This window comes from Microbacterium sp. NPDC060117 (genome assembly GCF_042729315.1).
In the GTDB taxonomy this organism is placed as follows: Bacteria; Actinomycetota; Actinomycetes; order Actinomycetales; family Microbacteriaceae; genus Microbacterium.
In genome coordinates, this window is sequence record NZ_JBHWXR010000004.1 from 509,858 (window position 1) to 625,200 (window position 115,343).

The 115,343-nt window shown below is 70.8% G+C and carries 76 protein-coding genes and 1 tRNA gene (2 of these 77 running past the window's edge); 42 read left to right on the top strand and 35 right to left on the bottom strand.

Annotated features, from left to right (window positions below):
• The 5 genes from ACFWCK_RS18160 to ACFWCK_RS18180 form a co-directional block, all read left to right on the top strand.
• Positions 1–407 carry the 3' end of an aldo/keto reductase gene (locus ACFWCK_RS18160; RefSeq protein WP_378807200.1) on the top strand. 430 nt of this gene lie to the left of the window's left edge, so 407 of the gene's 837 nt are visible here — the last part of the coding sequence; its start codon lies beyond the left edge, outside the window; its stop codon occupies positions 405–407.
• Between the two features lie 135 nt (positions 408–542).
• Positions 543–2,312 (top strand): thioredoxin domain-containing protein, encoded by a 1,770-nt coding sequence (locus tag ACFWCK_RS18165; protein ID WP_378807201.1) that lies wholly within the window; start codon positions 543–545, stop codon positions 2,310–2,312.
• A gap of 213 nt (positions 2,313–2,525) precedes the next feature.
• Entirely contained in the window at positions 2,526–3,686 is a 1,161-nt protein-coding gene (locus ACFWCK_RS18170) for a histidinol-phosphate transaminase (protein ID WP_233311342.1), read from the top strand.
• Complete coding sequence (locus ACFWCK_RS18175) at positions 3,683–5,098, top strand: amino acid permease (protein WP_378807202.1); 1,416 nt, start codon at positions 3,683–3,685, stop codon at positions 5,096–5,098. The genes ACFWCK_RS18170 and ACFWCK_RS18175 overlap by 4 nt, the downstream gene beginning before the upstream one ends.
• A 2-nt stretch (positions 5,099–5,100) precedes the next feature.
• The gene (locus ACFWCK_RS18180; RefSeq protein ID WP_233311340.1) at positions 5,101–5,574 is read left to right on the top strand and encodes an Lrp/AsnC family transcriptional regulator; all 474 of its coding nucleotides are present in this window, start codon (positions 5,101–5,103) and stop codon (positions 5,572–5,574) included.
• Between the two features lie 3 nt (positions 5,575–5,577).
• On the opposite strand, the gene ACFWCK_RS18185 is transcribed toward ACFWCK_RS18180, so the two are convergent.
• On the bottom strand, positions 5,578–6,540 hold the full coding sequence (locus tag ACFWCK_RS18185) for a magnesium transporter CorA family protein (protein ID WP_378807204.1): 963 nt from the start codon (positions 6,538–6,540) through the stop codon (positions 5,578–5,580).
• 1 nt (position 6,541) lies between these two features.
• Positions 6,542–8,113: a dolichyl-phosphate-mannose--protein mannosyltransferase gene (locus ACFWCK_RS18190; protein WP_378807206.1), complete on the bottom strand. Its 1,572-nt coding sequence runs from the start codon at positions 8,111–8,113 to the stop codon at positions 6,542–6,544.
• A 23-nt stretch (positions 8,114–8,136) separates the two neighbouring features.
• On the opposite strand from ACFWCK_RS18190, the gene rsmI reads away from it, so the two are divergent.
• Complete coding sequence (gene rsmI, locus ACFWCK_RS18195; protein ID WP_233311337.1) at positions 8,137–8,952, top strand: 16S rRNA (cytidine(1402)-2'-O)-methyltransferase; 816 nt, start codon at positions 8,137–8,139, stop codon at positions 8,950–8,952.
• 287 nt (positions 8,953–9,239) lie between these two features.
• Here the strand turns inward: rsmI and ACFWCK_RS18200 are convergent, their stop codons facing one another.
• Positions 9,240–10,244 (bottom strand): CU044_5270 family protein, encoded by a 1,005-nt coding sequence (locus tag ACFWCK_RS18200; protein ID WP_378807208.1) that lies wholly within the window; start codon positions 10,242–10,244, stop codon positions 9,240–9,242.
• Positions 10,210–10,776 (bottom strand): RNA polymerase sigma factor, encoded by a 567-nt coding sequence (locus tag ACFWCK_RS18205; protein ID WP_378807210.1) that lies wholly within the window; start codon positions 10,774–10,776, stop codon positions 10,210–10,212. The genes ACFWCK_RS18200 and ACFWCK_RS18205 overlap by 35 nt, the downstream gene beginning before the upstream one ends.
• A 119-nt stretch (positions 10,777–10,895) precedes the next feature.
• Between ACFWCK_RS18205 and ACFWCK_RS18210 the strand changes: the two genes are divergently transcribed.
• From ACFWCK_RS18210 to ACFWCK_RS18225, 4 genes are all read left to right on the top strand, one after another.
• On the top strand, positions 10,896–11,510 hold the full coding sequence (locus tag ACFWCK_RS18210; protein ID WP_378807211.1) for a class I SAM-dependent DNA methyltransferase: 615 nt from the start codon (positions 10,896–10,898) through the stop codon (positions 11,508–11,510).
• 95 nt (positions 11,511–11,605) lie between these two features.
• Positions 11,606–12,778, top strand: a complete 1,173-nt coding sequence (locus tag ACFWCK_RS18215; protein WP_378807212.1) for a serine hydrolase domain-containing protein — start codon at positions 11,606–11,608, stop codon at positions 12,776–12,778.
• A gap of 66 nt (positions 12,779–12,844) precedes the next feature.
• The gene (gene metG, locus ACFWCK_RS18220) at positions 12,845–14,422 is read left to right on the top strand and encodes a methionine--tRNA ligase (protein ID WP_378807214.1); all 1,578 of its coding nucleotides are present in this window, start codon (positions 12,845–12,847) and stop codon (positions 14,420–14,422) included.
• Positions 14,423–14,426: 4 nt separating this feature from the next.
• Positions 14,427–15,314, top strand: a complete 888-nt coding sequence (locus ACFWCK_RS18225) for a TatD family hydrolase (protein WP_233311331.1) — start codon at positions 14,427–14,429, stop codon at positions 15,312–15,314.
• Here the strand turns inward: ACFWCK_RS18225 and ACFWCK_RS18230 are convergent.
• Positions 15,296–16,579 (bottom strand): MFS transporter, encoded by a 1,284-nt coding sequence (locus tag ACFWCK_RS18230; protein ID WP_233311330.1) that lies wholly within the window; start codon positions 16,577–16,579, stop codon positions 15,296–15,298. The two genes, ACFWCK_RS18225 and ACFWCK_RS18230, sit on opposite strands and share 19 nt — an antisense overlap.
• A 36-nt stretch (positions 16,580–16,615) precedes the next feature.
• Between ACFWCK_RS18230 and rsmA the strand changes: the two genes are divergently transcribed.
• The gene (rsmA, locus tag ACFWCK_RS18235) at positions 16,616–17,464 is read left to right on the top strand and encodes a 16S rRNA (adenine(1518)-N(6)/adenine(1519)-N(6))-dimethyltransferase RsmA (protein WP_233311329.1); all 849 of its coding nucleotides are present in this window, start codon (positions 16,616–16,618) and stop codon (positions 17,462–17,464) included.
• A 125-nt stretch (positions 17,465–17,589) separates the two neighbouring features.
• Here the strand turns inward: rsmA and ACFWCK_RS18240 are convergent, their stop codons facing one another.
• Positions 17,590–18,273 (bottom strand): hypothetical protein, encoded by a 684-nt coding sequence (locus ACFWCK_RS18240; protein WP_378807216.1) that lies wholly within the window; start codon positions 18,271–18,273, stop codon positions 17,590–17,592.
• Between the two features lie 224 nt (positions 18,274–18,497).
• Between ACFWCK_RS18240 and mgrA the strand changes: the two genes are divergently transcribed.
• Both mgrA and ACFWCK_RS18250 read left to right on the top strand, forming a co-directional pair.
• Positions 18,498–19,565: an L-glyceraldehyde 3-phosphate reductase gene (gene mgrA / locus ACFWCK_RS18245; protein ID WP_308192519.1), complete on the top strand. Its 1,068-nt coding sequence runs from the start codon at positions 18,498–18,500 to the stop codon at positions 19,563–19,565.
• Positions 19,566–19,569: 4 nt separating this feature from the next.
• Positions 19,570–20,556, top strand: a complete 987-nt coding sequence (locus ACFWCK_RS18250; RefSeq protein WP_378807217.1) for a 4-(cytidine 5'-diphospho)-2-C-methyl-D-erythritol kinase — start codon at positions 19,570–19,572, stop codon at positions 20,554–20,556.
• Positions 20,557–20,579: 23 nt separating this feature from the next.
• Here the strand turns inward: ACFWCK_RS18250 and ACFWCK_RS18255 are convergent, their stop codons facing one another.
• The 3 genes from ACFWCK_RS18255 to ACFWCK_RS18265 form a co-directional block, all read right to left on the bottom strand.
• The gene (locus ACFWCK_RS18255) at positions 20,580–22,184 is read right to left on the bottom strand and encodes a PucR family transcriptional regulator (RefSeq protein WP_378807218.1); all 1,605 of its coding nucleotides are present in this window, start codon (positions 22,182–22,184) and stop codon (positions 20,580–20,582) included.
• 168 nt (positions 22,185–22,352) lie between these two features.
• On the bottom strand, positions 22,353–22,991 hold the full coding sequence (locus tag ACFWCK_RS18260) for a response regulator (RefSeq protein WP_378807219.1): 639 nt from the start codon (positions 22,989–22,991) through the stop codon (positions 22,353–22,355).
• A complete protein-coding gene (locus tag ACFWCK_RS18265; protein ID WP_378807220.1) occupies positions 22,979–24,214 on the bottom strand; it encodes a sensor histidine kinase in 1,236 nt (411 codons plus the stop codon). The genes ACFWCK_RS18260 and ACFWCK_RS18265 overlap by 13 nt, the downstream gene beginning before the upstream one ends.
• Positions 24,215–24,323: 109 nt before the next feature.
• Between ACFWCK_RS18265 and ACFWCK_RS18270 the strand changes: the two genes are divergently transcribed.
• Both ACFWCK_RS18270 and ACFWCK_RS18275 read left to right on the top strand, forming a co-directional pair.
• Positions 24,324–25,088 carry an ABC transporter ATP-binding protein gene (locus tag ACFWCK_RS18270; RefSeq protein ID WP_378807222.1) on the top strand — a complete coding sequence of 255 codons (765 nt, stop codon included), beginning with the start codon at positions 24,324–24,326 and terminating at the stop codon, positions 25,086–25,088.
• Entirely contained in the window at positions 25,088–27,598 is a 2,511-nt protein-coding gene (locus ACFWCK_RS18275; protein ID WP_378807223.1) for an FtsX-like permease family protein, read from the top strand. Before ACFWCK_RS18270 ends, ACFWCK_RS18275 begins: the two co-directional genes overlap by 1 nt.
• A 76-nt stretch (positions 27,599–27,674) precedes the next feature.
• On the opposite strand, the gene menC is transcribed toward ACFWCK_RS18275, so the two are convergent.
• The 12 genes from menC to ACFWCK_RS18335 form a co-directional block, all read right to left on the bottom strand.
• Positions 27,675–28,781: an o-succinylbenzoate synthase gene (gene menC / locus ACFWCK_RS18280; protein WP_378807225.1), complete on the bottom strand. Its 1,107-nt coding sequence runs from the start codon at positions 28,779–28,781 to the stop codon at positions 27,675–27,677.
• Complete coding sequence (locus tag ACFWCK_RS18285) at positions 28,778–29,641, bottom strand: GNAT family N-acetyltransferase (protein ID WP_233311324.1); 864 nt, start codon at positions 29,639–29,641, stop codon at positions 28,778–28,780. The genes menC and ACFWCK_RS18285 overlap by 4 nt, the downstream gene beginning before the upstream one ends.
• Complete coding sequence (locus ACFWCK_RS18290; RefSeq protein WP_378807226.1) at positions 29,638–30,771, bottom strand: M20 family metallopeptidase; 1,134 nt, start codon at positions 30,769–30,771, stop codon at positions 29,638–29,640. Before ACFWCK_RS18290 ends, ACFWCK_RS18285 begins: the two co-directional genes overlap by 4 nt.
• Positions 30,771–34,106, bottom strand: a complete 3,336-nt coding sequence (locus tag ACFWCK_RS18295; protein ID WP_378807227.1) for a serine hydrolase — start codon at positions 34,104–34,106, stop codon at positions 30,771–30,773. The genes ACFWCK_RS18290 and ACFWCK_RS18295 overlap by 1 nt, the downstream gene beginning before the upstream one ends.
• A 25-nt stretch (positions 34,107–34,131) precedes the next feature.
• Positions 34,132–35,169, bottom strand: coding sequence for an ABC transporter ATP-binding protein (locus ACFWCK_RS18300; protein WP_378807228.1), 1,038 nt, complete (start codon positions 35,167–35,169; stop codon positions 34,132–34,134).
• Positions 35,166–37,112: a dipeptide/oligopeptide/nickel ABC transporter permease/ATP-binding protein gene (locus tag ACFWCK_RS18305; RefSeq protein WP_378807229.1), complete on the bottom strand. Its 1,947-nt coding sequence runs from the start codon at positions 37,110–37,112 to the stop codon at positions 35,166–35,168. The genes ACFWCK_RS18300 and ACFWCK_RS18305 overlap by 4 nt, the downstream gene beginning before the upstream one ends.
• Entirely contained in the window at positions 37,112–38,110 is a 999-nt protein-coding gene (locus ACFWCK_RS18310; RefSeq protein ID WP_233311319.1) for an ABC transporter permease, read from the bottom strand. Before ACFWCK_RS18310 ends, ACFWCK_RS18305 begins: the two co-directional genes overlap by 1 nt.
• A gap of 150 nt (positions 38,111–38,260) precedes the next feature.
• Positions 38,261–39,577, bottom strand: a complete 1,317-nt coding sequence (locus ACFWCK_RS18315) for a serine hydrolase domain-containing protein (protein ID WP_378807231.1) — start codon at positions 39,575–39,577, stop codon at positions 38,261–38,263.
• 11 nt (positions 39,578–39,588) lie between these two features.
• On the bottom strand, positions 39,589–41,169 hold the full coding sequence (locus ACFWCK_RS18320; protein WP_378807232.1) for an ABC transporter substrate-binding protein: 1,581 nt from the start codon (positions 41,167–41,169) through the stop codon (positions 39,589–39,591).
• A gap of 116 nt (positions 41,170–41,285) precedes the next feature.
• Entirely contained in the window at positions 41,286–42,191 is a 906-nt protein-coding gene (locus ACFWCK_RS18325; RefSeq protein ID WP_378807233.1) for a serine hydrolase, read from the bottom strand.
• The gene (locus ACFWCK_RS18330) at positions 42,188–43,576 is read right to left on the bottom strand and encodes a serine hydrolase domain-containing protein (protein WP_378807235.1); all 1,389 of its coding nucleotides are present in this window, start codon (positions 43,574–43,576) and stop codon (positions 42,188–42,190) included. Before ACFWCK_RS18330 ends, ACFWCK_RS18325 begins: the two co-directional genes overlap by 4 nt.
• A gap of 176 nt (positions 43,577–43,752) precedes the next feature.
• Positions 43,753–45,240, bottom strand: a complete 1,488-nt coding sequence (locus tag ACFWCK_RS18335) for an amidohydrolase family protein (RefSeq protein ID WP_378807237.1) — start codon at positions 45,238–45,240, stop codon at positions 43,753–43,755.
• Between the two features lie 179 nt (positions 45,241–45,419).
• Between ACFWCK_RS18335 and ACFWCK_RS18340 the strand changes: the two genes are divergently transcribed.
• The 4 genes from ACFWCK_RS18340 (at position 45,420) to ACFWCK_RS18355 (ending at position 50,642) form a co-directional block, all read left to right on the top strand.
• A complete protein-coding gene (locus ACFWCK_RS18340; protein ID WP_233311313.1) occupies positions 45,420–46,433 on the top strand; it encodes a LacI family DNA-binding transcriptional regulator in 1,014 nt (337 codons plus the stop codon).
• A 167-nt stretch (positions 46,434–46,600) separates the two neighbouring features.
• Entirely contained in the window at positions 46,601–48,121 is a 1,521-nt protein-coding gene (gene mmsA, locus ACFWCK_RS18345; protein ID WP_267920820.1) for a multiple monosaccharide ABC transporter ATP-binding protein, read from the top strand.
• Positions 48,122–48,204: 83 nt separating this feature from the next.
• Positions 48,205–49,452 carry a multiple monosaccharide ABC transporter permease gene (gene mmsB, locus ACFWCK_RS18350; RefSeq protein WP_378807393.1) on the top strand — a complete coding sequence of 416 codons (1,248 nt, stop codon included), beginning with the start codon at positions 48,205–48,207 and terminating at the stop codon, positions 49,450–49,452.
• Between the two features lie 74 nt (positions 49,453–49,526).
• Complete coding sequence (locus ACFWCK_RS18355; protein WP_233311312.1) at positions 49,527–50,642, top strand: sugar-binding protein; 1,116 nt, start codon at positions 49,527–49,529, stop codon at positions 50,640–50,642.
• A gap of 99 nt (positions 50,643–50,741) precedes the next feature.
• Here ACFWCK_RS18355 and ACFWCK_RS18360 read toward each other — a convergent pair whose 3' ends face one another.
• Positions 50,742–51,938, bottom strand: coding sequence for a hypothetical protein (locus tag ACFWCK_RS18360; protein WP_378807238.1), 1,197 nt, complete (start codon positions 51,936–51,938; stop codon positions 50,742–50,744).
• Between the two features lie 239 nt (positions 51,939–52,177).
• Between ACFWCK_RS18360 and eno the strand changes: the two genes are divergently transcribed.
• From eno to ACFWCK_RS18410, 10 genes are all read left to right on the top strand, one after another.
• Entirely contained in the window at positions 52,178–53,458 is a 1,281-nt protein-coding gene (eno, locus tag ACFWCK_RS18365; RefSeq protein ID WP_233311310.1) for a phosphopyruvate hydratase, read from the top strand.
• 67 nt (positions 53,459–53,525) lie between these two features.
• Complete coding sequence (locus tag ACFWCK_RS18370; protein ID WP_233311309.1) at positions 53,526–54,056, top strand: septum formation initiator family protein; 531 nt, start codon at positions 53,526–53,528, stop codon at positions 54,054–54,056.
• A gap of 34 nt (positions 54,057–54,090) precedes the next feature.
• Positions 54,091–54,612, top strand: coding sequence for a DUF501 domain-containing protein (locus ACFWCK_RS18375; protein WP_378807240.1), 522 nt, complete (start codon positions 54,091–54,093; stop codon positions 54,610–54,612).
• Positions 54,613–54,622: 10 nt separating this feature from the next.
• Positions 54,623–55,933, top strand: a complete 1,311-nt coding sequence (locus ACFWCK_RS18380) for a S8 family serine peptidase (protein ID WP_378807241.1) — start codon at positions 54,623–54,625, stop codon at positions 55,931–55,933.
• Between the two features lie 13 nt (positions 55,934–55,946).
• Complete coding sequence (locus ACFWCK_RS18385; protein WP_378807242.1) at positions 55,947–57,362, top strand: NAD(P)/FAD-dependent oxidoreductase; 1,416 nt, start codon at positions 55,947–55,949, stop codon at positions 57,360–57,362.
• A 304-nt stretch (positions 57,363–57,666) separates the two neighbouring features.
• Complete coding sequence (locus ACFWCK_RS18390) at positions 57,667–87,921, top strand: Ig-like domain-containing protein (RefSeq protein WP_378807243.1); 30,255 nt, start codon at positions 57,667–57,669, stop codon at positions 87,919–87,921.
• A gap of 103 nt (positions 87,922–88,024) precedes the next feature.
• On the top strand, positions 88,025–89,395 hold the full coding sequence (locus tag ACFWCK_RS18395; protein WP_378807244.1) for a glutamate decarboxylase: 1,371 nt from the start codon (positions 88,025–88,027) through the stop codon (positions 89,393–89,395).
• 346 nt (positions 89,396–89,741) lie between these two features.
• A complete protein-coding gene (locus ACFWCK_RS18400) occupies positions 89,742–90,296 on the top strand; it encodes a hypothetical protein (protein WP_378807246.1) in 555 nt (184 codons plus the stop codon).
• Between the two features lie 222 nt (positions 90,297–90,518).
• Positions 90,519–91,247, top strand: coding sequence for a helix-turn-helix domain-containing protein (locus ACFWCK_RS18405; RefSeq protein ID WP_378807248.1), 729 nt, complete (start codon positions 90,519–90,521; stop codon positions 91,245–91,247).
• A gap of 185 nt (positions 91,248–91,432) precedes the next feature.
• Positions 91,433–91,924 (top strand): hypothetical protein, encoded by a 492-nt coding sequence (locus tag ACFWCK_RS18410; protein WP_378807249.1) that lies wholly within the window; start codon positions 91,433–91,435, stop codon positions 91,922–91,924.
• 210 nt (positions 91,925–92,134) lie between these two features.
• Here ACFWCK_RS18410 and ACFWCK_RS18415 read toward each other — a convergent pair.
• Positions 92,135–92,207: transfer RNA gene (locus ACFWCK_RS18415), tRNA-Leu, on the bottom strand.
• Between the two features lie 66 nt (positions 92,208–92,273).
• Between ACFWCK_RS18415 and ACFWCK_RS18420 the strand changes: the two genes are divergently transcribed.
• The 3 genes from ACFWCK_RS18420 (at position 92,274) to ACFWCK_RS18430 (ending at position 95,494) form a co-directional block, all read left to right on the top strand.
• On the top strand, positions 92,274–93,524 hold the full coding sequence (locus ACFWCK_RS18420) for an alanine racemase (RefSeq protein WP_378807250.1): 1,251 nt from the start codon (positions 92,274–92,276) through the stop codon (positions 93,522–93,524).
• Positions 93,521–94,834, top strand: a complete 1,314-nt coding sequence (locus ACFWCK_RS18425; RefSeq protein ID WP_378807251.1) for a D-arabinono-1,4-lactone oxidase — start codon at positions 93,521–93,523, stop codon at positions 94,832–94,834. The genes ACFWCK_RS18420 and ACFWCK_RS18425 overlap by 4 nt, the downstream gene beginning before the upstream one ends.
• Before the next feature lie 81 nt (positions 94,835–94,915).
• Positions 94,916–95,494 carry a LemA family protein gene (locus ACFWCK_RS18430; RefSeq protein ID WP_233312090.1) on the top strand — a complete coding sequence of 193 codons (579 nt, stop codon included), beginning with the start codon at positions 94,916–94,918 and terminating at the stop codon, positions 95,492–95,494.
• 113 nt (positions 95,495–95,607) lie between these two features.
• Here the strand turns inward: ACFWCK_RS18430 and ACFWCK_RS18435 are convergent, their stop codons facing one another.
• Positions 95,608–96,945, bottom strand: coding sequence for a winged helix-turn-helix domain-containing protein (locus ACFWCK_RS18435; protein WP_378807252.1), 1,338 nt, complete (start codon positions 96,943–96,945; stop codon positions 95,608–95,610).
• A 95-nt stretch (positions 96,946–97,040) separates the two neighbouring features.
• On the opposite strand from ACFWCK_RS18435, the gene ACFWCK_RS18440 reads away from it, so the two are divergent.
• Together ACFWCK_RS18440 and ilvA are read left to right on the top strand one after the other, a co-directional pair.
• A complete protein-coding gene (locus ACFWCK_RS18440; RefSeq protein ID WP_378807253.1) occupies positions 97,041–98,237 on the top strand; it encodes an AI-2E family transporter in 1,197 nt (398 codons plus the stop codon).
• A complete protein-coding gene (gene ilvA / locus ACFWCK_RS18445) occupies positions 98,234–99,487 on the top strand; it encodes a threonine ammonia-lyase (protein WP_233312086.1) in 1,254 nt (417 codons plus the stop codon). Before ACFWCK_RS18440 ends, ilvA begins: the two co-directional genes overlap by 4 nt.
• Before the next feature lie 111 nt (positions 99,488–99,598).
• Here the strand turns inward: ilvA and greA are convergent, their stop codons facing one another.
• Both greA and ACFWCK_RS18455 read right to left on the bottom strand, forming a co-directional pair.
• Entirely contained in the window at positions 99,599–100,087 is a 489-nt protein-coding gene (greA, locus tag ACFWCK_RS18450; RefSeq protein ID WP_233312084.1) for a transcription elongation factor GreA, read from the bottom strand.
• 94 nt (positions 100,088–100,181) lie between these two features.
• The gene (locus tag ACFWCK_RS18455) at positions 100,182–100,568 is read right to left on the bottom strand and encodes a DUF4307 domain-containing protein (protein WP_233312083.1); all 387 of its coding nucleotides are present in this window, start codon (positions 100,566–100,568) and stop codon (positions 100,182–100,184) included.
• A 92-nt stretch (positions 100,569–100,660) separates the two neighbouring features.
• Between ACFWCK_RS18455 and ACFWCK_RS18460 the strand changes: the two genes are divergently transcribed.
• A complete protein-coding gene (locus ACFWCK_RS18460) occupies positions 100,661–100,921 on the top strand; it encodes a hypothetical protein (protein ID WP_233312081.1) in 261 nt (86 codons plus the stop codon).
• Between the two features lie 43 nt (positions 100,922–100,964).
• Here ACFWCK_RS18460 and ACFWCK_RS18465 read toward each other — a convergent pair whose 3' ends face one another.
• Positions 100,965–101,702 carry a hemolysin III family protein gene (locus ACFWCK_RS18465; RefSeq protein ID WP_378807254.1) on the bottom strand — a complete coding sequence of 246 codons (738 nt, stop codon included), beginning with the start codon at positions 101,700–101,702 and terminating at the stop codon, positions 100,965–100,967.
• Between the two features lie 92 nt (positions 101,703–101,794).
• Between ACFWCK_RS18465 and ACFWCK_RS18470 the strand changes: the two genes are divergently transcribed.
• The 3 genes from ACFWCK_RS18470 to ACFWCK_RS18480 all read left to right on the top strand — a co-directional run bounded on the left by ACFWCK_RS18470 (position 101,795) and on the right by ACFWCK_RS18480 (position 105,305).
• Complete coding sequence (locus ACFWCK_RS18470) at positions 101,795–102,580, top strand: isoprenyl transferase (RefSeq protein WP_378807256.1); 786 nt, start codon at positions 101,795–101,797, stop codon at positions 102,578–102,580.
• A gap of 48 nt (positions 102,581–102,628) precedes the next feature.
• Complete coding sequence (locus ACFWCK_RS18475) at positions 102,629–103,753, top strand: aminotransferase (protein ID WP_378807257.1); 1,125 nt, start codon at positions 102,629–102,631, stop codon at positions 103,751–103,753.
• A gap of 211 nt (positions 103,754–103,964) precedes the next feature.
• The gene (locus tag ACFWCK_RS18480) at positions 103,965–105,305 is read left to right on the top strand and encodes a PhoH family protein (RefSeq protein ID WP_233312107.1); all 1,341 of its coding nucleotides are present in this window, start codon (positions 103,965–103,967) and stop codon (positions 105,303–105,305) included.
• Between the two features lie 220 nt (positions 105,306–105,525).
• Here ACFWCK_RS18480 and ACFWCK_RS18485 read toward each other — a convergent pair whose 3' ends face one another.
• The 6 genes from ACFWCK_RS18485 to xseA all read right to left on the bottom strand — a co-directional run bounded on the left by ACFWCK_RS18485 (position 105,526) and on the right by xseA (position 111,086).
• Complete coding sequence (locus ACFWCK_RS18485) at positions 105,526–106,356, bottom strand: DUF559 domain-containing protein (protein WP_378807259.1); 831 nt, start codon at positions 106,354–106,356, stop codon at positions 105,526–105,528.
• Positions 106,357–106,692: 336 nt separating this feature from the next.
• On the bottom strand, positions 106,693–108,087 hold the full coding sequence (locus ACFWCK_RS18490) for a class II fumarate hydratase (RefSeq protein WP_378807261.1): 1,395 nt from the start codon (positions 108,085–108,087) through the stop codon (positions 106,693–106,695).
• A 40-nt stretch (positions 108,088–108,127) separates the two neighbouring features.
• Complete coding sequence (locus tag ACFWCK_RS18495) at positions 108,128–108,781, bottom strand: carbonic anhydrase (RefSeq protein ID WP_233312074.1); 654 nt, start codon at positions 108,779–108,781, stop codon at positions 108,128–108,130.
• A complete protein-coding gene (locus ACFWCK_RS18500; RefSeq protein ID WP_233312072.1) occupies positions 108,778–109,431 on the bottom strand; it encodes a DUF4245 family protein in 654 nt (217 codons plus the stop codon). Before ACFWCK_RS18500 ends, ACFWCK_RS18495 begins: the two co-directional genes overlap by 4 nt.
• Positions 109,428–109,706 (bottom strand): exodeoxyribonuclease VII small subunit, encoded by a 279-nt coding sequence (locus ACFWCK_RS18505; protein WP_378807395.1) that lies wholly within the window; start codon positions 109,704–109,706, stop codon positions 109,428–109,430. The genes ACFWCK_RS18500 and ACFWCK_RS18505 overlap by 4 nt, the downstream gene beginning before the upstream one ends.
• A 15-nt stretch (positions 109,707–109,721) precedes the next feature.
• A complete protein-coding gene (gene xseA, locus ACFWCK_RS18510) occupies positions 109,722–111,086 on the bottom strand; it encodes an exodeoxyribonuclease VII large subunit (protein ID WP_378807262.1) in 1,365 nt (454 codons plus the stop codon).
• Between the two features lie 131 nt (positions 111,087–111,217).
• Here xseA and ACFWCK_RS18515 point away from each other — a divergent pair, with 131 nt between their 5' ends.
• Positions 111,218–112,231, top strand: a complete 1,014-nt coding sequence (locus ACFWCK_RS18515; protein ID WP_233312104.1) for a 4-hydroxy-3-methylbut-2-enyl diphosphate reductase — start codon at positions 111,218–111,220, stop codon at positions 112,229–112,231.
• The gene (locus ACFWCK_RS18520; RefSeq protein WP_233312069.1) at positions 112,228–112,782 is read left to right on the top strand and encodes a DUF6264 family protein; all 555 of its coding nucleotides are present in this window, start codon (positions 112,228–112,230) and stop codon (positions 112,780–112,782) included. The genes ACFWCK_RS18515 and ACFWCK_RS18520 overlap by 4 nt, the downstream gene beginning before the upstream one ends.
• Before the next feature lie 72 nt (positions 112,783–112,854).
• On the opposite strand, the gene ACFWCK_RS18525 is transcribed toward ACFWCK_RS18520, so the two are convergent.
• Positions 112,855–113,451 (bottom strand): DUF4822 domain-containing protein, encoded by a 597-nt coding sequence (locus ACFWCK_RS18525; RefSeq protein ID WP_378807264.1) that lies wholly within the window; start codon positions 113,449–113,451, stop codon positions 112,855–112,857.
• A gap of 221 nt (positions 113,452–113,672) precedes the next feature.
• Here ACFWCK_RS18525 and ACFWCK_RS18530 point away from each other — a divergent pair, with 221 nt between their 5' ends.
• Positions 113,673–114,176, top strand: a complete 504-nt coding sequence (locus ACFWCK_RS18530; RefSeq protein ID WP_233312066.1) for a sigma-70 family RNA polymerase sigma factor — start codon at positions 113,673–113,675, stop codon at positions 114,174–114,176.
• Entirely contained in the window at positions 114,173–114,826 is a 654-nt protein-coding gene (locus ACFWCK_RS18535; RefSeq protein WP_378807266.1) for a zf-HC2 domain-containing protein, read from the top strand. The genes ACFWCK_RS18530 and ACFWCK_RS18535 overlap by 4 nt, the downstream gene beginning before the upstream one ends.
• 91 nt (positions 114,827–114,917) lie before the next feature.
• On the opposite strand, the gene fbaA is transcribed toward ACFWCK_RS18535, so the two are convergent.
• Positions 114,918–115,343 carry the final stretch of a class II fructose-bisphosphate aldolase gene (gene fbaA, locus ACFWCK_RS18540; RefSeq protein ID WP_233312062.1) on the bottom strand. It continues 603 nt past the right edge of the window, so the window shows 426 of its 1,029 coding nt (coding positions 604–1,029); its start codon lies beyond the right edge, outside the window; the stop codon is at positions 114,918–114,920.

Below are 115,343 nucleotides of genomic sequence, written 5' to 3' on the forward strand. Positions count from 1 at the left end.
CGCACCTGGAGCGGATCGTGGCCGAGACCGGCGTCACCCCCGCGGTCGACCAGATCGAGCTGCACCCCGCCTACCAGCAGCGCGAGGTCGGCTCCTGGGCGCGCGATCACGAGGTCAAGATCGAGGCGTGGGGTCCGCTCGGTCAGGGCAAGTACGACCTGTTCGGCATCCCGGCCGTCGCGGATGCCGCCGCTGCGCACGGCAAGAGCCCTGCACAGGTCGTGCTGCGCTGGCACCTGCAGAAGGGCAACATCGTCTTTCCGAAGTCGGTGCGCGCCGAGCGCCTGCGCGAGAACCTGGATGTGTTCGACTTCGCCCTGAGCGACATCGAGTTCGCGGCGATCTCGGCCCTCGACCCTGGCGACGGATCCGGCCGCGTCGCCTCGCACCCCGACGAGGTCAACTGACCATCGCTTGGTCGTCGAGTGAGGACGGCGAAGCCGACCGCGACGAAACGCGGCGCCTCGCAAGGGCGCCGCGTTTCGTCTCGCTGCGCTCGCTCCACGACCATGGAGCGGTCCTGCCCGGCGTAGCGTGAGGCCATGAGCAATCGCCTCGCCGGCACCGGCAGCCCCTATCTGCGCGCGCACGCCGACAACCCGGTGGACTGGTACCCCTGGGGCGCCGAGGCGTTCGCCGAGGCCGCGCGCCGCGACGTGCCGGTGCTGATCTCGATCGGCTACTCCACGTGCCACTGGTGCCACGTCATGGCGCGGGAGTCGTTCGGGGATCCGGCCACGGCGCAGCAGCTCAACCGCGGTTTCGTCTCGATCAAGGTCGACCGGGAGGAGCACCCCCAGGTCGACACGGCGTACATGGCGGCGGCGTCGGCGTTCACGCAGGATCTGGGCTGGCCGCTCACCGTCTTCGCGACCCCGTCCGGGCGCGCCTTCCACGCGGGCACCTACTTCCCGCCCGTGGCCCGCGGGCAGCTTCCGGCGTTCGGCACCGTGCTCGCGGCCGTGCGCGAGGCCTGGACCGAGCGCCGTGCGGAGGTGGAGGATCTGGCCGGCGTGGTGGCGGAGGCCCTGGAGGCCTCGGCGCTGACGGATCCCTCGCCGCTTCCGGACGACGCCGCGCTCGCGGCGGCCGCGGAGGAGATCGTCGGCCGTGAGGACCGGAGATACGGCGGCTTCGGCACGGCGCCGAAGTTCCCCGTCGCGACGACCCTGCGGTTCCTGCAGGCGGAGGGGCGCACCGACGTCGTCGCGCGTGCGCTCGACGCGATGGCCACCTCCGAACTGTGCGACGAGGACGGCGGCTTCTTCCGCTACGCCACGCAGCAGGACTGGGCCGTGCCGCACTACGAGCGCATGCTCACCGACAACGCCCAGCTGCTCGAGGTGGCCGTCGATGCGGGCCGCGCGGACGTCGCCCGCGGCATCGCGCACTTCCTGCTCGCCGTGCTGCAGCGCCCCGGAGGCGGGTTCGGCGCGGCGCAGGACTCCGAGTCCGTGATCGACGGGCAGCGCAGCGAAGGCGGCTACTACCGCCGCCCGGCGGCCGCGCGAGAGGGCCTGTCGTCGCCGGCCGTCGACGGCAAGATCATCGCGGGCTGGAACGGACTCGCGATCGCCGCCCTCGCTCGCGGCGGCGCCGCCCTGGGCGAGCAGTCCTGGATCGACGCGGCCGTCCGCGCGGCGGAGACCGTGCTGGCGGTGAACCGTGACGCGGACGGGCGCCTCGTGCGCACCTCGCTGGACGGTGCGCCCTCGGCCGCGGTCGCCACGGATGCCGACCTCGCCCTGCTCGCGGACGGGCTGTTCGCCCTCGCCCTTGCCACGGGGGAGGCGCGCTGGGCGACGCGCGGGCTGGAGGTGCTCAGCGCCGATGCGTCCGTCGACCCGGTGCTCGCCGCGCACGCGATCCCCGCCTCCGCGGACGGCGGCGACGGCGACCTGCCCTCCGGCACGTCCGCGCGGGCCGCGGCCGAGTTGACCGCATGGAGGCTCGGCGCAGGGGAGCAGCACCGCGAGCGCGCCACCGTCCTGGTCTCGGAGCGCGCGGGTCAGGCGCTGCGACAGCCGTTCGGATCCGGTGCGCTCCTGCGCGTGGCTGCGGGACTCGCCCGCCCGCCCCGGCAGATCGTCGCCGTGACCTCGGATCCGCACGGGCCCCTCGCGACCGCCGCCCGCGTTGCCGACGCCGACCTCACCGCGGTGCTGACTCGGGAGCAGGCGCGGGCCTTCGCCGATGCCGGCTTCACGCTGTTCGAGGAGCGCGACGGCATCGACGGCGTCGTGCACGACTGCCGGGGCTTCGTCTGCCTGCTGCCGGTGTCGGATCCCGCGCTCGTGGCGACCGCCCGCTGACCGTCGGAGTCCTCGACTGCTGTACATTCTGACCAGGCGAACCGCGCATCAGGGCGGCAGGCTGTGCGACATGCGCAGGTGCTGCTGAACCGTTTGTCCAGCAGTCGCGGCCGCGGATACAGTGGCCGGATCCCCGGCGACGTCGCCGCCCGGCCCTGCCGCCCGACGCGCCTCCCCACCGGCCGCACGAACCGCAGCAAGGATGCCTCGACGATGACCCTCCCTGTCACCACGCCCCCGGCCACCCCGCCGACCAACGCGCGCCTGGATGCCGTGCCGGCCTACAAGCAGGGGCGCTCGGCTCCGGTCGGCGCCTCGAAGCTCTCCTCGAACGAGTCCCCGCATCCGCCGCTGCCGTCGGTGGTCTCCGCCGTCGCAGACCGGCTCGGATCGATCCACCGCTACCCGCAGATGGCCGCGCCGGAGATCATCGGCCGCCTCGCCGAGCGCTACGGGGTCGACCCGGAGCTGGTGACCGTCGGCGCCGGATCCGTGGAACTCGCCGCGCAGCTCATCCACGCGATGGCGGGCGAGGGCGACGAGGTCATGTTCGCCTGGCGCTCCTTCGAGGCCTACCCGTCGCTGGTCCGGATCGCCGGAGCGACCCCGGTGATGGTGCCGCTCGATGCCGAGCACCGGCACGACCTCGACGCGATGCTCGCCGCGATCACCGAGCGCACGCGCCTGATCTTCGTGTGCAACCCGAACAACCCCACCGGCACCGTCGTGGGGCCGGAGGAGCTCGAGCGCTTCGTGGCCGCGGTGCCGCGCGACGTGCTCGTGGTGATCGACGAGGCCTACGTGCACTTCGACGGCTCCCCCTACTTCGCGGACGCGCCCGGCGCGATCGATCCGGAACGCGGCGCGGGTCTCGAGCTGTTCCGCCGTCACCCGCACGTGGCGGTGCTGCACACCTTCTCCAAGGCCTACGGCCTCGCGGGCCTGCGGATCGGCTACGCCATCGCGCCCGCCGGGATCGCGGCCGCTCAGCGCAAGGTCGCCGTGCCCTTCGGCGTGACCGACCTGGCCCAGGCCGCCGCCGTCGCCTCGCTCGACGCCCAGGACGAGCTCGCCGTGCGCATCGCCGAGGTCGCCGCGCAGCGCGACCGCCTGCATGACGTGCTCGTCGCCGCGGGATGGCCGGCGGTGCGCTCCGAGGCCAACTTCGTCTGGGTACCGGCGGGGGAGCGCGCCGTCGAGCTCGACGAGCTCCTGCATGCGGGCGGCGTCGTCGCCCGCACCTTCCCCGGCGAGGGCGTGCGCATCTCGGCAGGATCCGCCGAGGACATCGACCGTGTCGCGGCGGCGCTCGCCGCAGTGATCACGAACTCCGCCCACCCCACCGCCGACGTTCGCGAGGAGGCGACCGCATGACCACCGAAGTGCCCCTGACCACGACCACCACGAAGGGCCTGCATCCCGGGCTCACCCGCCGGCAGATCTCCATGATGGGGCTCGGCGGGGCGATCGGCGCCGGCCTGTTCGTCGGCTCCGGACAGGCGATCGGCATCGCGGGGCCCGCCGTGATCGTGTCCTATCTCGTGGCCGGCACGATCGTCGTGCTCGTCATGGCGATGCTCGCCGAGATGGTGGCCGCCAACCCGTCCTCGGGCGCGTTCAGCTCCTACGCGCAGAAGGCCATGGGCCGCAGCGTCGGCAGCGCCGTGGGCTGGCTGTACTGGATCCAGCTCGTCGTCGTGATCGCCGCCGAGGCCACCGGCGCCGCCGGCATCGTCGCGCACCGTTTCCCGGGTCTTCCCGAGTGGGCGTGGGTGCTGCTGTTCGTGCTCGTCCTCACCGTCGTGAACCTGCTCGGCGTGCGCAACTACGGCCGCTTCGAGTTCTGGTTCGCCGCGATCAAGGTCGCCGCCATCATCGCCTTCCTCGTCGTCGGCGTGCTCGCGATCGTCGGGCTGATCCCGGGCGTCCCGGCCACCGGCGTCGGCAACCTCGTCGATCAGGGTGGCTTCGCCCCCACCGGCATCGCGGGCATCGCGGGTGCCCTGCTGATCGTGGTGTTCGCGTTCGGCGGCACCGAGGTCGTCGCGATCGCGGCCGCCGAGTCGGACGACCCCTCGCGCAACATCAGCCGGATCGTGCGTCAGGTGATGGTGCGGATCCTGGTGTTCTACGTCGGATCCATCTTCGTGATCGTCGCCGTGCTCCCGTGGGACTCCAAGGAGGTGCTCGCCGGCCCGTTCTCCGCGGTGCTGGACACGCTGAAGATCCCCGGCGTGGGGCTCGTCATGGACCTCATCGTCATCGTCGCGCTGCTGTCGGCCATGAACGCCAACATCTACGGCGCCTCGCGCATGGCTTTCTCGCTCGGCGAGCGCGGCCTCGCCCCCCTCGCGCTCACCCGGACGAGCGCGGCGGGCGTTCCTCGCGTGGCCGTGCTGGCGTCTGTGGCGTTCAGCTTCGTCACGGTGATCCTGAACTGGATCTGGCCGGAGCAGGTGCTGCCCACACTGCTGAACGTGGTGGGATCCACGCTGCTGGTGATGTGGACGGCGACGGCGATCACGCAGCTGATCCTGCGCCGCCGCGCCGACGCCGAAGGCACGGCGCTGCCGATGCGCATGTGGGGCTTCCCGTGGCTGTCGGTCCTGACGCTCGTGCTGCTGGGCGCGATCATCCTGCTCACGATGCTGAACGAGGGCGCGCGGACGCAGCTGCTGCTGACGATCGGCCTCACCGTGGTGCTCGTGGTGCTCGCCCGCCTCACCCGTGGCCTGTCCCGCCCCGGCGTCCTCAAGGACGGCGCGGACGACGTGTTCCGGAGCTGACGATGCGCATCGATGCCCTCGACGCGGCCCTGATCCAGCTGCTCACGGATGCGCCGCAGCTGCCCGTGCTGGAGTGCGCGCGGCGGCTCGGCGTGGCCCGAGGCACCGTCACCAGCCGCCTGGCGCGGCTGCACGAGAACGGCGTCATCGAGGGCATCGTGCCGCGCGTCGATCCGCGCGGCTTCGGATACGCGCTGACCGCGTTCTGCCAGGTGGAGATCGATCAGAAGGTCGGGCACGACGAGGTCGCCGGGGCTCTCGCGTCGGCGATCCCGGAGGTCGTCGACATGTACACGGTCACCGGGGCGAGCGACATGCAGCTGCGCCTCGTCGCGCACAGCGCGGAGCAGCTGCAGGAGGTGCTTGACCGCATCGCCCTGGTGCCCGGCGTCGCCCGCACCGCGAGCTCGATCGCGATGCGCACGCACTTCAGCGGCCGGGTGCTGCCGCTCGTGGAGCACGCTGCCCGCGGCTGAGCCCTACTCGTCGTTCCCGGTCCAGCCCTTGTGACGGAACCACCACCACATGATCGCGCCGGAGACCACCATGGATCCGATGCCGAGCAGGAAGAACGACCACGGGCCGGACAGCACGTGCGCGATCGACCAGTCGAAGTTCATCCCGAAGAACCCGGTCAGGAAGCTCAGCGGCAGGAAGATCGAGGCGATGATCGCGAGCTGCTTCGACGTCTCGCCCTGCCGGTTCGCGACCGTCGACAGGTAGAGGTCGGTGCATCCCGAGACCATCTCGTGATAGCCGTCGATCTCGTCCGTGATCCGGATGAGGTGGTCGTAGATGTCGCGGAAGTAGTCGTGGCTGTCGGCCTCCAGCCCCGCCAGATCCGTGATGACCTCCGCCTGCCGGGCGAACAGATCCCGCATCGGGACGACCGCCCGCCGCAGCTTCAGCAGCAGGCGCTTGAGGCCGAAGGTCTGCTGCAGCTCCTTGCGTCCGCCGCCGGCGACGATCGCGTCCTCGAGGCCGTTGATCTCCTCGTCGAGGTCGCTGAGGATCGGGAAGTAGCTGTCCACGATCACGTCGATGATCTTGTAGACGTAGTAGCGCTCGGTCTTGGGCGCCGTGGAGTTCTGCAGCAGCGCGCGCACCTGACGCAGGTCCTGGAACCGCTCGGAGTGCACGGTGACGATGAACTCGCCGCTGAGGTGGCAGTGCACCTCCTCCAACGGGTGGTCGTTCTCGTCCTCGGGATGCAGCTCGACCGCGCCCTGCAGCACGAGGAGCGCCCCCTCGCCGTAGACGTCGAGCTTGGGGCGCTGCCCCATCCGCTGGGTGTCCTCGATCGAGAGCGGATGCCAGCCGAGCAGCGTGCCGAGCCGTTGGATCTCGTCCGCGGTGGGGGAGACCAGGTCGAGCCAGAAGAACTCGCCCTGCCCGCGCAGTTGCGCGATCAGGGATTCGTCGATGCTGTCCAGGATGCGCATGTCAGATCCAGGTGATCATCCAGTTGTGCGCCTGCCAGAACCACCACGGCACGGGCAGACCGATCCACAGCGGGTAGAAGAACGCGCTCAGCAGCACGATCAGCACCACGATGATCGCCACGGTGCGCTGACCGGACTGTCGTCGGTGCCTCGGATCGCTCCGCCGGCCGGCGATGTCGCGCAGCGCGAGCGCGAGCGCGAGGATCAGGAAGGGCGCCATCACCACCGTGTAGAACTGGAAGATCGTGCGCTCGGGGAAAGCCAGCCAGGGCAGGTAGGTCGCGGCGAGCCCCACGAGCGGGATCGCGTAGCTCCACGGCATGGGGGAGCGGAGCACGAGTCCGCGCACGAACCGCACGAGCAGATAGACCGCGGCGGCGACGCCCAGGTACCAGATCAGCGGGTTCGGGATCGAGGTGATCGTGCCGATGCAGTGATCCGTGCCGAAGCACGGCGCATCCTGCCCGCCCACCCAGAACGCGGTCGGCCGGATCAGCAACGGCCACTGCCATGCCGGGCTCGCATAGGGGTGCGAGGACGTCAGGCCGACGTGGAACGCGAGGATGTCGGAGTGGTACTTGAACCACGACGTGAGCACGTTGTCCGTGATGTTGCGGTCGTATCCGCCCGTGGTGAGGAACCAGCCGCTCCACGAGGCGACGTACACGGCCGCGGCGACCGGCACGAGCAGCAGGAAGCTCGCAGCGCCCTGCCGGATCACGGCATCGGTCGGCCACAGCGCGACCCCGGCCCTGCGACGGGCGAGCGCGTCGGTGACGACGAGGTAGATCCCGGCCGCGGCCAGCACGTAGGCGCCGGACCACTTCACCGAGGTCGCGGCTCCCAGCGCGAGCCCCGCGGCGAGCACCCACGGGCGACGCCAGAACACGCGGCCCCAGAGCGTCGGGTCATCGCCGCGCTCGTGCGAGACGCGGTCCTCGAGCCGTGGCATCGTCCGGCGTCGGTCGTACACGAGGAACAGGATCCCGAGCGCGATGAAGAAGGTGAGGATCCCGTCCAGCAGGCCGATCCGGCTCAGCACGATGCCGAGCCCGTCGACCGCCATGAGCAGGCCCGCCAGGCTCGCCACCGCGATCGAGCGGGTGAGCGCCTTGGCGAGCAGGTAGACGACGAGCACGGTGAGCGTGCCGATGATGGCCGTCGAGATGCGCCAGCCGAAACTGGATCCGGGACCGAAAGCGGCGATGCCGAGCGCGATCAGCCACTTGCCGAGAGGCGGGTGCACGACGAAGGAAGCCGAGTCCTCGAGCGCGCTCGTGTCACCCTTGACGAACAGCTCATTCGCGCCGGCACGCCAGGTGCCCTCGTAGCCCTGCACCCACAACGACCAGGCGTCCTTGACGTAGTACGTCTCGTCGAAGACGATCGCATGCGGGTGCCCGAGGCCGGCGATGCGCAGCACCCCGGCCAGGAGCGTGATGAGCACCGGCGCGAGCCAGGAGATCATCCGGAGGCGCACCGGGTCGCCGAGCCACGCGTCGTGCAGCCGCTCCCAGGCGGTGGGGCGGTCGTCGTACCGGGCGTCGACGCCGGGCAGCAGGGGCGCGGTCACCCGCTCAGCCTATGCTGGGGCGGGTGATCATCCTCGCGGCCACTCCGATCGGAAACCTGGGCGACGCGTCCCGCCGGCTCATCGAGGTGCTGGAGAACGCCACGATCATCGCCGCGGAGGACACCCGCACGACGCAGCGGCTGCTGCAGGGCCTCGGCATCGCGAACCGGCCGAGACTGATCGCGCTGCACGATCACAACGAGAAGGCCAAGGCCGCCGAACTCGCGGAGGCGGCCGAGACCGAGGATCTCGTGGTGCTCAGCGACGCCGGCATGCCGACCGTGAGCGATCCCGGCTACGGGCTGGTCGCCGCGGCCGCCGAGCGCGGCGTGACGGTCACCGTGATCCCCGGTCCGAGCGCGGTGGTCACGGCGCTCGCGGTATCGGGCCTGCCCACCGACAGGTTCACGTTCGAGGGCTTCCTGCCGCGCAAGCCGGGAGAGCGCCGCTCGGCGCTTGCCGCGCTCGCGACGGAGCCCCGCACGATGGTGTTCTTCGAGTCGCCGTCGCGCCTGGCCGCGACCCTGGGCGACATGGCGGCGGCATTCGGCGATTCTCGGCGGGTGGCGGTCTGCCGCGAGCTCACGAAGCTCTACGAAGAGGTCCGCCGGGGCGGAGCCGCCGAGCTCGCCGCATGGGCGGAGCAGGGCGTGAAGGGCGAGATCGTGGTGGTCGTGGAGGGCGCCGCGCCACGAGCCGTCTCCCCGGAGGACGCCCTGGTGCAGGTGCAGGCGCTGGTCGCCTCGGGCGTGCGCCTCAAGGACGCGTGCGCCGAGGTCGCCGCGGCCACGGGCCTCGGCTCCCGCGACCTGTATCAGGCCGCGCTCGCCGCCCGCTGACCGGCTGGCGCGCGCTGCGACCCGCCGCCGCTGGAGCTCGCCGCCCTCTGGATCCGCCGTCGCGCTCGCCCGCCGAGAGCACGGCCTCCCGCCGAGAGCACGGCTTGTGGACGCGATGTTCCCGTGCACGCGACAGGATCCGGTGCCTTCGAGAAGCACCGGATCCCGTCGTCGTGTCACCGTCGCGGGAGCGGCGGCGACGGCGGCACGGCGGCGAGCGGCACGGGCACGCTGATCGTCGGGGGCAGCGTCAGTGCGGCGGGGGTGAGTGTCGGGCGCATCGCCGGTCAGCCGTTCTCGTCGCGCGCGGGCGCCGTCGCCGGCGGCACGGTGTCGACCACCGTCGTGGACATCGCGGTCAGGACGGTCTGCTCCTCGCCGGCCGCCACGGAACCCGCCGGGTAGAAACGTCGTTCGCCGATGACCTGCCCCGTGCCAGGGTCGATGATGATCTCCTGGCGCTCACCCGAGCGCTGCGGTTCGTTGCGGCCGATCGCGACGCCGACCTGACCGTCGAGATTCGCGACGCCGTCGGTCGAAGTCGTGCCGGGGATCAACGCGAGTGCCTCGAACAGGCGCGCGCGCACGGTCGCCGGCACCGGGTAGGTGCGCAGCAGATCCGTGATCCGCACGAAGTCGTCCTCTTCGCGGCTCGCCGATCCGCCCTGGTACTGCGCGTCGAAGTAGGCGAGTGTCTCCGCCCCGGATCCGGTCGGGATCGCGGTCACATCCTGAGACGTCCACGCGCCGCCGTAGAACCTGCCTCCCGGAGCGTGGATCGTCTCCGCGGTGAACGCGCCGTCTCCCGTCACGCCGCGCTCCCAGTCCCGGTACAGTGCCCAGTCCGACCCCGGATCGGACGGGATGTACACGTCGACGTTCTGGATGTTGGAGGGCAGCCGCGTCATCGTCTCGTCGGACATGCCCTGGTAGCTGGCCCAGTCCGCGCGGGTGTGGAACTTCAGATACTGCCCCGGCCCCGCCGCAGGGTCGCTGTAGGTGATCGCCTCGGCCGCCGCCTTGCGCAGCACGATCGCGGCGGCGCTCGCCGATTGCGGATGCGGCGGGGCGAGCACGCCGCCGACGACGACCGCCGCGGCGACGGCGGCGGCCGCAGTGAGGCCGACGGCGGCCCACCGGACCGGATGCCGGCGGCGCGGTGCGCGGGATGCAGGCCTCTTCTCCGCCGCGCGCATCGCGGTCTCGAGGTTCAGATATGCGGGAGCGAGCCGGGCCGCGTCGGGCTCGGCGACGTCGTCACGCAGACTGCGGAGCAAGGTCAGGTCGTCCATTTTCACCCTCCTCAGGTGTGGAGCGGAGCAGGCGCCGGGCGCGGTTGAGTCTCGACTTCACCGTGCCGACAGGGATGTGCAGGGCTTCAGCGATCTCGTCGTACGAGAGCTCGGCCCAGGCGAACAACAGCAGGCAGTCACGGTCGCCGGTGGAGAGCCGGCGGATCCGCCCGGCGAGACGTCCGACCGCGAGCTGCGCGTCCAGCGCCTCGTCGGGATGGTGCGTCGTCGCCGGCTCCGGTGCGCTGCGCTCCATCGCTTTGAGCACGCGCGCGGTGGCGATGCGGTGGCGGTGGATGAGGTTCGTCGCGATGCCGAACAGCCAGGGCCGGGCATCCTCCCGTGCGGGATCGAACCGGGCGCGGCGCTGGAACGCGATCAGGAAGGTCTCGCTCGTGACGTCGTCGGCGACGGCGTCACCGGCCCGTCGGGCCGCATAGCGATGCACCGCTCCTGCGTGGCGGTGGAAGATCTCGCCGAAGACCGGCGGATCCGTCACCGATCTCGCGATCACCGTGTTGTCGTTGTTCACATCCTGTATTCCTCGCAGGGGCCGATCGTGTTCACGATGGCACAGGACACGTGCGTCAGGTGCGTGGGGAGATGGCCCTCACGGAGGGTCGACGGGTAGTGTCCACCATCGGGGGACAAATGCAGGATGCGCAGATCGCCGAGGCCTACGACGCACGCGCGGCCGAGTACATCGCGCTGATCGGGAGCCTCGACCAGATGGAGCGTGCCGATGTCGCGCTGATCGGGCGCTGGCGGGACGGGACGACGGGGTCGCTGCTCGACGCCGGGTGCGGGCCGGGACTGTGGACCGCCTTCCTCGCCGAGGGCGGACCCGACGTCGTCGGGGTCGACATCTCCGCGGAGTTCCTCGCCGCGGCCCGGGAACGGCACTCCGGGGTCCGGTTCGAGGCCGCGTCGATGCGAGAGCTGCCGTTCCCCGATGGCTCGTTCGGCGGGATCCTCGCCTGGTACTCGCTCATCCACCTGCAGCCCGACGAGCTGCCGGCCGTGCTCGCCGAGTTGGCACGGGTGACGGCCCCCGGCGGCCGGATCCTGGTCGGCTTCTTCGACGGCGAGCCGGGGGAGCGGTTCGCGCACGCGATCGCACCGGCGTACTACTGGTCGGCCGCGGCCCTGGGCGAACGCCTCGAGACGGCGGGCTTCGCGGTGACCGACGTCGAACGACGCGAGCGCGAGCCCGGCGCCGTCGGCAGTGTGCGCCCGCACGGTGCGCTGATCGCCGAGCGGCGCTGACGCCTGGCCCTCGCCCAAGACAGGGCCTAGGTCTCTGTTCGGACGAACACCTGCGCCCTAGGGTGGGCTGCGTCGGAACGGGAAGGCGGCGGGACATGTCCAGGATCGTGCAGCAGCGACGGGTGCCGAAGGGCATCGCGACGGCCCTCGCGGCCGCGATGCTCGTGCTGACGGGCTGTTCCGGAGCTTCCCCCGGCGCCGGGTCGCCGGGCCCGACGGCCTCGGCGCACGCCCTTCCCGCGGCTCCGGCGCTGCAGAAGGCCCTCGACGATGCCCGCGCGGCGATCGGCTTCCCCGGCGCCATCGCGCGCGTGATCACCCCGGACGGCACCTGGACCGGGTCGACCGGCACCGCGAGCGGCGCCGGATCCGCGGCCCCCGCAGCCGATGACCACACGCGGATCGGCAGCCTCACCAAGACCATGACGGCGACGATCCTGCTGCAGCTGGTGGGGGAGAAGAAGGTCTCTCTGGACGATCCGATCTCGCAGTACGTGCCCGGGTTGCCGAATGGCGACGCGACGCTGCGGCAGGTCGCCGACATGACCAGCGGCATCCCCTCGTACACGCTGGATCCGCAGATCACACAGACCTACCTCGACGATCCGTCCCGGCCGTGGACCCCGGCGGAACTCCTCGACGGCGTGCGGACCCTGCCGGCCTCGTTCCCGACCGGAACGGGCTGGCAGTACTCCAACTCCAACTACATCGCCCTCGGGCAGGTGATCGAGAAGGTCACCGGCGAACCGCTCGCCACCGTGTTCCAGAAGCGGATCTTCGACCCGCTCGGCATGACCCAGTCGTCGTACCCGTCGGGCACGGCGCTGCCGGCGCCGAGCCTGTCCGGGGTCACCGCGCAGGGTGCGACCGGATCGACGACACGGGACGCCACGCACTTCACGCCCACCTTCGCGGGCGCGGCCGGGCAGGTGGTCTCGACGATGGACGACATGACCCGCTGGGCGCACGCGCTGTTCACCGGGGACGGCGTGCTCACCCCGGCGATGGAGAAGGTGCGGCGCGACTCGATCCTCACCTCGCCCGCGCCCAACAACGACACCAGCGGCTACGGCATCGGAATCGGCCGACGCGACGGCTGGTGGGGCCACGACGGCGACATCCCGGGCTACACGACCACCGTCTTCCACAACGACACCCATGACGTGACCGTGATCGTGCTCGTCGGCAGCGATATCGAGGGACCGGGGTCGTCGAAGGCGCCCGCGCCCGATGTCTTCGCGCGACTGGTCGTCGCCCTCGGGCCGTGAGGCCGCCGGTGCGCTGCCGCCGTCATCGTCCGAACCGGCCCTCTCATCCCGCCTAGAATCGAACGCATGCCCGCAGGCGAGTCCTTCTACATCACCACGCCGATCTACTACCCGTCCGACGTGCCCCACATCGGCCACGGCTACACCAGCGTCGCCGTGGACACCCTCGCGCGCTGGCACCGCCAGTCGGGCGATGACACCTGGATGCTCACCGGCACCGACGAGCACGGGCAGAAGATGCTGCGCGCCGCCGCGGCGAACGGGGTGACCCCGCAGGAGTGGGTGGACAAGCTGGTCAGCGAGAGCTGGTTCCCGCTGCTGACGACCCTCGACGTCGCCAACGACGACTTCATCCGCACCACGCAGGAGCGGCACGAGACCAACGTGCAGGTCTTCTTCCAGAAGCTCTACGACGCGGGCTACATCTACGCCGGCGAGTACGAGGCGCTGTACTGCGTGGGCTGCGAGGAGTTCAAGCCAGAGTCCGAGATCGTCGACGGCACCGGCCCCTTCGAGGGCCTCAAGGTCTGCGCGATCCACTCCAAGCCGCTGGAGCTGCTCCAGGAGAAGAATTACTTCTTCAAGCTCAGCGAGTTCCAGGACCGCCTGCTCGAGCTCTACAAGACCGAGCCCGACTTCGTGCGCCCCGACTCGGCGCGCAACGAGGTCGTCTCGTTCGTCTCGCAGGGCCTCAAGGATCTCTCCATCTCGCGCTCCACGTTCGACTGGGGCATCCCTCTGCCCTGGGACACCTCGCACGTCATCTACGTCTGGGTCGACGCGCTGCTCAACTACGTGACCGCGGTCGGCTACGGATCCGATGAGGCGACGTTCGATCGCCGCTGGCCCGCCTACCACGTGGTGGGCAAGGACATCCTGCGCTTCCACGCCGTCATCTGGCCGGCCATGCTCATGGCGGCGGGCCTCGAGGTCCCGAAGGGCGTGTTCGCGCACGGCTGGCTGCTCGTCGGCGGCGAGAAGATGTCGAAGTCGAAGCTCACCGGCATCGCCCCGTCCGAGATCACCGATGTCTTCGGATCCGATGCGTACCGGTTCTACTTCCTCTCCGCGATCGCCTTCGGGCAGGACGGATCCTTCTCCTGGGAGGATCTGTCGGCGCGCTATCAGGCCGAGCTCGCGAACGGGTTCGGCAACCTCGCGTCGCGCACGATCGCGATGATCGAGCGCTATTTCGACGGCGTCGTGCCGTCGGCGGGGGAGTACGCCGCGCAGGACCTCGCGGTGCAGCAGCTCGTCGCGAAGGCCGCGGTCGACGCCGATGCCGCCGTCGAGCGGTTCCGCATCGACGAGGCCATCGCCGACGTGTGGACGATCGTCGACGCGCTCAACGGCTACATCACCGACAACGAGCCCTGGGCCCTGGCCAAGGACGACGAGCAGCGCGAGCGCCTCGGCACCGTGCTGTACACCTGTGCCGAGGGGCTGCGCGCACTCGCCACGCTGCTGTCACCGGTGATGCCGCAGTCGACCGCCAAGCTGTGGGCCGCGCTCGGGGCCGAGGGCGGCCTCGGCGCGCTGTCGGCGCAGCCGCTGCGCGAGGCCGGACGCTGGGGCCAGCTGCCCGCAGGCACCGCCGTGCAGACGCTCGCGCCGCTGTTCCCGCGCATCGAGGCCACGGCCTGAGCGCGTGAGCGACGCCACCCCCGACACCTACGTGCGCGAACGCGCGACCGAGGGGCGCAAGGACCTGCGCTACCCGGCCGCGCCGGAGCCGCTCGCGGTGCCGGTGTACGACAACCACTGCCACCTCGAGATCGCCGACGGGGAGTCCTCGCTGACGCTCGTCGAGCAGCTGGACAGGGCGCAGGCGGTCGGCGTCCTCGGCGTCGTGCAGGCGTCGGGCGACATCGAGTCGTCCCGCTGGGCCGTGGACGCTGCGGAGTCGGATCCGCGCGTGCTCGCCGCCGTCGCGATCCACCCGAACGATGCCCCGACGTACGCCGAGGCGGGGCGCCTGGATGAGGCGATCGCGGTGATCGACGAGCTCGCGGCGCGCCCGCGCACCCGCGCCATCGGCGAGACCGGGCTCGACTACTTCCGCACGGAGGAGCAGGGGCGCGCGGCCCAGCACGCCTCGTTCGAGGCGCATATCGCTCTTGCGAAGAAGCACCGCGTGGCGATGCAGATCCACGACCGCGATGCGCATGACGACGTGCTGGAGACGCTGCGGCGCATCGGCGCACCGGACCGCACGGTGTTCCACTGCTTCTCCGGGGACGAGGCCATGGCGCGCGTCTGCGCGGACGCCGGCTACTACCTGTCGTTCGCGGGCAACGTGACGTTCAAGAACGCCCAGAACCTGCGCGACGCGCTGGCGGTCGCGCCACGGGACCGGATCCTGATCGAGACCGACGCGCCGTTCCTGACGCCCGTGCCGCTGCGCGGGCGTCCGAACGCCCCGTACCTGATCCCGCTCACCCTGCGCTTCATGGCGGCCGAGCTCGGCATCGACGCCGACGAGCTCGGTGCGCAGATCGCCGCGAACACCCTCGAGGTCTACGGCTCGTTCGCCTGAACGTCGTCGAGCACCGGGCGCGCGGAGACGATCTGCGAGATCGGACGCCAGACGAACAGCAGCGTGAGCGCGGCGCCCGCGAAGGCGAACCACCACGGGGCCGTGAGCCCCCACGCCTGCGCGATCACTCCGCCCAGCGCCTGCCCGATCACCATCCCGCCGAACACGCCGACCGAGTTCACGGACGACACCCGGCCCTGCAGCTCATGCGGTACGAGACGCTGACGCACGGTCGTCGAGATCGTGCCCCAGACGAACGCGTAGAACCCGAACACGAACATGATCAGCAGCGCGATCCAGCCCTGCGTCGTCAGCGCGAACGCGAGGTGCATCACCACCTCGAGGGACAGGCAGACCCGCATCATGGTGGCGAAAGACACGTGGCGTTCGAGCCAGCCGAAGCTCAGCGTGGCCAGCAGCCCGCCGGTCGCGGACGCCGTGGTCAGCATGCCGTAGCCGACCGCGCCCATGTGCAGGTGCTCCGTGGCGTACAGCACGAGCACGCCCCAGGGCGCGGCCCAGGTCACGTTGAACAGCAGGATGATGACCACGAGCATCCGCACCGGCGGGTTGCGCCACAGCCACCGCAGGCCCTCCGCGATGTCGGTGTGCACCTTCGTGCGGGCGGCGGCATCGGCCCCGGTCGCGTCGATCGAGTCGCGCGGCGGCACGGGTGTGCGCGCGATGCGCGAGATCAGCACGACCGCCAGGCTCACGCACACCGCCTCGAGGAGGAAGGGCCACGCGTGCCCGGCGGCGAAGAGGAACGCACCGAGCGGGGGACCGGCGAACTGGTTGGCGACGAGGAACCCGGCCTGCAGACGGGCGTTGCCGAGACCGAGGTCGGCCGGTTTCAGGAGCATCGGCAGCAGCGTGGATCCTGCCGTGTCGACGAACACCTCCGCGGTCCCGTAGAGGAACGCGGAGGCCAGCACGATCCAGATGTTCGCCATGCCCGTCACCAGGAACGCGCACAGTGCCAGCAGCACCACCGCTCGTGCCGCGTTCGCGACCATGACGAGCCGGCGACGGTCGAAGCGATCGGCGATCGCGCCCGCATGCAGGCCGAACACCAGCCAGGGCAGGAACTGCAGGATCGCACCGGACGCGACGAGGATCGGCGACGAGGTCATCGACGCGATCAGCAGGGGAGCGGCGGCCAGCGCCACGCCGTCGCCGACGTTGCTGGTCCAGCTGGAGGCGAGCAGCCAGCGGAAATCCCTGCCCATGCGCCGAGGCGCGACGAGTTCACCGATCCGGGGCATCCGAGAAGACTATCGAGCGTAGGGGACAATGGTCAGATGACCGTCTCCCTGCTCGGCGCCGCCGACATCCGCCGGCTCGCCGCCGAACTCGATGTGACGCCCACCAAGAAGCTCGGCCAGAACTTCGTCGTCGACGCGAACACGGTGCGCAAGATCGTCCAGGCCGCCGACGTCCAGCCCTCCGAGCGGGTCGTGGAGATCGGGCCCGGCCTCGGGTCCCTCACGCTCGCGATCCTCGAGACGGGGGCGAGCGTCACGGCCGTCGAGATCGACCACCGCCTCGCCGAGCGCCTGCCGCAGACCGCTCAGGACCGCGGTGTGCCCGAGGGTGCGCTGACTGTGGTCGATGCCGACGCGATGCGCGTGACGGCACTGCCGGGGAACCCGACGGTGCTCGTCGCGAACCTGCCCTACAACGTGTCGGTGCCGGTGCTGCTGCACTTCCTCGAGACCTTCCCCTACCTCGAGCGCGGCGTCGTCATGGTGCAGGCCGAGGTCGCCGAGCGCCTCGCGGCGAAGCCCGGTTCGAAGATCTACGGCACGCCCAGTGTCAAGGCCGCCTGGTACGGGCCGTGGAAGCTCAGTGGGACGGTGTCGCGCCAGGTCTTCTGGCCGGTGCCGAACGTCGACAGCCTGCTCGTCGGGTTCCATCGCGATCCCGAGCCGCGTGGATCGGAACAGGAGCGCCTGCGCACGTTCGCGATCGTGGATGCGGCGTTCAACCAGCGCCGCAAGATGCTGCGCCAGGCGCTGTCCGGGATCTTCGGCAGCTCCGCCGAGGCGTCGGCCGTGCTCGAGTCCGCCGGGGTCGCACCGACTGCGCGCGGTGAGGACCTCACCGTCGACGACTACCATCGCATCGCGCGGGCGGCGCCGGCCGCCTGAGCGCGCCCCAGGGCAAAGTCGTGCCCTCTCGGGATCGGGTTCCCGAGAGGGCACATTCACTTCGACTGGAGGTACCTTCATGTCGGCCGAGTCCCCAGTCCCGGTCGACATTCCTCAGCTGAGGTCTAGACAGTAACACCGGATGGCCTTGTCCCCCAAATGGGGGACAAGATCAAATGCTGAGAGTTTGCCGTGAATGACACCGCCGGGGCGGTGGGCAATCGCTTCGCGCGTGTCTCGAGGGCATGCAGCCAGGTGATGACCGAGCCGAACGCAAGCGCTTCGAACACCGTCAGGGTGAGCAGGCCTGCGACCAGTCCGGCCATGCCGAGAGTCAGGACGACGACCGCTCCCGTCGCGATGCGGTCCAGGCTCCGGGACAGGCCCCGCAGATAGCGGCGATGCAGCAGCAGCAGTCCCGCTGATGAGGCGAGCGCTCCGTTGGCCGCGCGCTCGTGCGCGAAGACGTTGAACGAGAGCGGCAGCACCCCGATGAGGATGAGGCTGAGCCCGAGGGTCGCGATGAGCAGCGGCACGAGGGCCGGAGCGGCGCTGTGCGCCCGGAATCCCGCGGCGGAAGCCGCACGGAGACCGCGCATGACAGGCAGCGCGGAGAGCGCGATCACGGCGCCGGTCAGGACCATGCCGCCGTTGAAGAGCAGGCTGGAGGCGTCGTCCATGGCGCCGAGCCGACTGAAGCAGGACAACCACCAATGGGGGTCGGACGTCGTCAGAGCGGCCGCGGGAATGCTCGCGCAGAGCACGCCTGCCGCGGTGAGGACGAGCGGTACACGCCGGTGCCGGTGCATGACGATCCTGTCGCCGCACGCTCGGGCGAATGCACTGGCCGGGTTTGGATCCGCACTCGGGCGAGCGTGATCGGACGCGGATCGGGCTCGGTCCGCGGTTGGCGGATCATCATAGCGATCCTGGGGTGCCACGGCGACCGGTGCGAGCTGCGGAGCGGAGTCGCCTTCTGCGTCCCGCGCGTCGGACGGGCACCGAAAAGGAGTGGCGACGCTAACCTGGGACGGTGACCGAGCCGCGCTTCCGCCCAGACGTCCTCGACATCCACCGCCCCTACACCGCCGCGGCGGACCGCTACGAGGGAGCACATTTCCGGCAGGTCGGATCCTCCGGTCTGTACCTGCCGGCGATCTCGCTCGGACTGTGGTGGAACTTCGGGGACAACATCCCGCTGGACGACCAGCGCGCCCTGCTGCGGCACGCCTTCGACCGGGGCATCACGCACTTCGACCTGGCGAACAACTACGGCCCGCCGTACGGATCCGCCGAGAAGAACTTCGGCCGCATCTTCGCGGAGGACTTCCGGCCCTACCGCGACGAGCTGATCATCTCGTCGAAGGCCGGCTGGGACATGTGGCCGGGACCGTACGGCGACCTCGGCAGCCGCAAGTACATCCTCGCGAGCGCCGAGCAGTCGCTGACCAGGATGGGGCTGGACTACGTCGACATCTTCTACTCGCACCGGGTGGATCCGGTCACCCCCGTCGAGGAGACGATCGCGGCGCTGGACACCCTGGTCCGCCAGGGCAAGGCTCTGTACGTCGGGATCTCCTCGTACAGCGCCGAGCGCACCGAGGCCGCGGTGGACGTCGCCCGGGAGCTGGGCACGCCGCTGGTCATCCACCAGCCCTCGTACTCCATCCTGAACCGCTGGGTGGAGGACGGCCTGACCGAGACCCTCCGCGAGGAGGGGATGGGCGCGATCGCGTTCACGCCGCTCGCGCAGGGGCTGCTCACCGACAAGTATCTCGGCGACGGCACCGCCGCGCGGGCCCAGAAGCGTGGCTCGCTGCCGGACAAGCCGCTCAGCGCGGAGGGACTCGCCGTCCTGCGCGCCCTGAACGAGCTCGCCAGGGAGCGCGGGCAGAGCCTCGCCCAGCTCGCACTGCAGTGGGTGCTGCGCGACGGCGTCGTGGCCTCGGCGCTCATCGGCGCCTCGCGTCCGGCGCAGCTCGACGAGAACCTCGCCGCGCTGGACGCGCCCGAGCTCACCGCTGCGGAGATCGCGCGCATCGACGGCATCGCCGGGGCGGGTCTCGACGTGAACCTGTGGTCGGTCTCATCGGAGCTGTGAGCCGATGAGCATCGCGGAGGAGCAGTCGGACGAGCAGCCGTTGCGCCGCGTGCACGTGCGCGCACCGGGGAAGGTGAACCTCTTCCTCGGGGTGGGGGATCTCGATGACGACGGCTACCACGAACTCTCCACGGTGTTCCAGGCGGTGTCGCTCTATGAGGACGTGATCGCGACGCCTGCCGACGACTTCACGATCAGCGTGTCGGGCGTCGCGGATCCGTCCACGGTCCCGCTCGACGACCGCAACCTCGCCATGCGCGCGGCCAAGGTGCTCGCCGCGGCGACCGGGTACGACGGCGGTGTTCATCTGGACGTGCACAAGAGCGTGCCCGTCGCGGGCGGCATGGGGGGAGGGTCCGCCGACGCCGCGGGCGCCCTCGTCGCCTGCAACGAGCTGTGGCGCACGGGCCTCGACCACGGGCGCCTGCATGAGCTCGGCGCCCGGCTCGGCGCCGACGTGCCGTTCTCGCTCATGGGCGGAACCGCCGTCGGCTCGGGGCGCGGCGACGTGCTGACGCCGGCGCTGTCGCGCGGCCGATACGAGTGGGTGCTGCTCCTCGACGACGAGGGGCTGTCCACGCCCGCCGTGTACCGCGCCTTCGACATGGTCATGGCCGAGGACCTGCAGAGCGACCCGGAGGGCCACGTGCAGCGGCGACGGCTGGATCCCGTCCAGGTGCCGCCCTCCTTCTTCGAATCCCTGCTTTCCGGCGAGGCGTTCGAGCTCGGCCAGAGCCTGCGCAACCAGCTGGAGGCCGGATCCTTCCGGCTGCGGCCGGCGCTGGAGGAGCTCATCGACGAGGTGATCGGCGGAGGCGGTGGCCCGGTCGTCGGCGGGATCGTGTCGGGTTCGGGTCCCACCCTCGCCTTCCTCTGCGAGAGCGCCGAGGGCGCCGACAGCACCGCCGAGCGGCTGCGCGGGTGGGGGCGCACGGCGCTGCGGGCGCACGGCCCGGTGCGCGGCGCGCACGTCGTCGCCGCCGACGACTGAGCTCCTGAACGTCGAGCCGCGGCTCAGCGCTTCTCGGCGGTGAGCAGGCGCAGCTGCATCATCGCGGAGAACCGCGATTCGGGGTCCGCAAGGTCCAAGCCGCTGATCTCGGCGAGTCGGCGCAACCGATAGCGGAACGTGTTCGGGTGGGTGTAGATGCGGGCGGCCGCGATGCTGACATCTCCGAACGCATCCAGCCAGGCCCGCAGCGTCTCGATGAGCTGGGTGCCCTTCTCGCGATCGTGGTCGATCAGCAGGCGGACCGGGCCGGTCGGCTGATCCCCTCGCGCGCGGGCGAGATCGCCGAGCTCGACGAGCAGCGCGTCCACCTGCACCGCGGTGAACAGCGCCACGGGTTCGCGGTGCCGGGAGTGCTGGAGCACGCGCAGCGCGCGATCCGCGTTCATGCGCGACGCGGGGATGCTCTGCATGTCCTCCGCGACCGTGCCGACTCCGACGCGCACCTCGCGGGTGCTGCCGAGGCGGCCGAGGAAGTCGGACGCGACCCGCGATGCGCGGAGGTCGGCATCGCCGTGATCGGCGCGGATCCCGACGACCGCGTAGACGACGTCGCCGATCGGCGCGACCGCCGAACGCAGGTACACCGCGCCGAGATGCATCGCGAACGCATCCGCGATGTGCTGCCGCTCCGCGATGGCTCTGGCGTCCGCGGAGGACTCGTCTCCGAAGCGATCCGCGGCGGCGAGGGCGAGCACGACGCAGCGGTGTCCGTCGAGACGCAGCCGGGAGGCGGCATCCGCGGCACCGGCCCCGCCTTCCAGGACGGTGGCGAGCAGGTCGGCGCGGAGCCGCCGCTCGACATCGGCGCCCGCGCGCTGGCGGAGCATGTGCAGGGCGACGAGCCCGGCGGAGTCCTTGAGCGCGCGCACGCGATCCGCGGTGAGGGGTTCGTGCACGGCGGCCCAGATCGAGCCGAGGATCTCGTCGCCCGCGCGGACGGCGAGGGCGACCCGGGGGAAGGACGGAACCCCGTCGGCGTCGACCGGATCGATGTCGATCGGATCCTCGCTGCGGTAGAGATCTCCGAAGACGCCGCGCTCCTCGAGCTGACGAGTGAACCGCTCCGGCACCTGGCGGCCCAGGACCGTCTCGACACGGGCGGGATCGGCTTCGTCCTGGCGTCCGGAGAAGGCCACGACGCGCGAGTTGCGGTCCTCGATGGTGACCGGCGCGTTGAGGAGGGTGGCGATCGCGTTGGCGAGCGCGAACAGATCACCCGAGGGCATTCCGCCGAGCGTCTGCGCGCCCTGGTCGCCGACGTCGCCCTCGGCGATCAGGGAGCGGAGCATGGCTGCCAGCTGCGCCCAGGATGCGCCGCGCGTGAGAGCGAGCACCGGGATGCCCGCGGCTTCGGACGCGGCGAGCACCTGCTCCTCCGCACGCACCGGGGCGCGCAGGACGAGGGCGGTGGCCTGCTGCGCGGCGAGGGCGGCGAGCAGATCGGCGATCTCGGCCGGGTCGCTCAGCCCCACGCCGAGCACCATCGCTCCGCGCATCGGCATCCCGTCGTCGAGCACGTCGTGGATGACGACGGTCTCGATCTCGGCGTCGCCGTCGGCCGCGCCGCACACCACCTCGAGCAGCGTGGTGCCGAGGTCTTCCACCACGCGACCGAGACTGGCACGTGGACGCGTCGTCACTGACATGAGCACAGCCCTCAGGGTAGGCGGTGGGTATGAGGGCCGCGATGGTGCAGCACGCCCGAATCGAGGGCGGAGTTCGTCGCATTCGACGAAGGGGCGGGGCGCGACAGGCAGGTCATGCGGGATCCGGACTCAGCTGCGCAGGTAGGCGAGGACCGCGAGCACCCGACGATGACCGCTGTCGCTGGCAGCGAGCCCGAGCTTCGCGAAGATGTTGCCGATGTGCTTGCTCACCGCGGTCTCGGTGACGAAGAGGCGGCTGGCGATCGAGGCGTTGTCGAGCCCCCCGGCCATGAGGCCGAGCACCTCGCGCTCGCGCGGAGTGAGCGCACGGACCGGGTCGTCGGCGCGGCGGCGGCTCATCAGCTGCGAGATGACCTCGGGATCCATGACCGTCCCGCCCGCAGACACCCTGTGCAGCGCGTCGACGAACGAGGCGACCTTCCCGACCCGCTCCTTCAGGAGGTAGCCGAGGGCCCCCGCGCCGTCCGCGAGGAGCTCTCCCGCGTAGCGGTCCTCGACGTAGGCGGACAGCACCAGCACGGGGAATCCGGGGCGGCGGCGCCGCGCCTCGGCGGCGGCCTTGAGCCCCTCGCTCGTGAACGTCGGGGGCATCCTCACATCGAGCACCGCGGCGTCCGCCTCGTCGAGAAGGGCGAGGAAATCCTCGCCGTTGTCCACCGCGGCGATCACGTCGAACCCCTCGCTGCGCAGCAGGAGGGCGAGCCCCTCCCGCAGCAGGGTGTCGTCTTCGGCGATCACGATCCGCATGGCAGCTCCGTCCTCAGTACTGTCGGCCCGCCCGGCGGGCTGGTGAGCGTCATCGCGCCCTCGAAGGCTTCGAGGCGCTTGCGGATCCCGGCGTAGCCTCCGCCGGGGCGCTCCACGGCGCCGCCGGTGCCGTCGTCCTCGACGACGACCTCGAGCACGTCGTCGCGGCGTCGCACCCGCACGGCCGCGCGGGCCGCGGCGCTGTGCTTGCTTACGTTGCTGAGCGCTTCGGCGACGATGAAGTAGGTCGCGGATTCGACCGCGGCGGGCACTCTGCCCACCCCTCCCGTCTCGAGCGTGCAGGGCACGGCGCTGCGCCCGGCGAGCGAGGCCAGGGCGCCCTCGAGGCCGAGCTCGTCGAGGATCGGCGGGTAGATGTCGTGGACGGTGCGGCGCAGGGCCGAGAGCGCCTCGGTCGCCGCGTCCTGCGCGCGGCGAAGCTGCTCGATGGTCTGCGCGTCCTCGCCCTGCATCGAGCGCTCGGCGATCCCGAGCATCATGACGACCGAGACGAGCCGGTTCTGGGCGCCGTCGTGCAGGTCGCGCTCGATGCGCCGCAGCTCGGCGGCGTGCGCGTCCAGCGCTGCCGCCCGGCTCAGCGTCAGGGCGTCCACGCGCTCGGCCAGGCTCGACCGCACGGGTGCGGCGAGCAAGCGCGAGGAGATCAGCGCCAACAGGCGGGCGACAGCGGGGATGAGCGCCCAGGAGATCAGCACGTAGACGAGGGCCATGAGCGGCATGGTCGCCGCGAGCGGCCAGGAGGTGACGGGGTACGGCGCGGTCACCGGCTCGTCGACCGGGGCGAACTGCCAGTAGAACGGCACCGCCAGGGAGTTCACCGCTCCCAGCGGGATCACGATCGTCACGATCGCGACCGAGAAGAGGGGGATCGCGTCGACCGCGAGCCAGAGCGCGTCGCGCACGGTCGCGGGGGAGAACGCGAGCTGGATCCGCTCGTCGATCGACCTCAGGTCCCGCGGCACCGGCGCATGACCCCGGATGCTCTCGTGTCGGTAGGAGCCGACCCTGCGGCGTGCGCGGTCCGACCAGCCGTGCAGGATCCTGACGGCCCTGGGCAGCAGGAGGACCCCGCCGGGGATGATCATGAGCGGGATCAGCACGAGGCCGGCGCAGAACAGGAGGATCGACACGGCGGACGTCACGGCCTCGACGGCCACGAAGCGCCAATCCCGCAGCCAGCGCCGCACCGGTCCCTGAGTCATCCCGACAAGTCTGCCGGAGCCCGACGCCCTGCACGGTACAGCCTGCTGCACCATCCGAGCGGTGCCCAGCAGGATGGGCATCGCCGGCCGTCGTTCCTAGCGTCGAAGCATGACAACTTCATCCGCACCGTCCCGGCCCGCGCAGGCCGGCGACGCGCTCCGTCTCGAGAACATCGTGAAGACCTACGGGTCCGGAGCGAACTCCGTCCCCGCGCTGCGCGGCGTCGACCTCACCCTGGCCCGGGGGACGTTCACCGCGATCATGGGGCCGTCGGGATCCGGCAAGAGCACCCTGTTGCACAGCGCCGCGGGACTCGACCGGCCGACGAGCGGCCGCGTCGTCCTCGGCGACACCGAGGTCTCCTCGCTCAGCGCCCGGCGGCTCACGGAGTTCCGGCGGGATCATGTCGGCTTCGTGTTCCAGGCGTACAACCTGCTGCCGGCCCTGAACGTCGAGGAGAACATCACTCTCCCGCTGCGGCTCGCACGGCAGAGGCTCGACCGGGAGTGGCTCGACTTCCTGCTCGAGTCGGTCGGGCTGTCCGAACGCCGGCGGCGGCGTCCCTCGGAGCTCTCCGGCGGGCAGCAGCAGCGCGTGGCGATCGCCCGTGCGCTGATCACGCGGCCGTACGTCGTCTTCGGCGACGAGCCCACGGGTGCGCTCGATTCGCGGTCGGGCAAGCAGGTGCTCGACCTGCTGGCGCACACCACGAAGGCGCTCGCGCAGACGGTCGTGATGGTCACGCACGATCCCGTCGTGGCCTCGCACGCGGATCGCGTCATCTTCCTCGCGGACGGCGTGTTCGCGGGCCACCTCGACGGGGCGACGCCCGCGGAGATCACGGACCGCATGAGCGCGCTGGGGGAGTGGTGATGGCGGGCGCACGACTGGCGTTCGGCCGGCTCGTCCGCGCCGACCTCCGGCAGAACAAAGGCGGTTTCGTCGGGGTGGCCGTCGCGGTGTTCGTCGCGAGCGCGCTCGTCACCGGCCTGGGGGTCCTGGTGGAGTCCGGTGTCCGAGGCGGGCTCGCCCCGGTCCGCTACACGGCGGCTCCTGTCGTCGTCGGAGCCTCGCAACAGGTCGAGGTGCCGGAGGACCTCCCGGTCCCGCTGCACGAACGCGCACCCCTGGCCCAGGATGCCGTGGCGCGGGTGGCCGCGGTGCCGGGTGTGGATCGCGTCGTCGCCGATGTCACGGTGCCCCTCGCGGACGCGGACGGGCACGTCGTGGAGGCGCATCCGTGGAGCGCGGTCGCCCTGGCGGGCTCCGCCCTGCGGGAGGGCGCAGAGCCCGCAGGCACGGACGAGGTCGTCGTGACCGCCGGCCGCGCGGAAGGCCTCGGCGCCCGGATCCTGCTCGCGCACGGCGGGGCCCCTGCCGAATACCGGGTCGTCGGCGTCGTCGAGGCCACGGCCGGAGCCGAGCGCGCCCCGCAGGTGTACCTCAGCAGCGCGCGCATCGCGGAGCTGGATCCGCGCGGCGGCGCGGCGCAGACCCTCGGGGTGTTCCCGGCGCCGGGCGCGGACGCGGCGGAGACGGCGGAGTCGATCCGCCGGGCCGTGCCCGGTCTCGCCGTGCAGACCGGCGCGGGGCGGGGCGACATCGAGTTCCTCGACTCCGGGGCGGTGCGCTCCACGCTCGTGACGATCGGCAGCGCGTTCGTCGGAACCTGCGTCCTCGTCGCGCTGTTCATCGTGTCCGGCACGCTTTCACTGTCTGTGCAGTCCCGACGTCGTGACTTCGCCTTGCTGCGGGCCGTGGGCGCGAGCCCGAAGCAGGTGCACGCGCTGGTGTCGCGCGAGGTGATGTCGATCGCGATCGTCGCGGGACTCCTCGGCATCGTTCCCGGATACCTCCTCTCCGGCGTCCTGCAGCGCGCGTTCGTCTCCGGCGGCGTGATCCCCGGCGACTTCGCGCTCGCCGTCGGCCCGGCGCCCGCCGTGGGCGCGCTGCTGCTCGTGCTGGGCGCCGCCTGGGCGGCCGCGAGGATCGCCGCCCGTCGGCCGGCCGGACTGGATCCGATCGAGGCGCTCCGGGAGTCCTCGAGCGGACCGACGCGCATCGGACCCGCCCGGTTCGTGAGCGGTGGGATCCTCGCCCTCGCGGGGCTGGCGGTCTCGGCCGTCCCGCTCTTCGCGCGCGGCGTCGCCGCTGCCGGCGCCTCAGCCGCGGCGGCCCTCATGCTCATCGTGGCGCTCGCGCTGCTCGGCCCGTGGCTCGTCGCGCTCGTGATGCGCGCGGCGGCTCCGTTCCTGGGCCGCCTGTCAGCGGCCGGCTTCCTGGCCTCGGCCAACGGCGTCGCGAGCAGTCGGCGCCTGGCCGGCGCGATCCTCCCGATCGCCCTCGGCGTGGGCCTCGGGCTCGTCCAGATCGGGGCGCCGTCGATCGTCGCGCACGAGTCGGCCGCGCAGGCGGACGCGGGCGTGACCGCTGCCCTGCGGGTCAGCGCACCCGCGGGCCTGTCATCGGGTGCGGTCGCAGGCCTCGGGGAGATCCCCGGGGTCGCCACCGTCGCCCCCATCGCCCTGAGCGGCGCGATCATCGGCTACAAGGAGTTCGACGGCACGCCGAAGAACGCCGAACCGGTACTGCAGGGCGTCGATCCGGCAGCGGTCGAACGGACCATGGACCTCCAGGTCCGGGCGGGTGCGCTGACCGGGCTCGACGGCGCGGGCACCGTGGCCGTGAGCAGCGATGCGGCGCAGACCTGGGGCGTGGGCCTGGGGGACGCGATCGAGGGCTGGTTCGGCGACGGCACGCCGCTGCATGCGACGGTCGTCGCGGTCTACGAGCGCGGCCTCGGGTTCGGCGATCTCACGATGGACGGCGCGGCGGTGCGCGCGCACACCACGAGCGCTCTCGACGCCTTCGCGCTCGTCGCCGTCGACGCCGGGCAGGCCGAGCAGGTGCAGGCGGCCGCGGTCGCGCAGGGGCTGCACGCGGCCCCCAGGGGCGGGCAGAAGGCCGCGGGTGCCGATGCACAGTCGCAGCAGGGCTGGGTGAACCTCGTGGCGCTCATCGTCATCCTCGGCTACATCGCGATCGCGGTGATCAACACGCTCGTGATGGCGACGGGAGAGCGCTCACGGGAGCTCGCGCTCCTGCAGCTGATCGGATCCTCGCGACGTCAGGTGCGGGCCATGATGCGGACCGAAGCGGTGATGGTCGCGGTGATCTCGACGGCGTTCGGCATCATCGTCGCCATCCCGCCCCTCATCGGGATGAGCATCGGCATCTCGGGCCGGCTCGTGCCGGAGCTTCCGCTGCTCGCCGTGCTGGGACTCGTCGGCACGATGGGCGCCCTGGCTCTGGTGACCCTGTGGGTCGCGACCCTCGGCGCGATGCGCACCCGGCCGATCGAGGAGATCGGATCCCGGCAGTGATCGCCTGCTGACGACGCGAAGGGCGGTCCCGCGGAAGCGGGACCGCCCTCCTTCGGCCTCGGAAGAGGTTTCCGGGTCAGAAGGTGATCCACTCGGTGCGGACCGTGACCTCCTCGAGCGCCTCGGCGGTCGGGGTCACGCCGATCCCGGGGCCTGTGGGCACCGTGAGAGTGCCGTTCTCGATCACGAACGGATCCGTGATGTCGCGCGTGTAGTAGCGGTTCGAGCCGGACGTGTCGCCGGGGAGCGTGAAGCCGGGAAGCGCGGCGAGTGCGACGTTGGCCGCCCGCCCGATCCCCGTCTCGAGCATGCCGCCGCACCAGACGGGGATGTCGTTGGCGGCGCAGACGTCGTGGATCCGCCGCGCCTCGAGATAGCCGCCGACCCGACCGGGCTTGATGTTCACGATCGAGCATGCGCCGAGGGCGATCGCATCGGCCGCCGCGCGGGCGGACACGATCGACTCGTCCAGGCAGATCGGCGTCCGCACCGCCTTCGCCAGCTGGGCGTGGCCGAGCAGATCCTCCTCGTCCAGCGGCTGCTCGATGAGCAGCAGGTCGAACGGGTCGAGGCGGGCGAGGTGTCCCGCATCGCCGCGGTGGTACGCCGTGTTGGCGTCCACCTGCAGCAGCACGTCGTCGCCGAACCGCTCGCGGACGGCGCGCACGGGCTCGACGTCCCAGCCCGGCTCGATCTTCAGCTTGATCCGGACATAGCCCTCGTCCAGATAGCCGCCCACGGCGTCGAGGAGCTCGGGGATCGAGTCCATGATCCCGACGGACACGCCGCAGTCGACCTGCGAGCGCACGGCGCCCAGCTCCCGGGAGAGCGGCACGCCCTTGGCACGCAGCTCGGCATCGAGGATCGCGAGCTCGACGGCCGCCTTCGACATCCGGTGCCCCTTGAACTTCGCCAGGGCGGGCGCGACCGTGGACGCGTCGAGGTCCGGCACCTGGGCCAGGGCAGGCAGCAGGAAGCGGGTGATCACGTCGACGCTCGCCTCGACGTACTCGGAGGAGTACAGCGGATCGGCCATCGCGACGCCCTCGCCCCAGCCCTCGGCCTCATCCGTCACGGCCCGCACGAGCAGCGCCTCGCGCGCGGTCGCGACTCCGAACGATGTGCGGAACGGAGACACCAGGGGCATCTCGATGACGCGGAGTTCGATCCCGCTGAGCTTCATTGCACTTCTCCTCTGTCGATGGTGTAGGCGCCGGAGCGATCGAAGGAGAGCACGCGCGCTCCGTCGTCCATGAGGTCGCCGAGGGTCGCGCGCACGGCGAGTCGCCAGCGCGTGGCGAGCTCCGGATCCGTGCGACGGAGGGATTCGATGTCCCGGGGGAGCGAGACGCGGACGAGCCGGGCCGAGGTCTCGCGCACGACCGGCATCGTGTCGTCCTCCCGGCCGAGCAGCGTGTCGGCCGGCCCTGTCGTCGTCGCGGGGGCGGAGCCGCGACAGGCTGCCGACACCGCCGGATCGTGCAGATACCAGGTGACCAGCATGCGATCGGTGTCGTCGGCGCCGTTCAGCGCATCGCTCATCTGACCGTAGAAGTTGCGGAGGTATCCCGTCGGCGTGGCCGCGAGCTTCACGAGGTTGAAGTAGGCGTTGCGACTGATCAGCGGGTCGAACGTCCAGGAGATCTCGTCGAGGCCGTGCTCGAGCGCCCAGGATCGCTGGTGCACCTTGAGCGCGAAACCCACGTTCCGTCCGCGCATGCGCGCGGAGACCCCCGCGATGTGACTGTGCAGCGCGCGCCGCTCCGGTGCCGCGAAGAAGCCGAAGCACGCGCCCACGAGCTCATCGCCCTCGTAGGCCCCTCCGACGTAGCTGCCGGCCTTCGAGAGCGCGCGCAGCGTCTCCACGTTGACCGGCGCACGGTCGCCCGCCGCGGTCCAGATGCCGCGGAAGAGTGCGGTCACCTGGGCGAACTCCTCGACCCGGGAGAGGATCCGGATCTCGATTCCGGCCTCCGCCGCAGCGGCGTCGGCGGCACTCGCGGCGGCCGCGGTCTCCTGCATGGAGGTTCCCATGATGGTCATCTTCCGCCTCCTGTCAGGACGTCCGCGATGAGTTCTCGCACCAGGGCGATGCGCTCGGGGATCATGTCGACGATCACGTGCTCGTCGTCGGCATGCGCACCGCCGCCGACCGCGCCGAGGCCGTCGAGCGTCGGCACTCCGATGCCGGCCGTGTGGTTGCCGTCCGAGCCGCCGCCCACGGCGACGCCCTCGAGCGGGGCCAGGCCCAGCTCGTCCGCGATCGCGCGCGCACGGGCGAACAGGCCGGCGGAGGCGCTCCGCTCCATCGGCGTGCTCCGTGGGCCGTCCTCGATGCGCACCACGGCACCGGGAAGGGTCGTGCCGAGGGCGTGCAGCGCCGCGTCGACGCGGTCCTGCTCGGTGCGGGTGACCGCGCGCACGTCGACGGTGAACTCGGCCTCCGCGGGCACCGTGTTGCCGGCGGTGCCCGCCCGGAGCAGCGTGGGCGTCACCGTCGTGCCGGCCTCGTCATCGCCCAGCGCTGCGATCGAGAGGATGAGGTGGGCCGCCTCGACCGAGGCGTTCACCCCGCGTTCGGGTTCGAGGCCCGCGTGCGCGGCGCGTCCGGTGACGTGCACGCGGTAGACCGAGACGCCCTTGCGTGCCACCTTGACCGCGCCGCCGTCGGCCGAGGCCTCGAGCACGAGAGCGGCCGCGCAGCCGCGCGCCTCGTTCTCGATGAGGGCGCGCGACGACGGCGATCCGAGCTCCTCGTCGCCCGTGATGAGGATGCTCACGCCCTCGCGGTCGTCGAGCGCGGCGACCGCGTGCAGCGCCATCACGACGCCGGTCTTCATGTCGAAGCAGCCCGGCCCGCGCAGGACGCCGTCCTCGACGCCGAACGGGAGACGCTCGAGGGATCCGCTCGGCCACACCGTGTCGTGGTGTCCGAGCAGCAGCACTCGGGGAGTGCCGAACCGCCAGCGCAGATGGGGCGTGCCGTCGATGACCATGCGCTCGGGAGCGGCGCCGAGCACGCGCTCCCCGAGTGCCGCGGTGACCTCGGCGCTGCGCAGGAGCGCCTCCCCGTCGTGCGAGGGCGATTCGCAGCGCACCAGCGTGCCGATGTCCGCGACGATCACGTCGGGGGAGACCTCAGGAGCCTCCGCGATGCGGGCCTGCGCCGCCATCACGAGACCTTCGGCGCCGCGCGCACGCCGTAGTGCAGGTACTGCTCGCCGGTGGCGAGGCGGTAGAAGACCACGGCGTTCCACGCCTGCGTGCCCTCGGGCCGGACGACGAACTCGTTCTCCCGCACCGGGATCAGCGCGTGCTCCTCGACCGGGTCCGGGAGCAGTGACGCGAGCGGTCCCGTCACCGTGGTCCGCAGCCTCAGTCCGGCATCCGAGTCGAGCACCTCCGCCCGCACCCCGGCGCGGTCGTAGGTGCCGAACAGCTCCGAGAAGTCGGCGACGAAAGGATCCGCGGGCGGAGCGAGCTCCTCGGGGAGATGCACGTCGGCGACCTCCGAGAAGATCTCCTCGAACAGCTCGAGGTAGAGGTCGTGCGCGCCTCCGCCGTTCGTCAGCAGGGTGACCGCGACGCCCTCGTCGGGCAGCACGCGCAGGAACGCGGACTGGCCGATCGTGTTGCCGTCGTGTCCGTACAGCCGCCGTCCGTTCCAGTCGAAGAGGATCCAGCCGACGCCCCAGGCGTCCCCGAGCGTGTACGGGTTCGGCATGTCGACCTCGCGCTGCTGCATGCGCGCCACGCTGCGCTCGGAGAGCACACGGGTGCCGTCCGCAGCGAGGCCGCCGGTGAGGTGCATGCGCGCGAAGGCGAGCACGTCGGCCGTCGTGGAGCAGACCAGCCCGGCCGGTCCCATCGCCCGGGGCAGCATCCAGGCCGGGGCGAGCTTCGGACCGTCGTCGAGGATCTCGGTGTGGCCCGCGGCCGCGCTGTGCAGCAGCACTTCCTCGGGCAGCGTCGCCGAATGCTCGAGGCCGAGCGGCGTCATGACCAGGTCCCGCAGAGCCTGGTCCCAGGTCTTTCCGGTGACCTTCTCGATCACCCGTCCGGCCAGAACGAATCCCGAGTTGCAATAGGACATGGTGGCGCCGATGGGATGGTTCTGCGCGACGCCGTCCAGGATGCCGACGTACTTCTCGAGAGCGTCGTCCCCGCGACCGGTGTCGGTGAAGACGTCGCCGTCGATGCCGCTCGTGTGGGTGAGCAGATGACGGAGGGTCACGGTCCTCGTGATCTCGTCCTCGGACGAGCGGAACTCGGGCAGGTACTCCACGACCGGTCGGTCGAGATCGAGCACGCCGTCGTCCACGAGCCGCATGATCGCGGTGGTCGTCCAGACCTTGGTCATGGATCCGATCTGGAACAGGGAGTCATCCGTCGTGGCGACTCCGGTGCGCACGTTCAGGATGCCGTGACGGGCGAACACGGGATCCTCGCCGAGACGGAGGATGCCGAGCGTCGCACCCGGCACCTTGTGCGCGGCCGCGAGCGTGCTGAGCCGCTGCTGCCAGTGCCGCGCGTCCAGTCGCGCGCGCACAGGGCGGCCGGCGGCGGGGGCGTACTGCTCGACCCAGTCGATCACACGTCGGGAGAAGTCGGCCCGGTGCGAGGGCGGACCGGACAGCGGGAACAGGTGCGAGCCGCCGGGATACAGCACGAGGCGCGTCGGCACGTCGCGCTCGCGCAGCGCAGTGAACCACTGCTCCGCCTGACCGACGGGGCAGCGGTCGTCCTCCGCGCCGTGCAGGATCAGGGTCGGCGTGGTGACCCGATCGACGTGGGTGAACGGGGACTGCGCCGAGATGAGAGCCTCGTCGCGCCACGGCAGGCCGCCGTTCTCCTTCGCGGAGAGGTAGTGGCCCATGTCGGACGTGCCGCCCATCGAGAACAGGTCGGTCACGACGCCGCCGGCGACGGCGGCCGCGAAGCGCTCGTCGCGCGAGGTGAGATAGCAGGTCATGAACCCGCCGTAGCTGTATCCGGTGAGGGCGAGGCGGGCCGGATCCGCGATGCCCTCTGCGACGAGAGCGTCGATCGGCTCGAGGAAGTCGTTCGCGTCGCTCACGCCCCAGCCGCCGGCCACGGCGCGGAAGAACGCGTCCCCGTAGCCGTCGCTGCCGCGAGGGTTGAGGGTGAGGATCGCCCAGCCGCGGCTCGCGAGCACCTGGTGGTAGGGATGGACCAGGTCGGCCGCGCCGTTCCAGGCGTTGTGCGGTCCGCCGTGCACGTCGAGCAGCAGCGGGAGCGGGCCGGAGGCGTTCGGATCCCGCCTCAGCCATCCGGTGACCACGGTGCCGTCGGAGATCGCGAACTTCCGCTCCTCGGCGGGGACGAGATCGAACCCGGGGTCGGGCGACGCGGTGAGCACCGTGGTCGTGCCGTCGGTCAGGTCGACGAGGACGACCTCGCCGAAGGAGTCGGGGCCGGACCGCACGATCGCGGCGGTCGAGCCCGCGACGGACAGCCCCGAGACGTTCGCCATGCCGTCCACGAGCGCGCGGGCGGCGGAGCCGTCCTCCGCGATGCGCCAGAGGTGGGAGGAACCGTTCTCACGCAGGCAGAACACGAGCGCGCCGTCGGCGGCGTGCTGCGGCAAGCCGCCGGGGTATCCGGGACCGCCGGGCATCACGTTGCGGTCGAGCCCTGAGGTGAGATTCGTCGGGGCGCCGTCCGCGAGCGGAAAGAGCAGCAGATCCGCGTTGCCGACCTCGGTGTCATTGCGGCCGGCGGCGAGCACGTGCCGTCCGTCGGCGCTCCAGCCGACGGCGCCGGCCTGCACCTCGGAGGCGCTCACCCGCACGGGGGCGCTGTTCGCATCGGTCGAGGAGGTGACGAAGACCTGGATGCGCAGAGTGAGATCGGCGTCGTCGTCCGGCGCGGAGGAGTATGCGAGCAGGGATCCGTCGGGCGACCAGAACGGATCGGAGGCGTGCGCGCGGCCGCGGGTCAGCACGGTGACGGCCCCGGTGGCGACGTCGACGACGTGCAGCTGCTGCACGAGCGTGCCGAGCCGGCCCGCACCGTCGGCCTTGTACCCGAGACGATCGGCGACGGTCGGGGCGGAACGGCGGGCGAGGATCGTCTCGGCGCTCTCGCCGGGCAGGGCCGCGCTGTCCACCGGCGCGGCGAACGCGATGCGCGTGCCGTCGGGGCTCCACTGCGGGGAGCCGGCCCCGAGCGGCAGGTCGGTGAGCGCGCGGGCCTCGCCGCCGGACGCGGGCAGGACCCAGAGCTGTGCGGGGCCCTGCTTGGCGCGCAGGAACGCGAGTGCGGATCCGTCCGGACTCCACACGGGCGTGGTGTCGGCGTCTCCGCGGGTGAGCCGCTCGGGCTCGCCTCCGCTGGTGGAGACCTGCCAGAGCGATCGGAGGTCGCGGTCGGTGTCGCGGTCCGTCGTGCGCAGCGCGTACACGACGCGCGTGCCGTCCGGGGAGAGGGCGGGCTGCTCGGGGGAGGCGATGGCGAGGAGGTCGTCGACGGTCGCGGGGCGGTTCATGCGGACTCCAATCGGTGGTCGGTACTCACTGTGTCCGCACGGGGACGGCGGATGTTGTCGTGCCCGCCGAAAGGCCGGCTGCCTCTTGGGCGCCGGGCACAGCGGTGGCCGACGGCTCGGCGCCGAAGGCCGAGAAGTGGCACGAGGCGCCGCGGACGCCCGTGGGCAGGACCGGGATGACGGTGCGGCAGACCGCGCGATCCGGATGCGCGGAGGGCCCGATCGGGCACCGCGGGTGGAAGCGGCACCCGTTCGGCGGGGAGTGCGGGTCCGGCGGCTCGGCGTCGAGGGTTGTGACGCCGCCCGTGCGCAGGAGGTCGCCGTTGCGGGTCGGCGCGGCGGCCAGCAGCTCCTGCGTGTACGGGTGCTGCGGGTCGGCGAGGACCTGCTCGGTCGGACCGAACTCGACGATGCGGCCGAGATACATCACGGCGAGATGATCGCTGAGGTACCGGACCACGGCGAGGTTGTGCGAGATGAACAGCATCGTGAGCGACAGCTCCCGCCGCAGCTCGCGGACGAGGTTGAGCACCGAGCCCTGCACCGAGACGTCGAGCGCCGAGGTGATCTCGTCGGCGATCACGACCTCGGGATCCGCGGCGAGCGCGCGAGCCAGGGCGATGCGCTGGCGCTGACCGCCGGAGAGCGCCGCCGGGAGGGATCCGGCGCGCTCGGGGTCGAGACTGACCATCTCCAGCAGCTCCGCCACTCTGGCGCGCCGGGCCGCGCCGCCGCGCAGGCTGCGGGGCAGCGCCTCGGCGATCGATTCGCCGATGCTCATCCGCGGGTCGAGGGAGGAGAACGGATCCTGGAAGACCATCTGGATGGGCCTGCGTCGGCGGAGCGCGCGCACGTCAGCACCGTCGAGCGTGATCGCGCCGCCGCTGATCGGCGCGAGGCCGATCGCGGCGCGGGCGAGCGTCGACTTGCCGGATCCGGATTCGCCGACGAGGCCCACGACCGAGCCCGACGGGACGACGAGGCTCACATCGTCGACGGCGGTGAGGCCGGAGCGGTGGGTGCCGTAGCGCACGCTCACCTGATCGAAGCGCAGCTCGCTCATCGGACGGCCTCCTCGGATTCGAGCTCGGGCACCGGCACGGCCGTCGTGATCGCAGGCACCGCCGCGACCGGCAGATCGCCGTCGACCGGGTGCCAGCACGCCACCCTGTGCCCGTCTCCGGCGTTGACGAGCGCGGGATCCTGCTCCCGGCACAGCGCGGAGGCGAGCGGGCAGCGGTCCGCGAACCCGCAGCCGGCGGGGAACGCCCCCGGCGCGGGCGGACGGCCGGGGATCATCCGCAGCGGTGCGTCGCGGTCGGTGTCGAGCTCGGGCACGACGTCGAGCAGCGCCCGCGTGTAGGGATGACGCGCGCTGTCGTTCAGCCGGTTCGCGGGGAGATCCTCGACGATGCGTCCCGCGTACATCACGAGCACGCGATCGCAGGTCTGAGCGACGACGGCGATGTCGTGGCTGATCAGCAGGATCGCGGCCTCGGTGTCGCGCCGCACGCCCGCGAGCAGCTGCAGCACCTGCCGCTGCACGGTGACGTCGAGCGCCGTGGTGGGCTCGTCCGCGATGATGAGCCGCGGGTGGTTCATGAGGCCCATCGCGATCATCGCGCGCTGGCGCATGCCGCCGGAGAACTCGTGCGGGAACTGACGTGCACGGCGCTCGGCTGCCGGTACGCGCACCGCCCTGAGGCGCTCGATCGCCCGCTCCATCGCCGCCGTGCGGCGGAGGCCCTGGTGCTCCGTGGCGGCCTCCGCGAGCTGCGAGCCGATCCGGCGGGTGGGGTTGAACGAGGTCATCGGATCCTGGAACACCATCGCGAGCGAGGTGCCGAGCAGGGGGCGCAGCGTCCGCTCGGGGGTGTCGAGCAGCGGCGTGCCGCAGAACTCGAGCCGGGCTGCGTCCACGTGACCGGGGCGCTCGATGAGCTGCGCCACGGCCAGCGCGGTCAGGCTCTTGCCGGATCCGGACTCGCCGACGACGCCGATCGCCTCGCCGCGGGAGATCGAGAAGCTCACGCCGCGGACCGGGGTGACCCAGCCGTCCGCTGCGGGGAAGGACACGCGCAGATCGTCGACGAGGAGAACCAGGTCATCGTTCACGACCTGCGCGTGCCCGCGGACGCCCGTGGGGGCGGTCTGGGGGAGGCGGCGCGGGCGCCGTGCGTTCCGGCCGCCGAGGGCGGCGGCGGCGGTCTCGCCGAGGAGGTTGAAGGCGAGTCCCGCGATCACCACCGCGGCGGCGGGACCGAGCGCGGCGGCGGGGTTCAGGTAGATGCGGTTGAGGCCCTCGCCGAGGAGCCGGCCCCAGTCGTACGCCGGCACCTGCACGCCCAGCCCGAGGAACGACAAGCCGGCGAAGGCGAGGAGCGCGCCGCCCGCGCTGATCGTCGCGTTGACGATGAGCGGCTCGCCGATGTTGGGCAGGACGTGCCGCAGCAGCACGCGGAAGCGCGACACGCCCGCCACCCGCGCCGCGGCGATGAAGTCGCGCCCGGCGATCGCCGCGGACAGGGTCTGGGTCAGGCGCGCGAAGCCCGGGGCCATCGCGAAGCCGATCGCGAGGACCGATCCGACGGTGCCCACGCCGAAGATCACGGCGAGGAACAGCGCCAGCAGCAGCCCGGGGAAGGCGACGGCGATGTTGACGAACGTGGAGAGGATGCGGCCCGCCCACCGGGGCAGCACCGCCGGGGCCGTGCCGAGCACGGTCCCCGCGACGACGCCGATCAGCACCGCGGCCATCGCGAGGCCCAGGGACAGGCGTGTGGCGACCATGACGCGGGCGAGCACGTCGCGGCCGAGGGCGTCGGTGCCGAGCAGGTGGGCCGCGCTCGGGGCGCGGTAGGCGGCGGTCGGGTCGATCTGCTCCGCCTGCGCGCCCCAGACCAGCGGGCCCAGCACAGCCACGAGCACGAGGAGGAGCACGAGGGCCAGTGCGACGGATCCGAGTGGGGTGCGGACGACCTTCTTGATCGTGGCTGCGGCGGACATCAGGCCTCCTTGATCGTGGAGCGCGGATCGAGGACGGCGAGGGCGATGTCGATCACCAGGTTCACGAGCAGCACGCCCATGCCGTAGACCAGGACGATCGCCTGGACCACGGGGTAGTCCTTGGTCAGGATCGACTGCACGATCATGGTGCCGAGCCCCGGCCAGGCGAAGACGTTCTCCGCGAGGACGGTGCCGGTGACCATGCCGGCCAGCAGCAGCCCGGTGAGGGTGAGGGTCGACGTCATCGCGTTGGGGAGCGCGTGGCGCGTGTAGACGCGACGGGGGAGCAGTCGCTTGGCGCGGGCGGTGCGGATGTAGTCCTGCCCCAGCACGCTCAGCACCTCGACGCGGATCAGGCGGGAGAACACCGCGATCGGACCGATCGCGAGCGCGGTCACGGGAAGCACGAAGGAGAGCGGTCCGGAGGCGCCGGCGATCGGGAGCCAGCCGAGCGAGACGGCGAAGAGGTACACGAGCCCGACCGCGAGGAGGAACTCGGGGATCGCGGCGAGCACCACGGTCACGACCGCGAAGCTCAGCTCGAGTCCGCGCCGGCGGCCGCCGCGCGTCGCGACCGCCATCGTGACGCCGATCGGCACCGAGGCCAGCAGCACCACCAGCACGGCGAGAAGCGCGAGCTGCAGCGTCGCGGGGAGGCGGGTCGCGATGATGTCCGAGACGGGCTGATTGGTGAGCATCGAGACGCCCATGTCGCCGGTGAAGAGGTTGCCGAGGTAGTGCAGGTACTGCACGATCAGCGGCTGATCCAGGCCGAGTGCGGCTCGACGCGCTTCGACCAGGGCGACGGGGGCGTTCAGTCCCAGGGCGGCGCGCACGGGGTCGCCCGGCACCAGGTGGATCATCAGGAAGGCAGCCGTGACCAGCACCCAGACCGACAGGACGAAGAGACCGCCGCGACGGACCAGGAAGGACAGCCAGGGGCTGCCCGACCGTGCGGATCGGATGAGTATCGCCTGGGTGGCGGTGGTGCTGGTCACGGCTGGGTCCTCACGGGTGCGGAAAAGACGAGGCGGGTCCGGTGGGACCGAGGCTATTGACCGCGGTGCGGAGCCGGATTGTCGGCGGCCACGAGATGGACGGGCGAAGTTGTGCGTCGTGACAACGTCGCCCGCCCATCGGCCGACGGATCAGATCCGCGGGGCCGCACGCAGCCCCATGTGCAGGAACTCCGTGCCATCCGCGGCGGTGAGGAACCGGCCCACCGCGCGCCCGTCGGGGTCGCGCAGCAGCAGGTCCGCGCCGAGGGTGGCGCGGACGGTCGGCAGCGACGGGAGTCCCAGGTCGATGAGGTCCTGGCGCAGCTCGGGCGTGATCACGATCTCGTCGTGCTCGCGCGTCACCACGTTCTGCCAGAGGTTGACGTCGTAGCGTCCGAGGACGTCGTCGGGCGAGGGGTGGGTCGGCACGTCGTCCACCGGCGCAGGACGGATCCCGCGCAGGTTCTCCAGGCACCAGGACACGATCCGCGGACCGAGCCCGCTCGCACCGTTCGTCAGCACGGTGACGGCCAGGTCGTGGTCCGGCAGCAGCACCATCTCGCTGAGCTGCAGGTTGCTGATGTTCCCGCCGTGCCGTACCACGCGTGCGTCGCCGACGTGCGTGAGCAGCCAGGGCAGGCCGATGCCGTCCAGCGGCGGCCCCACCTCGATGTGCGCGCGCTGCATCGTCCGTCGCGTCTCGTCGCGGATCGGGGCGGCTCCCTCCGCCTCGCCGCGCAGGTGGAACCGGGCGTACCGCAGCTGGTCGCGGACCGAGGAGAGCAGGCCGCCCTCGGGCGCCAGATCGCGGGTGAGGCCCCACACCGGAGCCGGCCGGGCGACGCCGTCGACGACGACGTGGCCGGTCACGACCGGCCGGGTGATCGCCTCCCAGGGGAAGTACACGCTGTCCGTCATGCCGAGCGGCGCGAGGACCGACTCGGTGATCAGCTCCTCGAACCCGCGCCCGGCCACGACGGCGCAGAGATGGCCGAGCAGGCGCAGACCGCTGTTGCTGTACGACGCGATCGCCCCGGGCGGGAAGAGCTGCGGGAGCTCGCCGAAGCCGGCGATGCTCTTCTGCAGCGCATCCGGCCCCCAGTCCTCGGCGTCATCGTCGATGTCGCCGAGGAAGCCGCCGGAGTGCGTGAGCAGATGCCGCACTCGGAGCTGGTCGAGGGCGTCCGCGTCGGCCAGCCGGAGATCGGGCAGGAGGTCGGCGACCCGGGTGTCCAGGTCGAAGGCGCCCTGTTCGATGAGGCGCATCGCGGCCGTGGCGGTCACGGTCTTCGAGGTGGATCCGATCGCGAACAGGGTGTCCGCTGCCACGGGCGCCCCGGTCGCGGTCGAGGCGACGCCCGTCGTGAGCACGTGCTCCGCGCCGCCGTCGACGATGCCGACCGCGATGCCGGGCACCTTCGTCTCGCGGGCGCCGTCGTCCAGCAGCTCCTGAAGGTCGTCGAGCATGGTGCTCCCCCTCACTCGTACATACGGATCGAGGTCGGAGCGATGCCGTCGTCCTCGCTGAAGGTGGCTTTGTTGGCGAAGGTGTGCCGCGCGATGGTCGCATAGAGCACGACGGACGACGTCGTGAGCAGCGACTTCTCCGCGGCGGCCCAGTCATCGCATCCTTCGGTGCCCGCCTTGGCGGATGCAGCGGTCACCGCGGCGACGTAGGCCGGGTCGTCCACCGCGGCGAAGTTCGAGCCGTTCGGCGGCGTCGGTCCGGAGAAGAACGGCACCAGTGAGCTGGGCAGACCCACCGTGACCCCCGCTCCTGAGATGTCCCAGTCCCCGGTCGAGAGCAGCGTCTCGCTGAGCGAAGGGCCGTCGAGGGACTTCACGGTCACGTCCACCCCGATCTTCTTCCACATCGACTGCAGCAGCTCGACGGCCGCCGTGCCGGTGTCGCCGAGAACCGACGCGTAGATCATCTTGAGCGTGAGCGACTTGCCGTCCTTGGCCCTGATTCCGTCGGATCCGAGCTTCCAGCCCGCGGCGTCGAGGGCGGCGCCGGCCGCCTTCGCATCGAAACCGGGGATGTTGCCGTTGACGGTGTCCGCACGGCACGGGTTGGGGGCGACCGTGACGAAGCCGGTCGGCTCCTCGCCCGCGAACACCTGACGGGCCTGTGTCAGATCCACCGCCTGGGTGAGCGCCTTGCGCACAGCGGGATCCGAAGTGGCCCTGCCGCTCGCCTGGTTGTAGATCAGCTGGCCGGCCGGGGCGAGGATCTGCGTGTTGAAGAGCTTGGCGTTCTGGAGTCGTTGCTGATCCGGCCCGAGCACGCCGGCGGCGTTGACCTCGCCGGACATCACGAGGTTGGCCGCCGTGGTCTCGTTCGGGATGATCCGGAAGACGGCCTTGTCCGGCAGTCCCTTCTGCGTCGGATCCCAGTCGCCGGGTCCCCAGGTGAAGTCCTTCCGGCGCGTCAGGGTGTACTGGCTGTTCGGCGTGATCTCGGTCATCGTGAACATGCCCGTCGCGCCCTTGCCGGCGGCGAGGGCCTTGGGGTCTTTGAGCACGGTGCCGCACACGATCGAGATGCTGCCGACGTTCTGAAGGAGGAAGGAATCGGGGCGGCCGCTCGTGACCGTCACGGTCCGCGTGGCGTCGTCGCCGACCGCGGTCGTGCCCGGTTGCACCTGGAGCCCCATGAGGGGAGACGCGGTGGCGGGATCCGCGACATGGCTGATGTTGGCGGCCACGTCGGTCGCCGTGAGCGGCGTGCCGTCGTCGCAGGTGAGCTTGTCGCGCAGCGTGAAGGTCGCGGTCGTGGTGTCGCCGCTCCACTTCTCCGCGAGGCCGGATGTCATGCTGCCGTCGTCCTTGATCTCGACGAGGCGCGAGTACAGGAACCGGTCGATCCCTCGCGCCACGGACATCGCCGTGATGAACGGATCGAGTGAACCGGGGTCGGTCGCGATGGCCTGCGTGAACGTCTTCCCGGTCGCGAGCGCGGCGTCCTTGCCGGCTCCGGCTGCGCCGCCTCCGGCGCAGGACGTCAGGACGAGGGCGGTCGCGCCGAGGATCGCGATGAGCGGGGTGCGGTGTCGCATCAGAAGCCTCCAGCAGTGTTCGGGTGGTGCGGGATGGGATGGGGGATGGTGCAGAAAGGGGAGAGGGATCGAGGTGAGGAGGGTCCGGGCCGACCCGGGACGGGTCGGCCCGGACCTCAGGAGCGCTCGGAGCGCAGCTGCTCGACGGCCGCGAATCCGGCGCGGCCGATCGCGGCGTCGACACGCGGAAGCCGTTCGTCGAGCGTGTGCGCGCGGGTGAAGACGGCGACGGCGTACGCACGGCCGTCCGGATACGTGACCACACCGGCCTCGTTGCGCCAGCCCGGCAGCGTCCCGGTCTTCGCCGCGAGGGTCACCCCGTTCGGGAACCCGGAGGTCAGGCGGTGCGGCCAGATCTGCTGCGCCATGATCGCCCTGGCCTGTGCGCAGGCCTCGGCGGGCGCCGCGGTGTCGGTCCACAGGGCGTTCAGCAGCGTCGTGACGTCGCGGGGCGTGGACGCCGAGGTGCGTGCGGGATCGAGAGCACGGATCCCGAGCAGCCGCTCGGGATCCGTGCCGGCCAGCAGCTCCTCCAGATCGTCGTCGGCGGAACCGCCGAGGTCGGCCACCACGGACGCGAAAAGGTCCTCGCAGCATCCGATGAGCCGAGTGCTCCGCAGGCCGAGGTCGGCGATCACGCGATCGACGGCCTCGCCGCCCAGGCGGTGATACAGGACGTCGGTGGCGGCGTTGTCGCTCATCGTCATCATGTTCTGGGCGAGGTCGCGCCAGCTCGCCTCCACGTCGTCGGAGAACCCGGCCGTGCCGATGCCGCCGATGCGGTACCGCGCGGTGACGGTCGTCCTCTCGGTCGGATCCAAGGTGCCGGCGGCGACGGCGCGGACGTAGGCGGTGAGCACCAGGATCTTGAAGACGGAGGCGAGCACGACGGGCTCGTCGGCGCCGGAGTCCACCTCCGGCCCGGGCTCCGTGCCGATCGCGCGTGCGTGCAGGAAGCCCTCCGCGTCGGCGTCCGCGAAGACCTCCGCGATCGAGGTCGCTGTGGCGGTGAGGGCGCTCATGCGTCGACCCGGCGGTCCGCGCGTCCGGTGTGCAGGTACAGGGCGCGGCCGCTGCCGTCGTCGCCGACGAAGGCGTGCGGCATCCGCATGCCATGGTCCTTCTCCCGGGGGAGGAGGCTGTCGCCGGACCAGCCCACGAGCTCGAGCGGAGCGGGTGCCGGTCCCAGTTCGGCGAAGATCCCCTTCATCGTGCGGGTGAGCCAGATCCGGCCCTCGTCGTCGACGCTCACCGTGGAGTCGGAGACCGAGGATGAGTAGGTGCCGAGGATGCGGTCGAGATCGACGTCGACAGGAGCGTCGGGGAGCACCGGGAGCGGAGCCATGTCGACACCGGCGAGGGCCGAGAGGATCTTCGAGAACAGGTCGTAGTAGAGGCCGACCGTGTCGCCGCCGTTCGTGAGCAGCACGACAGCGACGCCGGCGGAGGGCACGAAGCGCAGGAAGGCGTTCTGCCCGATCGTGCCGCCGTCGTGACCGTAGACCGACCCGCCGGTCCAGTCGAAGATCTCCCAGCCCAGCCCCCAGGCGTCGCCGAGCACGCCGAGGTTCGGGAGGTCGACCTGTCGCTCCTGCATCGAGGCCACGCTCTGCGCGGAGAGCACCTTGGTGCCGTCGGGAGCGACGCCTCCGGCCATGTGCATGCCCGCGAACCCCAGCAGATCCCGCGGGGTCATCGCGAGCATCGAACCGGCCGGAGCATTGGAGCGCACCAGGCTCCACACGGGGGCGGCGACCGGCTCGTCGCCGTCGTCCGCAGGGATGTGCCCGAGCGCGGCGCGGAACATGATCGCCTGCGAGGCGTCGGTCGCGACATGCGTGAGACCCAGGGGGCGCGCGAGGTGCGCGTGCAGCGCCTGGTCGTAGGTCTGGCCGCGCAGCACCTCGACGATGCGGCCGAGCACCACGAAGGCCGCGTTGTTGTACGAGAAGCGCTCGCCGGGGGCGAAGAGCTGCGGGGCGTCGGCGATGGTCGCCAGGTACTTCTCGACCGCGTCGTCGCCCACGCCGGTGTCGTTGAAGAGGTCGCCCTCGAAGCCGCTGACATGGCTGAGCAGCTGGCGGGTGGTGATCGCGGAGGCGGCGGCGTCGTCGCCGATCGCGAAGGCGGGGACCGTGTCGCGCACCGGGGCGTCGAGATCGAGCAGCCCTTCGTCCACGAGCTGCATGATGAGCGTCGCGGTCCAGGTCTTCGTGATGGAGCCGATCTGGAAGACCGAGTCCTCGTCGGCCTCCACCCCGGTGTTCTTGTTCAGGATGCCGGCCGCGGCGGTGAAGACCTCGCCGCCGGCGAGGATTCCCACGGAGGCGGCGGGGACGTGCGCATCGGCGATCAGTGCAGGGAGGTTCTCCCGCACCCAGGTGCCGATTTCGTTCAGGTCGGACATGTGCGCTCCTCTTCGTCGAGTGCGCCGTCGGTCAGGGTGACGGCGATGGGGCCGAGACTATGCGCGCGGATCCGCGTCCCGTTGGTGCGTGCCGACGAGGCTTCCGGAGACCTTGGTGCCTTCGGACAAGGCTGTGCCGGTCAGCGGCCGTGGACCGGGCACAGGGGCGTCGCCGGCTATGCGGCGCCGCGCACGGCGCGCCCCGGGTGGGCGTCGACCACGATGTCCCCGGCGCGGACGACCTCGGTGCCGTGCACGAACAGGTGCCGCACGCCCCGGGAGGGGCGCGTGGGGTCCGCGTAGGTCGCACGGTCGGTGATCGTGGTGGGGTCGAGCACGACGAGGTCCGCATCGGCGCCGACCGTGAGGTGGCCCTTGGCGCGCATGGCGGGGGAGACCTCGTCCAGCACGCGCGCGGGCAGGTAGGAGCAGCGGCGGAACGCCTCGGTCCAGCTCCAGGAGCCGGATTCGCGGACCATGAGGCGGAGCGACTTCGCGAAGGTCCCGGCCGTGCGCGGGTGCGTCTGCCCGCCCTCGGGGAGCGGCCAGCGGCGCCGCTCGTAGACGGTCGGCGCTCCGCCGGATCCCGGCCACGAGATCGGCATGGCGTCGCTCGCCACGATCGCGTCCGGGTAGGCGAGCGCCCGGTGCAGGTGGGCGCGATCGAGGGGATCCGCCTCGTCCAGGAACGTGACGATGCACGCGGCACCGGGATCCGCGGCGCGCACCTCGCGCAGCCGGGCCTCGTCGGCGATGCGCTCCCCGGTGTCGACGAGCACGAGTGCGGTCGGGTCGATGCCCAGGCCCGCGAGCTTCTCCGGCGCGAGGAAGAACGCGCCGATCGCGGTGCTGCCCGCGCCGTAGGGATACGCCTCGACGGTGACCCGGGATCCGGCCGCACGACTGCGGTCCAACAGCCCGAGGACGCGGTCGATGTGGCGCAGCGACGTGCTGTTCACGTGGCAGTGGTGCATCGCGGTCCCGGTCTCCGCCGCCGCCCGCACGAGCTCCTCCGAGCCGTCGATCGGGGTCGCCGGGTCGGCTTCGATCAGCTCCCGCACGTGCGTGAAGGTCGGGGCGTGGGCCGCGGCGGCGAGGCGGGCGAGCTGGAGGTACTCATCGGGGTCGGAGCGCGGGGCGTAGCCCATCAGCACGCCGATCCCGAGGGCCCCGGCGGCGAGCTCGTTCTCCAGCAGCCCCAGCCAGCGGCGCCGTTCCGCAGGGCTCGACGAGCGCTGCCATCCCGGGTTGCCGAGGAGATCCATCGACGCGGTGAAGTCGGGGACCGGGACGCGTTCGAGGTGCGCGTAGGCCCGGGCCTGGGCCCAGGAGGCGGAGAACCCGAAGTTCAGCGGACGCCCCTCGCGCCCGGCACGCACGATGGCCTCGGCCACCGGCATGAGGCCGGCCTCCAGATCGAGCGCCGTGGTGACGCCGTCCAGAGCCTGCAGGCGATGTCCGGCGATCGAGTGCACGTGGCTGTGCAGGTCGACGAAGCCCGGTCCGACGACGAGGCCCCCCGCATCGATCACGGTCGCCCCCTCCGGCGCGGCGATCCCGGATCCGATCGCGGCGATCCGGCCGTCGGAGATCAGCAGATCGGAGATCGTGTCGGAACCGGTCCTCGGGTCGATGACGCGCCCGCCGCGCAGCAGAGTTTCCACGCCCCCACGGTGCCAGCATCCGTACCCGGATGTCCGTTGCGGGCGGACGAAGATCCCGCCTGTTCCGGTGCGCCGCGACGAAGGTCACGGGCGTCGCGGCGGCGACGCGGATGCGCGCGGAACGCTCCGACCCCATAATGGACTCATCCATGTGACCGTGCACATCGAGGAGGCTCTGCATGTCGACCTCCTCCGAGCGCGCCCGGATGCCCAGCATCCGTGACGTCGCGCGGCTCGCCGGGGTCTCGCATCAGACCGTCTCGCGCGTGCTCAACGAGCATCCCAGCATCCGCCCGGAGACGAAGGAGCGGGTGCTCGACGCCATCCGCGTGCTGGACTACCGGCCCAACATCGCGGCACGCGCGCTCGCCACCAGCCGCTCGAACACGCTCGGGATCCTCTCGGCGACCACCGGCGAGTTCGGGCCCACATCCTCGATCGCGGCGATCGAGGACGCGGCGCGTGCCGAGCGCTACTCGGTCAGCACGCTGAACCTGCCCGACACCACGCCCGAGGCGATCGGCGCCGCGGTCCGTCAGCTGGTGCGGGAAGCCGTCGACGGCATCGTCGTGCTCGCCCCCCAGGTGCGCGTCTTCAACGTGCTCCGCGGGATGGCCGTATCGGTGCCGTTCGTCAGTCTGCAGACGGCGTCGGGATCGGACGGCTTCAGTCATTCCGCGGATCAGCTCGCCGGCGCGCGCATGATCACGGAGTACCTCATCCGGCTCGGGCACAGCGACATCCTGCACCTCGCGGGACCCCAGGACTGGATCGAGGCGGAGTCCCGCATGCGCGGGTACCTCGATGCGATGCGCGATGCGGACCTGCCGACGATCCCGCCGATCCGAGGTGACTGGACCGCCGACTTCGGGTATTTCGCGGGTCAGGAGCTCGCCCGCCGGCGCGATTTCACGGCGGTGTTCGCCGCGAACGATCTGATGGCGATCGGGCTCATGCACGGCTTCCGCGACGCGGGCCTGAGGGTGCCGATCGATGTGAGCGTCGTCGGCTTCGACGACATCCCTGTGGCGGCGCACGTGGCCCCGCCGCTGACGACGGTGCACCAGGACTTCGCCGAGCTGGGCCGACGCGCGGTGCGGATCCTGCTGGCACAGCTGCGCGGAGAGACCCCGCCGGCGTTCGGTCCGGTCGTGCCGGTGCTGTGCGGACGCGAATCCGCCGCGTCACGGTAAGGACACGAATTCGGCGACGGCACTTGACACTGCCGAAGCGCGAGGGCACGATGTAACCCGATGTGAACGGTAACATTGACCGGAACATCAACATCGGACTTTGGTATCGAAGGAGATCCGTGAGCGAGACGACGGCGTTGCCCACTGTGGCGGGACCGATCCTCGAGATGCGCAGCATCACGAAGGAGTTCCCGGGCGTGAAGGCCCTCTCCGATGTGTCGATCACCGTGCGCACCGGTGAGGTGCACGCCATCTGCGGCGAGAACGGTGCCGGCAAGTCGACCCTGATGAAAGTGCTGTCCGGGGTGTACCCGTTCGGCAGCTACGACGGCGAGATCCTGCTCTACGGGCAGGAGCAGCGCTTCAAGGACATCGCGGCCAGCGAGCATGCCGGGATCGTGATCATCCACCAGGAGCTCGCGCTCATCCCCGAGCTGTCCATCACCGAGAACATCTTCCTCGGCAACGAGATCCGCCGTGGGCCGCGCATCGACTGGACCGCGCAGAAGCAGCGCACGGTCGAGCTGCTCGCCCGCGTCGGTCTCAAGGAGGACCCGGACATCGCGATCAAGCACCTCGGCGTGGGCAAGCAGCAGCTCATCGAGATCGCCAAGGCGCTCAACAAGGACGTCAAGCTGCTCATCCTCGACGAGCCCACCGCGGCACTCAACGAGAACGACTCGCAGCACCTGCTCGACCTGATCCTGGGACTGAAGGCCAAGGGCATCACGTCGATCATCATCAGCCACAAGCTCAACGAGATCGAGCAGATCGCCGATGAGATCACGATCATCCGCGACGGGCGCACGGTCGAGACGCTCGACGTCGGCCGCGGCGAGATCAACGAGGACCGCATCATCCGCGGTATGGTCGGACGCTCGCTCGAGAGCCGCTACCCCGACCGGACCCCGGAGATCGGCGACGTCTTCTTCGAGGTCAAGGACTGGTGGGTCCGCCACCCCTCGGTCGCCGAGCGCATGGTGGTCAAGGGATCCAGCATCGAGGTGCGCCGTGGCGAGGTCGTCGGCATCGCCGGGCTGATGGGCGCCGGCCGCACCGAGTTCGCGATGAGCATCTTCGGGCGCTCCTACGGGCAGTTCCTCTCCGGCACGATCGTCAAGGACGGGCAGGAGATCTCCCTCCCGGACGTGCGCAGCGCGATCAGGCACGGACTCGCCTATGTCAGTGAGGACCGCAAGGTCCTGGGCCTCAACCTGCTCGACACCATCAAGCGCTCGATCGTCTCCGCCAAGCTCTCCAAGATCTCCCGCAACGGCGTCGTCAACGATGTCGAGGAGGCGCAGGTCGCCGAACGCTACCGCAAGTCTCTGCGCATCAAGACCCCGACCGTCGATCAGGGCGTCGGCACGCTCTCGGGCGGCAACCAGCAGAAGGTCGTGCTGGCGAAGTGGATGTTCACGGATCCTGATCTGCTGATCCTGGACGAGCCCACGCGCGGCATCGACGTCGGCGCGAAGTACGAGATCTACGGCATCATCAACGAGCTCGCGGCTCAGGGGAAGGGCGTCATCGTCATCTCCAGCGAGCTGCCCGAGCTGCTCGGCATGTCCGACCGCATCTACACCGTGTTCGAGGGGCGCGTCACCGACTGCCTCCCGGCATCCGAAGCCACTCCGGAGGCGCTCATGCGCAGCATGACCTCCCTCACACAGAAAGCATCCGCATGAGCACCACCACGACCCCGACCCCGTCGGCCACGACGCCGACGCCTCCGACGCCGGAGGGTTTCCGCTTCCGCGACATCACGAAGATGATGGGCGGCGGCCAGTCCACCAGCCGTCAGTTCGGCATCCTCGGATCCCTGGTCGTGATCATCATCATCTTCCAGATCTGGACCGGCGGGCTGACCCTGTCGCCCGGAAATCTGATCAACGTAGTCAGCCAGTACTCCTACATCCTGATCCTCGCGATCGGGATGGTGATGGTCATCATCATGGGCCACATCGACCTGTCTGTCGGCTCGGTCGCGGCCTTCGTCGGCATCATCGTGGCCCAGTCGATGGCGAACTGGCACTTCCCGTGGTGGGCGGCCATCCTCCTCGGCCTCGCCCTCGGCGCGCTCGTCGGCGCGTGGCAGGGATTCTGGGTCGCGTTCGTGCGGGTGCCCGCGTTCATCGTGACCCTGGCGGGAATGCTGTTCTTCCGAGGCGCGAACCAGTGGTTCGGCCAGTCGACCTCGGTCGCCGTTCCTACCGATTTCCAGTACATCGGGGCCGGCTACCTGCCCGAGCTGCCGATCCCGGTTCCGTTCAACTTCCTCACCATGGTGCTCGCGCTGCTCGCCGTCGTCTGGGTGGTCGTGTTCGAGATGTTCCTGCGTCGCTCGCAGCGCAAGGCGGGCACCGAGGTCGCGCCGGTCTGGGTCAGCGTCGTCAAGGTCGTGGTCCTGTCCGCCCTGATCCTCGTGGCGGGCTGGCTGTTCGCCACCGGGCGGCCGGGAACGAGCTTCCCGATCTCGGGCGTGATCCTGCTGCTGCTCGTCATCGTCTACACTTTCGTCACCCGCAACACCGTGTTCGGCCGTCACCTCTATGCGGTCGGCGGCAACCGTCAGGCCGCGCGCCTGAGCGGCGTGAAGGACCGCTGGACCGACTTCTTCGTGATGATGAACATGTCGGTGCTCGCGTCGGTCGCGGCGATGATCTACGTCGCCCGCGCCACGGCTTCGGGCCCCCAGGACGGCAACGGCTGGGAGCTCGACGCGATCGCGGCCGTGTTCATCGGCGGTGCGGCCGTCTCCGGCGGCATCGGCACCGTGATCGGATCGATCATCGGTGGTCTGGTCATGGCCTTCCTCAACAACGGTATGGCGCTGCTCGGCTTCGGCGCCGACGTGGTCTCGATGGTCAAGGGCCTCGTGCTCCTGCTCGCGGTGGCGGTCGACGTCTGGAACAAGCAGCAGGGCCGTCCCTCGATCACCGGCTTCATCACCCGTCGTTTCTCCCGCGCGGAGGAACCGTTCGCCACCACCGCTCCCGGCAGCACGAGCGGCAAGTAAAAGAGGTCCGAGCCGCTCGCGGCACGATCCTGCATTCACCTGAGATGCACACACCAAGAGAGAAAGAGATCCCAATGAAGAAGATCCTCCTTTCGGCGACAGCGGTCGTCGTCGCGGGTGCCTTCGCCCTCACCGGCTGCTCCTCCGAGCGCGGCGGAACCCCCGCCTCGAGCGGTGCGGCCGCCAAGGGCTTCGCGGCCGACGCGAAGATCGGTGTCGCCCTGCCGGACAAGACCAGTGAGAACTGGGTGCTGGCGGGCAAGCTGTTCACCGACGGTCTGACCAAGGCGGGCTTCAAGCCCGACGTGCAGTACGCGCCGGCCAGCAACACCGTCGCCGAGCAGCAGAACCAGATCCAGGCCATGGTCACCGGCGGTGCGAAGGTCATCATCATCGGCGCGAAGGACGGCAAGCAGCTGTCCACCCAGGTCAAGGCCGCGCACGACGCCGGCGCGACCGTCATCGCGTACGACCGCCTGATCGAGAACACGGACGCCGTGGATTACTACGTCGCGTTCGACAACTTCAAGGTCGGTCAGCTGCAGGGCCAGGCCCTGCTGGACGGCCTCGCCAAGCGCGCTGGCCACCCGGCGCCGTACAACATCGAGCTGTTCTCCGGCTCCGCGGACGACGCGAACTCGGCGGTCTTCTTCAAGGGCGCGATGGACGTGCTCGAGCCGAAGATCAAGGACGGCACGCTCAAGGTCGTCTCGGGTCAGACCGAGATCACCCAGACCGCGACGGACGGCTGGAAGGCGGAGAACGCGCAGCGCCGCATGGACGCGCTGCTCACCGCCAACTACAGCTCCGCCACGATCGACGGCGTGCTGAGCCCGAACGACACGCTCGCCCGCGCCATCATCACCTCGGTGCAGCAGGCCGGCAAGCCGGTCCCGGTGGTCACCGGCCAGGACTCCGAGGTCGAGTCGGTGAAGTCGATCATGGAGGGCGTGCAGTACTCCACGATCAACAAGGACACCACGCTGCTGGTCGCCCAGGCGATCAAGATGGCTCAGGAGCTGCAGAAGGGCGACAAGGTCGACGTCAACGACACCAAGTCCTACAACAACGGCGTCAAGGTCGTCCCGTCGTTCCTGCTCGCGCCGGTCATCGTGACGAAGGACAACGCCGCCGAGGCGTACGCCAACGTCCCGGCTCTGCTCGACGTCGTGAAGTCGTACAACAAGTAAGTCCTGCACCGGACAGAGACAGCGAAGGGCCGCGCGGATCACCGCGCGGCCCTTCCGCGTTCCCCGGCCGTGGCGGCGGCCGGCTCGGCGCCCGTGCGGCTAAGGCGTGTCGGGGCGGATGCGCCGCCGGAGGGAGCGGCCTGCGTCGCGCGTCGCGCGTGCGGCGCGCCGCACTCCGGCCCGCGGCCGCGCGACGTGCCCCCATCGCCAGCCCCTCGCGTCGGCGAACTCGACCAGTTCGATGTCGTTCGGCTCCTCCGATGCCAGGAGCTCGACGTAGTAGGCCGCTCGGCGCGCCAGATAGGGCTCGCGTCGGAACACCTGCGGCACGAACTCGTCGAGCCGGCCGGCGACATCGAGGGTGAGCATGGTGCGCATGCATTTCCAGCAGCGTGAGCAGTTCGTCGTCCTCGCCGGGTCGGGATCGATGCACACGTCGAGGTAGCGCGAGTGCCGCATGCCCGCGAGCGCGAGCGTCCGCTCGATGCGGGACAGTCCCGAACCGGTCGACTCCAGGGTGAGCGCGGGTGTCGACAGCAGCGGGAACGTCATCGGGCCCGCCAGGCCGATGTCGCCATGCGGAGGCGGCATGCGCACATTCCGGTAGGCGCCCTCGGACGCATGGTAGGAGCGTCCGACGCCTCCGCCCAGAAGATGCACCGCGGCCGCATTCCGGAACGTGACCGTCTCCATGAACCCCATTCCCGGATAGTGCGCTCCGACGTTGCTGTCGACACGGAGGAACGGGAGCCCGAGGTCGGCTGCGAGAGGCGCCAGCGCGCGGTAGCGCGCGTCCCACAGCGCGCCTCCGCCCTCGCCATGGGCTCCCACGTTGTTGTTCACCAGGTGGGTGACCCGCATGTCCGGCGGCACCCCCGGACGGAGCGCGTACTCCATGAGCGTCGCGAAGCTGTCCACGCCTCCGGAGAACCCCGTCACGACTCCGGGCGGGGCTGATCCGGCCGGGACGGCGTCGTCCGCCGTCACGGAGACTCTGCGGTAGGCCGCGTGCACCGAGCGCACGAGCGGCTGCAGATCATGGTTCAGCCGATGCAGCAGGCTGTCCGTGACGGTCCCGCCCACATGCAGGTCGCGCCCGTACCGCATCGCGGGCAGAAGGAGCGCGATCGCGATGTGGTCGGCCCGGTCGCCGAGGAGGTCCTCGTGCTCGGCGGCCACCGAGAACCACAGCGGATCTGCTCCGTCGACATCGGCGGACACGCGAACGCTCCCGTCGCCGTCGCGCATCCGACGCGGCGCCGCCGTGATCAGAGCGGGTGGGGAATCGAGCACCACAGGGGAAGGATACCGATCCGGTGCGGCGGCGTCATCGGCGGGATCCGGGTCGTGGCCCGCTGCGGCGGACGACTCCGGGACGGGGCCGGCGATGCCGGCGCCGGCGGCGACGCCTCGAGGCGCACCGGCCCCGGGCGCCGCGCTTCATCATCCGTGGTCCGTGCCAGGCTCCGACTAGACTGGGCTGCGGATCGACGACGCTCCACCACCCCACTTCCCTCTTGAACAAGGAGCACTCTGTGGCACTGATCGAGGCTGTAGGCGCACGCGAGATTCTCGACTCCCGTGGCAACCCGACCGTCGAGGTGGAGGTGCTCCTCGATGACGGCATCGTGCAGCGCGCCGCCGTGCCGTCGGGTGCGTCCACTGGCGCCTTCGAGGCGTACGAGCTCCGCGACGGCGACAAGAGCCGCTACGGCGGCAAGGGCGTGCTGAAGGCCGTCGAGGCCGTGATCGACGAGCTCGGCCCCGCGATCGAGGGCGTCGAGGCCAGCGAGCAGCGCATCATCGACGAGATCCTCATCGAGGTCGACGGCACCGACAACAAGAGCCGGGTGGGCGCGAACGCGATCCTCGGCGTGAGCCTCGCCGTGGCCAAGGCCGCGGCCGACTCGGCGGATCTGCCCCTGTTCCGCTACCTGGGCGGCCCCAACGCGCACCTGCTGCCCGTGCCGCTGTTCAACGTCATCAACGGCGGCTCCCACGCCGACAACGGCATCGACATGCAGGAGTTCTTCCTCGCACCGATCGGCGCCGACAGCTTCTCCGAGGCGCTGCGCTGGGGCACCGAGGTCTACCACGTGCTCAAGGGCGAGCTGAAGGCCGCGGGCTTCGCCACCGGCCTCGGCGATGAGGGCGGTTTCGCCCCCGACCTGCCCAGCAACCGCGAGGGCCTCGAGTTCCTGGTCAAGGCGATCGAGAAGGCCGGCTTCACGCCGGGCACCGACATCGCGCTCGGCCTCGACGCCGCCGCCACCGAGTTCTACAACGACGGCGTGTACCGCCTCGACGACAAGGACTGGGACGCCGCGTCGCTCACCGACTACTACGTCGGCCTGGTCAAGGACTTCCCGATCGTGACGATCGAGGACGCCCTGGCGGAGGACGACTGGGACGGCTGGAAGGGCCTCACCGAGAAGCTCGGCTCGCAGATCCAGCTCGTCGGCGATGACCTGTTCGTCACCAACCCGGAGCGCCTGCAGAAGGGCATCGACCTGGGCGTCGCGAACTCGCTGCTGGTCAAGGTGAACCAGATCGGCACGCTGTCCGAGACGCTCGACGCGATCAGCCTGGCGCACCGCTCCGGCTACACCACGATGCTCTCGCACCGCTCCGGCGAGACCGAGGACACGACGATCGCCGATCTCGTCGTCGCCGTGAACTCGGGCCAGATCAAGAGCGGCGCGCCCGCTCGATCCGAGCGGGTCGCGAAGTACAATCAGCTTCTGCGCATCGAGGAGGAGCTGGGCGACGCGGCGGTCTTCGCCGGACGTTCCGCCTTCCCGCGCTTCAAGGGCTGAGCGGCACATCCGCATATCGCCGGTCCGGCCATCGGCCGGAGGCCGCTGACGACACGGAGGAGGAGTCATGACATCACGTCGGACTCCTCCTTCGTCGTCCGCGGCGGCCGCTTCCGGAGTCCGGCCGGCCGGGCGGCCCGAGCGCGCCGCGCCCGCCCGCGCCGTCGACGTGCGGGGCTGGGTCGGCGGCATCAGGCTCAGCGGCTTCATGGTGATCATGCTGTCGCTCGTCGTGCTCGGGGCGTGGGTGCTCGTGCCCACCCTCGGCACCTATCTCGATCAGAAGCAGCGGATCGCGGCGCTGGAGCACTCCGTGCAGGTCACGCAGAAGCAGATCGACGCCCTCACGGCGGAGCGCCAGCGCTGGAACGATCCGGCCTACATCACCGCGCAGGCCAGGGAACGGCTGTTCTACGTCAAGCCGGGCGAGGTCGTCTACCTGATCGACAACGACATCGATCCTGCCGCGCAGCCCGTCGAACAGGCACCCGTCAGCGACACCGTGCAGGAGAAGTCGTCGGACTGGGCAGGACAGCTGCTGCGCAGCGTGACCGGGGCCGGCCTCGCCAAGACCGCCGCAGGCTCGGGCGCGCGCTGAGGCGTCCCGCAGGCGGACCCCGTACCCTGGAGGGGTGACCACGCCGCCCTTCGCCCCGCCCACCGACGCCGAGATCGCGGTCGTCTCCGCCCAGCTCGGCCGTGAGGCCAGGGGGGTCGTCGGGATCGCCGCTCGGTGCGTGTGCGGCAACCCGACGGTCGTGGCGACGCTGCCGAGACTGGCCGACGGTTCGCCGTTCCCCACCTTCTACTACCTCTCGCACCCGGCCGCGGCCGCCGCGATGTCGACCCTCGAGGCCGAACACGTGATGCCGGAGCTCGCCGCGCTGCTGGACGACGAGGACACGGCGGCCGCCTACCTGAGGGCGCATCAGGCATATCTCGCCGACCGCGCGCAGTACGGCGATGTGCCCGAGATCGCGGGCGTCTCGGCGGGGGGCATGCCCTCCCGCGTGAAGTGCCTGCACGCCCTGGCCGGCCATGCGCTGGCCGCGGGGGAGGGCGTCAACCCCATCGGCGACGAGGCGCTGCAGCGCGCGCGGTGGTCGCCCCAGCGCTGCGAGTGCGTGGAGCCGGGAGCCGCCCTGGGGCGGTGAGCCGAGTCCGATGACGTCGTCGACCACACGCCTCCTGAACGCACGGCGGATCCGATCCGTCGTGGCGGTGCTCGCGCTCGCTCTCGTGGCTCCGCTCGCGATCGGGGCCACCCCGACGCCGAGCCCGACGGATCCCGAGCGTGCGGCCGAGTACTGGCTGGAGGGCGCCCACATCGACGCCGCGTGGAAGACCACGCGCGGCGCGGGCGTCACCATCGCGGTCATCGACACGGGCATCGCCAAGGGCCCGCCCGAGTTCGAGGGCGCCGTCACCGACGGCACCGACGTCTCGGGGATCGGATCCGATGACGGCCGCACGCCGCTCGGGCCGCTGGACAGCGATCACGGATCCAGGGTCGCCTCCCTGGCGGCAGGCAGGCCGAAGGCCGACGGCACCGGCATGATCGGGGTCGCGCCCGAGGCGAAGCTGCTCTCCGTCTCGCTCGGGTTCGGAACCACGGCGCCCGTGCCGTTCACGAAGCAGGTGGCCGACGCGATGAAGTGGGCCGTCGACCACGGCGCCAACGTGATCAATCTGTCGTTCACGACGAACACGTTGGAGTGGGACCGCAGCTGGGACGAGGCGTTCCTCTACGCCTTCCAGCACGACGTCGTGGTGGTGGTGGCGGCCGGCAACCGCGGCAGCGGTACAGCGATGGTCGGCGCCCCCGCGACGATCCCGGGTGTGCTCGCGGTCGGGGGAGTGGACCAGCGCGGCGTCGCCAGCAAGGCCGCATCGACCCAGGGCATCTCGATCGCCGTCTCGGCGCCCAGCGAGTCGCTGCTCGGCGTCGACGCGAACGGGACGATCGAGACCTGGAACGGCACGAGCGGTGCGGCCCCGATCGTGGCCGGCGTCGTCGCCCTCGTGCGCGCGGCTCACCCCGACATGGACGCGAACAACGTGATCAACCAGATCATCCAGACGGCGCGCCCCGCGCCGCAGGCGACCGCGCATCCCGACCCGCTCTACGGTTACGGCCTGATCGACGCGGCGGCGGCGGTGTCCGCGTCGGTGCCTTCGGTCGATCAGAACCCGCTCGGCGACCTGGCCGACTGGATCCGCCTGCACCGCCGGGCGGAGGCCCCGCAGCCGCAGCAGCCGACCTCTGCCCCGGTCGCGATCCCACCTCTGCCTCGCGCGGATGCGCCGACCAAGGCCACCTCGCCGCTGATCCCCAGCCCGGACTCGCTGCTGTACGGTACCCTGCCGCTCACAGCCCTCACGGTGCCTGGTATCCTGATAGCGCTTGGCGTCACCGCTGCTGCCCGGCGCATCCGTTCGGCGCGCGCATCTGCACGCCAAAATCCCGATGACTGAGGAGTAAGCCTCCGTGACTGAGAGCACCGTGGCAAAGAGCGCTGCTGCGCCCAAGATCCTGATCGTGGGCGGTGGTTACGCCGGTTTCTACACCGCGTGGAAGCTCGAGAAGCACCTCCGCAAGGGCGAGGCCGAGGTCACGATGGTGGACCCGCTGCCGTACATGACCTACCAGCCCTTCCTGCCGGAGGTCGCCGCGGGGTCGATCGAGCCTCGGCACGCGGTCGTCGCCCACCGGCGCCACCTGAAGCGCACCAACGTGGTGACGGCGAAGGTCACCGGCATCGACCACGCCAGCAAGGTCGCGACGATCACGCCGGCGATTGGCGAGCCGTACGAGTTCGCGTACGACCAGATCGTGGTGACGGCGGGTGCCGTCTCGCGCACCTTCCCGATCCCCGGCATCGCCGACAACGCGATCGGTCTGAAGACCATCGAAGAGGCCGTGGCCGTGCGCGACAAGCTGCTGTCGAACTTCGACAAGGCCGCCTCCATCCCCGCCGGGCCCGAGCGGGACCGCCTGCTCACGGTCGTCGTCGTCGGCGGCGGTTTCGCCGGCATCGAGGCGTTCGCCGAGCTCCGCTCGTTCGCGTCGTCGCTCATCGCGAAGTACCCGCAGCTGTCGTTCGACGACACCCACTTCCACCTCATCGAGGCGATGGGCCGGATCATGCCCGAGGTCTCGCTGAAGACGAGCGAATGGGTGCTGAAGGATCTCGCCAAGCGCGGCGCCAACGTGCACCTGGACACCCAGGTCAAGGGCGCCGTCGACGGCAACGTCGAGCTCTCCACCGGTGAGGTCATCCCGACCGACCTGATCGTCTGGACCGCGGGCGTCATGGCCAACCCCACCGTCGTGCGCGGCGGCGACCTGCCGGTCGAGGAGCGCGGGCGCATCCAGACCCGCGCCGACCTGCGCGTCGGCACCCCCGAGGCGTTCGTCGAGGGCGCCTGGGCCGCGGGCGACGTGTCGGCCGTCCCCGACCTGTCCGGCGGCGGCGTCGGAGGCATGTGCGTGCCCAACGCGCAGCACGCCGTGCGCCAGGCCAAGCTGCTCGCCAAGAACCTCGTCGCGGTGCTGCGCGGTGAGACGCCCAAGGACTACTTCCACAAGAACCTCGGCGCCGTGGCCGGTCTCGGCCTCTACAACGGCGTCTTCCAGTCCGGCAAGCTCGCGCTGAAGGGCTTCGTGGCCTGGGTCGCGCACCGCGGCTACCACGGCCTCGCGATGCCCTCGTGGGAGCGCAAGTGGCGCGTGCTGTGGGGCTGGTGGAACAACCTGTGGCTCGGCCGCGACATCGTCGGCCTCGAGGCCGTGCAGACGCCGCGCGCCGTGTTCGACGAGTTCGCCGCCCGCCCGCGCCCGGCCGTCGAGGCGGCTCCGGCGAAGGTCGAGAAGGCCAAGGAGCCGGTCGGCGCCGCCAAGTAGGGCCCCGTCTCGTTCGGAACGCCCCCGGATCCTCTTCGCAGAGGGGCCGGGGGCGTTCTGCGTCTGCAGCAGGGCCGCCATGCCGGCGTCTCGCAGGAAACGCCGTCGGAACTGGCTGTATGTCGTCGACGGCATGGGGGCGGATCCGGCGCGGAACGCGCGAATCGACGACGCGGCGGACTTCCGGGATTTTGGGTATTGACGCGGGAGCTCCAGGGCGAGTACCACTTGTCTCGGTATCCGCGTGGGGGAGCGCGCCTACCAGTTCTACGGAGCTGTGCGTTCTACGGGGCTGGAGGTCTTGGTGTCGACCAGGACGGATGACAGGGGGCGGCGCGCGTCGGATCTTCCGATCGTGCGCAGCTGGCGCACACGCGCCGTGGCGCTGGTCGCCGCGTTCGCGACCGCGCTCGTCATGTCGTTCCCGGCGAGCGCCTCGGCCGTTCCGCCGGTGGCCGCACCCGCCTCGGTCCCGTCCCGCCCCGCTCCCGCGATGACGAACGTCGCCGCGGACGCTGCGAACAGCCGGGCACGGCTCGAGGGGCTGATCGCCCAGCAGCAGTTCTCGGCGTACGCGGAGGCGCTGGCCGCCTACCTCGCCGAGAAGGCCGCATACGAGGCCGCGCTGCAGCAGGCGCAGGTGGACGCCGCGAGCCAGGTCACCCCGGTCGCGGACGCCGGGACGGTGGCATCGGGCGTCGTCGAGGCGCCGGTGAGCGATCCCGGCACGGTCGTGACGGTGACTCCCGCCGCGTCACCGGCGACGACGGATCCGACCCCGTCGAACCAGGGCTCGCAGATGCACTGCGTGCGCAGCGCCGACGGCAACTCCGTCACGTGCAGCTCGGGCACGCCCGCGACCGGGTCGACGGGCACGGGGTCGACCGGCACCGGTTCGACGGGCACCGGTTCGACGGGCACGGGTTCGACGGGCACGGGTTCGACCGGCACCGGGTCGACGGGTACGACGGGGACCGGGACAGGTTCGACCGGCATCGGGTCGACGGGCACGGGATCGTCCGACACGTCGACCGGGACGACCGGATCCGGAACCACCGGCACTCCGAGCCCGACTCCGGACCCCTCGCCTTCGCCGATCATGGCGGACGCGGCCCCCGCGACGCCGGTGGACACCTCCGCCGTGCTCACCCAGGGCGAGCTCGACTCCGCGGTGGCCCAGGCGCAGGCCGAATGGCAGGCCGTCGACCCGAACGCGGACTTCTCCGGATTCAGCGCGACCGTCGGCGACCTCGACGCCGGCTGGCTCGGCAGCGAGGACTCCGGATCCGTCATCATCGACGCGCACGCGGCGGGGTGGGGCTGGGACGTGACGTTCCCCGGCGATCCCGCCTCCGCGCACATGGACCTGCTCACCGTCGTGCGCCACGAGCTCGGCCACGTGCTCGGCCTCGGGCACACGCCGGGGACGGTGATGACGCCTTCGCTCTCCGCCGGCGAGAGCTACGGCGTGGATGCTTCGCTGCTGCCGGCTCCCGCGCCGGCTCCCGATCCTGCTCCTGCTCCTGCCCCTGCCCCTGCACCGGACCCGGCTCCCGCCCCTGCGGCCGACCCCTCGCCGGCGCCCTCCGCCGGCCCTGCGCCCGTCGTCGACCCCTCAGCCGCGCCGGCGCCCGCGTCGTCCGCGAGCTCGACGTCCGCGGCGACCGGCGCCGCTGCCCCCACCTCCACCACCGCCGGCGCGACGCCTGCGGCGGCCCCGACGACGACCTCCACCACCCCGGGCGCGACCCCTGCGGCGGCCCCGGCCCCGACGACGACCTCCACCACCTCCGGCGCGACACTTGCGGCGGCCCCGACGACCGCCGCCGTGTCGGCCCCGGCCGCGCCCCCGACCCTCTGGAGCGTCCAGCTGCCCACCGGCACAGGCACACTCGCGTTCCACGCCGACGGGACCGTCACCTTCACCACGGCGGCGGGTACGATCTCGACGCGCTACGCCGGTCTCACCGAGATCGACGTGCAGGGCGGGCGCGATGACACGCTCGTCATCGACCGCGGTGCGGTCGACCCGGCGCTCACCGTCCGGTTCGACGGCGGAGACGGCTACAACACCCTGAACTTCGCAGGCACGGCGGCGAGCACGGTCTCCCGGCCCGTCGACGCGCATTCCGGCACGGTCGTCCTCGACCGCACCACCGTGGACTACTCGCGCATCGCGCCGATGAGCATGAACACCTCGACCGATGTGGCGTTCGACCTGGGCGGCGCGGATGCGACCTGCACGCTGTCGCCGTCGGCGACGGCCGGCAGCATGAACATGAACTGCCCCGGGGCCGCCGAGGTGACGGACTTCGTCATCCCGACGAACTCGCTGACGATCACCGGCACCGGCAACGACATCCTGCATCTGCAGGGCGCCCTGAACCTGGCCGCCGCCAACCTCACGGTCGTGTTCCGCCAGATCCTGTTCGACAGCGGTATGTCCCTCACCGCAGGCGACGTGTCGCTGACCGCGACGCAGACCGTCACCGGCGGACTCTCGAACGCCCTCTCCTGCCTCGTGAACGGCACGCTCGCGACGCACTGCGCCGACACGTCGATCGGCTTCGCGAATGCGGCGGTCACGGCGAACAGCCTCACCGCGACGGCCAGTTCCACCGTCACTCCCGATTCGTTCTACGGGATCATCGTGAGCGACCATGCGGCCGTCACCGTGCAGGGCGGCTCGATCCACACCACCGGAGCGCTGTCCCTGTCGGCCACGGCGACCGTGCCGACCTTCACGGCCGACGAGAAGTACACCGACAACCTCCTCCTCGATGCGGGAGCGACGGTCTCGGTGGGCGGATCCGCTCAGCTCAGCAGCGGCTCGACCGCCACGTTCACCACGACCTCCGACGTGCACGGCACGGCGAACCCGCAGGTCGACAGCGGCAAGAGCCAGGGCAGTGCGGGCGGCGACGGCAGCACGGCTCAGCAGGACGCCGCCGTCGCGACGGTGACAGTCTTCAGCAACGCGTCGACCACCCTGACCGGCACGGCGAGCCTGTCCGCCACCGGTGCGGCAGCGCTGCACGCGAACAACCACGTGAACGTCACCGCGACGGGCGACGCCACCCCGGCGACCAGCGGCGCCGGCATCGCGGTGATCATCGTCTCGCAGAACACGACCGCCTCGATCGACTCCACGTCGAGCACGGCGATCACCGCGGGCGCGCTGACCGTCGCCGCGGACAGCGACAACACCGCCACCGCGACCGCGCAGACCAGCCCGAAGGGCTCGACCGGCAACGACAAGGGCGTCAACGACCCGAGCCGTGCGAACGGCCAGGCGCAGTCCGCCGACGGCCCCGCGGGCGGCACGAGCGGCAGCAGCACGGGCATCGCGGGCGCGCTCGGCGTCGTGGCGCTCACGGGCGGCACGCACGCCTTCATCGCCCCGACGGCCGGTGCTCTCGTCATCACGACGACCGGCGGCACGCAGACCGTGCACGCCGCGGCCCGGAACGTGGACGCCGCATCGGCGTCCGGCGGGAGCGCCGACGGATCCGGCGGCATCGGCATCGGCATCGCCGTCGACGTCGCGACGTTCACGACCGAGGCGTACCTCGGCGGCGGCGCGACTCTGAACGCCTCGGGTGTCACGGTGGAGGCGCTCGCTCCCGGACAGTCGCAATACGGCGCGAGCGCCCAGTCCGGCGCGGCGGGGAGCGGCTCGGTCGGGGTCGCCGGCTCGCTTGCGATCAACGTCGCGGTTCTGAAGACCCTCGCGGAGGTGCGCGGCACTCCGACCGTCAACGCGGATCTCACGCTGACCGGCGGCTCGAACGTGCAGGATCGCACGGACGCGACCTCGAAGAAGGACGGCACCGGAAAGTCCATCGGCGTCGGAGCCTCGATCTCGATCGACATCGTCGACAACACCACGAACGCCGGTGTCGTGAGCGGGGCGACGCTCGCCGGTGCGCATGCCCTGACGCTGAACGCCACGGGCGCGAGCGACAGCGGCACGACGGCGAAGAGCGGAGCGAAGGGCGGCGGCAGCCTGACGTTCACCGCGGTGGTCGCCCTCAACGTCGACAACGTGTCCACGTCGGCCGGGATCGCCGACGGCGCCGACCTGCACACGACGGGCGCGATCGCCGCGCACGCGAGCCAGACCGCGAAGGCCGTGACGACGGCCACCGGCGCCACCGACGGCGGTGACCTGGCGATCGGCGCGTCCTTCGCCATGACCCTGGCCAAGCACCGCGCCGACTCCTCCCTCGCCCGCAACGCCGTCTCCGGCGGCGGCGATGTCAGCTTCAAGGCCGATGACGCGAGCGACACCGACACGGAGGCCACCGCGAGCGTCGCCGGCGCGAAGGGCGAGAAGTCCGCGAGCGACCCGAGCGGAGACACCACCACGGTGAACGGCAAGGGAGACAGCCAGGCAGGCTTCGCCAACGGGCGCTCCACCGCCAACGGCGGCAAGGGCAGCCGCTCCACGACCCCGGCGGCGAAGTCCGGCGACGGCGCCGGCGGCAGCGGCGGCACATCGATCAGCGTCGCGGCCGCGATCGCGTTCAACATCGTCGACTCCACGTCGACGGCAGAGCTCGCGGACGGCCAGTCCGTCACCGCTTCGGGCGGACAGGTGACCCTGGCGACCACGAACACGACGCATGCCAAGGCGATCGCGACCGGCACGGCGAGCACCGGGTCGTCGCTCACGATCGGCGCGGCGGTCGCCGTCAACCTCGTGAACATCACCAACCAGGCGTCGATCGGCGTCGGCAGCACGGTCACCGCACTGCACGGACTGACGCTCACCGCGCTGATGAACACCGTCCCCGACGGGACGCACACGATCGATGCCGAGGCGACGGCCGGCGCGTCCAGCTCCGACGGCACGCTGGGTCTCGCGGGCGCCTTCGCGATGAACCTGCTCAACGAGAAGACCACCGCAGTGGTGTTCGCATCGCCGGTCGGTGGCGGGGGAGTGGTGATCACGGGCGTCGGCGATGTGACGATGACGGGCGGATCCTCCAGCAGCAGCACGACGAAGGCGGCGGCCGCACAGTCCGGCGGCGCGACCGTCGGCATCGGCGCGTCCGTCGCCCTCAACCTCGTCAACAACGACGTCTTCACCGGCTTCGACCTGAACAGCTCGGCGGCCAACGGACCGCCCGTCACCGGAGCGCGCAACATCACGCTGAACTCGACCAACGCCGATGCGCTGACGAACGAGACCGATGCGGGAGGCAAGGGCGGCAAGGTGACCGTCACCCCCTCCGTCGCGGTATCGATCGCGAACGAATCGTCTGTGGCCGCTCTCGGTGCCGGCCCGATCGTGCAGACGACCGGAGCGATCTCCGTGACCGCCGCGTTCACGGGCGCTGTCGACACCACCGCCAAGGGCGACACCACGGTCGGCTCCACGGCCGGGATCGGCCTGTCGCTGGCCCTCGCCGTGGTGAACCACACCGTCGACGCGCACACCGACCGCAGCCTGAGCGCCGGCGGCGCGATCTCGTTCTCCGCGACCGGCAGCTCGCAGACCACGAGCGAGGCGGAGGCCTCCGCGAGCGGCGCCTCGGACGACGGCCAGGACACGAACAGCAAGGCCGACGACAACCTCGGCAATGCGAACAAGACGCAGAAGGACAACAACGCCGCAGGCAAGGACTCGGGCAAGACCTCGACTCCGAAGACCGGCACCGCCGACGGCCAGGACAACAGCGGCGGGTCGAGCTCCCCGTCCCTGTCGGTGGCCGCGGCCCTCGCGATCAACATCGTCACCACCGTCAGCACCGCGACCGTCGCCGACTTCCTGACGATCACGGCGGGCGGCGTGCTGACGCTCCTGAGCTCGGCCCACACCGACTCGTCCGCGCACGGCAAGGGCGACACCACGGCGAAGGCGGCCGTCGGCGTCGGCGCGGGCGTCGGCGTGAACTCCGTCGACGTCACCAACCGTGCCAGCACCGGCGACTCGACCGTGGTCGCCACGGGCCTCGACGCCGAGGCGCGGATGACCGACATCGCGGACCCGGACAACCACGACGTGCTGCGGCACTGGAACGGCACGTCGTGGGACATCATCGATCGCGGCAAGGACCTGCCCGGACCCTACGCGGGCCAGTACTTCCGGCTCACCGCCGACGACGGCTCGAACGGCAAGGGCGTCTACCAGTACTCCTCCGGCGGCAGCTGGGGCAGCGCGGTGCTCACGGGCGTCGTCCCGGAGCAGGACAAGCTCAGCGACTGCGCGCACGCCTCGAGCCCGGCCTTCTGCGTCCTGACCGTGCCGAACGCCGGCCATGCGCAGGGCAGCCTGTACCGCTGGGACGGCTCGGCATGGCAGTACGCCGGCGACCAATCGGGCGAGAAGCTGCCCACCGATGGCCCGAAGGACAAGGACTACTACCAGCTCACCGCCGATGACGGGCTCGGCCACAGCGCCGGCCTCTACCGGTTCGGGTCCGGCGCCCACGCCTGGACCTCGCTGGGCAGCACCTTCAGCCACGGCATCGACCTGCCGTCGTCGCCCACCACCGACCAGATCTTCCGGCTCGACGAGCACGAGTTCGAAGCTCAGGCCGAGTCCGGAGCGGGGGACTCGACGACGATCGGCGTCGCCGGATCCGTCGCGATCAACATCGTCAAGAACCGCACCGAGGCGGTCGTGCCCACCGGCGGTTCGATCACCCTCAGCACGGACGACCTGACTCTGAAGAGCCGCAGCACGGAGCGCGACGCGGCGAAGGCGACGAGCAAGGCGGAGACGGGCGACTCGGTGGGCGTGGGCGCCTCGGTCGCGATGAACATCCTCGCGGGCCAGGATCCGGTCACTCTGCTGCCGTCCAACCGGGTGCGCTCCGAGGTCGCGAACGGCGCGACCATCTCGGGCGGCCGCAACATCGAGATCGAGGCGAAGGGGTGGCGGCAGATCTCCACCGAGGTCGAGGCGGGCACGAAGACCAGCGGCGACAACCCCGCGATCACTCCCGCCGTCGCGCTCGTCGTGAGCAACCACGAGACCGTGATCGCCCGCCTCGGCACCGGTTCGACCCTGACCGCCACCGGCACCGTCACGGTCAGCGCCGAGCACACGAACGAGATCGACACCTCGGGCAAGGCGGAAGCCGCGAGCAAGGACGTCGCCGTCGGCGCCATCGTCGCCCTCAACGTCGTCCTCGACTGGAACACCCTCGCGGCGATCGACCGCACGATCAGCGGCACGTCCGTCACGATCGAGGCGACCTCGGAGCTGGCCGATGCCGCCAACGCCACCGCGAGCGCGCGCGGCAGCAGCGATGGCGACAACGACTCGGACAAGAAGTCCGACCAGCAGATCAAGGACAACCCGAACACCACGGGAACCACGGACGGGAAGACAACCCCGAAGTCGAACGACCAGACCACGTCGGCGAACAGCAGCTCGAGCGGCAAGACCGGCCAGAGCGGCGGCGGCACCGGCATCGCGGCCTCCATCGCCTGGAACTGGATCGAGGCGACCAACGAGGCGCGCATCGGCGGCGGCATCACGGTGACCGCCACGGGCGGCGCGGTGAAGGTCAGCGCGTCCGATCTGACCGGCAACACCGCGAAGGCCATCAGCACCGCGTTCGACCTCACCTCGGGCAGCACCGAGATCGGCGCCGCGGTCGGCTTCAACTACCTCAACCTCACCAACAAGGCGCACGTGCTGCAGGGCGCCACCGTGACCGGAGCCGGCGTCACCGTCGAGGCGATCACCCCCGCCGGCAAGCACGACGACTTCATCATCTGGGCTTTCGCCGCCGCCGGCGGCAAGTCCGGCACGAGCTTCGCCGCGTCGGCGGGCATCAACGTCCTCAACCTGTACACGGCGGCACGGATCGGCCAGGGCGCCACCGTCACCTCGACCGCAGGCATCGACGTCAACGCCGTCACGGACATGCGCCTGCTGAACCTCGCGCTCTCCGGTGCGCTGTCGACGAGCGGCAAGGGCATCGGCGGCGCGTTCGCCGTGAACATCCTGCCCGCCGTGTCGACCGTCGCCTCGGTGTGCTCGGGGACGGATCCGACGACGGATCCCGACTGCACCGGCTCCTCCGCCGTGACGACCCTGCAGGCCTCCGGCGCGATCGGGGTCACCGCGCACCAGACCTACGCGCCACTGGCACCGACGACCGGTAACAGCACGATCGACGACCACCTTCCCGCGATCTCGTCCTTCGCTCTCGGCGGCGCGGTCGGCGGCGACGGACTCGCCGTGAGCGCGACCGTCGTGGTGGACGTGCTCCTGTTCGACACCGAGGCGTACATCGGCGACAGCGCGAAGGTCAACCAGACCACGACGGGCGACTCCGGCCAGTCCGTGACCGTCTCCGCCCAGGACGACACGAACATCGTGGACGTCTCCGGCGGGCTCGCCCTCAGCGGAGGATCCGCGTCGGTCGCCGGATCCATCATCGTCCTCGTCATGACGAAGGACGTGAAGGCGCGAATCGGCGCCGGCGCGAAGGTCGCCGCGGGCGGCGGGGTCGCGGTCACCGCGGTCTCGACCGAGAACCTCCTCGAGATCGTCGTCGGCGGCAGCGCCTCCGACTCGAGTGCGGCGGTCGCCGGCACCTTCGCCGTCATCGTGATCAACCCGGGCGACCACGCCACCTCGGCGACCATCGGCGACAACGCGGTCGTGCACGCCGGCGGCGACATCGCTGTGACGGCCTCCGACCACGCGGACAAGCTCAGCATCGCCTCCGGCAACGTCGCGATCTCCACGAGCAGCGCCGGTGTCGGCGCCTCGCTCGCCCTCCTGGTCCGCAACGGCGACGTGGTCGCGACGATCGGCGACCACGCGGACATCGAGGCCGACGGCGCCACCGGGCTCACGGTCTCCGCGACGCAGGTCGGCGACGTCCTCCTCGTCGCGGTCGCCGGCGCCGGTGGCAACAACGCGGGCGTCGCAGGATCCGTCTCGATCGACGTGCTCACCGACGTGACCACCGCCGGGATCGGCGCCAGCACCACGGTGAACTGCGTCGGCGTGGGCTGCACGAACTCGAGTGCGCACACCTCGCAATCGGTCGCCGTCACCGCGTCCGACACGACGACGATCCTCGCGCTCGCGGGTGCGGTGGCGGTCGGCGGGACGGCGGGCGTCGGGGTCGGGCTGGACGTCGAAGACCTGCACAAGACCACCTCGGCGACGATCGGCTCGTCGTCCACGGTGCACGCCAACGGCGACGTCGTCGTGACCTCGACCTCGAGCGAGGACATCAAGTCCATCTCCGCGGGCGTCTCCGCCGGAGGCACGGCCGCGGTCACCGTCAATGCGGCGGTCCCCGTGATCAGCGTGACGACGACGGCCGGAATCGGATCCAGCGCGAACGTCCGCGCCGGCGGCAACGTCATCGTCTCCGCCGACGAGGCCCTGAGCCTCTTCGTCATCGCGGGCAACATCAGCGTCGGCGGCACCGCCGCGATCGGCGCCGGCGTCGCCGTGCCCGTCGTCACGAAGACCACGAACGCCACGATCGGCTCCTCCGCGATCGTCACCGCGCTCGGCGGCGCCACCACGCACGGCACCGTGAACACCGGCGGCTACATCACCTCCGGCACGGACACGCGCTTCGACCCGCGCGGGTACCAGGGCGGCTACCCCGGCGGCCCGCTGCCGAACTCGCCGGCCCCCCAGGGCCTCATGTTCGACGGCACCACCATCAACCTCGGCTACACCCATAACTTCGTCGAAGGCCAGCAGGTCGTCTACGACGCGGGCGGCGGCAAGCCCATCACGGGGCTCTCCGACGGCGCGACGTACTTCGTCCACCTGGTGAACGGGTGCGGCACGTGCATCCAGATCCGCGGGCCGAACCCGGATTCCCCGATCATCACCGGCATGACCCTGCCCTCCGGGATGATGAGCGAATCGCAGCGCTTCATCCCGACCAACACCCCGGGCGCCGCGGGCGACGACGCGCCGCGCTTCAACCCCGGCGTCGACGTCGGCTCGAACTACATCGTCCTCCCGTACGACCCGAACGCCGCGAACGGTGACCCGGTCGTGTACAGCGCCGGCGGCGGCACCCCCATCGGCGGACTCGTGGACGGCGCGACCTACTACGTCGTCGACCACACCCCGAGCCACTTCCAGATCGCCCGCACCAAGTGCGAGGCCACGCTGAACGCCGACGACTGCGCGCACGACGGCATGGCCGTGCCGGGCGCCACCGTGCCGATCGCCTTCAGCTCCACCGGCGCCGGCCGCTCGCACAGCTTCGTCCGCTCCGGACAGCTCCCCGGCGCCGACGGTCGGCAGACCGGCCCGCAGACCATCACGACCGGCACCTCGTCCGGGTTCTCCGGCGTCGCGGTCACCGCGACCAACAGCGACTACATCGCCTCTCTCGGCGTCTCCGCGGGCGTCGCAGGGACGGTCGCCGTCAACCTCTCCGGATCCATCTCCGTGCTGACCGTGCATACGACCGCATCGATCGGCGACCACGCCGAGATCAACTGCGCGACCGCGGCCTGCGCGGCCGACGACCCCGCCGCCGGATCCGGGCAGTCCGTGCGGGTCGCCGCCGGCAACAACTACCGCACGCTCGGCCTCGCCGCCTCCGTCGCGGTGAGCGGCACCGCAGCCGTCGGTCTCTCCGCGGCCGTGCGGGTCGTCGAGCTGCACGCCGACGCCTACATCGACCACGACGCGATCGTCAACGCCCGCCACGACATCGAGGTCGTTTCGCACACGAGCGACGCCGTCGTCTCCGTCAACCTCGCCGCCGCCGGCGCCACGGTCGGCGTCGCCGGCACCGTGGGCGTCACCGTCCTGAAGACCTTCACGAACGCGTACACCGGAGACGCGGTCACGCTGCGCTCGGACGGCAACATCGCGGTCCTCGCCTCCGACGACACGTCGCTGATCCTCGTCACCGCGTCCCTCGCCGTCGGCTGGGTCGGGGTCGGCGTGGGCGTCGACGTGGTCGTGGCCACGAAGAGCACCCAGGCGCACCTCGGCACGGACAACACGGTCGTCGTCAAGGGCACGGGCGCCGGGTACGGCTGCCCGAGCACCGGCGAGGCCTGCATCGATGACGGCACGATCGCGAACGACTCGTTCGGGTCGCAGACGGTGCACGGACTCGCCGTGCAGGCCGGATCCACCGAGAAGCTCTTCGGCATCGTCGCGGGACTGGCGGCCGGATTCGTCGGCGTCAGCGGCAACGTCGGGGTGAGCATCCTCACGGTCGCCACGGGCGCCTGGATCGACGACGGCACGACCGTGAACAAGGGATCCGGCACGATCCTCGGCGGCGTCGCGGCGAACCAGTCGGTGGCGGTCAACGCGACCGACCGCCTCGACTCGCTCACCTTCGCGGGCGGAGTGGCCGGCGGGTTCGTGGGGGCCGCGGGCGGCATCGACATCGGTGTCGCGAACGTCAGCGTGACCAGCTACATCGGCACCGCAGACGTCTGGGCCAACGGCGCGGTGGCGGTGAACGCGCTCGCCATCAAGCACGTCGCCAGCTATGCGGTGAGCGTCGGCGGCGGCTTCGTCGGCCTCGCCGGCGCCGTGTCGGTCTGGTCGATCGGCACGACCCCCACCGACCAGTACAACTCCGACGCCAACGGGCCGCAGCGCGGGGCCTACTCCGCGGCGAACAGCTACACGACCGGCGACGTGGTCACCGCCTCCGGGCACACCTACGTCGCCCGCAAGAACAGCGACCCCACGAACGCGCACAACACCGGCGACAGCGCCTACTGGGAGCTGTCCGACCCGAAGAGCGCCGCCACGGGCGACAGCGGGGCGATGTCCGCGCAGGACCAGGCCGATGGCACGGCCTCCGGCTCGGGGGACGGATGGGGCAGCGCGCTCAGCGGCACGGCCGCGCAGAAGGTCGCGCTCTACCAGGCGGGCCACGCGTACAAGAATGGCGTGATCGTCACCGACGGGTCCGGCCACTACTACCAGGCGAACGTCGCCTTCACCTCCGGCGCGTCGATCGCCGCCGACGGCGCGAAGTGGACCCCGATCAACGCGCCCTACGCGAGCTACGTCTACTCGGGCGGCGATCGGGCGAACCAGGGCCTCGTCGCGGCATCGCCGGGCGGATCCGTCACGGCCGACACGTTCCACCCGACCGTCGGGCACCCGGCGCCACCCGCCGGCACCTCCGCCACGATCTACGGCACCGTCCACTCCCTGCAGTCCGACGTGCAGATCACCGCCGATGACCGCCTCGACGTCGTCGTGCTCGCGGGTGCCGCCAGCGTGGGGCTCGGCGCCCTCGGCGCCGGCATCTCGGTGCTCACGATCGGCCTGCACACCGATGCCGGCGTCGCGAACACCGCGAGCCTCTCCGCCGCAGGCACCGTGGGCGTGCACGCGAACCTCACCGAGAACGTCACCGACATCGCCGTCACCGGCTCCGTCGCCGGCATCTCGGTGACGGGCCAGATCGTCGTGCTGAACGACACCAGCGCGCAGGCCGCGCACATCGACGGCGGCGCGAGCATCCCGCAGGCCGGCACGACCATCGACGTCACGACCCTCGCGACCCGCACCATCACCGCCTACGCGGTGGGCATCACGCTCGCCGCCGGCGCGGTGGGCGTCGCGGTCGCGGTGCTGAACCTCTCGGGCGACACCACGGCGACGATCGGGAACGTCGGGATCGGATCCGGTGGCGCCATCGGCGGCATCACCGTCACCGCCACGGATCACGTGACCCCGAAGATCCTCGCGGTCTCCGCGCAGGGCGGCATCCTCGCCGGCATCAGCGGCATCGTCGCGATCCTCAACTACACGGGCACCACCCGGGCCGCCGCCGCGGCGCACGGATCCGTCACGATCGGCGGCGCCGGCGTCACGGTGAGCGCTACGGGAACGCGCACCGACATGACGCCGGTCGCGGTGAACATCTCGACCGGCGCCGCCGCGGTGGGCTTCACTCTGCTCATCGCGTCGAGCGGTCGCCACACCGAGTCCGAACTGGGTGGCGACGTCACCACCAGCGGCGGTGTGGACGTCGAGACGAACGCGAGCAACGTCGTGAGCGCCACGACGCCGGGCGTCGCGATCGGCGCCGCGGCGATCACCGCCATGATCCCGATCGCCACGATCTCGGGGCACACCACGGCGAAGCTCACCGGCCGGGTGGGCGGATCCGCGAGCGTCACGGTTCACGCGAGCGGCGAGAACCACGCGAACGCGGAGGTCGACATCCTCGGCATCGCCGGTCTGTCGCTCAACGTCGGCGTCGCGAAGGCGACCATCGCGGACGGTGCCGACATCGCGGCCACCGTGAGCTCGGACGCTTCGATCACCTCCGGTGGCACGGTCAACGTGACTGCCGACATCCACGGACCGAACGCGCGCAATGAGGCGATCGCGATCGGCAGGAACCTGAGCGCCGGATTCGTGGGCGCGGGCGCCGTGTTCGCGGCCCAGGCCCTCATGGGCGGCGCCATGCACGCCGAGCTCTCCGGCAGCGTGACGAGCTCCGCGAGCGTCGCGGTCAGCGCGATCGGCGCCAACCGCGCCGAGGCGCAGCTGCTCGTGGTGAGCGTCGGCGGCCTCGCGGGCATCTCTGTGAGCCTCGCCGACGCCGAGATCCGCGCGGCCGCGAAGGTCGAGGCCGTCGCCGTCTACGCCGGTGCGTCCCGCACGATCACGAGCGCGGGCCCCGTGACGTTCGACGCCGAGTCCCACAACACGGCCTACACCAAGACGCAGATGGGCTCGGGAGGCGGTCTCGTCGGTATCAGCGTCAGCGTGCCGACCGCGGACATCGCCGCCGCGACCACCGCCTCGGTCGACGTCGGCGTCGATGCGGCCTCGCTCTCGGTCACCGCGAACGGCACCAACAACGCGTCCTCGGTCACCGACATGCTGAGCATCGGCGGACTCGGGGCCGGCGGCGCCAACGACGCGCACGCGACGATCCAGTCCTCGGCCCTCGTCACCGCAGCCGTCGGCGCGCACAGCACGGTCACGCTGTCGGGGGCGGCCACGATCAGCGCCGTCAAGAAGAACACCGTCGTCTCCACCACGAGCAGCGTCAACGCCTCGCTGGTGATCAGCGTCGGGATCATCGGATCCACCGCGGCCGACCACGGCGGCAGCAGCGCGGCCTTCGGCGGCGAGCTCGTCACCGGCAGCCAACTCTCCGTCAAGACCGACGCGACGGATGCGACCACGACCACCCTCGACATCGTCTCCGTCTCGCTCGCCGTCGGCGTCTCGGCCGTCTCCGCGACCGGCGCCATCGACGGCACCGACGCGGCGGCGCTGGGCGGATCGGCGAACATCCACAGCCCCGGCACGGCCATCACGGTGCACGCCGGTCGCGGGGCGATCGTGCTCACCAACGTCACCGGCGGCGCGGGCGGCATCCTCGGATCCGGCACCGACATGAAGGCGGTCGCCACCGTCGGCGGCACGGTCTCGGCCTTCGTCGACGACGGCGCGACCGTCGGCACCGTGTCGGGCAGGCCCGGATCCCTCGCGGTCACCGCCGACGACGCGGCCGTCGCAGGCGCCGGCGCCAAGGCGGGAGCCGGCTCGATCGGTCTCACGATCGGCGCGGCGGTCGGCTCGGCCACCGCGAACCCCACCGTCAAGGCCTACCTGGGAACCGGCGTGCACGTGGTGCTCGGCACGGGAGCGACCAACGGCGTCACCGTGACCGCGATCTCGCATCGCGCGCAGGCCGTCGGCACCGCCAAGGTGGTCGGCGGCGGCATCGCCAACGTGGGCCTGCCGGGCGCGGACGCCACCACGTCCCCGACGGTGGATGCGCACTTCGGCGCGAACACCACGATCCTCGCCGGCGGCACCGTGACCCTCGACGCGCAGTCGCTGGCAGACCCGCAGGGGGCCCTGCTCACCGACGACATCGTGGGCCTCAACGTCGACGGCGGTGCCGTGCCCGACGACACGGTGCTGTTCCCGCAGCACGGCCTGTCCACCGGCGACCAGGTTCAGTACAGCTCCTCGAGCCCGATCGGGGGCCTGCGCAACGGGCACGTGTACTCGGTCGTCGTGCCGGTCGTGAACGGCGACCCCGACCCCGACCACCTGGGCTTCGGCGTCACCTGGACCGCGGCGTCGATCGACGCGCTGAGCCTGGTGCCGGGAACGTCGGGCGTCGACACGTCCCGCGGGCTGCTGCGCTTCAGCGGGCCGCACCACTTCGAGAACGGCGACGCCCTCATCTACCGCTACGACCCGGCGCACGCCTCGTCGATCGGCCTGACCGACGGCGGCGTCTACTACGTGCGCGTGATCGACGTCTACACGATCGCGCTCTACACCTCCCAGGCGGATGCGCTGCAGGCCGCCAGCGTGTTCCAGACGGGCGACGTGAGCGGCAACCTCATCGGCGGCACGCCGTTCACGGCCGGCCAGCAGGTGACCTATCGCTCGGCCCCGGCGAGCACGTTCACGCACGGGGCGGGCATCCCGGCCATCAACGGCCACCCCGCGTGCGCGTACTGCAACCACGCCGTCGATGTGACGGTCGACGGCAGCGGGCACGTCACCGGCGACAGCGGATCGGCCTACAACGTCTATCTGCCCACGGTGAACGTGGATCCGATCACGCATGCCGTCACCCTCTCCGACCACAACCTGCACGACGGCCAGGCCGTGATCTACCGGATCAGCGACGCCTCGCACAAGATCCCCGAACTCACGGTCGGCGCCACCTACTACGTGATCCGCCAGAGCGCGTACGCGATCCGCCTCGCCGCGACCTACTGCGACGCGGTCGGCCACGCCGGCGACGCCGCCTGCCCGGCCGCCTCCGTCGTCACCCCGATCCACATCTCCGCCCCGCCCGAGTCGCGGGACGTGCAGGCGTTCGCCCCCGCGGGCATCGGCCTCACCGACGGCAGCACCTACACGGTCGGCAGCCGCAACGGGTCCGGTCAGATCACCCTCACCGGGCAGTCGCTCAGCACGGCGCACGTGTTCGGCGACCAGACGCTGTTCCTGGCCGGGACCGCGCTCAGTGCGGGCACCGGAACGCAGCAGCTCGTGCTGCGGCTCACCGGCTCGCTCACCGGATCCCAGAAGCTGCTCACCGCCGACGGGTCGTCGCTGCGCGCGGCCTCGCCGCCTCCGGGCACCGGGGTCACCAACGCCTCGGCCAACGGCGGCGGTGGGGGCCTGGGTTCCTTCACCTCGCAGACCGCGCAGACCACCGTCAACCCGACCGTGCGCGCCTACGACGCGGCCGCGTCGATCACCGCGGGCGGCAACGTGGGCATCAGCGCCACGACGCACACGAACGCGACGGCGAACACGAGCAACGGATCGGGCGGACTCATCTCCGGCGCCGGCGTCTCCTCGCACGTCGACGGCACCGGCAACACCTCGGCCTTCATCGGCACCGGTCCCGACGGCATCACCGGGAACACCGCGGGGACGCAGGTGAACGCGAGCGGAGTGGGCATCACCGCCGGCGGCATGGTGCGGGTGTTCTCCACCGCCACCTTCGTAGCGAACGCCGATGGCGACACGGAGAGCGGGGGACTGGCCGGCGGATCCATCTCGCACGCCGAGGTGCACCTCACCGACAACACCGCGTCCGTGATCGGCGCCGGGGCGCACGTCGTCGGCGGATCCGTGAACGTGCTGGCCACCACCACCGGGTCGAACATCACGAGCCACTCGAAGTCGATCTTCATCGCGTTCGCCGGGTTCGCCACCGCGAAGGCGGTCTCCGAGCTGAAGAGCCGCGACACCGCGCTCATCGACGGCCAGACCGGCACGCCCACCTGGGTCGAGGGCGACGGCGGCGTGGATCTGCGTGCCTTCCACAGCGGGAACGCGCGCTCGCACGACGACGACCCCGAATGCTGGTGCATCGGCCCGTCGTACAGCGACGGCTACGACAACCTCGAGTTCTCCGAGACGGCGGCGGCCCACGCAGGGGTCACGGTCGAGGCGGGTACGCGGATCCAGTACGGCGTGAACACGAACGATCAGAGCCTCGACCCGGCCGACCCGTCGCCGTGGCACCTGGCGCACCCCGCCGGCCAGACGCACCTCGCGCTGTACGTGCAGGCGGAGACGAGACCAGGCGATCCGGTCGACAACACCGGCACCCGACATGTCGACTGGAACGCCGACGTCATCATCCATGAGGGCCCGAGCCCGCTGCTGGTCATCGGCCCGGACGGCCACGTCGTGACCGCCGTGAACATCACGGTCAACGGGGTGAGCAACCCCGCGCCGGGAACGGACTTCAGCGGCGCGCCCGTGATCGAGGTGAACGACCTCGTCGACCACGACACCGGCGACGTGCTGATGAGCTCGGGCGGCGGCACCATCCAGAACACCCTCAACGGCGGCGCGAACGTGTCGAGCCACTACTGGGGCACGTTCTACTACCGCGACAACTGGGGAGCGGTGACGATCCTCAACCACTCCACCCAGCGGCTCGTGATCGACGACATCACCGTGCTGAACGTCGGCACGCCGACGGTGACGCTAGCCGCTCCCACCGTCACCGCGATGTTCGCGATCGTGCGCCACGTCGACCCGACGCTCGTGACGATCACGAACGACGCCCCGACCTCCTCGCCCGATCTGCTCATCAACGGCACGATCCTCAACCCGATCGGCGAGACGGACGTGTCAAGTACCGGATCGATCTCCTCGTCGACGGTGCGCGGCGGATCCAGCTCCGCGTTCAGCGGCCCGCACACCGATCTGATCCGGACGAACATCCTGCACCTCGCCGCCGGCACCTCGATCGCCGCCACCGGCACGTACCTCAACATCGACCTCGTGCAGTGGGCGGGGCACGACGAGGACCTCACGGCGAACTCCGGCACGAGCCAGTACCTCGACCTGCAGACGCTGCTGCGCGACCCCGCGATCGCGAACCCGCAGACGCCCGCGTACGTCATCCCGATCGATCACCTCGTGGCAGGGGACAGCATCTTCGTGCGCCTGCAGGCCACCCAGTACCAGACCTCGGTCGGCACCGTGCCCGGAATCCAGGTGACCGCGACGCCTGGACCGAGCGGTCAGTACGTGAGCTTCTACCACCCCGACAGCGCGCACTGCTACTACTCGGACGGCTGCACGAGCCCGCACCCGACGCTCGAGCCGGGAGCCTTCGCCACCGGCGGCAGCGCGACCGCGAGCACCTACGACTTCAGCCTGCTCGACGCCGGATCCCACGGCGACAACGGCCAGATCGACGTCTTCGCCGCGAACGACTCGCCCTCGGCGACCCGGATCAACATCATCGGCCTCGTGCTCATCCAGCAGCCCGCCTCGGGGGTGACCGCGGCCACCTACGGCACGGTCAACGCCGACACGAACGGCTTCATCACGCTCACCGAGCAGTACGGCGACCTGCGTGCGGGCCTCATCCGGTCCACGGACGACGATGTCACGCTGACCGCGCCGGGATCCATCTACGACGCGCCGCAGCCGTCGCCGAACCCTCCGGCGTCCGGGCACACGCCGGCCGCGACGACGCCGCAGGTCGTGGGCGTGAACGTCACTCTGACCGCCCAGAGCGGCACGATCGGTCTCGACAGCAACTTCCTCGAGATCCAGTCCTCCGTCGACAGGTTCGGCGTCCTCAACGCGCAGGCCCCGGGCGTGATCCGGGTCTCGCAGACCACGGGCGACCTGCACGTCGACACCGTCACCACCTGCTACGGCTCGAGCGCCACCACGTGCGCGAACATCTCGCTGACGAACTTCCAGGGCTCGATCACCGACGGCCACAACCTCGGAACCGGCGGTACCAGCGCGAACGTGATCGGCGACACGATCGACCTGCTCGCCCGGTACGGCAGCATCGGCGCCGCGAACGGCACGAACGACCTCAAGCTGGACTCCGCCAGAGGAAGCGGCTGCACGAGCCACGACACGCTGCTGTACCAGGGCGCGAACTATCAGAACGCCACCGATGCGCAGCGCGCCGTCACCGCCACCTGCGACGTCGCAGCCCAGGCCGACGGCAGCATCTTCCTCACCGAGGTCGCCGGCCCCATGAACGTGCTGCTCGCCCACGCGGGGGAGAACGCGGGGCACGTCGCGGGCCCGAACAGCGTGCGCCTCACCACGACCGAGACCGGCGTCGAGGGCAACGACATCCTGCTGCTGCACTCCGGGTCGACCCTCGTCGTCGAGAACGCGCCGCAGACCGTGCTGCAGGGCCTCATCGAAACCGACGGCGGCAACATCGTGCTCCGCTCGGCCGACGACATCGTCACGGATCCGAGCAGCATGATCCTCGCCTTCGCGAGCACGGTCGCCGGCGTCGTGAGCGACCCGAACCAGCAGGGCAACGCCACCGGCAACATCGACATCTACGGCGACTGCCACAACGCCGCCTCGGGCGCGTGCTCGATGCCGGCGCTCGACACGACCGCGCCCGACCCGACGATCGGCGATGGCACGGTGATCGTGCTGCGCAGCGGCCAGGCGGCGGCGGGCGGCCTGCCGGGCGAGATCGCGAACGGCACCGGCGGCCTGACCCGGGTGTTCGGCAACTCCGAGGCCGACACGTTCATCTTCGACCGCACGATCCTGGTCGGCCAGACCCGGGCCTACGGCGACAGCACACCCACGCAGTCCGGCCTGTACGCCCCGCTCTGCAACGGCCCCCCGAACATGTGCGTCGACACGTTCGTCGTCAACCGGCTGCAGTCCATGGTCGCCCTCGGCCAGCAGGTGAGCCGCGGTGCGACCCTGACCCTCGACGGCCAGAACGGCAGCAACGTCTACTCGATCTTCACGAGCGGCAGCCAGTTCACCAGCAACAACTACGAGCTCAACGTGCTCGGCTCGCACGCCCCCTCCGACGGCACCGACACGCTCAACATCTACGGCTACGACACGTACACGGCCGGATCCCCGGACTCGACAGGCATCGATCCGTCCACCCAGCACGAGTACGCCACCAACGACATCTTCCTGTTGCGCGGCACCCCGGCAGGCATCCTCGGAGAGACCGCGGCACGGCCCGCCCTCTACCAGGGCACGGGCGCCCACCCGGTCTCCGCAGACCCGTACTCGGCCGGATCCGGTTTCGTCGCCCTGCTGCACTCGACCCTCGCGGCCACGCAGGCGAACCTCGGCGGCACCACGACCACCGGCACCACGGGCGTCTACGGCGTCGAGCGGATCAACTACGACTCCGCGATCAACGGGGGCCTGCACGTCTACGCGCTCGGCGGGAACGACTACTTCGCCGTCGACGACAACGCCGCCGCCACCTACCTCGACGGCGGATCGGGCGACAACCAGTTCCAGATCGGCCAGATGTACGGCGAGCGCCGCAGCGCCGGCGCGGTCGCCTCGCCCGCGCCGTCCTACGGAGCCTCGGGCAACCTCGCCGCCGAGAACGTCTTCGACGTCGCGACCGTCGCCACCACGCGCGGCTGGCTCTCCCGCGGCACGAGCGCGCCGCTCGTCGCTCAGGGCGGCACCGGCAACAACACGTTCACCGTCTACTCGAACCACGCGGTGCTGCACCTCGAGGGCGACGGCGGCAACAACCTCTTCATCGTCCGCGGTTTCGCGCTCGCGCAGACCGATCCGGCGGGCAACATCATCCTGCCCGGCGGCTGCACGACGATCGAGGCCCCCGCGTGCATCCCGATCCCGATCACGACCAACGGGTACTCCACCGCCGCGCAGACCGACGTGCGCACCGGCGCCGGCAACAACCAGGTCGAGTACAACATGAACGCCCCGGTGTCCGTCGACGGCGGCACGGGCTTCAACAAGCTGATCATCCTGGGCACCGAGTTCGCCGACCACATCGTGGTGACCGACCACGGGATCTTCGGGGCCGGGGTCTCGGTGACCTTCAAGAACATCCAGGTGATCGAGGTCGACGCCCTGGAGGGCGACGACGTGATCGATGTGCTCTCCACGCCTCCGGGCGTCGCGGTGCGGGTGATCGGCGGACTCGGCAGCAACCAGATCAACGTCGCGGGCGACGTCAGCGGCAACGTGTACTCGCGCGACATCAACGGCACGAGCGGCACGATCAACCTGGCCGTCATCACACAGGACCAGCTCTACAAGGACGTCGTGATCCCGGGCGTCGCCCTGAGCGTGGCGCAGGGATCCCAGGGCGCCGTGATCATCACCGAGCACGCGGGCGGCACGGTCGTCAAGGAGACGCAGAACGGCCAGGCCATCAGACCGCCCATCGGCACGATCGACTCGTACAGCGTGCGGCTCGCGCAGGCGCCGACCTCGACGGTCTACATCGCGGTCACCGCGGAGCCCGACATCCGCCTCAACCGCGAGGGCACCCCGCAGGGCGACTCGATCCTGCTCGCCACGACCCCGCTCGGATCCGTCCCGAACCCCGGCACGACCACCGCCGACAGCGACTTCTACCGGCACGTGCTCATGGACGCGCTCACGACCGACCTGCCGCAGCGGGCGCTGGTGCTGGTCTTCACACCCGGCAACTGGCAGATCCCGCAGCTCGTCTGGGCGGGCGCGATGAACGACGCCCTCGACGATGGCCTGCGCACCTACGAGATCAGCCACAGCGTGCTCAGTGCGGATCCGTTCTACGCGAACGCGGCCGTGCGCAACGTCGAGGTCACGAAGATCGATCCGGGTACCCCGGCGATCCTCGTCACCAACCTCGGCAACACCAACCCGACCGGGATCTCGATCGCCTCGCGCTTCACCGACGGCGTCGGCAACGGCGGCACGACGTTCACCTCGGCCACCGCGAACTTCACCCTCAGCGACGTCGGGCAGCCGATCGCCTCGATCGACGGCAGCGCCGCGATCCCGTCGAACACCGTGATCCTCTTCGTCGTAGACGCGCACACGGTCGTCCTGTCCGCCGCGGTCGCGAACGCGAGCGGCATCCACTTCGCCCTGCCGAGCCGGCTCGCCGCCGTCCAGCAGTACCGCGACGGGGCGACCACGAACGGGTCGAACATCCTGTACTCGGCGAGCGCGGGCTTCAACGGAGGCGACGTCGGCCGCGGCATCGTCGAGGCCGACACCGGCAGCGCGATCCCCGCGGGCGCCACGATCGTCGCGGTCGCCGCGGACGGCACCTGGGCGCAGCTCTCGGTCGCCGCTGTCGCCACCGTCACCGGCCTGGTCTTCGCCATTCCGGACCGCAACGCGAGCAACCTGATCCTCGGTGGCAGCGGCACCGCGACCTACGCGATCTCCGGATACGCCTCCGTCGTGCTCGCCGCCCAGCCGAGCGCTCCGGTGACCGTCACGATCACGGCCGCGAACGATGCCCGCGTCTCGCTGTCCAGCACCGATCCGCGGTTCCACGTGGTGACCGCGGCGTTCGGCACGACCGCGGGCGTGTACACGATCACCTTCTCGACGGCGGACTGGTCCACGCCGGTCATCGTGCGCGAGGACGCCACCGCGCACTACAGCATCGCGGATCCGCACAACTCCTACCTCACGGCGACTGTCACCAGCAGCGGGCCCGAGTACGCGGGCGTCGACAACAGCCTGACCCCGTGGGACGTGCTGGTCATGAACGACCTGACCCCGGCCGGCATCGTGCAGGCGCCCGCGGGGATGGTCGTCACCAAGTGCGGTGACGCGCTGTGCACCGTGCCAGGGCCCGGGTCGAGCATCAGCATCCGTCTGGCCGCGCCGCCCAGCACCGATGTCACGGTCGCCCTCGTGACCGACGGCCAGACCGACATCGTCGCCGATGGCGTGCGGGTCACGAACGGTGCGATCGGCGCCCAGAAGACCGTCACGTTCTTCAGCGGCAACGTCACGATCGCCGGCCTCGTCGTGACGCTCGCCGCCACCGAGCTCGGCAGCTTCCTCGCCGACGGATTCGCGCAGGGCCAGCAGATCCGGCTCTCCGGCGCCGGGGCGCCGCTGACCGCGACGATCACCGCGGTCACCGTGACCACGATGACGTTGAGCGCCGCGCCGGCGGCAGGGCCGCACACCGTCACGATCGGCCGGGTGGTGAACGCGGGGCTGTTCACCGGATCCGTGGTCTACGACTCCGCGGCCGGCACGCTCCGTCGCGCCGACGGCTCGAGCTGGCTCGACGACGGCTTCCTCGAAGGCCAGATCTTCAAGATCGGTGCCTCCGCGACCATGCTGAAGATCCAGGCGCTGACCGGCAGCACGTCCACCAGGGTCGACATCCTCACCGTGACGGACAAGACCGCGCTCGCCGCGGTGCTGGGCGCCTCGAGCACGATGACGCTCACGCTCACCCAGTGGGCCGCGCGGGTCACGTTCACCCCGTCGAACTGGTATCAGACGGTCGCGATGGGCGTGGTGGCCGACCCGAAGTACAACGTCCCGCCGGGCAACGCGTCGCTGCTCAGCTTCCCGAAGACGCCGCACCTGCTCTCCGCGATCCGCGGTCCGCTCTCGGTCGAGGGCGGCCCCACGGCCGGCAACCACGCCGCGCTGCAGCTGCCCGTGATGCTGCCGCAGGAGGGCAACGCGCTTCCGTTCGGCATCGGGATCCAGCCGCCCGAGGCGCAGCAGGTCAACGTCCTGAACATCTTCGACGACGGCGCGCAGCAGAACCAGACGGGCGTGCTCAGCTCGACGACCCTCACCGGCTTCGGCATGGGCCCGGGGCTCGACTTCTCGCACCACAAGGGCTACGAGCCCGGCAACCCGGCCAAGCCGACGTTCGGCGAGCCGCCGGTGTTCCCGAGCGGCATCAGCTTCGGTTCGGTCACGGTCGACCCCGTCACCGGGCAGATCCAGACGAACGCGAGCCTGTCCACGATCCAGTCGCTGAACATCCTCGAGGGTCAGGGCAACGACACCCTCACCGTGACCGGGACGCTCGTCGGCGGCCCGTACACCAACCCCGACGGCACTCCCGGCACGACCTTCGCGCACGGCGGCCTCACGGCTCTGCACGGCGGCGGCGCAGCAGCGCTCAGCATCACCGGGACCTTCGACATCACGGCGACCACGATCACCCGCGACGACGGCACCGCCTGGGCGGCGGACCAGTTCGCGGTCGGCCAGGGGCTGATGTGGAACGGCATGCCGATCGGCGTCATCACGGCGATCAACGGCGCGGTCATCACCTTCGTCGGCCACGGCCCGGCGACCGGGACGGGCGTGCACGGCACGGTGGCGGTCTTCGACCCCGTCGTCCGCGTCACCACGAACGTCCACTTCGTCGGCAACACCCTGATCCGCACCGACATGCGGAGCTGGGTCGAGGCGGGCTTCTCGATCGGGCAGCTCGTCACGGTGAACGGCGTCGTGGTCGGAGCGGTCGCCGGCTTCACCGGACCGACCCAGGACATCCTCGTGCTCACCGCGGTGGCCGTCCCGCCCTGCGCGAGCGGCAGCACCTGCGTGGTCACGGTCGCCCAGGGCGCGGCGAGCGACAACGCGGTCCGCTACGGCGGCAACGTCTTCACGGTCACCGGCGGCGCGGGCCCCGGCCCGGGCGCGACCCCGCCGAGCGTCACCGGCACGTTCACGACAGGGCTGTCCGGATCCTCGCCGACGCTCACCCGCGGCAGCGGATCCTGGATCGCCGACGGCTTCGTGTACGGCATGGTGCTGCAGGTCGGCGGGCTCCCGGCCTGGACCATCATCGGCGTCATCGCCACGGTCCTCACGCTCAGCGGCCCCGCGTTCACGAACGCGACCATCAGCGTCGCCGTGGTGGGCTACGCACCTTCGCCGCTCGTCGTCTACGGTGCGACCTCGCAGGACGGCATCTGGTACTCCGGCGACCCGCACACGCAGACCAGCCGGGTGTTCGGATCCAAGCCGTTCCCGAACCAGGTCGGCGTCGGGACGCCGCAGTTCGTCTTCCCGGTCGCGAACCCGTTCCGCCACGCGGGCAACAACGTGATCGACGCGAGTGCGCTGTTCGCGGGCGTGCCCAACGGCCAGGTGCCGTCGGTCGGGCTCACCATCTACGGCGGATCCGGCGACGACACGATCTACGGCAGCCAGGCGGGCGACTTCATCGCCGGCGGATCCGGGAACAACACGATCTACGGCGGCCGCGGTGACAACATCATCCTGGGCGCGAACGGCGTCAACACCAACGTGATCACCCGCGCCGTCTCGTTCCCCACCGTGAACAACAGCGTCTACGAGAACGCCGATCCGCTCGTCGCGGGGGACAACCTGATCTACGGAGACGTGCCCGGCGCGACCGCGACCGACCGCTACGGCGACTACGACAACATCATCTTCGGCGCGATGGGCGTCGTCGTGCAGGACACCCAGGAGGCGACGGTCGGCGTGATCGCGGCCGGACCGCTGGGCGGCACCCGCACGGTCCCCGGCGCGCTCACCTCGCATGCGCCGTCCGGCTCCGCCCTCAACGGCGTCGCGACCGCGAGCTGCGCGGCCGCCTGCTTCCGTCTCACCGACGTGGGTCTGGCGATCGCCGACACCGCGGGCACGCTGCTGTCCGCCGGCACGATCATCACGGCGGTGAGCGCCGACCTGAAGACCGCGACGCTCTCGCGCAACGCGATCGGCAGCGTCTCGGTCGGGAGCGCCTCCTTTACCGTCGGCCCGCCGCAGGGCTACTGCCGGCCGACCGGTGCGAGCGCGCTCAACGTCTACTGCCCGGCGAGCGGCACCACGCCGTGGGGCGACGCCAGGGTGGAGAAGATCCAGACCACGCACGACATCCTCGCCGCATACTCCGATGCGACGCAGAACCACGGGGACAACCGGATCTACGCGTCCGGCGGCGACAATGTGATCGTCGGCGGCGACGGCGCGAACGACATCCAGGGCGGCCCGGGACGCAACCTCATCATCGGTGGCAGCGTCGCGCTGAACCGCGCCGCGCACCTGTTCGACTACCGCAACCCGCGCTTCCAGGACCTCGCCGGGACCCAGATCTACAGCACCACGCCCGGCTCGCTCACGCAGAGCCTCACCGACGGGCTCGCGCAGAACGACCCGACCGGACACGCGTGGTGGGGCGACTTCCTCTCCGGCACCGGCGGGATCCTGCTCTCCGTCCCGCTCGGCGACACGAACCGGCCCACGCAGCTGCAGGACTCCGCGAACAAGGGCGCCGACTACATCGCGGGCGGATCCGGATCCGCGATGATCTTCGGCGAGTCGAACGACAACATCATCCAGGCGCACGGCTCGATCGACATCACGGCGCCCGACTCGCCCACCGGCTACCCGACGGCATCGAACGGCTCGCCGTCGATCGGCAGCGTCTTCGGCGGGGCGGCCACGTGCGCCTTCCGCGGATCCTTCCTCGGCAACCGCGTCGGTGCCTGCCGTGATGCGAACAACGCGCTGCTGATCAACCCGTCCGTCGACGACGACGCGGCGCTGCAGTACCGGCTGAACGGAAGCCTCGTGTTCGGCGCTCACACGATCGCTCGCACCGACGGCCTGTGGTGGGCCGACGCGGGCATCGCGGTCGGGCAGACGCTCATCGTGAACGGCGCGATGGTCGGCGTGGTGACGGCCGTCAACCAGGGCACTCTGACCGTCACCGGCGCTCCGGCCCCCGCCTCGTGCGTGTCGCTGCCGTGCACGGTCACCGCGACGGTCGCGGCGACCGACGGGCAGAGCTACATCGAGGGCGGCCGCGGTGACAACACGATCTTCGCGAACCGCGGGCAGAACGACATCATCGGCGGCAACTCCGACCTCTTCAGCCTCACGCTGCCGGGCGAGCGCGCGAGCGGCTCGAACCTCATCTTCGGCGGATCCGGGACCGACGCGGGTCGCGAGGACTGCGGCGACGGCGTGCTCGACGCGACGAACCACTGCATCACGAACCCGAACGGCCACGCGCACGACGCCAACGTGATCGTGGCGAACAACGGCCAGATCATCCGGCTCGTCGGGGTCAACCACACGTACGGTCCCGCCGGGGCTGCAGCCGCCGGCGTCGCGATGTCGGTCGGCTACCTGAACTTCAACTACGACGTGAACGGGTACCTGACCGCGACCGAGCGCATCATCGCCCGGGCCGTGAACCTGCTCGACACCACCCCCGGCGGCCCGGACCTCGCGAACCAGCCCGGCCCGCAGGTCACCGGAACCAAGGCGAGCAACGGCTGGGGCGACATCGGCGGCACCCCGATCACCGTCGACGGCGTGAGCCTCATGCGCGGCAGCGAGATCCACGCCGAGTCCGGCGACGCGTTCATCTACGGCGGACCCGCGAACGACGTGATCTACGGCGGCGGCCAGAACGACACGATCATCCTCGGCTACGCGGACAACTGGGTCTCCGGCGGTCGCGGCGACAGCTGCATCATCGGCGGCGGCGGACGCTGCTTCACGAGCCGCAACAGCTCGAGCTACGGCGAGCCGCTCTACGGGATCGCGCCGATCCCCGCCGCGAACCTCTCCGAGCTCATCACGACGCCCGGAAACGTGCAGCAGGCCGTGATCAACGTCGCCGGCGCCCTCACCTACACTGCGGTGCTGTGGCCGTACAACTGGGATCCGGCCGCGAACGGCAGCCCGAGCTTCTCCACGGGGTGCAAGCAGAACGCGATCTGCGACCACTACCAGCCGCGCTTCGGGCACAACATCATCTACGGCGGCTGGGGCAACGGGGTCATCCACGCCGGCCCCGGACAGTCCGCGGTCTCGGGCGCCGACGCGCCGGAGCTCGGCTACGCCGACAACTTCGACATGTCGGGCACCGCGATCAACCACACGCCGTACGAGACCGACTGGTACCACCCGTTCAACCCGGGCAACCCGGCCGGCTGGCACCCGCTCGGCGATGACGGCAACGGCAACGCGGCCCGCGCGGGCATGTCGGGCAAGTCGAGCTACTTCGATCCGACCGATCCGCGCCGCGAGGTCTGGCTGAACTCGGTGGTCTCGAACAACTTCGTCCTCGGCGCGCCGAACCCGCTGCTCTGCAAGACGATGGCGCTGAGCGCGACCTGCCTGCCGTTCTTCCTGACCTTCGATCCGACCGATGCGGGCCTGCCGCTCGACCTCACCTGGTACCCCGGCACCGGCGAACCGCAGATGCCGACCACGGGCGACAAGGCGATCTTCGGCGACCTCGGCAACGACTACATCGTCTCCGGCATGGGCCGCGTGCGGGTGTACGGCGGCTGGGGCAACGATCTCATCGACCTCCGTGCCGACACCCACGTCGACGGCGGCCTCAACGACGGTCCGGTGCCGAACCTCGTCCGCAATGCCGACGGCTCGTTCAGCCGGGCGACGGGCGGCTTCGTGTGGGGCACGCCGGCCTGGGAGTCTCTGGCCTACGGCGGCGCGGGCCAGGACATCTTCTTCGCCGGAACCGGGGGAGACCGCCTCATCGACTGGGTCGGTAACCACAACAGTTACTACGTGCCGTTCTCCCAGTTCGGCATGCCTGCCGTCAGCCGCACCCTGCAGCCGTTCCTGCCCGAGTTCCTGTACGCCCTGTCGAAGAGCGACGGCGCCGACCAGACGCTGATGACCCGGTACGCCCCGTACGACGACCGCTACCAGGGCGTGGCGTCCCGCAACGGCGAGCCGTTCGGGGAGCTGGGACTGGTGCTGCAGCACGATGCCGCCTGGCACCAGCAGACCGGCGATCCGTTCAACCAGATGCCGGAGAACCTCGGCGGCGTCGCCAACGATGTGCAGAAGACCGCGAACGTGCGTCCGTTCAACTCGTCCGGCATGGGCACGTCGTCCGGCGTCGTGAACGCGGCGGGGACGTTCGCGGGTGCGCGCCTGTCGCTCCCGTCCGGCGCCGGCGTGAATCTGCCCTCCGGCATCACCCCGGCAACGGCGGCTGCGGTGCCCTTCGTCGTGAGCGGCGCTCCGGGGGCCGGCGTGACGTACTCGTTCACCCAGGGAAGCCGCGTCGTGTCGGGGTCCGGCGTGATCTCAGCGGGGGGATCCTTCGCCGTCGTGCTCGACCTGTCGGCCTTCGCCGACGGCGTCATCACGGTGCGTGCTGTGATCACGGCGGGGGCGCAGCCTCCCGTGACGCTCACCGCTCCGCTCGGCAAGAGCAGCGTCGCGCCGACGGCCCCGGTGGTCGCCTCGCCGTCCTGGGCGAACCTCGCGACGAGGAGCGTCTACCTCGTCACGGTCAAGGGCCAAGCCGGTTCGATCGCGAACGTCATCATCACGGACAGTGCGGGGCGCGTCGCGAACGGGATGGACATCATCGACACGACCGGCGTCCTGGTCATCCCGGTCGACGTGTCGCAGCTGGTCGACGGCGTGCTCACGATCACGACGACCCTGACGAACGGCATCGGCGCGAGCACGGCGACCGTGACCTCGACGGTCCTCGATTCGGCGCCTCCGTCGCTCGCCGTCGGTCCTGTCGCCTCCACGATCACGTCCTCCAACGTCGGCGGGATCTCCGTGACGGTGTACGGCGAGACCGGCGCCCTGGTCCGCTACGTGTTCAGCGATGGTGCGGCCTCGGTCTCCGGATCGGCGACCTTCAACGGCAGCGGGAAGACCAACCTCTGGAGCGGATCGCTCTCCGCGCTGCGCGACGGGCCGATCACGCTCACGATCACCGAGACGGATCCGGCCGGCAACCCGACGGTCTTCACGCAGACCCTTCTGAAGAAGGTGAGTCCGCCGGCCGCGCCGAAGGTGACGCTCAACGCCCTCGACGACAGCGGCCCGTCGAACTCGGACTCCGTGACGAACGTGGCGAACCCGCGCTTCGTCGTGGTGCAGGCGGCGGACGCCGTCTCCACCGTGGTGTACGTGAACGGCGTCGCGTACACCGGGCAGACCCTCGCGACGGGAACGTACACCGTGACTGCGGTGAGCGTCGACGCCGCGGGAAACACGTCGGCCACGGCATCCGCACCGGCGACGCTGGTCGTCGACAACTCTCCCCCGTCGGGGACCGTCACGGTCGCGGGTGCCGTGGTCAACGGCACCACCTTTGTCGGTGCCGGATCGCTCTCGCTCCAGCTGTCGTTCACCGCCGCGCCGGCCGGGCTCTGGCAGGTGGCGTTCTCGGTCGACGGCGCGCCATTCAGCGCTCCGGTCGGATACGCCGCGTCGGCGACGCTCGCGGCGCTGTCCGCGGAGGGCGCGCACACGGTCTCCGTCCAGGTGACGGACCGCGCGGGCAACGCGGTCACGGTGACGCGCTCGTTCGTGGTCGACCGCACACCGCCGACGAGCAGCTGGGCGATCACGGCGCCGTCGAACGGCACCGCGTACGACGTCTCGCAGCGGATCGCCCTCACCAGCAGCGCGACGGACACCGGATCCGGGGTCGCGTCGGTGCGCGTCACCATCGATGGCACGGCGTGGGGGAACGGGGTCGCGCTCATCGGCGAGAGCCTCGCGGCAGGCCCGCACACGGTGATCGTGACCGCGACCGACGCCGTCGGCAACGTCTCGACGTCGACGTTCACGATCACGGTGCGGGCGACGATCGCGGGCCTGCGGACCGCGGTCTCGTACGGGACGTCGAGCGGGTACATCACCTCCTCGTCCGTGTCGTCGAAGCTCCTCGGCGATCTCACGACGGCGCAGAACGCCCTCGCCGCGGGAAACGTGGCCGCCGCGAAGGCCGCCCTCGCGACCTTCGCCTCCGACGCCGTCAGCCGCTACGTCGCGTCCTCCTACTCCGCTCTGCTGAAGAGCTGGGCGAACGACCTCGCGGCATCGCTCTGACGGCGCGACGTTCGCCCGCGGGGTTCCCGGAGCAGGCATTCCGGGCGATGCTAGGGTGGCGCCCGAAACGGCCGGAGGAACACCGCACCGAGGAGCACCGCCCATGTCGCAGGAACGCATCCACGTCAACCCGCTGCGCCATCGGCCGGGGGCCAAGCTGCTCGTCGACAAGCACCGGATCCCGGTTCAGGGGATGGACTCCCTCCTCGCGTATCACGTCGTCAGCGACGAGACCATGCTCGACGGCAATGCCCGCCTGAACCTCGCCACCTTCGTCACGACCTGGATGGACGAGGAGGCGCAGCGGCTCTACGCCGACGCCGTCGACAAGAACATGATCGACAAGGACGAGTATCCGCAGACCGCGGCGATCGAGACGTACTGCCAGGGCATGATCGCCGAGCTCTGGCACGCTCCCGATCCTGCGGCCGCTCCCGCCACCTCGACCATCGGATCCAGCGAGGCCTGCATGCTCGCCGGCATCGCCCTGAAGAGGCGCTGGCAGGAGCGCCGGCGCGCGGCCGGGCAGGATGCCGCGCGGCCCAATCTGGTGATGTCGAGCGCCGTGCAGGTGTGCTGGGAGAAGTTCTGCAACTACTTCGAGGTCGAGCCCCGTTACGTGCCCGTGAGCGACGAGCATCCCGCGTTGGACGGCGCCCTGCTGGACCAGTACGTGGATGAGAACACGATCGGCGTCGTCGCGATCATGGGCGTCACCTACACGGGCGCCTACGAGCCGGTCACGGAGATCGCCACGGCGCTCGACCGGATCGCGGAGACAGCGGGGCACGACGTCCCGATCCACGTCGACGCGGCCTCCGGAGGCATGGTCGCGCCGTTCCTCGACCCCGACCTGGAGTGGGACTTCCGGGTGCCGCGGGTGGCCTCCATCAACACCTCGGGGCACAAGTACGGACTGGTCTACCCGGGGCTCGGCTGGGTCGTGTGGCGCGATGCCGAGGCGCTCCCGGAGTCGATGATCTTCCGCGTCAGCTATCTCGGTGGCGACATGCCCACGCTCGCGCTGAACTTCTCCCGACCCGGTGCGCAGGTGCTGCTGCAGTTCTACATGTTCCTGCGGCTCGGGCGCGAAGGCTATGCGGAGGTGCAGGGCACCTCGCGCGCGGTCGCGCGGTACCTCGCGGACGGGATCGGAGCGATGGACGAGTTCGCGCTCATCAGCGACGGATCCACGATCCCAGTGTTCGCCTGGCGGCTCGTCGACGGCCACACCGAGAATTGGACGCTGCACGATCTGTCCGATCGGCTGCGCATGCGCGGCTGGCTGGTCCCGGCGTACCCGCTGCCGGCCGACCGGGAGCAGATCACCGTGCAGCGCATCGTGGTCCGAAACGGCGTGACGATGGACCTTGCCGAGGCGCTCCTCGCGACGATCCGCGAGGAGGTGGCGTACCTCGATGCGCTCACCGCGCCGTTGCCCGATCGCACGGCGGGCCCCGGATTCCGGCACTGATCACCTGTATGCCGCGCGTCTGACGGTCTGTCGGGTGCCCTCGTCAGGTGCAGCAGCGAACCGCGCAGGATCCCCCTCACGGGGGAGGCGGCCTCCGTCGACAGTGCTTACGCTGAGCGTATGAAAGCAAACGTCCTACTCCTCGTCGGAGTCGTGAGCTTGATCGCGTTCTTTCTCACCCTCGGCGGGAGCGCGCCTCTCGCGGTGATCGCCTCCACTGTCTGCGGTCTCACCGCGATCGCGGCGCTGTCTGCCAGCGCAGCCCTCAACGTCCATCGACTCACGCAGAGTCGTCGCTCTTCGTAGTTCGATGCCGACGGCCATGGTCGGAGCGGGCGCGCGGAGCATGCGACGCGCGCACCCGACTCTCCTGTGGGGTGGTGCGCTCCTGATCGCCAGCGCGATGGCCGACCTCGTGGCCCTCGCTGTGGCCTCCCGCCTCACGTGGCGGAGCGGAATCGAGTACGTTCCCGCGGCGGTTCCTCCCACGCTGTTCCTCGTTGCGTGCTGCGTGTTCGCCCTGGGCGTCGGGGGCAGCGAGGGCATGGTCGGCCGTAACGGGTGGGCGAGAGCCATCCTCATCGCCGGCGGAATCTGCGGCGCGTTTGGAGGCTGGTTCGCCGTGTTCGGGGGGACGACGGAGCAACCTCTGCTGTTCGGGGTGGCCGTCATTCTGGCCTTGCTGACGCCCGCCTTGCTGTCGGGCTCGTCCCTCATCGTCGCCTGGAGCGGCAGCGGACTCGGAGCATGGCGCTTCGCCCCGCTCCTCGCGATGGCCGCCGGGATGCTCACGGTGTTCCTTCCACCCGGTTCGTGGCCGTTGCCCGCTCTCCTTCGCGCAGCGATTCTGAGTTGTCTCGGAGTGATCGCGGTGCTCCTCGGGTGTCGCACGCCTCGGTAGCCGGATCTGAACAACGCCCGCATCCTCGGCCGTGACAACCGGTCGGCCACTTGTGCGCGCATGACGAAGCCATCCGAACCTGTCGTTGTCGCTAGCATGTGCGGGGTGATCTTCGAGGCGGGGCCAGACGCCGATGTATGGAACGCCCAGTTCGGGCGGATACGGGCCACGAGAGTCCGATACTCCGCGGCCGTCCCTTTCACTCCAAGCGAGCGTCGACTGGTGCTCCTCGTCGCGCATCGCGGGAAGATGCTGTTGCGCACCAACGGCGAGCAGGGCAACACGCGGATGCATGTCTCCTGGCGCACGGGCCTGCTGATCGCGAATCCGCTGAATCTGACGTTCGCGCCGGCTGTTGACCGAGGAGTACATGAAGCGGTGGCGATCGCGATCCCGCTGGGCCCCGCGGACGCGCCTCTCCTCGTCGGAACCGCGTTGGCGCGGGGGAGGGATGGGCTGCTCCCGCTCTCGCCGCACTCGATGATCGTCGGATCCACAGAGCCATTCGTGGCGCAGGTATTGGCGGGGCCGCATCCCGCCGGCTCGATGCTGGGCGTGCAGATGGAGCTCCTGCTGCAGCAGATCATGCGCACGTTGATCGTCGAGGCGACCACCGACGCCGCCAACGGCGTGGAAGGCGTGTACGCAAGAGCGCTGGCCGTGATCGCGCAACGCTATTCGGAGCCCGATGTGACCAGCGACGTCGTGGCGGCCGAGGTGGGTGTGTCTCGGCGCGGCCTGGAACGTGCCTTCCGTGCGCAGGGCGACACCATCGGGCGTGCCATCCGAAGAGAGAGGCTCGAGGCGTCGGAGCGCCTCTTGCACTACGGCCCAAAGCCGCGACCCACCGTCGCGCAGGTCGCATCGCTCGTCGGCTACGCCTCAGGCGCGAGCTTGGCTCGTGCCATGGCGATCGACGGTCGCCCCGCGCCCCGCGCGCCCCGCGTCTAGCATCCATCACCGCTCGCGAAGGAGTCATCTGCCTGTCGGAAGTGATCCCGTGTCCGACAGCGATGACGCGTTCTGCGACACCTGCGCCTGCTCTTAAGCCGTCCCACGCTGATCCGCCCGCTAGGAAAGATGCGGGACAGCGAACGATGCCTGGGGCAATGAGACAAGGACAAGCGGAGGAAGTAATGACCAGGAATTCTCACGAGGTCGATGAGCGTCGGATCAAGCGTCGAACCGTACTGAAAGGCGCGGCCTGGTCGGTGCCGGTCATCGCCGTCGCCGCCAGCTCCCCGCTCGCCGCCGCTTCCGTCGCACCCGGGCCGGCGACCGGCATCGGCCACACCCTGAGCGAGAACTGCAACACCTATCGGCTCCAGGTGTGGGCCGAGGATGACGCGTTCAACCGTGTCGGCATGGTCGGTGCGACGGTCACCGCCACCCTGACCGGAGACCTCACCGGCTTCAACGGCACGCTCTCGGGCGCGACACTCGACGGCTACAACCCCGGGCCGCCGGCTGTCCTGACCGGAACGGCGACCTCGGATACGCCGTCGTTCCTGGGTGACCAGCACGGCGACTTCAGCGTGCTGGTGACGATCACGTTCAACTCCGGCCCGAACGCCGGCACCACGATCACATCGACGTTCCAGGTCGGTCCCGGGCACGCAGGTTGCTGATCGGCTAGCGCGGGCGACGACGACATCGCCCCGTCCTCTCCGACGAGAGGCCGGGGCGGTTCGCGTTGGCCGGGCCGAGTATCGCCGGTAGCAGGAGTGAGACAGTGACCGCGTGACGAGGATCCTGCTGCGCCAAGTGTGGACGGCCACCGCACGAGGACGCTCCCAGGCCAGGGGGTTCCCGTCCGGATCGGCCGGTGGTCCCCGACGTGCCCCCGCTGGGATTCGAACCCAGACTGAAGCGATTTTAAGTCGCCTGCCTCTGCCGTTGGGCTACGGGGGCTGCAGGTCGAGCCTAGCGAGCGCCGCCCCGCGAGCGATGTTGACTCGGAGCCAATAGGGTGGGAGAGTGCTCGAGCTCATCGCCGATCAGGGCCACGCGTCCGCGTCCGCCCGCCCCGCTGCGCACGCCTGGGAGGACCCGGCCCGCTGGTGGCCGCGCCTGACCGAGGCCACGGCGCACCTGCCCGCGCCGGTCGCCGTGATCGATCTCGACGCGCTGCGCTACAACACGATGGACATGGTGGTGCGCGCTGGCGGGCTGCCGATCCGGATCGCCACGAAGTCGGTGCGCGTGCGCGAGGTCATCGATGCCGCACTGCGGGTGCCGGGGTACCGGGGCCTCCTCGCCTTCACACTGGCCGAGGCACTCTGGCTCGCCGAGGATCACGACGACATCGTGCTGGCCTACCCGACCGCCGACCGTCCGGGGCTCGAGCGGCTGCTCGCCGACGAGCGTGCCGCCGCGCGGATCACGCTCATGGTCGACGATGAGTCCCAGCTCGATCTCATCGACGCGGTCGCGACTCCCGCACGGCGGCCGCGTGTGCGCATCGCGATCGACGCCGACGCCTCCTGGCGGGCCCCCGCGCTCGGCCACATCGGCGTGTTCCGCTCGCCGCTGCACACGCCGGAGGAGGTTGCTCGATTCGCACGCCGGGCCGCCGAGCGCGACGGCTTCCGCCTCGTCGGGCTGCAGATGTACGAGGCGCAGATCGCCGGCCAGGGCGACGACACCGGCAGCGGCGACACGCTGATCCGTGCCGTGCAGACTCAGTCTCGCCAGGAGCTGCGCGAACGGCGCGCACGCATCGTGGAGGCCGTACGAGCGCTCGTGCCCCTCGATTTCGTCACCGGTGGAGGCACGGGATCCCTGGAGTACACCGGATCCGACCCGGCGCTCACCGAGATCACCGCCGGAAGCGGGCTCCTCGCGGGGCACCTGTTCGACGGCTACCGCGGTTTCGCGCCGGCGCCCGCCAGCGCCTTCGCGTTCGACGTCGTGCGCCGCCCCGCCGCCGACATCGCGACGATCCTCGGCGGCGGCTGGATCGCATCCGGGCCGCCGGTCGCCTCGCGTCAGCCTCTGCCGGTCTGGCCGCAGGGCCTGCAGACGGCGCCGCGGGAGGCCGCGGGAGAGGTGCAGACGCCGCTGCGCGGTGAGGCTGCGCGAACACTCCGCGTAGGGGATCGCGTCTGGCTGCGGCATGCCAAGAGCGGCGAGCCGGCCGAGCGGATCCTGAGCTATCACCTCGTCGACGGCGGGCGCGTCGTCGATGAGCTGTCCACCTATCGCGGTGAGGGAAAGGCGTTCCTGTGACACGCATGGGCGGAACCTGGCAGAACTGGGGGCGGTCGGCCTCGATCCGACCGATCCGCGTCGAGCGTCCTCGCTCACCGGAGGGCGTGCAGCGCGCCGTTCTCGCCGCCGCAGCCCAGGGGCTGCGCATCAAGGCGGTCGGTGCCGGCCACAGCTTCACGGGTGTGGCGGTGGCCCCCGATGTGCTGCTCGAACTCGACGACCTGCAGGGCCTGGTCTCGGCGGACGAGGCCCGCGGGCGCGTCACGCTGCTGGCGGGGACGCGGCTGCACCGGATCCCGGCGCTGCTCGCCCCGTACGGGCTGGCGATGGAGAACCTCGGGGACATCGACCGGCAGTCGATCTCCGGGGCGATCTCCACGGGCACGCACGGCACCGGAGCGGCCTTCCGCGGCATCGCCGCCCAGGTCGTCGGCGCGACTCTGATCACGGCGGCGGGCGAGTTCCTCCGGGTCGACGAGGAGCGCAACGCGGAGCTGCTCCCCGCCGTCGCGCTGGGGCTCGGCGCGCTCGGGATCCTCGTCGAGGTGACCCTGCAGTGCGTGCCGGCGTTCGTGATGCACGCGGTCGACGCGCCGGCCCCGCTGGGCGAGGTGCTGGAGAGCGTGCACGAACGCGTGGCCGTGGCGGATCACTACGAGTTCTACTGGTTCCCGCACACCGACGTGGCGCTCACGAAGACGACGGAGCGACTTCCGGAGTCGGCGGTGCGGCGGCCGCTGCCGAAGGTCGGCAAGTGGATCGACGAGACGATGCTCTCGAACGGCGTGTACCGAGCTGTGTGCGCGGCCGGCGTCGCAGTGCCTGCGATCACGCCGTCGTTCAGCCGGCTCGCGGTGAAGCTCACGGGCGACCGCGAGTACACCGATCTCTCCCATCGCGTGCTCACGCAGAGCCGGACGGTGCGCTTCCGGGAGATGGAGTACGCGCTGCCGCAGGATCAGGTCGTTCCCGTGTTCCGCGCGGTGCAGGCGCTCATCGCGAAGCGCGGCTGGCGCATCGAGTTCCCGATCGAGGTGCGCTTCGCGGCGGCCGACGACCGCTGGCTGTCCACCGCGCACGAGCGCGATTCCGCATACCTCGCCGTGCACCGGTACTGGCGCCACGACCCTCGTGAGTACTTCGACGCGGTGGAGCAGATCTGCCTCGCACATGGCGGAAGGCCGCACTGGGGCAAGCTGCACACGCTGGGCGCCGACGAGTTCCGGGAGCGCTATCCGCGCTTCGACGACTTCCTCGCGCTGCGCGACAGGATGGATCCGGAGCGCCGATTCGGCAACGGCTATCTGGAGCGCGTTCTCGGCGCCTGACCGTTCCCTGGCAGCCCGGCGAACACGGAGGATGCCGGGATAGGATGGGCCGAAACCGCGTCAGCAAGGGGGTCGTCGTCCGTGGATGTTCTTGTTCCAGTGCTCGTCGTCGTCGGTGTGATCGTCGTCCTGATCGTCGCCGTCGGCATCTATCTGTGGGCCACGTACAACTCGCTCGTGCAGCTGGGGGTCCGCGTCGACGAGGCGTGGAGCGACATCACCGTGCAGCTCAAGCGCCGAGCGGACCTGATCCCCAACCTCATCGACACGGTGAAGGGGTACGCCGCGCACGAGAAGGCCGTGTTCGAGAACGTCACCCGCGCCCGTGCCGAGACGCTGTCCGCCTCCAGCCCCGGTGAGGCGGGAGCGGCCGAAGGACACCTGCAGCAGGCGCTGAAGAGTCTGTTCGCGGTCGCCGAGGCGTATCCGCAGCTGCAGGCCAGCCAGAACTTCCTGCAGCTGCAGGCGGCCCTCGTCGACACCGAGGACAAGATCCAGGCCTCGCGCCGGTTCTACAACGGCGGCGTGCGCGAGCTGAACACCAAGATCAAGGTGTTCCCGAACAACCTGTTCGCCCGCAACCTGGGCTTCACCGAGCGCGAGTTCTTCGAGGTGGCCGACGGTGCCGCCATCGCGGAGCCCCCGCGCGTCCAGTTCTGACACGGAGGGGTTCAAAGCCGCGAAGCGGCGTTGAGCCCTTTCGCGTATCAAGGTTGAGCGAGGACGCCGAAGGCGACCGAGCCGAAACCCCGAGTCGGAGACCCCGGGGGCGATCAGCTCCCCGGCGGAACCTGATCCGTCCGTCCCGCATCGTGCCGCCGGACCCGCTCCGGGTGCCCGTCCAGCACATCGGCGAGGGCCGCTGACGCGTCGCCCCAGCCCGACACCGAGACGTGCTCGAGACCCTGCCACGCAGCGGCGGTGCGCAGCTCGGCGGCGATCGGCTCGAGGTCGGTCACCGGGCGCGCCTGCGGCTCCCACCACGCCGACTGCACGCGCAGCGTGCCCGCGGCGCGATCCGCCTTGAGATCCACTCGGGCGGCGATCCGATCGCCGACCAGCACGGGCAGCGAGTAGTAGCCGTAGCGGCGCTTGGCGGCCGGCGTGTAGATCTCGATCCGGTAGTCCAGCGCGAACGCCCGCAGCGCCCGGTCCCGGAACCACACCACCGGGTCGAACGGCGTGAGGATCGCGGTGGCGTCGATCCGGCGCGGCAGGACGGCGTCCACATGCCGCCAGGCCGGAACCGCCCGCCCCCCGCGCTCCCACCCGCGCACCCGCACGGGCTCCAGCTCGCCTCGCTCCACGAGGACGTCGATCGCACCGAGCACGGCGGTGCGGTCCTTGATCCGGTAGTAGTCGGCGATGTCGGCTGCCGTGGCGACCCCGTGCGCCCTGGCCGCCCGGCGCACGAGCTCGCCGATGGCCGTGGCGCGGTCCAGATCGCGCCCGAGCAGATCGACCGGCACCACGTCCTCGGCGAGGGCGTATCGGCGCTCGAAGCCGTCGCGCCCGGCGATCGCCACCTCTCCGACCCGCCACAGATACTCCAGCGCGTGCTTGACGTCGTCCCACTCCCACCATCCGGCCTTGCCGCCCGGGGCATCGCCGCGGATTTCGGCGGGACGTGAGGGGCCGCGCTCACGCAGCTCGGATCGGACCCAGTCCAGCGTCCGCGCCGACGAGGTCCGCCCCCAGAACTCGCCCCGCTTGGCGCGGAAGGCGTCGCGGCGGAAGCCCCACAGGGGCCAGTCCTCGACGGGAAGGAAGGTCGCCTCGTGAGCCAGGTACTCGGTGTACCGGCCGGAGCGCGCGGCGGTCGGACGGGCCAGGAACGCACGCTCCAGCAGGGCGGGGTCGTAGACGCCCAGGCGTGAGAACAGCGGCAGGTAGTGCGAGCGCGCGAACACGTTCACCGAGTCGATCTGCAGGACGCCCATGCGCGCCATGGCCGTGTGCAGATGGCGCACGCCAGGATCCGCAGGCCGTCGGCGTGAGAACCCCTGCGCGGCCAGTGCGATCCGCCGGGCCTCGCCGGCGCTCACGGTGTCGACCACGGAGTGTCCGGAGGGTCCGGAGGGTCGGCGGGGCTCGGCGGGGGAGTCGATCACGTCGGTCAGCGTATCGACAGCCGTCGACATCGGCGGCGCCCGTCGTCGCCGTCGCACGGATGAGGCGTCCGGCGCCGCGCCCGTAGACTGGGCCGATGAGCGAGGACAGCACGCCCCGGCTGCGCGATCTCATCCGCCAGCGCACGGTGACAGGCCACGTGGATGTGCGCGACGACGTGCAGCGATCACTGCCCACCGGCCTGCGCATCGCCACCTCCTACGCCTGGCGGCTGCTGGTGATCGCCGCCGCGCTCGGCGTCGTGATCTGGCTGGTCATGCTGTTCAAGATCCTGGTCATCCCACTCATGGTCGCGATCCTGCTCACGGCGCTGCTCTGGCCCGTTTTCAGCACCATGCTGCGGGCGCGGTGGCCGCGCTGGCTCGCGATCGTGGTGGCCCTCGTCGGCACGCTGGCGATCGTGGGCGGACTGCTGTGGCTCGCGATCTGGCAGATCACCCAGCAATGGGACGGGGTCCAGGCGCGTTCCGTCGCCGCCTGGGCGCAGTTCCAGCAGTTCCTCCTCGACGGCCCGCTGCACCTGACGAGCAAGCAGATCCAGGATCTGCTCGACCAGTCGGTGAAGTTCCTCGGCGAACAGGGGGAGCTGCTCAAGAGCGGGGCGATCGCGGTCGGCACGACCTTCGGCCACGTCGCGACCGGCGCCGTGCTCACCCTGTTCATCCTGCTCTGCCTGCTCGCCGACGGCGGCGGCATCTGGCGATGGACCCTGAAGCTCTTCCCGAAGGCGTCGCGCACCGCCGTCGACGCGGCGGCCCGCAACGGCTGGGCCACGGTGATCAACTACGCGCGCACGCAGATGCTGGTCGCCTTCATCGACGCGGTCGGCATCGGGCTCGGCGCCTTCCTGCTGGGCGTGCCGCTGGCCGTCCCCGTCGCCGTGCTGGTGTTCCTCGGATCCTTCATCCCCATCGTCGGAGCGGTCGTCACCGGAACCCTGGCGGTCTTCCTCGCGCTGGTCTACAACGGACCGTGGATCGCGCTGTGGATGCTCGTCGTCGTGCTCGCGGTGCAGCAGATCGAGGGGCACATCCTCCAGCCGATCCTGATGGGATCCGCGGTCAAGGTGCACCCGCTCGCGGTGGTGCTCGTCGTGGCCGGCGGCGCCCTGATCGCAGGGATCCCCGGGGCGCTGTTCGCGGTGCCGCTCGCCGCGTTCGTGAACGTGGCCGCCGTGACCATCAACTCCGGTGCGTGGCGCACCGGCGCCGCCCCGGACGGCGACTACATCTGGCAGACCGTGCCCCGGGCGCGGAGAAGGAGCAAGCGATGACGAACGACACGACCCCCACCGTCGCCCCCATCCCCACGTTGGCGGAGATCCAGCAGGCGGCGGACGGCCTGGACGGCGTGATCGTGCGCACCCCGACGCTGCCCTCGGTCGCGCTCACGAAGGTGCTGGGTTCGCCGGTGCTGCTCAAGATGGAGAACCTGCAGCGCACGGGGTCGTTCAAGATCCGCGGTGCGGTGCACCGGCTGTCCACGCTCACGGCCGAGGAGCGCAGCCGCGGTGTGGTCGCGGCCTCCGCAGGCAACCACGCGCAGGGCGTGGCGCTCGCAGCACAGGCGCTGGGCATCCCCGCGACGATCTTCATGCCCATGGGCGTGCCGGTGCCGAAGCTGCTCGCCACGCGCGGATACGGTGCGGAGGTCGTGCTCGAGGGCGAGACGGTCGCGACGTCGCTGCGCCTCGCGGCCGAGTTCGCCGAGCGCACCGGTGCGGTGCTGATCCCGCCGTTCGACCACCGCGACATCGTCACGGGCCAGGCCACCCTCGGCCTCGAGCTCGTCGAGGACGTGCCCGACGTCGACACGATCCTCGTCGGCATCGGCGGCGGCGGCCTGATCGCCGGTGTCGCGGCCGCGGTGAAGGCGCGTGCGGCTGAGCAGGGACGCACGGTGCGGGTGATCGGGGTGCAGGCCGAGAACGCCGCCGCCATGGGGCCGTCGCTCGCGGCCGGCCACCCCGTCGAGATCACCACGCAGCCGACGATCGCCGACGGCATCCTCGTGGCGCGCCCCGGAGACGTGCCCTTCGCGATGATCGCCGAGCTCGTCGACGAGGTCGTCACGGTCAGCGACGACGACATCGCGCGTGCCCTGCTGCTGCTCCTGGAGCAGGCCAAGGTCGTGGTGGAGCCGGCCGGCGCGGTCGGGGTCGCGGCGATCCTCGCGGGCAAGGTGCACGAGAGCGGCACCACGCTCGCCGTGCTCTCCGGCGGCAACATCGATCCGCTGCTCCTGCAGCGCGTCGTCTCGCACGGCCTCGCGGCCTCGGGCCGCTACCTCACGCTGCGTATTCCGCTGCCCGATCGCCCGGGCCAGCTCGCCCGGGTGTCCGAGCTCATCGCGCATGCCGGGGCCAACGTCATCGAGGCGATGCACACGCGGCACGGCCACGGCCTGCAGATCAACGACGTCATCCTCGAGCTCAGCGTGGAGACCCGCGGCCCGGAGCACTCCGAGCTCACCCTCGACACGCTGCGCGCGGCCGGCTTCGAGCCGATCGTGGTGCAGGACTAGATCCCCCGGGGCGTTGAGCGAGCACCGACGCAGTCGGTGCGAGACACACGCCGCACATGACGAACCCGCCGGCCCTCGATGGCGCGGCGGGTTCGTCGTGTGCGGATGCAGTCAGCCCGCGAAGGTCTCGACCTTCAGGATCTCGACCTCGATCGAGCGGCCGTTGGGGGCCTCGTACGAGGTCTTCTGGCCGACCTTGAGGCCCTGGATCGCGGATCCGAGGGGGCTCGCCTCGCTGTAGACGTCGAGGTCGGTGCCGCCGGCGATCTCGCGGCTGCCGAGGAGGAAGACCTCCTCGCCGCCCGCGACGGTCGCAGTCACGACGGTGCCCGGCTCGACGATGCCGCGGCTGGCCGGGGCCTCGCTCACCTTGGCCGTCTTCAGCAGCGTCTCGAGCGTGCGGATGCGCGCTTCGATCTTGCCCTGCTCGTCCTTGGCGGCGTGGTAGCCGCCGTTCTCCTTGAGGTCGCCCTCCTCGCGCGCGACCTCGATGCGCTTGGCGATCTCCTCGCGGCCGACCGTGGAGAGGTTCTCCAGCTCCGCGACAAGACGGTCGTAGGCCTCCTGCGTGAGGAAGGGGACCTGTGCGTCGTTCGACACGGTGAACTCCTTGCGAATCGGATCCGGGATCAGCAGGTCCCGGATATGCCAAGACGCCCCGGCACCTGCCGGGGCGTCGCTCAACACGATGAGCCTAGGACACCCAGCAGGAGTTCACCAAACCGGTCGTCGCGGCCGACACGATCGGCACATGCTCGGTGAAGGCACGGGAGTGCTTCTCGGATCCGGGGTAGGTGACGAGGCGCCAGCCTACGATTCCGAACTCCTCATCCTGCGCCTCCACGATGCAGTGCACGGGCCGGTTTGTGGGCGCAGTGATCTGGAAGGACACCGTCACGCTGTGATCGTCGACGAGCTGGAAGCCCGTTCCCGTCACATCCACGGTGTCGGCTGATCCCTGCCATGTCCACCACCCGAAGACACCGACGACGATCGCGGCGGCCGCGATCGCGAGGATCATCGGCAGACGCCGGCGGGGTCCGCGGCCGTATCGCTCTTCGAGCTGGGCGGGGGTCGTCACGGCGGGGTGCATCCGATCGTTAGGCTGGTGGTTCCAGGTTATCCCGAGGGAGCCTTGGGGCCCGAACGGGCCGTGCCCAGAAAGGCTGAGAGATGATCGAGGCGATCCTTGCCGCCGTGACGGCGACCCCCACTCCGACCCCGACGGTCGACCCGAACCTGGTCACGCCGGGGCCCGTGGGATTCGTGATCGTCGCCGTGATCGTCGTGTTCGCGGCTCTGCTGATCTGGGACATGCAGCGACGGATCCGCCGGGTGCGCTACCGCGAGGAGGTGCGCGCCGAGCTCGACGCCGAGGAGGCGGCCCAGGGCGCCGACACGGGCGAAGACGAACCGGACGCGCGCAGGTCCTGACGCCGCGGGGCAGACCGAGCCCACCCGTTCAGCCGGGCCGGGTTCAGCCGGGCAGGCCCAGGGACGGGCGCAGCGGCGCCAGCGAGATGAGCAGGCAGGCGGTCCAGTGGCAGAGGAACGCCAGCACGGTGCACACGTGGAAGATCTCGTGGAAGCCGAATCTCCCCGGCCACGGGTTCGGCTTCTTCAGCGCGTAGACGACGGCCCCGCCGGTGTACAGCAGCCCGCCCACGCACACCAGCACCATCATGGCGACGTTCGCCTGCACGAGGTCGACGATGTACATCATGGCCGCCCAGCCGAGCAACAGATAGAGCGCGACGTACAGCCAGCGCGGGGCGTTGATCCAGAACACCCGGAACAGGATCCCGAGGAGGGCCCCCGACCACACCAGGATCAGCAGTAGCGTGCCCTTCTCAGGTGTGAGGGCGAGCGTCGCGAGCGGCGTGTAGGTTCCGGCGATGAGCAGCAGGATGTTGGCGTGATCGATCCGCTTCAGGATCGACTTCGTCCGCGGCTTCCAATTGAAGCGGTGGTACAGCGCGGAGTTGCCGAACAGCAGGAGCGAGGTGATCATGAACACCGCCGCCGCCCACTTCGCGACCGTCCCCTGGGCGAGCACGATGAGCACGATGCCGGCCGCGATCGCCACCGGGAAGGTGCCGGCGTGGATCCAGCCGCGCCAGGTCGGCTTGATCTCGAGCTGCGCGTCGACGGCGGCCACCTCCATGAGGGGCAGTCCGGGCACATCGGGGGCAGCGGATCGGCTCGCTCGGCGCATGCTTGAACTCTAGGCGTCTCCGCATTCCGCAAACCGTACATATCCCGTGGCCGACGTGACGGCCGGATCCATCCGCGCGGTAGCGTAGGGGAGTGAGCGCACGGTCCGATCAGCCAGGGAGTGGCCCCCTCTACCGGCTCTACTCCCGACGTCTGAGGCGGCGGATGGACCCGGCGACCATGCCGCACCACATCGCGATGATGATCGACGGCAACCGCCGCTGGGCGCGCCAGCTCGGCTACGCGACGCCCGCGCACGGCCACAGGGCGGGGGCCGCGAAGATGCGCGAGTTCCTGGGCTGGTGCGATGAGCTCGGCATCCGCGTGGTGTCGCTCTACCTGCTCTCCGCGGACAACCTGCTCAAACGGGACTCGGCGGAGCTCGCGGACCTCATCGAGATCATCGGCGAACTCGCGGACGGCCTGTCCCACGAGGGCAACTGGCGGGTCAAGCATGTCGGTCGCGCGGACATCCTGCCGGCGGAGCTCGCGCGCGTCCTCGCCGAGGCGGAGGATCGCACCCGCGCCCACACCGGGCTGCATGTGAACCTCGCGGTGGGCTACGGCGGGCGCAACGAGATCGTCGACGCGGTGCGGTCGATCATCGCCCAGCATGACGCGTCGGGCGGCACCCTGGAGGACCTCGCCGCGCACCTCACGCCCGAGATGATCGGGGAGCACCTGTACACCGGCGGGCAGCCGGATCCGGACCTGGTGATCCGCACGAGCGGCGAGCAGCGGCTCAGTGACTTCCTGCTCTGGCAGAGCGCGCACAGCGAGTTCTACTTCGTGGAGGCGCTCGGACCGGATCTGCGGCAGGTCGATTTCCTGCGCGCGATCCGCGACTACGCCGATCGTGACCGCCGGTTCGGCCGCTGATCGGCGACGCGCGGCGGAGGCGCACGCACCGCGTGTCAGACTGACCGGATGCGTGCCATCGACGACTACATCGCATCGTTCGACGAGGACCCGGGATACCTGAACTGGGCCGCGTTCGGTCCGATCTCGCCGGCTGCGCGCGCCGCACTGGTCACCGACGCCGAACTCCTCGCCACGGGGCGACCCGAGGGCATCGCCGCGACGGCGGGTCGGACGACCGAGGCGCAGACGGCGGTGGCGGCGCTGCTCGGTTCCACTCCGGACGAGGTCACCGTTCATCCCTCCTCCACGCATGCGCTGCAGCAGGCGCTCGCCGGGCTCGACGGTGCCGTGATCGCCTCGGCGGCCGAGTTCCCGAGCGTCACGATCACGCTCGAGCGGGCCGCGGCCGCATCGGGTGGCCGGCTCGCCCCGCGCTGGATCGCCCCGGCCAGCACCCGGGTCACCGCCGACGCCGTCATCGACGCGCTGGACCCGGACGTGACGGCGCTCGTCGTGAGCCATGTCGACTTCCGCTCGGGGTACCGCGCCGATCTGGCGGCGCTCCGTGAGGCGCTCGGAGAGGACCGGCTGCTCATCGTGGACGCGGTGCAGTCCTTCGGCGTCATCGACGAGGACTGGGCGGTCGCGGACGTCGTGGTGGGCCACGGCTACAAGTGGCTTCGCTCCGGGCGCGGCACCGGGTTCGCCCGGTTCACGGATCGCGCCCGTGAGGCGATCCGGCCCGTGCTGAGCGGCCGGATCGCGACCGCCGTGGAGGGGCTTCCTGCCGACGTGCTGCCGGATCCGGCGCTGTCGGCGCAGGCGTACGCGGTCAGCGCACCGGATCCCCTCGCAGCCTCACGCCTCGCGGCCGGGGTCGCCGAGATCCGGGCCGTCGGAGTCCGCGCCGTCGAGGACCGTCTGTCCGGCAACGTCGACGTCCTGCTCGGCATCGCCGACAGGCACGGGATCGACGTGGCGTCCCCACGGGAGCCCGCGGAACGCGCCGGGATCGTGGTGCTCGCTCCGGCGGATCCGCAGGGGGTTGGCGGCGTGCTCGCCGCGGCCGGCTGCCAGGTGACGGTGCGATCGGGGACCGTGCGGGTGGCGCCGCACGCCGGCACGACGGCGGAGACGCTCGGGCTGTTCGACGCCGCCCTCGACGACGCCCGGCAGTTCACCCGCTCATAACCCGCTCTTAACCGATCAGAGGGCGTGTCCTTCCTGCGCGATGTCGGTGGGGGTCGTACGTTCATGGCATCGGACACGGCGTCCGATCGAGTCGGCCTCAAGGATCGCGACTCGTGGCCCTGGCCGATTCGCCTAGTTCCGGGAATCCCCGGGTCGGGAGAGGGTCGTGGCCGCACGTACCGCACTGAACAGCAGCACCCGTACCAGCGCCGTGAACGCCGCCGAAGCGGCAGCGCGCGAGGGGGGTGCAACGCCCGATCAGGATCTGAAGACGTACGTGCTCGACACGTCCGTCCTGCTGTCGGATCCGCAGGCGTTCTTCCGCTTCGCGGAGCACTCCATCGTCCTGCCGGTCGTGGTCATCGGCGAGCTGGAGGGCAAGCGCCACGACCCGGAGCTCGGGTACTTCGCCCGGCGGGCCCTCCGCCACCTCGACGAGCTGCGCGTCGAGCACGGGCGGCTCGACTTCCCGGTCCCGATCGGCGACGGCGGCACGCTGCGGGTCGAGCTGAACAACACCGATCAGACGGTGCTGCCCAGCGGCATCCGCCTCGGTGACAACGACAGCCGCATCCTCGCCGTCGCGATGCACCTCGCCCAGGACGGTCAGGACGTCACCGTCGTCTCCAAAGACCTGCCGATGCGGGTCAAGGCCGCCTCCCTCGGCATCAACGCCGAGGAGTATCTCGCCGAGCAGGCGGTGGACTCGGGCTGGACGGGGATCAGCTCGATCTCGCTCTCCGGCGACGAGATGAGCGACCTGTACGAGAGCGAGGTCGGCACGAGCGAGGAGGCGATCGGGCTCCCGGTGAACACGGGCCTCATCATCCACTCCGAGCGGGGATCCGCGCTCGGGCGGGTCACGGCCGACGGCGAGTACGCGCTGGTCCGCGGGGACCGCGAGGTGTTCGGCCTGCACGGGCGCTCGGCCGAGCAGCGCATCGCGATCGACCTGCTCTCCGATCCCGACGTCGGCATCGTCTCGCTCGGCGGACGCGCCGGCACCGGCAAGTCCGCCCTCGCCCTGTGCGCCGGCCTGGAGGCGGTGCTCGAGCGGCAGCAGCAGAAGAAGATCATCGTGTTCCGGCCGCTGTTCGCCGTCGGCGGGCAGGAGCTCGGTTACCTGCCCGGCGACAAGGACGAGAAGATGAGCCCCTGGGGTCAGGCGGTCTTCGACACGCTCGGGTCCGTGGTCTCGGGCAACGTCGTCGAAGAGGTCGTCGAGCGCGGCATGCTCGAAGTGCTGCCGCTCACGCACATCCGCGGACGGTCGCTGCACGACGCCTTCGTGATCGTCGACGAGGCGCAGTCCCTGGAGCGCAACGTGCTGCTCACGGTGCTGAGCCGGATGGGGCAGAACTCCCGGGTCGTGCTCACCCATGACGTCGGCCAGCGCGACAACCTGCGGGTGGGCCGCCACGACGGCATCGCGAGCGTGATCGAGACGCTGAAGGGCCACAGCCTCTTCGGCCACGTGACCCTGCAGCGCTCCGAGCGCTCCGCGATCGCCGCCCTCGTGACCGAGCTCCTGGAGGGCGGGGAGCTCAGCTGACCTGTGGCCGACGCCGACCGCGTCCGGGCGGTCGGCGCCGGCCTCGTCAGCTTGCGACGCCTGCCGGGTCGGCCTGCGACGCCTGCAGGATCTCGCGACGGATGCAGGACGGATCCGCGGTTCGGGTCGTGCAGGCGTCGCAGAATCGTGCAGGCGCCGCACGGTCCGGCGGGCGTCGCGATACCGAGCAAGGAGCTGACGGCGCCCTGACGCCGCAGGGTCACGCGTGGATGCGGCGGAGGGCGGCCAGAATCGCCGCCTGCACGGACGGCCAGTCGTAGAGGACCTGGGCGTAGTCGAAGCGCAGCGTCTCGTAGCCGAGCGCCGATGCCGCAGCGTCCCGCCGCAGATCCTTGTGGCGGAGGGACTCCCCGTCGTGGTTCTCCCGGCCGTCGACCTCGATGATCAGCCGGCCTGCGACGACGAAATCCACCTTCCCGACGCCCGGCATTCGTACCTGGCAGTCCAGGCGGATCCCGAGGACGTGCAGTCTCAACCGCAGCAGCGACTCGAGGCCGCTGTCGGCATCTGCGCGCGCGATGTCGACCAGCCAACGCGCGCTCTGCGGGAGAGCATCGCGGATCCGCGCTCTCGCGGCGCGGGAGAGAAGCCCCCTGCGCCAGGCGGACTCGAACGAGGCGAAGAACGCCTCGGCGCCCGCGCAACCGTGCAGGTGGATCAGCGCCGTTTCGACCTCGACCACTCCGAACCGCGTCGCGCCGTCGAAGAAGTGGCTCGTGCAATCGCAGGCGGGGTGCGCATGAACCCGGCCGTCGCGTCCCACCCACACGTGCGGTGGGGCGTCCTTTTCGAGTACCCAGACCTTGCTCAGTCGCAGCGCCGCTCCGCAGGTGAGGGCGCCCCCGTGCGCCGCGGCGGCCACCGTCTTCGGGCATGCGTCCGGGGCGGCGAAAACGCCGGGCCGGACGCGTCGGATCCGCCCCGACGAGACGGCACGCGCGAGAGCGCTGCGGGTGAGGCCGAGCGCGTGGAGGTGCTCTCCTCGGGCGACGCCGCCGAGCCGGGTGAGAGTGGTGGCCGGATCCAACATGCGGTCCACTCTGATGGTGCAGGATGGGATCCGGCGGGGCTCCCGCGCAACCGGCGCACACTTTGGCGTGGTGCGGGGTTGTGGAGGACGAACACCTCGCAACGCCTGCACGACCCTGCGACGGATGCACGACGGATCCACGACTTGGATCGTGCAGACGTCGCAACGTCGTGCAGACGTCGCACCGCGCCACCGCACCGCCACCGCCCGCGAGGCCACCGCACCACACCGGCCCCACCACCCCACCGCCGAGCCACCGCCCCACCGCCCTGCCCCCGAACGACGGATGCCGCGCCCCCGAGGGGACGCGGCATCCGTCGTTCAGCGGATCCGGGATCAGCCGGCGTGCGTCATCGACAGCAGGTCGAGCTTGGCGTCGAGCTGCTCGAGGGTGAGCTCGCCGCGCTCCACGTAGCCGAGGTCGATCACGGCGTCGCGGACGGTGATGCCCTTGGCGACGGCGTGCTTGGCGATCTTCGCAGCGGCCTCGTAGCCGATGAGCTTGTTCAGCGGCGTCACGATGGAGGGGCTCATGCCGGCGAAGGCGGCGGCGCGCTCGACGTTGGCCTGCAGGCCGTCGACGGTCTTGTCGGCGAGCACGCGCACGGCGTTGGAGAGCAGGCGGATCGACTCGAGCAGCGCGGTGCCCATGACGGGGATCGCCACGTTCAGCTCGAACGAACCGGAGGCTCCGGCCCAGGCGACCGTCGCGTCGTTGCCGATCACGCGGGCGCACACCATCAGCACGGCCTCCGGGATGACGGGGTTGACCTTGCCCGGCATGATCGACGAGCCGGGCTGCAGGTCGGGGATGTGCAGCTCGCCGAGACCCGTGTTCGGGCCCGAGCCCATCCAGCGCAGGTCGTTGTTGATCTTCGTCAGCGAGACCGCGATGGTGCGCAGGGCACCCGATGCCTCGACGAGGCCGTCGCGGTTGGCCTGGGCCTCGAAGTGGTCCTTGGCCTCGGTGATCGGCAGCTCGGTCTCGGCCGCGAGCAGCGCGATGACCTTCTGCGGGAAGCCGAGCGGGGTGTTGATGCCGGTGCCGACCGCGGTGCCGCCCAGGGGGACCTCGGCGACACGGGGGAGGGCGGACTGCACGCGCTCGATGCCGAGGCGGATCTGGCGGGCGTAGCCGCCGAACTCCTGGCCTAGGGTGACCGGCGTGGCGTCCATGAGGTGGGTGCGGCCGGACTTGACCGCGTGCTTCCACAGCTCCGCCTTCGCCTCGAGCGCGACCGCGAGGTGGTCGAGCGAGGGGATGAGCGTGTCGATGAGCGCCTGCGTGACGGCAATGTGCACCGAGGTCGGGAAGACGTCGTTCGACGACTGCGAGGCGTTCACGTGGTCGTTCGGGTGCACGGTCGCGCCGAGGATCCGGGTCGCGAGAGTGGCGAGAACCTCGTTCATGTTCATATTCGAGGACGTGCCGGATCCGGTCTGGTACGTGTCGACCGGGAACTCGCCGTCGTGCTTGCCCGCAGCGACCTCGTCCGCCGCCTGGGCGATCGCGTCGGCGATGGCGCCGTCGAGCGTGCCGAGCTCCTTGTTGGCGAGCGCGGCGGCCTTCTTGATCCGGGCGAGGGCCGCGATCTGCGTCGATTCCAGACCCTTGCCGGAGATCGGGAAGTTCTCCACGGCGCGCTGCGTCTGCGCTCCGTACAGAGCGTTCACGGGCACGCGCACCTCGCCCATGGTGTCGTGTTCGACGCGGTACTCGATGTCAGCCACTGCTGTTCCTCCAGATGTGACGGTGTGATGAGGGGGATGTTCAGGCGCGGGCGTCGCTGAGGCCCACGGTGACGACGGGCACGGCCGTGCCCTCGTTCAGTCGGTAGTTGGCGCCGACGATGCCGAGCTTGCCGTCGGCGACGGCCTGGGCGATCAGCTCCGAGGTCTGCAGCAGGTCGTGCACGGTGTTGCGCAGGTGCTCCTGCCCGACGAGCTCGGCATCGATGTCGGCCACGGTGGATCCGCCCTGCTCGGCGAGCACCTTGCGGGCGGCCGGCACGATCGGGGCGACCAGCCGCCAGATGTGCGGGGGGAGCGGCGCGGCGTCGATCGCGGTGCCGTCGATCGCCGCGCGCACGGCCCCGCAGCTGTCGTGCGCGAGCACCACGATGAGGGGCACGCCGAGGATCGCCACGGCGTACTCGAGGCTCGCGACGATCGACTCGCCGAGCACTTGTCCGGCATTGCGCACCACGAACAGGTCGCCGAGGCCCTTGTCGAAGATGATCTCCGCGGCGAGACGGGAGTCGGAGCAGCCGAACAGCGTCGCCAGGGGCGCCTGCCCGTCCACGAGCTCGTGGCGCTTGCCGACGTCCTGGTTGGGATGCTCGGGGTCGCCCGCGACGAACCGCCGGTTCCCCTCGCTCATGAGCCGCCAGGCCTCGTCCGGGGTCAGGGTGGTGGTGTCGGTCATCGTTCGCTTCCGAGTCGGTCGATCTGCGGGCTGATCTTGGCGACCAGTTCTGCCGTGCCCGCCTTGCCGAGGGCGCCGTAGACGAGGACGTAGTCCTTGCCGACCTGGGTGCCGAGTGCGTAGTTGATGTTCGCCGCCGAGTCCGGGTTGGGGATCACGTACTCGTCCCAGGTGCGTCCGCCGATCTTGACGGTGCCCTTCGACGACGTCCCGCGCAGCGGCGTGGCCGCCCAGTCGGCGTCGGCGTCGAACGCCTGGGCGATGTGCGCGTAACCGCGGGCGTCGTCGGCTTGCGGTGCAACGGTGATGTCCCACACCGTGGGCTTGCCGTCGATCAGCACCGCCTTGTTCACGCGCCAGTTGTTGGGCGGTGTCGGCAGCAGCACCGGGCGGTCCAGGGTGCTCTGCGCGTTTTTGGCAGCGGCCGGCAGATCCACGGCGTTGGATCCGGTGAAGTCGCCGCGCGGCACGATGAGCACGATGAGCAGGACCACGCCGACGGTCGCGATCAGGGCGGCGATGAGGCCGCGGAACGTCTGGCTGGAGCGATAGGCGGCGGACGACGCGGCCTTGCGGTCGGCCGTCTCCTCGGCGGTCTCGGGGCGACCGAGCTCGGCGACGACCGGCGGCTGCTTCGGGGCACGGCTCATCGGGCGTCCTCCTCGGCGGAGCGCGAAGCGGCGCCGTTCTCGGGGCGAGAAGCATCCAGGCGGCGCTTGGCGCCCAGCAGCCACTCCTCGCAGCGCGCGGCGAGCGCCTCGCCGCGCTCCCACAGTGTGAGCGACTGCTCGAGGGTCGGGGCGCCCTGCTCGAGCTCGGCGACGACACGGACCAGCTCATCCCTGGCCTGCTCGAAGCTGAGGCTCGCGGGATCGGCGACGGTCGGCGCAGAACTCCCTGCGGAGGCGGACGGCTCGTTCGACACAGTCACGCCTCCATCCTACCGGCGCGCGTCGGAGCCCTCGGCCGGTGAGGCGGAGGACGCGTCGGTCGCTCCCGGGGCCACGGATCCCGGGCGAACGGCATCTCCGTCCGACTCGGCGATCTCGCCTTCCGACACGGCGCGCAGCGACCCGCGGTCCACCGTGAGGGTGAGCGCGGTGCCGGCCGGAGCATCGGCGGCATCGCGCACGATCAGGCCGTCCTCGCGGTGCGCGATCGCATACCCGCGTGCCAGGGTCGCCGCCGGCGACAGGGCGCGCAAGGAGGCGCGCAGTTCGGCCGTGCGCCGGCCCGCGGCATCGACCGCACGGCCGAGCGTGTCTCGGGAGCGGGCGGCGAGCAGCCACACCTCCTGCGCGCGGCGTTCGATGAGCGGATCCGGATCCCGCAGGACGGGCCTCGAGCGCAGCTGCTCGAGCTGGGCGATGTCGTGCGCGACGCGCTGCGACACCCGGGTCGTCGCGCGTGCGCGCAGCTGGGCGACGAGCGCCCGCTGCTCGCCGACGTCCGGCACCACGCGCTTGGCAGCGTCGGTCGGAGTCGAGGCACGCAGATCCGCCACGTCGTCCAGCAGCGGATGATCGTTCTCATGTCCGATCGCGCTGACCACGGGCGTGCGTGCGGCCGCGACGGCGCGCACCAGCCGCTCATCGCTGAAGCCCAGGAGGGTCTGCGGATCCCCGCCGCCGCGCGCGATGACGATGACATCGACATCGGGATCCTCGTCGAGCTTCTTGAGCGCGGCGAGCGTCTCCGGCACGCAGCGGTCGCCCTGGACCGCGGCGTGCACGGTGTGGAAGCGCACCTGCGGCCAGCGCAGCTCGGCGTTGCGGTGCACATCCTTCTCGGCGTCGGAGTTCTCGCCCGTGATGAGCCCGATCACGTGCGGGAGGAAGGGGAGCGGCTTCTTGCGGGAGGGGTCGAACAGGCCCTCCAGACGCAGCTGCAGGCGCAGCCGCTCCAGCCGCTCGAGCTGATCGCCCAGGCCCACGTGCTTCATCGCCGACACGGTGAAGCTGAAGTCGCCCGCTTTGACGAAGTAGTCGGCCTTGACCGCGGCGACGACGTGATCGCCCACGGCGAGATCGGCGGGGATCCGCGCGCGCACGCTCGACCACACCCGGATCGAGATCTGGGCGTCGGAGCGCGTGTCCTTGAGCCGCGCGAACACGTTGCCGGCGCGCACGTTCCAGCTCGTGATCTCGCCCTCGACCCAGACCGTGCCCCATTGCGCCACGAAATCGCGGATCGTGGCGTTCAGCCGTGCGATCGAGGTCGGGGCGTCCGCGGAGGACTCGCGCGGCGCGACGGAGTCGGCGGGCGGGGCCTCACCGGGGACGGAGGCTGCTTCGAAGACGGTCATCGCCTCCCCAGCGTAGCAATGGGCATCCGCTGGATCCCGGCCTGCTGTCAGGACGCCCCCGGTAGAATCGGGGCGTGAGTTCACCCGTCGCGCTGCCCGTGCCGCAGATCCCTCGCCGCCGCCCCACGGCCGTGCGCGAGCCGCTCCAGGACCGTCCCGTCGACGGGCGCAAGCGCGTGCTGCTCGCCGCCCCGCGCGGCTACTGCGCCGGCGTCGACCGTGCCGTGGTGGCCGTCGAGAAGGCCCTCCAGCGCTACGGCGCCCCCGTCTACGTGCGCAAGCAGATCGTGCACAACATCCACGTGGTCACCGAGCTCGAGGCCCAGGGCGCGATCTTCGTCGACGAGGTGGACGAGATCCCCGAGGGGTCGCACGTCGTCTTCAGCGCGCACGGTGTCTCGCCGATGGTCGTCTCGGCGGCCGAGGATCGGCATCTGCACGCGATCGACGCGACCTGTCCGCTGGTGACGAAGGTGCATCGCGAGGCCGTGCGCTTCGCCCGCGACGACTTCGAGATCCTGCTCATCGGCCACGACGGGCACGAAGAGGTCGAGGGCACCGCGGGTGAGGCCCCGGATCACGTCACCGTCGTGAACTCCCCGGCCGAGGCCGACACCGTCGAGGTGCGCGATCCGTCCAAGGTCGTCTGGCTGTCGCAGACCACGCTGTCGGTCGACGAGACCATGGAGACCGTGAACAGGCTGCGCACGCGCTTCCCAGAGCTGCAGGACCCGCCTTCCGACGACATCTGCTACGCGACGCAGAACCGCCAGGTCGCGATCAAGAAGGTCGCGGCCGACGCGGATCTGGTGATCGTGGTCGGGTCCGCCAACTCCTCCAACAGCGTGCGCCTCGTCGAAGTGGCGCGCGAGTACGGTGCGAAGGCCGCTTACCGCGTGGACTATGCCGACGAGGTGCAGCAGGAATGGCTGGACGGCGTCGCGACGGTCGGAGTGACCAGCGGCGCGTCGGTGCCCGAGGTGCTCGTGCAGGAGGTGCTGCAGGTGCTCGCCGAGGCCGGATACGGCGACGTCGAGGAGGTGCGCACCGCGGAGGAGGACCTCATGTTCTCGCTGCCGAAGGAGCTGCGCCAGGACATCTCCGGTCAGCGCGACGAGCGGGCGCTGGGCGGACGCAGCCGATGACCGATTCCGGCTCCGCGGAGCAGTCTCGCCGGCCGGCCTTCGGCGAGTACGCGACGCCGGAGGAGCAGAGCAGGCGGGCGGGAAGGCCGCTGCCGCCCCCCGTCGTGCACACGCCGCCCGCGGCCGCGCCCGTCGCCCAGCCCGGGGCTCCCGCCGCGGACGTGGCGGAGCGGCCCGCGCACCCGGTCGACCGGATGGCGTCGATCGCGCTCCTCGCCTACGGGCTCTGGAACGTGATCACCTCGACCTTCGCGTTCCTGAACCCGTCGTCGCTCATGGCGACGATGATGCAGGCCGTGGGGATCTCCGGCACGTTCTCGAACTACCAGCAGGCGCGGGTCTGGGGAATCGTCGCCGGCATCCTGCTGATCGTGGGCTGGGTTGCCACCGCCGCGTGGACGGTGCTCCGGCTGCGGCGCGGCAAGCTCACCTGGTGGCTGCCGGTCGCCGGCGGTGTCGTGTTCGTCCTGCTGACGACCATCTGCATGATGGTGCCGTTCTTCACGGATCCGGCCGTCATCTCCTACCTGAATGAGCGGATGCAGCAGTAGCCTCCTGAGACGACGATGAGCCCGGCCCCCTCGGGGTGCCGGGCTCATCGCGTTCTGCGGGCGGTCGCGGGATCAGCGCGCGTTGCCGTTGTTGAAGTGGTAGTCGCCCTTGCCGGTGGTGCCGTGGCCGTTGGCGCCGGGGCCGCGGCCGTCGGTGCCGGGCTCGACGTGGTTGGTCTTGGTGTGCACGATGTCGTAGTAGACGGTCTGGTCGGCCGCGTTCGGGAACACGCGGTAGGTGAACACGTTCTTGTTCAGCTCGACGATCGGAACGACGCGCTGGAACAGCACGTTGCCGTTCGCATCCTTCGCGGCGATCCAGCGCGAGGAGCCATCGGCCGGGACGGACCAGTCGCCGTGCATCTTCGGGCTGTTGTCGAGGTTGTACATGGTGAAGGTGCCGTCGGCCTTGAAGTACGCCCAGCCCACGAAGTTCGACACGGCCGGGTCGTCCAGCGCCACGCGGTCGCCCTGGGCGTCGCGTGCGCTCGTGGTCTTCCACGGGGTGGAGGCCAGCGTCTCGGACGGGGTCAGCGCCTTGTTGCCGGCCGCGTGGGACGCGGAGACGGCGGTCGGGGCGGCCGCCGCAGCGGTCGTCGGGATGATGGCGACCGCGGCGAGGGCGATGGTCGAGGCGGCGATGAGCTTGCGCGAGAAGGAGATGTTCATGTCCTCCACGTTAGGAATCTGGGCGCATCGCCCACATCAGCCGATCGGCTACTTCCCGCGTCGCCGAGCGGATGATCCGGCGGCCGGATCCGGTGCGGGGAACGCGGCCATACTGAGAGGACGACAGGTCGGGGATCCAGGTCCGCACGCGGTCGGATCCGGGATCCTCCTGCCGGTGAACCTTCGGGGCCCGCGCCTCGTTTCCCACTGAGGAGGCGACTGTGGATGACGACGACGAGCGGCTGACCGCGCTCTACGACGTGCACGCAGGGCCGATCCGTCGTTACGTCGTGCATCTCACGGGAAGCAGCGCCTCGGCGGACGACGTCGTGCAGGAGACGCTGCTGCGCGCCTGGCGCACGCCGCGGATCCTGGAACAGGAGGTGACGACGACGCGGGCCTGGATGTTCACCGTCGCCCGGCACCTCGTCATCGACGAGGCGCGCAGCGCCCGGCGCCGACACGAGCATCCTGTCGCCGAGCTTCCCGAGCGGGCCTCCGGCGATGTCACGGACCGGTTGTTCGACGCGATCCTCATCGAGGACGCGCTCGCCGACCTCAGCCCCGAGCACCGTGCCGTGATCGTCGCGGCCTATTACGGGGGGCGCAGCGTCGCGGAGATCGCGACCGAGCAGGGGATCCCGGGGGGCACGGTGAAATCGAGGATGCACTACGGACTGCGGGCCCTGCGGCTCGCACTGCAGGAGAGAGGGGTGATCCGGTGAGCGCGGATCCGTTCGCGATGTGGGACGCCGCCTATGTCATGGGCGCGCTGTCCGCCGCGGACCGAGCGCGGTACGAAGCGCACCTCGCGGGCTGTGCCGAATGCCGGGAAGCGGTCGCGGACCTCGTGCCCGCCGTGGGGCTGCTGTCCCGAGTGCACGCCGATGACGCGGCCCGCATCGGCGTGGAGCACGCGGACGCAGCCGGGCCGAAGCTGCTGTCGATCGCCCGCGCCCGCAGACGCTCCCGGCGTCGTGCGCTGTGGACAGGTGTCGGCATCGCGGCGGCGCTCGCCGTCGCCGTGCCGGTCACGATCGCCGCCCTCGCCCCTCGCCCTGCGGTCGAGGTCGCGCTGGAGGGGGCCACGACGGTGCCGGTGAGCGCCACCGTGTCGCTGACGCCGGTCGCCTGGGGGACGAAGATCGACATGGCGTGCCTGTACGCGGCGGATGCTCCCGACGCCGGGTGGACGTACGTGCTCACCGTCGTGGGTCGCGACGGAACGACGACGGATCTGTCGACCTGGAAAGCGGAGCCGGGGCGCACGGCGACGCTATCGGCGGGGACGGCGGCAGCGCTGAAGGACATCCGGTCGGTGGAGATCCGCACCGCGGCGGGAGCTGTCATCCTTCGCCACGACATCGGCGGCTGATCCGCAGACGACAGGAGCGCCGCAGGGACGGATCCCGGCGACGCTCCTGGACTGTGCTGAGGCGCGGTCAGCTCTTGGACGGTGCTGGTCGTCAGCTCTTCGACTGGCCGTACGAGCCGAGCTGGCGGGTCGACTCGATGACGCGCTGCGCCATCGCCGTCTCGGCGACCTTGCCCCAGGCGCGCGGGTCGTAGACCTTCTTGTTCCCGACCTCGCCGTCGACCTTCAGGACGCCGTCGTAGTTGCTGAACATGTAGCCGGCGATCGAGCGGGTGAACGCGTACTGGGTGTCGGTGTCGATGTTCATCTTCACGACGCCGTTCGCGACCGCGAGGGCGATCTCGGCGTCGGTGGAACCGGATCCGCCGTGGAAGACGAGGTCGAGCGGCTTGGCGCCCGTGCCGTACTTCGCGGCGACCTGCTGCTGGATCTCGCCGAGCAGCTCGGGGCGCAGCTTCACGCCGCCCGGCTTGTACACGCCGTGCACGTTGCCGAAGGTGAGTGCGGCGATGTAGCG

What these genes read in the sequence shown, in the direction of transcription:
- ACFWCK_RS18370 (WP_233311309.1), top strand. Translation starts at nt 53,526, where the DNA reads ATGACATCACGTCGGACTCCTCCTTCGTCGTCCGCGGCGGCCGCTTCC.
- ACFWCK_RS18400 (WP_378807246.1), top strand. Translation starts at nt 89,742, where the DNA reads ATGCGACGCGCGCACCCGACTCTCCTGTGGGGTGGTGCGCTCCTGATC.
- ACFWCK_RS18380 (WP_378807241.1), top strand. Translation starts at nt 54,623, where the DNA reads ATGACGTCGTCGACCACACGCCTCCTGAACGCACGGCGGATCCGATCC.
- ACFWCK_RS18265 (WP_378807220.1), bottom strand. Translation starts at nt 24,214, where the DNA reads ATGACTCAGGGACCGGTGCGGCGCTGGCTGCGGGATTGGCGCTTCGTG.
- ACFWCK_RS18180 (WP_233311340.1), top strand. Translation starts at nt 5,101, where the DNA reads ATGCGCATCGATGCCCTCGACGCGGCCCTGATCCAGCTGCTCACGGAT.
- ACFWCK_RS18460 (WP_233312081.1), top strand. Translation starts at nt 100,661, where the DNA reads ATGATCGAGGCGATCCTTGCCGCCGTGACGGCGACCCCCACTCCGACC.
- ACFWCK_RS18465 (WP_378807254.1), bottom strand. Translation starts at nt 101,702, where the DNA reads ATGCGCCGAGCGAGCCGATCCGCTGCCCCCGATGTGCCCGGACTGCCC.
- metG (WP_378807214.1), top strand. Translation starts at nt 12,845, where the DNA reads ATGCCCGCAGGCGAGTCCTTCTACATCACCACGCCGATCTACTACCCG.
- mmsB (WP_378807393.1), top strand. Translation starts at nt 48,205, where the DNA reads ATGATGGGCGGCGGCCAGTCCACCAGCCGTCAGTTCGGCATCCTCGGA.
- ACFWCK_RS18185 (WP_378807204.1), bottom strand. Translation starts at nt 6,540, where the DNA reads ATGCGCATCCTGGACAGCATCGACGAATCCCTGATCGCGCAACTGCGC.
- ACFWCK_RS18230 (WP_233311330.1), bottom strand. Translation starts at nt 16,579, where the DNA reads ATGCCCCGGATCGGTGAACTCGTCGCGCCTCGGCGCATGGGCAGGGAT.
- ACFWCK_RS18330 (WP_378807235.1), bottom strand. Translation starts at nt 43,576, where the DNA reads ATGTCCGACCTGAACGAAATCGGCACCTGGGTGCGGGAGAACCTCCCT.
- ACFWCK_RS18300 (WP_378807228.1), bottom strand. Translation starts at nt 35,169, where the DNA reads ATGAGCGAGCTGCGCTTCGATCAGGTGAGCGTGCGCTACGGCACCCAC.
- ACFWCK_RS18495 (WP_233312074.1), bottom strand. Translation starts at nt 108,781, where the DNA reads ATGACCGACACCACCACCCTGACCCCGGACGAGGCCTGGCGGCTCATG.
- ACFWCK_RS18170 (WP_233311342.1), top strand. Translation starts at nt 2,526, where the DNA reads ATGACCCTCCCTGTCACCACGCCCCCGGCCACCCCGCCGACCAACGCG.
- ACFWCK_RS18500 (WP_233312072.1), bottom strand. Translation starts at nt 109,431, where the DNA reads ATGAGCCGTGCCCCGAAGCAGCCGCCGGTCGTCGCCGAGCTCGGTCGC.
- ACFWCK_RS18395 (WP_378807244.1), top strand. Translation starts at nt 88,025, where the DNA reads ATGTCGCAGGAACGCATCCACGTCAACCCGCTGCGCCATCGGCCGGGG.
- ACFWCK_RS18260 (WP_378807219.1), bottom strand. Translation starts at nt 22,991, where the DNA reads ATGCGGATCGTGATCGCCGAAGACGACACCCTGCTGCGGGAGGGGCTC.
- ACFWCK_RS18240 (WP_378807216.1), bottom strand. Translation starts at nt 18,273, where the DNA reads ATGCACCGGCACCGGCGTGTACCGCTCGTCCTCACCGCGGCAGGCGTG.
- ACFWCK_RS18320 (WP_378807232.1), bottom strand. Translation starts at nt 41,169, where the DNA reads ATGCGACACCGCACCCCGCTCATCGCGATCCTCGGCGCGACCGCCCTC.
- ACFWCK_RS18315 (WP_378807231.1), bottom strand. Translation starts at nt 39,577, where the DNA reads ATGCTCGACGACCTTCAGGAGCTGCTGGACGACGGCGCCCGCGAGACG.
- ACFWCK_RS18475 (WP_378807257.1), top strand. Translation starts at nt 102,629, where the DNA reads ATGCGTGCCATCGACGACTACATCGCATCGTTCGACGAGGACCCGGGA.
- ACFWCK_RS18175 (WP_378807202.1), top strand. Translation starts at nt 3,683, where the DNA reads ATGACCACCGAAGTGCCCCTGACCACGACCACCACGAAGGGCCTGCAT.
- ACFWCK_RS18410 (WP_378807249.1), top strand. Translation starts at nt 91,433, where the DNA reads ATGACCAGGAATTCTCACGAGGTCGATGAGCGTCGGATCAAGCGTCGA.
- ACFWCK_RS18340 (WP_233311313.1), top strand. Translation starts at nt 45,420, where the DNA reads ATGTCGACCTCCTCCGAGCGCGCCCGGATGCCCAGCATCCGTGACGTC.
- ACFWCK_RS18305 (WP_378807229.1), bottom strand. Translation starts at nt 37,112, where the DNA reads ATGTCCGCCGCAGCCACGATCAAGAAGGTCGTCCGCACCCCACTCGGA.
- ACFWCK_RS18250 (WP_378807217.1), top strand. Translation starts at nt 19,570, where the DNA reads ATGAGCATCGCGGAGGAGCAGTCGGACGAGCAGCCGTTGCGCCGCGTG.
- ACFWCK_RS18210 (WP_378807211.1), top strand. Translation starts at nt 10,896, where the DNA reads ATGCAGGATGCGCAGATCGCCGAGGCCTACGACGCACGCGCGGCCGAG.
- ACFWCK_RS18295 (WP_378807227.1), bottom strand. Translation starts at nt 34,106, where the DNA reads ATGAACCGCCCCGCGACCGTCGACGACCTCCTCGCCATCGCCTCCCCC.
- ilvA (WP_233312086.1), top strand. Translation starts at nt 98,234, where the DNA reads ATGACGAACGACACGACCCCCACCGTCGCCCCCATCCCCACGTTGGCG.
- ACFWCK_RS18270 (WP_378807222.1), top strand. Translation starts at nt 24,324, where the DNA reads ATGACAACTTCATCCGCACCGTCCCGGCCCGCGCAGGCCGGCGACGCG.
- ACFWCK_RS18215 (WP_378807212.1), top strand. Translation starts at nt 11,606, where the DNA reads ATGTCCAGGATCGTGCAGCAGCGACGGGTGCCGAAGGGCATCGCGACG.
- ACFWCK_RS18355 (WP_233311312.1), top strand. Translation starts at nt 49,527, where the DNA reads ATGAAGAAGATCCTCCTTTCGGCGACAGCGGTCGTCGTCGCGGGTGCC.
- xseA (WP_378807262.1), bottom strand. Translation starts at nt 111,086, where the DNA reads ATGACCGTCTTCGAAGCAGCCTCCGTCCCCGGTGAGGCCCCGCCCGCC.
- ACFWCK_RS18285 (WP_233311324.1), bottom strand. Translation starts at nt 29,641, where the DNA reads ATGACCATCATGGGAACCTCCATGCAGGAGACCGCGGCCGCCGCGAGT.
- ACFWCK_RS18325 (WP_378807233.1), bottom strand. Translation starts at nt 42,191, where the DNA reads ATGAGCGCCCTCACCGCCACAGCGACCTCGATCGCGGAGGTCTTCGCG.
- ACFWCK_RS18485 (WP_378807259.1), bottom strand. Translation starts at nt 106,356, where the DNA reads ATGTTGGATCCGGCCACCACTCTCACCCGGCTCGGCGGCGTCGCCCGA.
- menC (WP_378807225.1), bottom strand. Translation starts at nt 28,781, where the DNA reads ATGAAGCTCAGCGGGATCGAACTCCGCGTCATCGAGATGCCCCTGGTG.
- ACFWCK_RS18520 (WP_233312069.1), top strand. Translation starts at nt 112,228, where the DNA reads ATGACCGATTCCGGCTCCGCGGAGCAGTCTCGCCGGCCGGCCTTCGGC.
- ACFWCK_RS18290 (WP_378807226.1), bottom strand. Translation starts at nt 30,771, where the DNA reads ATGGCGGCGCAGGCCCGCATCGCGGAGGCTCCTGAGGTCTCCCCCGAC.
- ACFWCK_RS18200 (WP_378807208.1), bottom strand. Translation starts at nt 10,244, where the DNA reads ATGGACGACCTGACCTTGCTCCGCAGTCTGCGTGACGACGTCGCCGAG.
- mmsA (WP_267920820.1), top strand. Translation starts at nt 46,601, where the DNA reads ATGCGCAGCATCACGAAGGAGTTCCCGGGCGTGAAGGCCCTCTCCGAT.
- ACFWCK_RS18275 (WP_378807223.1), top strand. Translation starts at nt 25,088, where the DNA reads ATGGCGGGCGCACGACTGGCGTTCGGCCGGCTCGTCCGCGCCGACCTC.
- ACFWCK_RS18440 (WP_378807253.1), top strand. Translation starts at nt 97,041, where the DNA reads ATGAGCGAGGACAGCACGCCCCGGCTGCGCGATCTCATCCGCCAGCGC.
- ACFWCK_RS18525 (WP_378807264.1), bottom strand. Translation starts at nt 113,451, where the DNA reads ATGAACATCTCCTTCTCGCGCAAGCTCATCGCCGCCTCGACCATCGCC.
- rsmA (WP_233311329.1), top strand. Translation starts at nt 16,616, where the DNA reads ATGACCGTCTCCCTGCTCGGCGCCGCCGACATCCGCCGGCTCGCCGCC.
- ACFWCK_RS18165 (WP_378807201.1), top strand. Translation starts at nt 543, where the DNA reads ATGAGCAATCGCCTCGCCGGCACCGGCAGCCCCTATCTGCGCGCGCAC.